This is a genomic window from Paenibacillus rhizosphaerae, assembly GCF_014192015.1.
In the GTDB taxonomy this organism is placed as follows: domain Bacteria; phylum Bacillota; class Bacilli; order Paenibacillales; family Paenibacillaceae; genus Paenibacillus_AQ; species Paenibacillus_AQ rhizosphaerae.
This window is the reverse complement of the sequence record NZ_JACHXJ010000004.1, coordinates 346,030-461,372: the sequence shown is the minus strand read 5'-3', so window position 1 is coordinate 461,372 and position 115,343 is coordinate 346,030. Positions and strand designations below refer to the sequence as shown.

111 protein-coding genes and 2 pseudogenes (2 of these 113 only partly in view) are annotated in these 115,343 nt (G+C 55.0%); 24 read left to right on the top strand and 89 right to left on the bottom strand.

Annotated elements, in window-relative coordinates; genetic code table 11:
- The 3 genes from FHS19_RS24230 to FHS19_RS24220 form a co-directional block, all read right to left on the bottom strand.
- Nucleotides 1-1,175: the 5' portion of an NAD(P)H-hydrate dehydratase gene (locus FHS19_RS24230; RefSeq protein WP_183584351.1), read on the bottom strand. The gene continues 454 nt to the left of window position 1, outside the view; the window shows 1,175 of its 1,629 coding nt (coding positions 1-1,175); it begins with the start codon at nt 1,173-1,175; its stop codon lies beyond the left edge, outside the window.
- A 168-nt stretch (nt 1,176-1,343) separates the two neighbouring features.
- A complete protein-coding gene (locus tag FHS19_RS24225) occupies nt 1,344-1,976 on the bottom strand; it encodes an NAD(P)-dependent oxidoreductase (protein WP_183584590.1) in 633 nt (210 codons plus the stop codon).
- Nucleotides 1,977-2,055: 79 nt separating this feature from the next.
- On the bottom strand, nt 2,056-2,778 hold the full coding sequence (locus tag FHS19_RS24220; RefSeq protein WP_183584350.1) for a DUF421 domain-containing protein: 723 nt from the start codon (nt 2,776-2,778) through the stop codon (nt 2,056-2,058).
- A gap of 182 nt (nt 2,779-2,960) precedes the next feature.
- Between FHS19_RS24220 and FHS19_RS24215 the strand changes: the two genes are divergently transcribed.
- The gene (locus FHS19_RS24215) at nt 2,961-3,611 is read left to right on the top strand and encodes an MgtC/SapB family protein (protein ID WP_183584349.1); all 651 of its coding nucleotides are present in this window, start codon (nt 2,961-2,963) and stop codon (nt 3,609-3,611) included.
- 306 nt (nt 3,612-3,917) lie between these two features.
- Nucleotides 3,918-4,781 (top strand): hypothetical protein, encoded by an 864-nt coding sequence (locus FHS19_RS24210; RefSeq protein WP_183584348.1) that lies wholly within the window; start codon nt 3,918-3,920, stop codon nt 4,779-4,781.
- A 293-nt stretch (nt 4,782-5,074) separates the two neighbouring features.
- Here FHS19_RS24210 and FHS19_RS35050 read toward each other — a convergent pair whose 3' ends face one another.
- The 13 genes from FHS19_RS35050 to nirB form a co-directional block, all read right to left on the bottom strand.
- Complete coding sequence (locus FHS19_RS35050) at nt 5,075-5,293, bottom strand: YezD family protein (protein ID WP_183584347.1); 219 nt, start codon at nt 5,291-5,293, stop codon at nt 5,075-5,077.
- A gap of 125 nt (nt 5,294-5,418) precedes the next feature.
- Nucleotides 5,419-6,279 (bottom strand): sulfate ABC transporter permease subunit CysW, encoded by an 861-nt coding sequence (cysW, locus tag FHS19_RS24200; protein WP_183584346.1) that lies wholly within the window; start codon nt 6,277-6,279, stop codon nt 5,419-5,421.
- 57 nt (nt 6,280-6,336) lie between these two features.
- The gene (gene cysT, locus FHS19_RS24195; RefSeq protein WP_183584345.1) at nt 6,337-7,170 is read right to left on the bottom strand and encodes a sulfate ABC transporter permease subunit CysT; all 834 of its coding nucleotides are present in this window, start codon (nt 7,168-7,170) and stop codon (nt 6,337-6,339) included.
- A 41-nt stretch (nt 7,171-7,211) separates the two neighbouring features.
- Entirely contained in the window at nt 7,212-8,330 is a 1,119-nt protein-coding gene (locus tag FHS19_RS24190; protein ID WP_183584344.1) for a sulfate ABC transporter substrate-binding protein, read from the bottom strand.
- A 277-nt stretch (nt 8,331-8,607) separates the two neighbouring features.
- Nucleotides 8,608-8,796 carry a hypothetical protein gene (locus tag FHS19_RS24185; RefSeq protein WP_183584343.1) on the bottom strand — a complete coding sequence of 63 codons (189 nt, stop codon included), beginning with the start codon at nt 8,794-8,796 and terminating at the stop codon, nt 8,608-8,610.
- A 128-nt stretch (nt 8,797-8,924) separates the two neighbouring features.
- The gene (locus FHS19_RS24180; RefSeq protein ID WP_183584342.1) at nt 8,925-9,980 is read right to left on the bottom strand and encodes a lactonase family protein; all 1,056 of its coding nucleotides are present in this window, start codon (nt 9,978-9,980) and stop codon (nt 8,925-8,927) included.
- Between the two features lie 226 nt (nt 9,981-10,206).
- Nucleotides 10,207-10,617 (bottom strand): DUF4395 domain-containing protein, encoded by a 411-nt coding sequence (locus FHS19_RS24175; RefSeq protein ID WP_183584341.1) that lies wholly within the window; start codon nt 10,615-10,617, stop codon nt 10,207-10,209.
- Between the two features lie 188 nt (nt 10,618-10,805).
- A complete protein-coding gene (locus tag FHS19_RS24170; RefSeq protein WP_183584340.1) occupies nt 10,806-12,200 on the bottom strand; it encodes a DUF4179 domain-containing protein in 1,395 nt (464 codons plus the stop codon).
- Nucleotides 12,193-12,717, bottom strand: a complete 525-nt coding sequence (locus FHS19_RS24165; RefSeq protein WP_183584339.1) for a sigma-70 family RNA polymerase sigma factor — start codon at nt 12,715-12,717, stop codon at nt 12,193-12,195. Before FHS19_RS24165 ends, FHS19_RS24170 begins: the two co-directional genes overlap by 8 nt.
- Before the next feature lie 395 nt (nt 12,718-13,112).
- A complete protein-coding gene (cobA, locus tag FHS19_RS24160) occupies nt 13,113-13,880 on the bottom strand; it encodes a uroporphyrinogen-III C-methyltransferase (protein WP_183584338.1) in 768 nt (255 codons plus the stop codon).
- Nucleotides 13,877-14,746 carry a formate/nitrite transporter family protein gene (locus FHS19_RS24155; protein WP_183584337.1) on the bottom strand — a complete coding sequence of 290 codons (870 nt, stop codon included), beginning with the start codon at nt 14,744-14,746 and terminating at the stop codon, nt 13,877-13,879. The genes cobA and FHS19_RS24155 overlap by 4 nt, the downstream gene beginning before the upstream one ends.
- Before the next feature lie 23 nt (nt 14,747-14,769).
- Complete coding sequence (gene nirD, locus FHS19_RS24150; protein ID WP_183584336.1) at nt 14,770-15,087, bottom strand: nitrite reductase small subunit NirD; 318 nt, start codon at nt 15,085-15,087, stop codon at nt 14,770-14,772.
- 12 nt (nt 15,088-15,099) lie between these two features.
- Nucleotides 15,100-17,535: a nitrite reductase large subunit NirB gene (nirB, locus tag FHS19_RS24145; protein WP_183584335.1), complete on the bottom strand. Its 2,436-nt coding sequence runs from the start codon at nt 17,533-17,535 to the stop codon at nt 15,100-15,102.
- A gap of 343 nt (nt 17,536-17,878) precedes the next feature.
- On the opposite strand from nirB, the gene FHS19_RS24140 reads away from it, so the two are divergent.
- Nucleotides 17,879-18,502: an ANTAR domain-containing response regulator gene (locus FHS19_RS24140; RefSeq protein ID WP_183584334.1), complete on the top strand. Its 624-nt coding sequence runs from the start codon at nt 17,879-17,881 to the stop codon at nt 18,500-18,502.
- Nucleotides 18,499-19,533, top strand: a complete 1,035-nt coding sequence (locus tag FHS19_RS24135; protein ID WP_183584333.1) for an anthranilate phosphoribosyltransferase — start codon at nt 18,499-18,501, stop codon at nt 19,531-19,533. The genes FHS19_RS24140 and FHS19_RS24135 overlap by 4 nt, the downstream gene beginning before the upstream one ends.
- 227 nt (nt 19,534-19,760) lie before the next feature.
- Here the strand turns inward: FHS19_RS24135 and FHS19_RS24130 are convergent, their stop codons facing one another.
- The 3 genes from FHS19_RS24130 to FHS19_RS24120 all read right to left on the bottom strand — a co-directional run bounded on the left by FHS19_RS24130 (nt 19,761) and on the right by FHS19_RS24120 (nt 21,607).
- Nucleotides 19,761-20,039, bottom strand: coding sequence for a DUF2277 domain-containing protein (locus FHS19_RS24130; protein WP_183584332.1), 279 nt, complete (start codon nt 20,037-20,039; stop codon nt 19,761-19,763).
- A 115-nt stretch (nt 20,040-20,154) separates the two neighbouring features.
- Complete coding sequence (locus FHS19_RS24125) at nt 20,155-20,952, bottom strand: N-acyl homoserine lactonase family protein (protein WP_183584331.1); 798 nt, start codon at nt 20,950-20,952, stop codon at nt 20,155-20,157.
- A gap of 217 nt (nt 20,953-21,169) precedes the next feature.
- Complete coding sequence (locus FHS19_RS24120) at nt 21,170-21,607, bottom strand: RrF2 family transcriptional regulator (RefSeq protein WP_094598207.1); 438 nt, start codon at nt 21,605-21,607, stop codon at nt 21,170-21,172.
- A gap of 438 nt (nt 21,608-22,045) precedes the next feature.
- Here FHS19_RS24120 and FHS19_RS24115 point away from each other — a divergent pair, with 438 nt between their 5' ends.
- The 6 genes from FHS19_RS24115 (at nt 22,046) to FHS19_RS24090 (ending at nt 27,443) form a co-directional block, all read left to right on the top strand.
- Nucleotides 22,046-23,005, top strand: coding sequence for a putative RNA methyltransferase (locus FHS19_RS24115; RefSeq protein WP_183584330.1), 960 nt, complete (start codon nt 22,046-22,048; stop codon nt 23,003-23,005).
- A 404-nt stretch (nt 23,006-23,409) separates the two neighbouring features.
- Complete coding sequence (locus FHS19_RS24110; RefSeq protein WP_183584329.1) at nt 23,410-24,135, top strand: MBL fold metallo-hydrolase; 726 nt, start codon at nt 23,410-23,412, stop codon at nt 24,133-24,135.
- On the top strand, nt 24,135-24,701 hold the full coding sequence (locus FHS19_RS24105) for a TetR/AcrR family transcriptional regulator (RefSeq protein ID WP_183584328.1): 567 nt from the start codon (nt 24,135-24,137) through the stop codon (nt 24,699-24,701). Before FHS19_RS24110 ends, FHS19_RS24105 begins: the two co-directional genes overlap by 1 nt.
- Nucleotides 24,702-24,826: 125 nt before the next feature.
- The gene (locus tag FHS19_RS24100; RefSeq protein WP_183584589.1) at nt 24,827-25,345 is read left to right on the top strand and encodes a CcdC family protein; all 519 of its coding nucleotides are present in this window, start codon (nt 24,827-24,829) and stop codon (nt 25,343-25,345) included.
- A 448-nt stretch (nt 25,346-25,793) separates the two neighbouring features.
- Nucleotides 25,794-26,225, top strand: a complete 432-nt coding sequence (locus FHS19_RS24095; protein ID WP_183584327.1) for a helical membrane plugin domain-containing protein — start codon at nt 25,794-25,796, stop codon at nt 26,223-26,225.
- 39 nt (nt 26,226-26,264) lie between these two features.
- On the top strand, nt 26,265-27,443 hold the full coding sequence (locus FHS19_RS24090; RefSeq protein WP_183584326.1) for an NAD(P)/FAD-dependent oxidoreductase: 1,179 nt from the start codon (nt 26,265-26,267) through the stop codon (nt 27,441-27,443).
- A 96-nt stretch (nt 27,444-27,539) separates the two neighbouring features.
- On the opposite strand, the gene FHS19_RS24085 is transcribed toward FHS19_RS24090, so the two are convergent.
- On the bottom strand, nt 27,540-29,411 hold the full coding sequence (locus tag FHS19_RS24085; RefSeq protein ID WP_183584325.1) for an FUSC family protein: 1,872 nt from the start codon (nt 29,409-29,411) through the stop codon (nt 27,540-27,542).
- A gap of 376 nt (nt 29,412-29,787) precedes the next feature.
- Here FHS19_RS24085 and FHS19_RS24080 point away from each other — a divergent pair, with 376 nt between their 5' ends.
- Together FHS19_RS24080 and FHS19_RS24075 are read left to right on the top strand one after the other, a co-directional pair.
- On the top strand, nt 29,788-30,063 hold the full coding sequence (locus tag FHS19_RS24080; RefSeq protein ID WP_183584324.1) for a hypothetical protein: 276 nt from the start codon (nt 29,788-29,790) through the stop codon (nt 30,061-30,063).
- Between the two features lie 50 nt (nt 30,064-30,113).
- Nucleotides 30,114-30,278, top strand: a complete 165-nt coding sequence (locus FHS19_RS24075; protein ID WP_183584323.1) for a hypothetical protein — start codon at nt 30,114-30,116, stop codon at nt 30,276-30,278.
- Here the strand turns inward: FHS19_RS24075 and FHS19_RS24070 are convergent.
- Nucleotides 30,262-30,711 (bottom strand): hypothetical protein, encoded by a 450-nt coding sequence (locus FHS19_RS24070; RefSeq protein ID WP_183584322.1) that lies wholly within the window; start codon nt 30,709-30,711, stop codon nt 30,262-30,264. The genes FHS19_RS24075 and FHS19_RS24070 overlap by 17 nt on opposite strands.
- A gap of 93 nt (nt 30,712-30,804) precedes the next feature.
- Between FHS19_RS24070 and FHS19_RS24065 the strand changes: the two genes are divergently transcribed.
- Nucleotides 30,805-31,080, top strand: coding sequence for a hypothetical protein (locus tag FHS19_RS24065; RefSeq protein WP_183584321.1), 276 nt, complete (start codon nt 30,805-30,807; stop codon nt 31,078-31,080).
- 20 nt (nt 31,081-31,100) lie between these two features.
- On the opposite strand, the gene FHS19_RS24060 is transcribed toward FHS19_RS24065, so the two are convergent.
- Both FHS19_RS24060 and FHS19_RS24055 read right to left on the bottom strand, forming a co-directional pair.
- Nucleotides 31,101-32,588, bottom strand: coding sequence for an amidase family protein (locus FHS19_RS24060; protein WP_183584320.1), 1,488 nt, complete (start codon nt 32,586-32,588; stop codon nt 31,101-31,103).
- Between the two features lie 98 nt (nt 32,589-32,686).
- A complete protein-coding gene (locus FHS19_RS24055) occupies nt 32,687-33,106 on the bottom strand; it encodes a VOC family protein (RefSeq protein ID WP_183584319.1) in 420 nt (139 codons plus the stop codon).
- A gap of 59 nt (nt 33,107-33,165) precedes the next feature.
- Between FHS19_RS24055 and FHS19_RS24050 the strand changes: the two genes are divergently transcribed.
- Nucleotides 33,166-33,582, top strand: coding sequence for a GNAT family N-acetyltransferase (locus tag FHS19_RS24050; protein ID WP_312887319.1), 417 nt, complete (start codon nt 33,166-33,168; stop codon nt 33,580-33,582).
- A 194-nt stretch (nt 33,583-33,776) separates the two neighbouring features.
- On the opposite strand, the gene FHS19_RS24045 is transcribed toward FHS19_RS24050, so the two are convergent.
- The 9 genes and pseudogenes from FHS19_RS24045 to FHS19_RS24005 all read right to left on the bottom strand — a co-directional run bounded on the left by FHS19_RS24045 (nt 33,777) and on the right by FHS19_RS24005 (nt 40,520).
- Nucleotides 33,777-34,289 (bottom strand): NUDIX domain-containing protein, encoded by a 513-nt coding sequence (locus FHS19_RS24045; RefSeq protein ID WP_183584318.1) that lies wholly within the window; start codon nt 34,287-34,289, stop codon nt 33,777-33,779.
- Between the two features lie 220 nt (nt 34,290-34,509).
- Nucleotides 34,510-34,801 (bottom strand): annotated as a pseudogene (locus tag FHS19_RS24040) (GNAT family N-acetyltransferase); the annotation flags it as partial.
- A 173-nt stretch (nt 34,802-34,974) separates the two neighbouring features.
- The gene (locus FHS19_RS24035; RefSeq protein ID WP_312887318.1) at nt 34,975-36,000 is read right to left on the bottom strand and encodes a potassium channel family protein; all 1,026 of its coding nucleotides are present in this window, start codon (nt 35,998-36,000) and stop codon (nt 34,975-34,977) included.
- A gap of 33 nt (nt 36,001-36,033) precedes the next feature.
- Nucleotides 36,034-36,423 carry a DUF350 domain-containing protein gene (locus tag FHS19_RS24030; RefSeq protein ID WP_183584317.1) on the bottom strand — a complete coding sequence of 130 codons (390 nt, stop codon included), beginning with the start codon at nt 36,421-36,423 and terminating at the stop codon, nt 36,034-36,036.
- Nucleotides 36,423-37,055, bottom strand: coding sequence for a hypothetical protein (locus tag FHS19_RS24025; RefSeq protein WP_183584316.1), 633 nt, complete (start codon nt 37,053-37,055; stop codon nt 36,423-36,425). The genes FHS19_RS24030 and FHS19_RS24025 overlap by 1 nt, the downstream gene beginning before the upstream one ends.
- The gene (locus tag FHS19_RS24020) at nt 37,056-38,249 is read right to left on the bottom strand and encodes a glutathionylspermidine synthase family protein (protein ID WP_183584315.1); all 1,194 of its coding nucleotides are present in this window, start codon (nt 38,247-38,249) and stop codon (nt 37,056-37,058) included.
- Entirely contained in the window at nt 38,246-38,941 is a 696-nt protein-coding gene (locus FHS19_RS24015; protein WP_183584314.1) for a hypothetical protein, read from the bottom strand. The genes FHS19_RS24020 and FHS19_RS24015 overlap by 4 nt, the downstream gene beginning before the upstream one ends.
- A 29-nt stretch (nt 38,942-38,970) precedes the next feature.
- Nucleotides 38,971-39,186, bottom strand: coding sequence for a hypothetical protein (locus FHS19_RS24010; RefSeq protein WP_183584313.1), 216 nt, complete (start codon nt 39,184-39,186; stop codon nt 38,971-38,973).
- Nucleotides 39,187-39,662: 476 nt separating this feature from the next.
- A complete protein-coding gene (locus FHS19_RS24005; RefSeq protein WP_183584312.1) occupies nt 39,663-40,520 on the bottom strand; it encodes a MurR/RpiR family transcriptional regulator in 858 nt (285 codons plus the stop codon).
- 279 nt (nt 40,521-40,799) lie between these two features.
- Here FHS19_RS24005 and FHS19_RS24000 point away from each other — a divergent pair, with 279 nt between their 5' ends.
- Nucleotides 40,800-41,267: a GNAT family N-acetyltransferase gene (locus FHS19_RS24000; protein WP_183584311.1), complete on the top strand. Its 468-nt coding sequence runs from the start codon at nt 40,800-40,802 to the stop codon at nt 41,265-41,267.
- A 191-nt stretch (nt 41,268-41,458) separates the two neighbouring features.
- Here FHS19_RS24000 and FHS19_RS23995 read toward each other — a convergent pair whose 3' ends face one another.
- From FHS19_RS23995 to FHS19_RS23955, 9 genes are all read right to left on the bottom strand, one after another.
- The gene (locus FHS19_RS23995) at nt 41,459-42,202 is read right to left on the bottom strand and encodes a hypothetical protein (RefSeq protein ID WP_183584310.1); all 744 of its coding nucleotides are present in this window, start codon (nt 42,200-42,202) and stop codon (nt 41,459-41,461) included.
- A complete protein-coding gene (locus FHS19_RS23990) occupies nt 42,199-42,897 on the bottom strand; it encodes an ABC transporter ATP-binding protein (RefSeq protein ID WP_183584309.1) in 699 nt (232 codons plus the stop codon). Before FHS19_RS23990 ends, FHS19_RS23995 begins: the two co-directional genes overlap by 4 nt.
- The gene (locus FHS19_RS23985) at nt 42,875-43,291 is read right to left on the bottom strand and encodes a GntR family transcriptional regulator (protein WP_183584308.1); all 417 of its coding nucleotides are present in this window, start codon (nt 43,289-43,291) and stop codon (nt 42,875-42,877) included. Before FHS19_RS23985 ends, FHS19_RS23990 begins: the two co-directional genes overlap by 23 nt.
- Nucleotides 43,292-43,334: 43 nt before the next feature.
- Nucleotides 43,335-44,090, bottom strand: a complete 756-nt coding sequence (locus FHS19_RS23980) for an ABC transporter permease (RefSeq protein WP_183584307.1) — start codon at nt 44,088-44,090, stop codon at nt 43,335-43,337.
- On the bottom strand, nt 44,083-45,060 hold the full coding sequence (locus FHS19_RS23975; protein ID WP_246426785.1) for an ABC transporter ATP-binding protein: 978 nt from the start codon (nt 45,058-45,060) through the stop codon (nt 44,083-44,085). The genes FHS19_RS23980 and FHS19_RS23975 overlap by 8 nt, the downstream gene beginning before the upstream one ends.
- 270 nt (nt 45,061-45,330) lie before the next feature.
- On the bottom strand, nt 45,331-46,686 hold the full coding sequence (locus FHS19_RS23970) for a glycoside hydrolase family 30 protein (protein ID WP_183584306.1): 1,356 nt from the start codon (nt 46,684-46,686) through the stop codon (nt 45,331-45,333).
- A 126-nt stretch (nt 46,687-46,812) separates the two neighbouring features.
- Entirely contained in the window at nt 46,813-48,384 is a 1,572-nt protein-coding gene (locus FHS19_RS23965) for an extracellular solute-binding protein (protein ID WP_183584305.1), read from the bottom strand.
- A 67-nt stretch (nt 48,385-48,451) separates the two neighbouring features.
- Nucleotides 48,452-49,333 carry a carbohydrate ABC transporter permease gene (locus FHS19_RS23960; RefSeq protein WP_183584304.1) on the bottom strand — a complete coding sequence of 294 codons (882 nt, stop codon included), beginning with the start codon at nt 49,331-49,333 and terminating at the stop codon, nt 48,452-48,454.
- A gap of 53 nt (nt 49,334-49,386) precedes the next feature.
- Nucleotides 49,387-50,301: an ABC transporter permease gene (locus FHS19_RS23955; RefSeq protein WP_183584303.1), complete on the bottom strand. Its 915-nt coding sequence runs from the start codon at nt 50,299-50,301 to the stop codon at nt 49,387-49,389.
- A 305-nt stretch (nt 50,302-50,606) separates the two neighbouring features.
- Between FHS19_RS23955 and FHS19_RS23950 the strand changes: the two genes are divergently transcribed.
- Nucleotides 50,607-51,623 (top strand): LacI family DNA-binding transcriptional regulator, encoded by a 1,017-nt coding sequence (locus tag FHS19_RS23950; RefSeq protein WP_183584302.1) that lies wholly within the window; start codon nt 50,607-50,609, stop codon nt 51,621-51,623.
- 118 nt (nt 51,624-51,741) lie between these two features.
- Here FHS19_RS23950 and FHS19_RS23945 read toward each other — a convergent pair whose 3' ends face one another.
- From FHS19_RS23945 to FHS19_RS23860, 18 genes are all read right to left on the bottom strand, one after another.
- On the bottom strand, nt 51,742-52,809 hold the full coding sequence (locus FHS19_RS23945) for a glycoside hydrolase family 76 protein (protein WP_246426784.1): 1,068 nt from the start codon (nt 52,807-52,809) through the stop codon (nt 51,742-51,744).
- 144 nt (nt 52,810-52,953) lie between these two features.
- Nucleotides 52,954-53,940 (bottom strand): carbohydrate ABC transporter permease, encoded by a 987-nt coding sequence (locus tag FHS19_RS23940; protein WP_183584300.1) that lies wholly within the window; start codon nt 53,938-53,940, stop codon nt 52,954-52,956.
- 27 nt (nt 53,941-53,967) lie between these two features.
- Entirely contained in the window at nt 53,968-54,837 is an 870-nt protein-coding gene (locus tag FHS19_RS23935; RefSeq protein ID WP_183584299.1) for a carbohydrate ABC transporter permease, read from the bottom strand.
- Complete coding sequence (locus tag FHS19_RS23930) at nt 54,834-57,083, bottom strand: DUF5696 domain-containing protein (RefSeq protein WP_183584298.1); 2,250 nt, start codon at nt 57,081-57,083, stop codon at nt 54,834-54,836. The genes FHS19_RS23935 and FHS19_RS23930 overlap by 4 nt, the downstream gene beginning before the upstream one ends.
- 10 nt (nt 57,084-57,093) lie before the next feature.
- On the bottom strand, nt 57,094-57,741 hold the full coding sequence (locus tag FHS19_RS23925) for a Yip1 family protein (protein ID WP_183584297.1): 648 nt from the start codon (nt 57,739-57,741) through the stop codon (nt 57,094-57,096).
- Nucleotides 57,738-59,159 (bottom strand): NHL repeat-containing protein, encoded by a 1,422-nt coding sequence (locus tag FHS19_RS23920; RefSeq protein ID WP_183584296.1) that lies wholly within the window; start codon nt 59,157-59,159, stop codon nt 57,738-57,740. The genes FHS19_RS23925 and FHS19_RS23920 overlap by 4 nt, the downstream gene beginning before the upstream one ends.
- Before the next feature lie 12 nt (nt 59,160-59,171).
- Entirely contained in the window at nt 59,172-60,029 is an 858-nt protein-coding gene (locus FHS19_RS23915; protein ID WP_183584585.1) for a carbohydrate ABC transporter permease, read from the bottom strand.
- A gap of 21 nt (nt 60,030-60,050) precedes the next feature.
- A complete protein-coding gene (locus FHS19_RS23910; protein WP_183584295.1) occupies nt 60,051-61,001 on the bottom strand; it encodes a carbohydrate ABC transporter permease in 951 nt (316 codons plus the stop codon).
- Between the two features lie 21 nt (nt 61,002-61,022).
- Complete coding sequence (locus tag FHS19_RS23905; protein WP_183584294.1) at nt 61,023-63,953, bottom strand: extracellular solute-binding protein; 2,931 nt, start codon at nt 63,951-63,953, stop codon at nt 61,023-61,025.
- A 163-nt stretch (nt 63,954-64,116) separates the two neighbouring features.
- A complete protein-coding gene (locus FHS19_RS23900; protein ID WP_183584293.1) occupies nt 64,117-65,535 on the bottom strand; it encodes an ABC transporter substrate-binding protein in 1,419 nt (472 codons plus the stop codon).
- A gap of 339 nt (nt 65,536-65,874) precedes the next feature.
- Nucleotides 65,875-67,266 (bottom strand): ABC transporter substrate-binding protein, encoded by a 1,392-nt coding sequence (locus FHS19_RS23895; RefSeq protein ID WP_183584292.1) that lies wholly within the window; start codon nt 67,264-67,266, stop codon nt 65,875-65,877.
- Between the two features lie 63 nt (nt 67,267-67,329).
- Nucleotides 67,330-69,135, bottom strand: a complete 1,806-nt coding sequence (locus FHS19_RS23890; RefSeq protein WP_183584291.1) for a cache domain-containing sensor histidine kinase — start codon at nt 69,133-69,135, stop codon at nt 67,330-67,332.
- A gap of 15 nt (nt 69,136-69,150) precedes the next feature.
- Nucleotides 69,151-70,860 carry a response regulator transcription factor gene (locus FHS19_RS23885; protein ID WP_183584290.1) on the bottom strand — a complete coding sequence of 570 codons (1,710 nt, stop codon included), beginning with the start codon at nt 70,858-70,860 and terminating at the stop codon, nt 69,151-69,153.
- A gap of 331 nt (nt 70,861-71,191) precedes the next feature.
- The gene (locus tag FHS19_RS23880; RefSeq protein ID WP_183584289.1) at nt 71,192-72,484 is read right to left on the bottom strand and encodes a glycoside hydrolase family 125 protein; all 1,293 of its coding nucleotides are present in this window, start codon (nt 72,482-72,484) and stop codon (nt 71,192-71,194) included.
- A 202-nt stretch (nt 72,485-72,686) separates the two neighbouring features.
- Nucleotides 72,687-73,868 (bottom strand): GntR family transcriptional regulator, encoded by a 1,182-nt coding sequence (locus FHS19_RS23875; protein ID WP_312887317.1) that lies wholly within the window; start codon nt 73,866-73,868, stop codon nt 72,687-72,689.
- Between the two features lie 325 nt (nt 73,869-74,193).
- Entirely contained in the window at nt 74,194-74,937 is a 744-nt protein-coding gene (locus FHS19_RS23870) for an ABC transporter permease (protein ID WP_183584288.1), read from the bottom strand.
- Nucleotides 74,938-74,939: 2 nt separating this feature from the next.
- Nucleotides 74,940-75,659: an ABC transporter permease gene (locus FHS19_RS23865; protein ID WP_183584583.1), complete on the bottom strand. Its 720-nt coding sequence runs from the start codon at nt 75,657-75,659 to the stop codon at nt 74,940-74,942.
- A complete protein-coding gene (locus FHS19_RS23860) occupies nt 75,659-76,579 on the bottom strand; it encodes an ABC transporter ATP-binding protein (RefSeq protein ID WP_221224098.1) in 921 nt (306 codons plus the stop codon). The genes FHS19_RS23865 and FHS19_RS23860 overlap by 1 nt, the downstream gene beginning before the upstream one ends.
- A gap of 148 nt (nt 76,580-76,727) precedes the next feature.
- Here FHS19_RS23860 and FHS19_RS23855 point away from each other — a divergent pair, with 148 nt between their 5' ends.
- Nucleotides 76,728-77,177 carry a GNAT family N-acetyltransferase gene (locus FHS19_RS23855; protein ID WP_183584286.1) on the top strand — a complete coding sequence of 150 codons (450 nt, stop codon included), beginning with the start codon at nt 76,728-76,730 and terminating at the stop codon, nt 77,175-77,177.
- A 152-nt stretch (nt 77,178-77,329) separates the two neighbouring features.
- Here FHS19_RS23855 and FHS19_RS23850 read toward each other — a convergent pair whose 3' ends face one another.
- Together FHS19_RS23850 and FHS19_RS23845 are read right to left on the bottom strand one after the other, a co-directional pair.
- Nucleotides 77,330-78,760 (bottom strand): sensor histidine kinase, encoded by a 1,431-nt coding sequence (locus tag FHS19_RS23850; protein WP_183584285.1) that lies wholly within the window; start codon nt 78,758-78,760, stop codon nt 77,330-77,332.
- Complete coding sequence (locus tag FHS19_RS23845; protein ID WP_183584284.1) at nt 78,757-79,431, bottom strand: response regulator transcription factor; 675 nt, start codon at nt 79,429-79,431, stop codon at nt 78,757-78,759. The genes FHS19_RS23850 and FHS19_RS23845 overlap by 4 nt, the downstream gene beginning before the upstream one ends.
- A 292-nt stretch (nt 79,432-79,723) precedes the next feature.
- Between FHS19_RS23845 and FHS19_RS23840 the strand changes: the two genes are divergently transcribed.
- Nucleotides 79,724-81,469 (top strand): alpha-glycosidase, encoded by a 1,746-nt coding sequence (locus FHS19_RS23840; RefSeq protein ID WP_183584283.1) that lies wholly within the window; start codon nt 79,724-79,726, stop codon nt 81,467-81,469.
- Nucleotides 81,470-81,529: 60 nt separating this feature from the next.
- Here the strand turns inward: FHS19_RS23840 and FHS19_RS23835 are convergent, their stop codons facing one another.
- From FHS19_RS23835 to FHS19_RS23710, 26 genes are all read right to left on the bottom strand, one after another.
- On the bottom strand, nt 81,530-82,681 hold the full coding sequence (locus tag FHS19_RS23835) for an ABC transporter permease (RefSeq protein ID WP_183584282.1): 1,152 nt from the start codon (nt 82,679-82,681) through the stop codon (nt 81,530-81,532).
- 1 nt (nt 82,682) lies between these two features.
- Complete coding sequence (locus tag FHS19_RS23830) at nt 82,683-83,810, bottom strand: ABC transporter permease (RefSeq protein ID WP_183584281.1); 1,128 nt, start codon at nt 83,808-83,810, stop codon at nt 82,683-82,685.
- Nucleotides 83,811-83,838: 28 nt separating this feature from the next.
- Nucleotides 83,839-84,774: an ABC transporter ATP-binding protein gene (locus FHS19_RS23825; RefSeq protein WP_183584280.1), complete on the bottom strand. Its 936-nt coding sequence runs from the start codon at nt 84,772-84,774 to the stop codon at nt 83,839-83,841.
- Between the two features lie 188 nt (nt 84,775-84,962).
- Nucleotides 84,963-86,069, bottom strand: a complete 1,107-nt coding sequence (locus FHS19_RS23820) for a sensor histidine kinase (RefSeq protein WP_183584279.1) — start codon at nt 86,067-86,069, stop codon at nt 84,963-84,965.
- A gap of 12 nt (nt 86,070-86,081) precedes the next feature.
- The gene (locus FHS19_RS23815) at nt 86,082-86,894 is read right to left on the bottom strand and encodes a response regulator transcription factor (protein WP_183584278.1); all 813 of its coding nucleotides are present in this window, start codon (nt 86,892-86,894) and stop codon (nt 86,082-86,084) included.
- 214 nt (nt 86,895-87,108) lie between these two features.
- Nucleotides 87,109-87,936, bottom strand: coding sequence for an undecaprenyl-diphosphate phosphatase (locus FHS19_RS23810; protein ID WP_183584582.1), 828 nt, complete (start codon nt 87,934-87,936; stop codon nt 87,109-87,111).
- Between the two features lie 30 nt (nt 87,937-87,966).
- A complete protein-coding gene (locus FHS19_RS23805) occupies nt 87,967-88,587 on the bottom strand; it encodes a DedA family protein (protein ID WP_183584277.1) in 621 nt (206 codons plus the stop codon).
- A gap of 38 nt (nt 88,588-88,625) precedes the next feature.
- Nucleotides 88,626-90,575 (bottom strand): ABC transporter permease, encoded by a 1,950-nt coding sequence (locus FHS19_RS23800; RefSeq protein ID WP_183584276.1) that lies wholly within the window; start codon nt 90,573-90,575, stop codon nt 88,626-88,628.
- Nucleotides 90,550-91,320: an ABC transporter ATP-binding protein gene (locus tag FHS19_RS23795; protein WP_183584275.1), complete on the bottom strand. Its 771-nt coding sequence runs from the start codon at nt 91,318-91,320 to the stop codon at nt 90,550-90,552. The genes FHS19_RS23800 and FHS19_RS23795 overlap by 26 nt, the downstream gene beginning before the upstream one ends.
- 91 nt (nt 91,321-91,411) lie before the next feature.
- Nucleotides 91,412-92,401, bottom strand: coding sequence for a sensor histidine kinase (locus FHS19_RS23790; protein ID WP_183584274.1), 990 nt, complete (start codon nt 92,399-92,401; stop codon nt 91,412-91,414).
- Nucleotides 92,398-93,099 carry a response regulator transcription factor gene (locus FHS19_RS23785; RefSeq protein WP_183584273.1) on the bottom strand — a complete coding sequence of 234 codons (702 nt, stop codon included), beginning with the start codon at nt 93,097-93,099 and terminating at the stop codon, nt 92,398-92,400. The genes FHS19_RS23790 and FHS19_RS23785 overlap by 4 nt, the downstream gene beginning before the upstream one ends.
- A gap of 265 nt (nt 93,100-93,364) precedes the next feature.
- On the bottom strand, nt 93,365-93,571 hold the full coding sequence (gene sda, locus FHS19_RS23780) for a sporulation histidine kinase inhibitor Sda (protein ID WP_183584272.1): 207 nt from the start codon (nt 93,569-93,571) through the stop codon (nt 93,365-93,367).
- 229 nt (nt 93,572-93,800) lie between these two features.
- On the bottom strand, nt 93,801-95,015 hold the full coding sequence (locus FHS19_RS23775; protein ID WP_183584271.1) for a M24 family metallopeptidase: 1,215 nt from the start codon (nt 95,013-95,015) through the stop codon (nt 93,801-93,803).
- Nucleotides 95,016-95,100: 85 nt separating this feature from the next.
- Complete coding sequence (locus tag FHS19_RS23770; RefSeq protein ID WP_183584270.1) at nt 95,101-95,853, bottom strand: amino acid ABC transporter ATP-binding protein; 753 nt, start codon at nt 95,851-95,853, stop codon at nt 95,101-95,103.
- Between the two features lie 13 nt (nt 95,854-95,866).
- Entirely contained in the window at nt 95,867-96,511 is a 645-nt protein-coding gene (locus FHS19_RS23765) for an amino acid ABC transporter permease (RefSeq protein ID WP_183584269.1), read from the bottom strand.
- Between the two features lie 35 nt (nt 96,512-96,546).
- Nucleotides 96,547-97,410 (bottom strand): transporter substrate-binding domain-containing protein, encoded by an 864-nt coding sequence (locus tag FHS19_RS23760; RefSeq protein WP_145138675.1) that lies wholly within the window; start codon nt 97,408-97,410, stop codon nt 96,547-96,549.
- Nucleotides 97,411-97,532: 122 nt separating this feature from the next.
- Nucleotides 97,533-98,177 (bottom strand): TetR/AcrR family transcriptional regulator, encoded by a 645-nt coding sequence (locus tag FHS19_RS23755; protein WP_183584581.1) that lies wholly within the window; start codon nt 98,175-98,177, stop codon nt 97,533-97,535.
- Nucleotides 98,178-98,332: 155 nt separating this feature from the next.
- A complete protein-coding gene (locus FHS19_RS23750) occupies nt 98,333-98,710 on the bottom strand; it encodes a LytTR family DNA-binding domain-containing protein (RefSeq protein ID WP_163880297.1) in 378 nt (125 codons plus the stop codon).
- A gap of 19 nt (nt 98,711-98,729) precedes the next feature.
- A complete protein-coding gene (locus FHS19_RS23745; RefSeq protein WP_076172725.1) occupies nt 98,730-98,870 on the bottom strand; it encodes an AgrD family cyclic lactone autoinducer peptide in 141 nt (46 codons plus the stop codon).
- Complete coding sequence (locus FHS19_RS23740; RefSeq protein ID WP_246426783.1) at nt 98,848-99,396, bottom strand: accessory gene regulator ArgB-like protein; 549 nt, start codon at nt 99,394-99,396, stop codon at nt 98,848-98,850. The genes FHS19_RS23745 and FHS19_RS23740 overlap by 23 nt, the downstream gene beginning before the upstream one ends.
- Nucleotides 99,386-100,015, bottom strand: coding sequence for a hypothetical protein (locus FHS19_RS23735; protein ID WP_183584268.1), 630 nt, complete (start codon nt 100,013-100,015; stop codon nt 99,386-99,388). Before FHS19_RS23735 ends, FHS19_RS23740 begins: the two co-directional genes overlap by 11 nt.
- 265 nt (nt 100,016-100,280) lie before the next feature.
- Complete coding sequence (locus FHS19_RS23730) at nt 100,281-100,487, bottom strand: hypothetical protein (RefSeq protein WP_183584267.1); 207 nt, start codon at nt 100,485-100,487, stop codon at nt 100,281-100,283.
- 304 nt (nt 100,488-100,791) lie between these two features.
- Nucleotides 100,792-101,637 carry a sugar ABC transporter permease gene (locus tag FHS19_RS23725; protein WP_076172723.1) on the bottom strand — a complete coding sequence of 282 codons (846 nt, stop codon included), beginning with the start codon at nt 101,635-101,637 and terminating at the stop codon, nt 100,792-100,794.
- Nucleotides 101,634-102,935: a carbohydrate ABC transporter permease gene (locus tag FHS19_RS23720; protein ID WP_183584266.1), complete on the bottom strand. Its 1,302-nt coding sequence runs from the start codon at nt 102,933-102,935 to the stop codon at nt 101,634-101,636. Before FHS19_RS23720 ends, FHS19_RS23725 begins: the two co-directional genes overlap by 4 nt.
- Nucleotides 102,936-103,165: 230 nt before the next feature.
- Nucleotides 103,166-104,482 (bottom strand): sugar ABC transporter substrate-binding protein, encoded by a 1,317-nt coding sequence (locus tag FHS19_RS23715; protein WP_376771965.1) that lies wholly within the window; start codon nt 104,480-104,482, stop codon nt 103,166-103,168.
- Between the two features lie 509 nt (nt 104,483-104,991).
- On the bottom strand, nt 104,992-106,749 hold the full coding sequence (locus FHS19_RS23710; protein ID WP_246426782.1) for an alpha-amylase family glycosyl hydrolase: 1,758 nt from the start codon (nt 106,747-106,749) through the stop codon (nt 104,992-104,994).
- Between the two features lie 461 nt (nt 106,750-107,210).
- Here FHS19_RS23710 and FHS19_RS23705 point away from each other — a divergent pair, with 461 nt between their 5' ends.
- The 5 genes and pseudogenes from FHS19_RS23705 to FHS19_RS23685 all read left to right on the top strand — a co-directional run bounded on the left by FHS19_RS23705 (nt 107,211) and on the right by FHS19_RS23685 (nt 113,959).
- A complete protein-coding gene (locus tag FHS19_RS23705; RefSeq protein WP_183584264.1) occupies nt 107,211-108,248 on the top strand; it encodes a LacI family DNA-binding transcriptional regulator in 1,038 nt (345 codons plus the stop codon).
- Nucleotides 108,249-108,340: 92 nt separating this feature from the next.
- Entirely contained in the window at nt 108,341-109,012 is a 672-nt protein-coding gene (pgmB, locus tag FHS19_RS23700; protein WP_183584263.1) for a beta-phosphoglucomutase, read from the top strand.
- 142 nt (nt 109,013-109,154) lie between these two features.
- Nucleotides 109,155-111,488 (top strand): annotated as a pseudogene (locus FHS19_RS23695) (glycoside hydrolase family 65 protein).
- Nucleotides 111,489-111,742: 254 nt separating this feature from the next.
- Nucleotides 111,743-112,333, top strand: coding sequence for a TetR/AcrR family transcriptional regulator (locus tag FHS19_RS23690; RefSeq protein ID WP_183584262.1), 591 nt, complete (start codon nt 111,743-111,745; stop codon nt 112,331-112,333).
- Nucleotides 112,334-112,567: 234 nt separating this feature from the next.
- Nucleotides 112,568-113,959 carry an MFS transporter gene (locus FHS19_RS23685; protein ID WP_183584261.1) on the top strand — a complete coding sequence of 464 codons (1,392 nt, stop codon included), beginning with the start codon at nt 112,568-112,570 and terminating at the stop codon, nt 113,957-113,959.
- A 225-nt stretch (nt 113,960-114,184) separates the two neighbouring features.
- On the opposite strand, the gene FHS19_RS35775 is transcribed toward FHS19_RS23685, so the two are convergent.
- Both FHS19_RS35775 and FHS19_RS34630 read right to left on the bottom strand, forming a co-directional pair.
- The gene (locus FHS19_RS35775) at nt 114,185-114,475 is read right to left on the bottom strand and encodes an SDR family NAD(P)-dependent oxidoreductase (protein ID WP_204797568.1); all 291 of its coding nucleotides are present in this window, start codon (nt 114,473-114,475) and stop codon (nt 114,185-114,187) included.
- Nucleotides 114,453-114,947 carry an SDR family oxidoreductase gene (locus FHS19_RS34630; RefSeq protein WP_204797569.1) on the bottom strand — a complete coding sequence of 165 codons (495 nt, stop codon included), beginning with the start codon at nt 114,945-114,947 and terminating at the stop codon, nt 114,453-114,455. Before FHS19_RS34630 ends, FHS19_RS35775 begins: the two co-directional genes overlap by 23 nt.
- A gap of 150 nt (nt 114,948-115,097) precedes the next feature.
- On the opposite strand from FHS19_RS34630, the gene FHS19_RS23675 reads away from it, so the two are divergent.
- Nucleotides 115,098-115,343, top strand: the 5' portion of a protein-coding gene (locus FHS19_RS23675) for a spore germination protein (RefSeq protein ID WP_183584260.1). 1,245 nt of this gene lie beyond the right edge of the window; the window shows 246 of its 1,491 coding nt (coding positions 1-246); its start codon is at nt 115,098-115,100; the stop codon falls past the right edge of the window.

Here is a 115,343-nt window from a genome sequence, read left to right as displayed (position 1 = left end):
ACCAGCGGGCATGCCGCCTCTTCCCAGAGCGTGCGCAGCCACCGGACATCGCCCTCAAAGCGCCCCAGCCCGGGGCCGACGGCGAGTACGTCGCGCCCGGCCAGCAGCTCGAGCACGCGGGCGGCGGAGGCCTCATGCCACTCGGCAGCGGTGGCCGAGGCGAGCATGACCTCCGGCGCGGCGCCCGCCATATGCGGCAGCAGCGGACCCGGCAGCGCCCAGGTGACGAGGCCGCTGCCCGCACGCAGGGCCGCCCGCGAGCAGAGCAGGCCCGCGCCGCTCATCGGCAGGCTGCCCGCCGTCACAAGCACGTGGCCGTACGTGCCTTTATGGCCGTCCGGCGAGCGGCGGCGCGCCGTATCGACCCCAAGCCGCTTGCGCAGCACCTCCTCCGTCAGCAGGAACGTGCTGACGTTCTGCTGCGCGCACAGCAGCGCGGGGATGCCGATGGCGCGCACCACGATCTCCCCGGCGGCTTCCGCGCCGGGGAACTGCGACATGCCTCGCTTCAGGAACGCGAGGCCTACGGTCCGCCGTGCACGGATGCAGGGATCGTGCACGGCCCCCGTGTCGGCGTCCAGCCCGCTCGGGATGTCCGCCGACACGATGTCCCTGCCGCTGCCGTTCGCCGCGGCAATCAGCTCGGCGTAGGCGCCGCGCGGCGCGCCGCGGCTGCCGGTGCCGAGCAGGGCATCCACGATGCCCGTGCAGGCGGTAAAGTCCACGTCGTCCCGGCCGTGGACGAGCACGGGGATGCCCAACGCGCGGGCCGCGTCCCGCTGCAGGGCCGCCTCGCCGGTAAGGCTGCCGGGTTCAGCGGCGTATACGATCGTGACGCGGACGCCCGCTTCGCGCAAGTACCGCGCCGCTACTAGGCCGTCCCCGCCGTTGTTGCCCTTGCCGGCCAGGACGAGCCAATGTTCGCGCTCCGGTTCTTCCAGCCAGAGCGCGGCGTCTCCTTGCACCGCCGGGACAATACCGCCCGGGCTTTCACTCTTGGACCCGGCGCCCTGCCGGCTGCCGCCGCTTGCATTGCGGCGCTCCCGGCACCACCGGATCACCTCCTCCGCGATGGCTCTGCCAGCGTTCTCCATCAACGCCACCGCCGGGATGCCTACCTCCTCGATCGTTCGGCGGTCCAGCTCTCTCATTTCGTCGGATGTCACGATATACATCTGCCGTCTCCTCCTTATATGAAACAACCCCACAGGCGTGTGGGGTTGTCTTCGATGTCATCCAGCTGTTTTTAAAGGTACCCTCGTATTGTTCAATTCCAAGGCAGTTAGCGACCGGGTACTTAAACTAGAGGCAGCCCGCCCAACCGTCGGTACCTCATCGCTAGCCTAATAAGCCACTGTGAAACGAGTGCGGACGAAATACGGATCCTCCATTTCGTCGATCAGGGCCGCGGCCAGATCTTCGATCGAGATCCGGCTGCTGCCCAGCTCATCGGTGATGAGCATGTCCATGCCGATCCGGAAGTTGCCGGTGCGCCCTCCGGTTTCCAGCACCGCTGCCGGGCTGAGGTAGCTGTAATCCAGGTCGGAGAGTCTGTAAATATCGTACGCATCCGCATGCGCCCTGGCCAGCGGCACCAGCTCCTGCGGAAATTCCGGCGTATCCATCAGCAGCGTGTCCGGTCCGGTCTTCAGGCTGCCCGCCCCGCCGACGACGAGCAGCCGCTTCACGCCGGCACGCTGTACGCCCTCGATGAGCGAGCGCGCGGCTTCCAGCAGCTCCTGCTCCTCGCCGAACGTCGGACCGTACGCGCTGATGACCGCGTCCTGCCCTTCGCATACGCTCGCCACCGAAGCAGGGTCCAGAATGTTTCCGGTCACCACGTTCAGCCGTTCGTGCTCCTCGTTCAGCCTCGAGGGATCCCGCACGACGGCCGTGACCCCGTGTCCGCGTTTCAGCGCCTCATGAACGATGGCTTTTCCGACCTGTCCGCTGGCTCCAAATATCGTGATATGCATTGCATTGATCGTTTCCATAGGTTATTGTCTCCTTCGCTGTTATGCCTGTTATTATTCTACATGACCTGTCTTCCGCATGCTATCCTTCCGCTTTTTGGAGCCGCCCGCTCCCGGCCTGCCCTTCCCGGTTATGCTGCAAAATGTATAATCCTTTCCCTTCCTCCCATTCGACATAGGCGAGCTTACCGGGATCGCTGAAGCCTTTCTCCTTCAGCATGGCCGCCAGCCATTTCCGGTCTTTGCCGATCTGCTGCAATTTATCGTCGTTATAGTCCCCATCCTCCAGCAGATTATAGGTCAGGCAGGATGGATCCGAATCCAAATCCAGATCCTGTTTTTGGACCGCTTCAAAATCCGCGTTCTTCAGAACGCTGAGCGAGCCGTTCGTTTCAAAAATGGCATAAGCAACCTCACGCAGGGAAAAAATATCCTTTTGACGCAGCATCATGCGCAGTTGCTCGAAATCCAGCCGGTTCTTTTTCATTTCCCGCATATCCACTTTCCCGTTGTGTATTAATATGGAAGGCGTACCCTCCAAAGGCCCCCGGGTTCGGCGTGCATACTGGGTGACTTTTTCAAATAAATACGATAGGATGAACCAAACCGCCAGTCCGAACAGGAGCTGGCCATAGTGAACGTCCTTTTGGTATACCGTATTCCCCACCAGCTCGCTCAGCATAAGCGAAGAGACGAAGTCGAAGGGGGTCAGCTGGGAAATTTCCTTTTTCCCGAGAACCCGGGTCATCAGCCACAAGCCGATGAACCCTGTAATTAATTTTATGGTGATCAAGCCGTAATCCATAGCCTCCGCCTCCAGTGTCTCATCATTTGCTCAATACTTACCCAATTCAGGGCGGGAGTGAAAATCCCGATTGGCTTTGGCGGGCGGAATGGGTAATGTTACCTGAGGAGCAGTACTTTAGGGACGGTGGATGGTTGATAGTTGCAAAAAACATTTGTAGCGTGGAGAGGAGCTGTTGTCACATGATTGGTGAATTTATCCTCCGGCTGGCCGTGGCCGGCCTGCTTGGAGCCGTGATCGGTTTGGAGCGTGAGCTGAGGGCCAAGGAGGCGGGGCTGCGCACCCACTTTCTCGTTGCGGTAGGAAGCGCATTAATTATGCTGGTCTCCAAATACGGTTTCTTCGACATTATGGACCATGACCACGTGGCCCTCGACCCGAGCCGGGTCGCCGCCCAAGCCGTCAGCGGCATCGGATTTTTGGGTGCAGGAATGATCATTATCGAGCGGAAAAGCGTGCGCGGCCTGACGACCGCGGCCGGCGTGTGGGCTACATCCGGCATCGGCCTGACCATCGGCTCGGGCATGTATGCCGCCGGGATCAGCGCCACAATTCTCGTCATGATCGGCCTGGAGCTGTTGAGTATTTTCAAAACCGGCAAAGCGCTCAGCATTTCGTTTGAGCTGGACAGCAAAGAGTCGGTGAAGCCGATTCTGGAGCATCTGTCGGCGAGGAAGATTGCGGTGACCTCGTACCAGCTCGAACAGGACCCGGGCGAAAGCAGCCTGTATCACTTGAACATCAAGGCCAGGGCCAAGCATAACGGGACGCTGCAGGATCTGCTGCGGGAGATGGATGAGCTGCCTCATATATTATCCGCAAACCTCGATTAGCGCAGGTTTAACCTGTTGAAATCCCGTAACGGTTATGCAATAGTAAGAAAAACGGCTATTGATGCATTTTCAAAGGAGACAGACCACAATTAGCGGAAGTTTTTCTTGCGATCATTGAATTTTGTTTAGCTTCGCCTTAAGTTTGAAATTCCATGATCTAAAGAAAAACGGCTATTGATGCATTTTCAAAGGAGACAGACCACATTTAGTGGAAGTTTTTCTTGCGATCATTGTTGCATACGGCCTGGCTCTAAATACTGAAATTCCCTGATCTTGATAAAATAATAATGAAGGGAGGTGGCGTTATTGTCCCTTGCTTTTCAGGCCGGCCTTGACCGGCTTACCGGAACGGAATCGAATTTGATCGTAGCAGGGCTCGCGGTCATCGTCTTCCTCTGGCTGTACATCCGCACATCCCGTTCCCTGCGGGCGGAGGCCGCCGCCCGGCTGGAGCTGCTGCAGCGCTCACTCGCCCTGTACAGCCGGGCGCATGGCGTCCTGGGCGAAGAAGTGGAGGCCGCCCATGTCGGCGCCCAAGAACCGGACCAGCTTATCCAGCTGCTTCAGGAATGCAAAGCAGCCCCGCTGATGACTCCGGAGCTGCTGGACATGATCGATGCTTACATACGTGAACGGGATTTCTCCCGGATGCTGATGCTGCAGAAAATGCTGGACCGGGAAATCCACCGGCGGATTCATGAACAATCGGTGCTGATCCGCAAAATAGACAATCCCGGATGGGGCTCCAGCTTCTGGAGAATGATCCGCCCGGCGGTTCCTTTCGCCGCCCTGGTCCTCACCCTGTATTGGTTCATCCAGCTGTATAACGGCTTTCAGGACAGCGGCGCCGCCGCCCTGTCGTGGACAAGCCTGGAGCTGTGGACACGGCTCATTTCGTGCCTCGCGGCCACGCTCTTTCTGTACTGGGTCATCATGGATACCCGAAGGGATACGCCGGGCATTTTGTACCGGCTGCTCGCCCTGATCATCGCCGTGGTGGCGCTTCTGCACCTGCTCGGTTTGACCGCGGCACCTTACATACTTGCCGTCCAGGTGGTGCTGTTCCTGTTCGGCTTTAACCTAAACCCCAAGCCCACCCGCCGGAACCGGCCCTATGCCGGCCACCGCGAAGTATCCAAAGACAACGAGGAGGAAACGAAGGATCGCTGAGTCTCCAAAGCCTGCAACCTGCAGACCTTCCCCTCGTTTCGCTTGAGGATTAGGGTTGACGTTCCGTACGTGACTATGCCATACGAAAAACGTCTATCGACGTACCTTCAAAGAAGACAGACCGCGTTTAGCTGAAGTTTTTCTTGCGAGATCAGGAAGCAGAGGCTCCGAAACTTATACTTTCTGATCTCTAAAAAAATAACCCCGCTGTCCTGCCCCTTCCACGATGGAAGGTAAGGCATTCAGCGGGGTTATTCATATCCGTTCGTCATACTGACGGGGGACAATCGAGGCTAGCGCAGCCCGGACTCCCTTCCGGTCCTCCGCTCGGCTCTGGCCGCCGCCTTTACGGAACTGCCCGGCGTGTTCTCGTACCGTTTGCGTTCCGTCCGCTCCATCTGCACGATTTGTCCCTCATGCACAACGATGTGAAGCGAACCGAATTCCATATCGTTCAGCTGACTCGCAATACGTTCCTTCCATACTTCATCAATGATAAGAGGTTTTGCCACAATTGACGCCTCCTTTAGTTCCTGGATTTTAAGGAATATGAGCCATTGGGGATGAATGCAAAAATAATCCTTCTTTTCCAACCAATTTAGTATGGTTTAACATTATCACGCAGGTAAAATCGCTGTCAATGAGCATTTTTCCACGACAGCCAACTTTTAATCAGGAGCGTGACCAGCGCCAGCAGCAGGAGCAGCGACGCCACCGCAAACGACGCCGAGAACTGGTATTCGTTGTACAAAATCTCCACATGCAGCGGCAGTGTATTCGTCTGTCCGCGAATGTGTCCGGAGACGACTGACACCGCCCCGAATTCCCCCATGGCGCGGGCGTTGCACAGGATCATCCCGTACAGCAGGCCCCATTTGATATTCGGCAGGGTCACCCGGGTGAATACATGCCAGCCGCGTGCTCCCAGCGTTACGGCCGCTTCCTCCTCCTGGGTGCCCTGGTCCTCCATCAGAGGGATCAGCTCCCTGGCCACAAAGGGAAAGGTCACGAACAGCGTCGCCAGGATGATGCCCGGCACGGCATAAATGATTTTGATATCGTGGTCGCTCAGCCAGGGCCCGAACCATCCGTTCGCCCCAAACACGAGCACAAAGATCAGTCCGCCGATCACGGGCGACACCGCAAAGGGCAGGTCGATCAGCGTGATCAGCGCCCCTTTGCCGCGAAACTTGAATTTAGTAATCGCCCAGGCGGCGGCGATGCCGAACACCGTGTTCAGCGGAACCGTCACCAGCGCAACGATGAGCGTCAGTTTCAGGGCGGACAGCGCGTCCGGATCGGCGAGAGCCGCGACGTACACATCCCAACCCTTCTTGAGTGCCTCGGTGATGACGATGAGCAGCGGCAGCACGATCAGCCAGAGCAGCGCCAGCCCGGCCGCCGCGATCAGCAGCCATTTCACCCAGGCCGCTTCCGTCGTGGCCGGAGAAGCCTGGGCACTCGTTTGGACGGAAGTCATGGGCACGGTACCTGCCATAGGGAAGCCCTCCTTTTCTTAGTGACACATGAGCATAGGGGATAGCCCGGCGGGGCATTACCGCACCGAGCGCCGCGTCCACCGCTGCAGCGAATTGATGACCAGCAGCAGCAGAAACGAGATCAGCAGCAGCAGGATCGCTACGGCGGCGGCGCCAGCATAATCGAACTGCTCCAGCTTCGACATGATGAGCAGCGGCGCGATCTCCGTCTTCATCGGCATATTGCCCGAAATGAACACGACCGACCCATATTCCCCAATGCCGCGCGCGAACGCCAGGGCAAAACCCGTCAAGAGCGGCGGAATCAGCTCCGGCAAAATGATGGTCCGGAACGTCCGGAAGCGCTTCGCCCCAAGTGTGGCGGCCGCCTCTTCGGCGTCCCGCTCCGCGTCCTGCAGCACGGGCTGCACGGTCCGCACAACGAACGGGATGCCGATGAACATCAGCGCAATCGTAATGCCCAGCTGCGTAAAGGCCACCTTGATGCCCAGCGGCTCCAGCAGCGAGCCGATCCAGCCGTTTTGCGAGTAGAGCGCGGTCAGTGCGACCCCCGCCACCGCGGTCGGAAGCGCAAAGGGCAGGTCGATCAGCGCGTCAAACAGCCTTTTTCCGGGAAACTCGTAACGCACCAGCACCCAGGCGATCAGCAGCCCCAGGGCCGAGTCGATCAGGGCGGCCGCCGCCGAGGTCAAAAAGCTGATCTTGTAAGAGGCCAGCACCCGCGGGTCGGTTGCCACATGCCAGAACTTCTCCCAGCTCAGCCCCGTAGAATTTAAGAGGAGCGCCGACAACGGGATCAGCACCACCAGGCTCAAGTACAGCACGCTGTATCCCAGCGTCAGCCCAAAACCCGGCAGCACCCTCCGCCGGGCCGCATTCACTTGACTCATGACCGTTCATCCTTTCCTGCCTTCGGCCTTGTGTGCGCCGATCAGCTGCCAGGCGTATAAATTTGATCGAAAATGCCTCCGTCGCTGAAATGCTTCTGCTGCGTCTCATCCCACGTTCCGAACACATCCTGCAGCGTAAACAGGCTGATGTCCTGGAATTTGTCCTTGTACTTTTCCTTGACGCTTTCCAGCGTCGGCCGGTAGAAGTTTTCCGCGGCAATCGTTTGGCCTTCCTCCGAGTACAGATACTTCAGGTAAGCTTCGGCAACCTCGCGGGTTCCGCGCTTATCCACGACTTTGTCGACGACCGCGACCGGCGGTTCGGCAAGGATGCTGACCGACGGATAGACGATGTCGAATTTGTCCGGGCCAAGCTCCTTGACCGACAGCATGGCCTCGTTCTCCCAGGCGAGCAGCACATCGCCGATGCCGCGCTCCACGAAGGTCGTCGTCGCTCCGCGGGCGCCGGTGTCGAGCACCGGTACGTGCTTGAACAGTTCCTTGACGAACTCCTGCGCTTTGGCCTCGTCGTTATTGTTTTGCTTCAAAGCGTAGCCCCAGGCCGCCAGGTAGTTCCAGCGGGCGCCTCCGGACGTCTTCGGATTCGGCGTAATGACTTCCACATCACCTTTGATCAGATCGCCCCAATCCTTGATGTTCTTCGGGTTGCCCTTTTTCACCAGGAACACGATGGTCGAGCTGTACGGTGTGCTGTTGTGCTCAAATTTGCTTTCCCAGCCCTCATTGATCAGACCTTTCTTCTGAATCGCATCGATGTCATAGCCGAGCGCCAACGTGACCACATCCGCTTCGAGTCCGTCGATGACGGAACGGCTTTGCGCCCCCGAGCCACCATGCGACTGCTTAATCGTGACCTGCTGGCCCTTTTCTTTTTCCCAATAGGCCGCAAACGCCTTGTTGTAGTTCTCGTACAGCTCCCGCGTCGGGTCGTAGGAGACGTTTAGCAGTTCAACCGGTTTGGCCGAGCTGCCCGCCTGTGCCTCCGTGCTTTTCCCTTCGGCGGTGCCCCCCGCCTCTTTGTCCGTGCTTCCGCTGCCGCTTCCATTTCCGCAGGCGGCAAGCGCGGCGGTCAGCAGCAGCGCCAGCCCTGTGCTCAATCCCCGCCTTACGATTTGTTTTCTTCCCCATACGTGTACCATATGACCCACTCCCCAGTGATAAAATGTACGGCCTGACTGATTCATCGGGAAATCTCTTGGTGTGGCCGGTGTTTCGCCAAGCAAAAAAGGACAGAGGAAAATCCGGCACAGCCTGCAGACAAAACGGTCATGAATTGACCTGTCTGCGCCTGTTCCAGAAGTTCCTCCGTCCGTACGGTGAGAACTGCAATCTGTAATTATTCCTACCTGATTAGTATGTTATATGGCTATATTGTAGTGAGCCGAAGCGTACCTGTCAAACCTTTTTTTCACAAAATCAATTTCTCTTTCTGGACCTGAACACCAGGTTTGTGACGGTGCCGACCACCAGACTGACCAGGATGGCGGATACGGCGAGACTGGCCGCAATGGCAACGAAATTGGCCGGCGGGACAATATTGACGATCCCTAGACCAAAAACGAGGACAAACACAACCGCGTAATCGATCCATCGGAACTTCCTCATCCTATCCCCCCTTTCATCGCTCCACCCTATCGGAAATGCAAGAGAGCCTACACCCAATGTATCACAACAAAAAAACCAGGGGAACCATAAAATGGAACCCTGGTTTTGGTCGTTGAGAAATCATCCTGCTATTTGCCTTTCACCCACTGTTGAATGCATACCGGCTTCGGCAGCTCCAGGGCAAAGCCGGTCGGGGTCAGCCGCCCGGTGGCGGAGTCGATTTTGTACGACAGCATATTGCCCGTGTTCTGGTTGGCCGCCAGCAGGTATCCGGAAATGATCGCGAAATTGCGCGGGAACTCGCCGCCCGTGGATACCCAATCCACCGGGGTCAGCTCACCGGTCGACTCGTTGATATGGAACAGGACGATGCTGTCATCTCCCCGGTTGGACCCGTACAGGAAACGTCCGCAAGGAGAAATATGAATGTCGGCGCAGAAGCTCTTCCCGGCAAAATCCTCAGGCAGCGTCGAGACGTTCTGCAGCACTTTCAGCTCGCCGGCCTGCGTGTTGTAGGCAAACACCGTCACCGTATTATCGAGCTCGTTAATGCCGTATGCCCACTTGCCGGACGGGTGAAAATCAAAATGGCGCGGTCCCGCTCCCGGCGTCGTTTTCACTTCCCCGTGGGTCACCAGCTTGCCGTCTTCCAGACGGTAGAGTACGATTTCATCCAGCCCCAGATCGCAGACCAGCACAAACTGTCCTTCCGCGTCCTGAAAAATCGAGTGCGGATGCGGCCCTTCCTGCCGGTCATCCCGGATGCTGCGCCCGCTGTGCTTGACGATGGAGCTCATCTCCGCCAGTCCGCCGTTTTCGCCGATCCGGAACACATTGATATGCCCGCTGGAATAATTGGACACCATCGCAAACTGCCCGTCCCGGGTCAAGGAAACGTAGCAGGGGTCCGCCCCTTCCGTAGGCATCCGGTCCAGCAGATGCAGCTCGCCGGTTTCGTTGTCGATCGAATAGGCGAAGATCTCGCCGCTTCCCGTTTCGCTCACCGCATACAGCCGGTCCCCCGCCGCGTTCAGCGTCAGATACGAGGGATTGGCAATGCCGGGCAGGCCGTTCACGACGGCCATTTCTCCGGTTTCCGTGTCGAGGGAACAGAGGAAAATCCCCTTTTCCGCCTCAGGGGCGTATGTACCTGTATAGAAGAAGCTTTTATTTTCCGTATTCACCGTTCACCACTCCTTATTCACTCAAAAATAGTATCATGATCTGAATTAATTATAGAAGATTCATTTCTTTAGTTCATTCTATATATTACCCTATTTTATTCTCTGCGACTGCCTGCGGCTGATTAATGGGCGTGGACGCAGCAAAAAGGCGCTCCTGCGAGCGCCTTGATGAAATGAGATGGAACGTATAGAGCGGTGAGCGGGCCGCTTTCTCTTTATTTAACCTTTATGAATGGAGCCGTCTTCTCGCTTTAAACTGCTTGTATTGAAAATATACCGTGCAGCCGATGCAGTAACCGCACAGTGCCGCGAATGCCGCCAGAAACAGCATCGCCGCGAAAATATATCCGAGCACCGGCAGCTGCAGCGCAAAAAAGAGCAGTGACAGCGTCAGAAACAGCACGGCCAGCACATTGTTGAACCGCTGCAGTTCCAGCGCCTGAGTCGGTTTACCTTGGACACGCAGCAAAGGTTTGGCCAGGAGCACGAACGCATTTTTCCCTGTCAGCAGCCCCAGCACCTGAATGATCCACAGCGCCAGCAAAATGTACGGCTGGTTGAACACGGCGGTCAGGATCACAAACAGCACGATGCCGGTCTGGTTCGCTTTGACATAGGGTTCCGGAATTTCCTTCATCGGGTTACACCGTCCTTTTAAAGAAGAGATAGGGGTCTTTGACCTTACTATAGAATATTAATCCGATGAGTACAATAGGAATAAACTGAGATGTGGTTCACGCAATTAATCTTTTATGATCTAAAACGCTTATCGCGTCCTAAGGCAAAAGGCCCTGCCGTGGCAGAGCCCTTCTATTATCGTGTTGATTACTTGATCTCAATTTTAAAATCCTGCAGTATCAGTTCGCCGGGGTAATCCCTCAGGTCAAAAGTGAGCGGCTGGACGTACTGGCTGGCCGGGATATCAAAATAATATTCACTCCACTCACCTCTGCTGTTCCACGCCTCGTGAACTCCCCCATCCTGCGGAAGGGGATAAAAAGCCCCGTTCGCGTCCTTAAATTTGCTTTTCGGTCGTGCGACGTAAGCCATACCTTGCAATGGAGTTTTAATCGCGGTCCGGATCCGGATAAAGCTGCCTGACCGTTTGATGCTCTCAAGCTTCAGGCGGCTGTCCGGAGCTTGAACCAGCGTCTTCGTCGCGGTGTTAATCACCATCTTCTTCTCGCCTTCAAACGCCGTTTCCAGTCCTTTACCTGTTAAAATGAGCGGATCTCCGCGCTGGTATTCAGGAGCAAAATAGCCTAACTCCCAGCCCTCTCCATTCGAAGCCATCGTAACGAGATTATACGCCGTATACCCGCCCTTCCGATTGTTATACAGCATCAGCCCATACATTCGCTCTGCACGCTTGTCGTTAGACGGATCGGCCAGCAAGGTGATCTCCAGCTGCTGCACATCCTGCTTCACGGTCGACACCTTGATTTTCTGTCCGTCGAAGTCCAGCGTCCGGTTGACATCAATGACCCGCTCCAGAACGGCCAGCCGGTTGGCCTTCACCGGGATCTTCACTTCCAGCCACTGGTCTTGAGGGACCGGACCCCCTTCGTTCCGCCAGCGACCTGCCAAGTAAAACTCAGACGGCAGCGTTTCGCCTAAGGGAAGATCAAAAATGATCATGTCGTGATAGATCCCGCCCTCTTCCGTAACGCCTTTAAACTGCTGGGAGCCTGCCATGAACTGGACGGCGTTCAATGGATCATATCCCAGGGTGAACAGCCTTGGCGAATCCGGCGTAATCCGCTCCCCGGCACCACTGGAGGTATAGAACAGGACGACATGGTTCAAGTCTGTCAGCATGCCGTCCACCGTGACCTGATACCCGCCATAAGAAGCTGTCCGTTCGATAGCCTGATATTTCCCGTCGTCCAGCGCTTCCCGCAAAATTCCCCGTTCCCCGGCCAGCTGCTCAACATAATCGGGAACCTCAGCTCTGTCCATTAGCTTGGCCGCCAAGCCGCTCAACCGGGAAGGGCTGTAAGCTTGCGGAAATGCGATCCCGATCACTAGCAGCATCGCGGCCGCTATGGTTCCAACGAAAACCGCGGATCGGCGCATGACCGCCCGGCTTCGCCTGATCCGCTTGCCGCGGTTTAGGCCGGCCGCCACTGCTTCCTCCAGCAGCGGCTCCGGTATTCGCCGGCTTGCGATAGCCGCGGATTGAAAGTACTGCTCCAGCAGGCGCTCCTTTTCCTCAACCATGAAACAACTCGCCTCCCGTCTCCATTTTCCCCCGCAGCTGCTCGAGACCTTGGTGCAGCCACGTCTTCACCGTGCCCTCCGGGCGGTCCAGCACCCGGGCTATTTCGGTTAAGGTCATATCCTCATAATATTTCAACATCAACACGTGCCTGTATTTCGGTTTCATACGGTCCAAGGCGCGCTCCAGATCGATTTTGCTGTCGCTGATCATTTCGTTTGACCGGATATCCGCGTTGTCCGGAAGCGGCTGCAATCTCTTCTTGCGCTTCTGCTCATCCACGCAGCAGTTGATCAGGATCCGGATCAGCCACGGGATAAACGCTCCCGGATCCTTCAGCTTTCCGCACTTGATCCAGGCCCGGCATACCGCTTCCTGCACCGCTTCAAGCGCATCCTGCTCATGATGCAGATAGCTGTAGGCGATGCCGTACAAGCGCCTCTGCTGCCCGGACACCAGGATGTGAAAAGCCTGCTCGTCCCCGCGGCATGCTGCGGCGGCCAGCTCGGTTTGTTCCATCGTCAGACCCCCCCTTTCCCTCTCCCCTTCGCCAGCCCTGCCAGCGTCTGTATATACAAGACAAACATCTATCGTCGTACTTTCAAAGAAGACAGACCGCGATTTGAGGAAGTTTGCCATGCGAGTATAGAACTTTCAGCTCCGCTGAAAATTTATAATTCTATACTCTATAATGACTGCGGGAAGTACGGAACGGTTTTAAATGAAGTTCAATTTTTTTCGGAAAAAGAGATCATGACTCTGAAGAACGCCCCCGGGAGACCAAATAAACAAAAAAGGAACCGTCGTTAAGCAGTCCGCACCTGCTTAACGACGGTCCTTCCCTTTTTATCAATCAGCCGCTCGGTAGACCGGAACCCCCCTGTGGTTGTCCCCTTCTCCCGGCCTTCCTAAAATTACCCGATTCGCTCCTCAGCCTCCTCGGCCAGGCGGAGCAGCTGTTCCCGCACATGCACCACCTCGCCGAAAATGAGCAGCGCCGGGTTTTTGACATGCATGAGGGAAGCCAGCTTGTGGATGCTGCCCACCGTGCCGGTGATGACCCGCTCCTGCTCGCTCGTCCCCTGCTCGACGATCGCGGCCGGAGCCGAATGCGGCCGGCCGTGAGCGATCAGCTCGCGGCAGATGTCCGCCATGCCGGCGACACCCATATACACGACGAGAGTGTCGACGCCCTGGGCGAGCAGGTCCCAGCGGGGCCCCTGGTCCCGGCCGGCACAGCTCGAGCCGCTGACAAAGGCGACCGAGGCGCTCCGCCCGCGGTGGGTCAGCGGAATGCCCGCCGAGGAGGCGGCGCCGATGGCCGAGGTCACGCCCGGCACGAACTCGAACGGGATGCCGCGCGCCGCCATCTCCTGCGCCTCTTCGCCGCCGCGGCCGAAGATTAGCGGGTCGCCGCCCTTCAGCCGCACGACCTGCTTGCCCTTCATGGCGAACGCGGCGAGCTGCTCATGGATTTCCGCCTGCGGCACCGCATGCTGCCCCGGTGCCTTGCCGACGTAGACGAGCGCCGCGCCTTTCTTCGCGTACCCAAGCAGTTCCTTGTTTACCAGGCGGTCATACAAGATGACATCCGCCTCCTGGATCCGCCGGAGCGCCTTTACCGTAATGAGCTCCGGATCACCGGGACCGGCACCGACGATGGACACGATGCCCGGCTTCATCGGCTGCGCTCGGCAGACACAGCCGCCGCCTCCATGGAGCCGCGGGCTCCGGCCGATCCGATCGCGCCGGACTTGCTTTTGCCAAACCCGTGGATGGACACGTAATACGCCACGCCCGTAAACAAAGCGCCGCCAAAGAAGTTGCCTATCAGCACGGGGATTTGGTTCCACAGCCACCAATCGGCAAAGCTGACTTTGGCGCCGAGCATCATGCCGGCCGGAATGACGAACATATTGACGACGGCATGCTCGAATCCTTGGCCGAAGAAGATGAGAATCGGCAGCCACATCGCTGCGATTTTGCCCGCGGTGGACTTGGATGTAAACGCCATGACCACGCCCAGCGTCACCATCCAGTTGCACAGTATTGCCTTGATCACGACCAGCAGCAGGCCTTCGCCGCCGAGCTCCCTATAGGCCAGCGTCTTTGCTTCGCTCGTCTTGATGATCGTCTGGACAAGCGGGCTGCTCATGTCGTGCCCCATTTTGGTGATGGTCAGGCCGTACAGCACCGCATAGACCAGGCAGCCGATCACATGGCCGAGGATGACCCAGCCGTAGTTGCCGAGCATGGAGCGGAACGAGGCCTTTTTCTGCAGCACCGCCAGCGGAATCAGTGCAAAGCTCCCCGTCACCAGCTCCAGCCCGAGCAGCACGATGATCACAAAGCCTACGGGAAAAATAAGCGCACCGGCCATCGGAATATTCGTTTGGGACGAAGCGGTAAAGGCCAGCGTCGTGGCACAGGCCAGAATTGCCCCCGCGAGCATGCTGCGCACCAGCATTTGCCCCGGACTCAGCTTTGCTTTGTTCGCGCCTCCCTCAATCATGTCATTTAGAACCTCGCCTGGTTTTACGTAATCCATCGGCTGCTCCTCCTTTCTCCCGCTTAAGATTCCGTCAGGCAATAAATCGCCCCGCTTACCGGATCCACCTCAACCTCATAGGTGCCGACCTTGCCGGTATCCGGCTCCTGCACGCACCCGCTGCGCAGGTCGATTTTCCAGTCATGGAGCGGACAATGCACATCCTTGCCGCATACCATGCCCTCGGAGAGCTTTCCTCCTTTGTGCGGGCACTTGTTCTCCACCGCCAAAATATCGCCGTCGCTTAAGCGGAACAAGGCAATTTCCGTCCCCTCCAGCACCACCGTCCGCGATCCTTTCGGATCGATCTCCGATATGTTTCCGATCAGATGTTTAACCATCCCGTTCCCCCCTTAGTTCTTCACAGGCTCTGCATTCGGCAGAGGTTCGAAATTTTTGCGGAGTTCCTTGTCGGATAAAATCTCCTTCCACGGATCCTTCTGCGTGCTGAGCGCCAGCTTCAACCGTCCATGAAGCGCCTCTCGGTCTTCCTTCTTCTCCAGCGCCTTCTTCACGCTGTCCAGCCCGACCCGCTCAATCCAGACCGATGTCCGTTCATTCCACTGCGCATGCTCGCGGTAATATTGAATAAAGGCACTCGCCCATTCGACCACTTCATCCTCCGTTTTCACGACGCAGAGCAGTTCGGTTGCCCGCACATGCACGCCGCCGTTGCCGCCGACATGCAGCTCCCAGCCGCCGTCGATGGCGACCACGCCGAAGTCCTTGATAGTCGCTTCCGCGCAGTTCCGCGGGCATCCCGACACGGCCAGTTTCACCTTGGCCGGTGTACTCAGGCGCTCCAGCTCTTTTTCAAGCCGGATGCCCATGCCGATGGAGTCCTGGGTACCGAACCGGCAGAAGGTGGAACCGACGCAGGTTTTGACCGTGCGGAGCGCTTTACCGTATGCATAGCCGGAAGGCATGTCGAGCTCCTCCCACATTTTCGGGAGATCCTCCTTTTTGACGCCAAGCAGGTCGATCCGCTGCCCGCCGGTGATCTTGACCATCGGCACGTCGAATTTCTCGGCGACCTCGGCGATTTTCTTCAGCTCGGACGGGGAAGTGACACCGCCGTAAATCCGCGGCACCACGGAATAGGTTCCGTCCTTCTGAATGTTCCCGTGGTATCTTTCGTTGGTGAACCGGGATTCTTTTTCATCCTTATAAGACTCGGGGAACAGCATGCCCAAATAGTAGTTCACCGACGGACGGCATTTGGAGCAGCCTTCGGGATTGTTCCAGCCCAGCACGTTCATCACTTCTTTGATGGACTTCAGTCCCATCCGGGTAATTTCCGCAACGATTTCGTCCCGGTTCAGCGTCGTGCAGCCGCATATGCCTTCTTTGACCGGCTCACCTGCCGCATCGCCTGCGAAGAGCTGAACCAGACCCTCGACGAGCGGTTTGCAGCCGCCGCAAGATCCGGACGCCTTGGTGCAGGCTTTGACCGCCGACACGGTCGTGCAGTTTTTATTCAGGATCGCGTCCTTGATCGTCTCTTTGGTGACGCCGTTACAACCGCAGATGATCTCGTCATCCGGCAGACCTGCCAGCCGTTCTTCCGGCGATACGGAAGATCCGGCGCCGACGGAAAAGCCGAGCAGCAGCTCCTTTTCCCGGCCCTTGACCGATTCCCGGCTCTTCATGAGCGAGAACAGCTTGGAGCCGTCGCCCGTGTCCCCGAACAGGACGGCGCCGACGAGCCGGTCGTCGTGGATGACGATCTTTTTATACACGCCCTCTACCTCATCTTGGTAACGCAAAGCCCTGGTGCCCTCCGGCTCGGCAAAATGCCCCGCGGAGAATACATCTACGCCCGATACCTTCAATTTAGTTGAAGTCACGGAGCCGGCATAACCGGCGGTATCGACGCCCGCAAGCCGTTTGGCGAGCACGGCCCCTTGTTCATACAGGGGCGCGACCAGTCCGTAGGCGATGCCCCGGTGCTCCGCGCACTCGCCGACGGCATAGATGCCGGGAATGTTCGTTTCCATATAATCGTTGACGACGATGCCCCGGTTGACCTCTATTCCGGCGGATTTCGCCAGGGCCACGTTCGGCCGGATGCCGACCGCCATGACGATCAAATCGGCGTCGACCCGGGTGCCGTCGGTGAAGCGAAGCTCCTTGACCCGCTTGCGCCCCATAATGGATTCGGAATGCTTGCTCAGCAGAAACGTCATCCCTTGGGCTTCCAGCTCCCGCTGCAGCATCCGCGAAGCGGTCTCGTCCAGCTGCCGTTCCATTAAATAAGGATGGATATGGACGACCGAGACGTCCATGCCGAGGTGCAGCAGCCCTCTCGCCGCTTCGAGTCCCAGCAGTCCGCCGCCGATGACCACGGCCTTTTTATGCTTTTGGGACGTCTCCATCATCGTTTCGCAGTCCTTGATATCCCGGAAGGCGATTACGCCTTCCTTATCCGCGCCCGGAAGCGGGAGCATGAACGGATTGGAGCCCGTCGCCATAATCAGTACGTCATATTTCGCCTCCGCACCTTGATCGGAATATACGACGCGGTTTTTCGTATCGATTCGGGTCACCGTGTGCCCGGTATATAATTCGATCCGGTTTTCTTTGTACCAGTCCCAGTCATTGATCACAATTTCCTGAATATCCGCACCGCCCGCAAGGACCGATGACAACATGATCCGGTTGTAGTTGGGATGGGGCTCCGCCCCGAAAATCGTGATTTCGTACGCATCCGGCGCCAGCTTCAGCAGATGCTCCAGCGCTCTTACCCCTGCCATCCCGTTACCGACCATGACCAGCTTTTTCTTCGCCATGTCTCTTCCGCTCCCCTCAATAGTCCAATCTTCTGACTCTTGTACGCAAAAACCAGAAAAGCCCGCCTTCGGGCCCCGGACAGAGTGACGCACTCTGGCTCAGGAATCGAAAGCAGGCTTCATTGCCGCTATAAAGGATACACCGTTGTATCCGGCTGTTATCAAGTTCTTGATGGAAATATACACTACCCCGTGAATGTTTGTCAACATATTTAACATGAGAAACACATTTTCATTTGGTTATCGACATGTCACCCTGTTTTATGTTATATAAATTAACATACAATCTGTTACACTCATCTTAAACTCTGACTGGACTGAATTATGAAGGGAGCGTCTATGCATGCGTTCATTGCTGGTTATCCACCGCCAGGCCCCTCCTTCAGAGCGAAGTGATTCAGATAGCAGGACGCTTCTGCCGGAATTTATCCTTCGTTCCTACGGGTACCAAGTCCATCTCGCACGCGACGAGGAGCAGGCTATCGCCGGAATCGGGGATGCGGACGGCGCGGTGCTTCACCTCCCGGTCTCCGAGATCAAGGCTTGGTGCGGCAAGCTCGAGAAACACAAACAAACACCGGTTCTTTGGTGGTGCAGCGATACGGCCGCCTCGTTGTCCCTAGAGGCATGTGAGGATGATGTCATCATTGACGGGCTTTTATTTCCGACCATGAAAGCGCACGAGCTGCATTGGTCGCTGCATTTCAGCTCCGCCCACTTCTATGAACGGCAGCAGTGGAAGAACGAGCGCAAGCAGCTTCTCGCCCGCATTGAGGAACGAAAGTGGATCGATATGGCCAAGGGGATTCTGTGCGAGCTCAAAAACATATCGGAATCCGAAGCCTATGACGTCCTGCGCAAGCAGGCGATGAATGAACGGAAACGGATGGTGGACGTCGCGACCTCCATCGTCAAGCTGTATCAGCTGCTTCAGGAATCCGGTTCGGGAGGTGCCAAGAAATCATGATCCAATTATTAAAAGAAGTCGGCCGGGGCAAGCGGGGCGCCCGTGACCTGACCTATGAGGAAGCCCTCCAGGCGGCTGAGGCAATCCTCGTTATGACCGCCACCCCCGCCCAGATCGGGGCGTTTTTTATCGCCGAACGTATCAAAATGGAAAGCGTAGATGAGCTGGAAGCCTTCGTGTCGGTCCTGCGCAAACACGCCGCCCGATCGGACCTTCCGCAGGGCATCGACTGCGCCGGCCCGTACGACGGCCGGAAGTCGTCCTTTATGTCAACGATTGCCACCTCGTTTGTGCTGGCTGCCGCCGGACTGCCTGTTACCCTGCACGGGTCGGCGTCCCTTCCGCCAAAGTGGGGGATGACGCTGGCCGATGTTTTTGCCGCAATGGGCATTTCCGGCCCGTCGCTGTCCAGGGAACTGTGCCTGGAAGCAGCGCGCCAGACGGGCGTGCTGTACGCCCATGCCGAGGCCTGGTGCCCCCCGCTGTCGAAGCTTCGCCCTATCCGCGAGGAGCTCGGCATGCGGACCGTCCTCAACACAGCTGAGAAGTTTGCGGATTACGGACACTCCCCTTTCTTAACGTTTGGGGTGTACCATAACACGGTCTTTGACCGGCTCGGCCGGCTCATCATGAACCTTGGCTATGAGCGGGCCATGATTATTCAGGGAAGCGAAGGCTCGGATGAGCTGTACATCCACCGCCCGACCCGGACCTACCGGATCGAACACGGGGAGGCTTCGCTCCAGATCATCGATCCGGAGAGCTTCGGCCTCGATACGCCGCTGCCGGAGGTCGACTGGACGCCGGCCGAGCAGGCGGCGGTCACGGGCCGGGTGCTGCAGGGCAAGGGCGACATGGCCTTTATATACCAGGTGCTGCTGAATGCGGCAGTGCGCCTGCACCTGGTGGATCGGGTGCAATCTGTTGAGGAAGGCCTGTATACGGTTAAGGCGCTGCTGGAATCCGGCAAGCCGTGGGAGCTGTACGGAAAGTGGCAGGCGGTGCTCAAAAACCAGCCGTTAATGGTATGACTCCCCTGCCTGCTTGTTGTCGGTAGAGGCAGAATAAAGAGCGCCCCGGGATGTTCACCGGGGCGCTCTTCGGTTTGTCTACAGTGCGGCGTCGTCCTTGCCCGTATGGCGGACTCACTCAGCTTAAGCCAAGGCCGGTTGCTCAGATCATGAGCTTTAGGCGTAAGCCATGGCTATATTCCATCCTGGTCCAAAGAATGCGCCCATTAGCCGATTACCGCCGCCGCTTACGCCTCCGCCGTTCCGAACCGCTTCGCCGATCTCTCTTTCGCCTTCTGAGCCTCGATCTCGCGGTCACGGGGACTGGAGTTCGTCACGAGCGAGTCCAGCAGCTTCTTAGATGCCGCAGCGACCTCCGCTATCGCCTGGTTAAAGGCTTCTTCATTCGCCTTCGACGGGCTCTGGAAGCCTGACAGCTTGCGCACATACTGCAGGGATGCAGCCTGAATCTCTTCATCGGTAGCCGGCGGATCAAAATTAAACAGCGTTTTGATATTTCTGCACATAGCCCTTCTCCTTTGGAATGTTTTTCGAATGCGTTTTATGTCCAATATAACGCACCGTCCGCCGTTTTCCAAGAAAAGGGATACGATTTCCTGCATCAAATCGGTTTCCCGGACATTAAAACCGCATAGGAATCGACTTCGCCTCATGATGGGCCAGCGCCGCAACGCAGTCCTCTCTCCCGGCGAACTCCCGCACCCACTGCAGCGATTTCATCGCCTGATCCGGATCCGACGTAATCCCCGGCAGAATCATCTCCTGCCAGGATCTCTCGGCGTACCCAGCATCGGAGGCCAGGAGCAGCCATCCTTTTTCCACTTTTGCCAAAATAGACAAATGGCCCGGCGTATGTCCAGGAGTATGAACCAGATACAGCAAGCCGTCGCCGAAAACGTCCAGACCCAATTGATACGGGCCATAGGGAATCGGCTCGAGAGCAAACGGCGTTACAGGCACCCTCCGGTGCCACGCCTCCTGGCTCACTGCCGCAAACTCCCATTCCGGCTGGCTGACGAGAAAACGCCCCGCCCCCTTCAACAGCTCGAGGCCGCTGATATGATCCACGTCCAGATGGCTGATGACAACAAGGTCAATATCCTTCGGGGTCAGCCCGCGCGCCTGCAGCTGTTCCCTGACGGAACTCCCGGCAGGCAAATCGTATTCGATGAACTGCCATAAATCGCTGCCCAGGTGCTGCTCTGGCCGGGATCGTATGTCCTCGTGCCATCCGGCATCGACTACAACACGCCGCCCACTGGGATGCTCAATCAAATAGCTGGACAGTGGAACCTCGGACTGAAATGATTCTCCCCGCTGGTTTACCGGAGGTATGCTGGCAAGTTCCTTAAATGCGAGCGAGCGGTCATATTTCAATCGGCCGGTGTGAAGCACCTCTACCTTAACAAAATCGTTCATGATAACTCCCCTCCCTGGATCGGTTAACAGCATTATGCAGCGTTCCATCCATTTCGTGAAGACGGCACTTTTTAGTGATATACGAACCCGAAGGTTCGTGCTGACCGTTGGAGAGGGCGGGCAGACCTCTCTTCACAAAGGTTTTCCTGGCACTCAAATGAGAACAGCACAAAAAAGCCCGGCTTACGCCGGACTTCATGTCGTTCCATTCTGTTCATCACGTGGGGTTTGCCGCGCTGCCCGCTTCCTCGATCTGATTAATGACATCCGTCAGCGTAATGCCATCCAGATATCGCTCCAGCGCGGCTTCTCCGCCGCTGTATATCTGATCCATAATCCCCTCGATATTGGAAGCCACTTCGCAAGGCAGCTCCTCTCCGCCCGAACACCAGCTCGGCTTCAAGGATCCTCTTGCAAGCAGGCGGTACAAATCACCCAATGTGACCTTCTCGGTGCCCGGATTCAGCAGATAGCCTCCGCCGACACCTTCCTTGGTCGTTACATATCCCTGTTTGCGCAGCAGTCCAAGCACTTTCCGAATCCGTGCCGGATGCGTGCAGACACTTTTGGCAATCTCTTCGCTGTTAGCCATTCGTTCTTCTTTCAAGCTAAGAAGGGTTAAACAATGGACGGCAATGTTGAACTCACTATTCATTTTCGCTCCCCCTTATTACTGTAATTATATGGTTTACAGTTGCTTGTGTCAACCGGATTGCCTGGGTTTGGAACGTTTTCCGCTTAAAAATAAATAAAGGACGCTAACGAGACTGCCGGAGCCGCTCCCCCCCGGTCCAGTACGCTTAGTTTGACTTAAAACCCCTTGGATTAAACCTCCTCTCCTGACAGTTCCAGCGAAGGTTTTCCCGGCTCTGAAAAGTTTGTTATACTAAAGCGGATCCTGTCCTTTGATCTAGAGGCTGCAGGCTCCCCAAATTCTGCGTAAAAGAGGTTGTGTATACCATGATCATTCAGTTTATTCGTTATCGTTAATGTAAGGTACAGATAACAAAAATCCCGTTTTTTTTAAAATATGACGAGGGTTTATTTGTCTGTGCCTTTTTCATTCAACGCTAAACGAATGAATGGGGTGTTTATGGTGCATAACGCTAAATTAACCGTGCTCGCTGGGCTGATATCCCGGCATGAGCACCTGTTTCGCTGCCCGATCTGCTCCGGTCCATTGAAAATGGACGGATTACGCAGCATGATTTGCGGCAGCCGGCATTGTTTTGATTTGTCCAAAGACGGTTACGTCAACCTAATCCCGCACGCCGTGCGGTCCAAATACAACAAAGACCTGTTTACCTCGCGGCGGGAAACCAGCCGTCACGGTTTATTTGACCCGCTCATTGATGCCATTCGCGATAAAATTGAGGTTATGGTTCCCTCTCGATCAGGGGAACTCCGCATTTTGGATGCGGGATGCGGCGAGGGCTCCCATTTGACGGCGATACTGTCTGCCCTGCAAAGACCTGATGCTCCAGACATCCTGGGCATAGGCGTGGATATCGCCAAAGAAGGGATTCGCCTGGCCGCCAAATCGGGCGCCCCCGCCATCTGGTGTGCGGCCGATCTGGCCGGCAGCCCGTTCGCCGGCCGGCAGTTCGACGTCATCCTGAACATCTTGTCTCCGGCGAACTACCAGGAGTTCCAGCGCCTACTCCGGCATGATGGCCTGGTGATAAAGGTCATCCCGGGAAGCCGATATTTGCAGGAAATCCGCGCCCTGTTCCACGGCAAGACTGCAAACCGGCCTTCGACCGAAGGTGGACGCACTATCGACTGGCCGACTCCTGCGAACGGACATCCTATCGACCGGCCATCATCCCCTGCCGGACGTACCGCCGAATTGTTCGGCCAAAAGTTTGCATGCGTCGATATTCAGCATGTGGCGTACGACATGCTCGTCGCCGGGGAGGCCTTGGAGCATCTTCTGCGGATGACCCCGCTCTCCTGGGGCGTGCCGGAAGCGGCCATACGGAAGGCTGCCGGGCAAGGTCCCCTGCGCGTCACCTTCGATTATGATGTGTTATGCGGCCGGATGAACGAATAAATTATCGGCCTTATCAACATCAAAGCCCCTATCGGCCAGCAGCGGCCGGTAGGGGCTTTTTTATACAATGATTCGATTATCAACGATTCCCTATCCGTTTCCGTTCTGCAAGCGATGTAAGAAGGGCATCTCGGAGACAATTTCCCCATAAACACAAAAAAATGAGCCCTTCAGCGAAGGAGCTCCAAATCAGATTAGACATATGAAAGGGTTTACAATAGGTATTATAGTATAAATACCCCTAATTGAAAACGCTTTTTTATCCTTTAATTTCATTTTATATCATGTCGCGCTACGCTACCCCTGATTCCCCTTTCTCCGCTAATGATTTTTAAAATGGTATTGCCAAAACTAATGTCATTAGTTATTATACTAATAAGATTAGTTTTGAGGAGGAGTTATCCATGAAAACCACGTCCGTTCAGCAAGTAACCCAGGTTTCTTTTATGCCCCGTTTGTTTCCCGTTAATGTGTATCTCGTTGAAGAAGAAGACGGGCTGACCCTAATCGATGCCGGCATGCCCTTTAGCGTAAAAGGTATCCAACAAGCAGCAGACCGACTCGGCAAACCGATTGTGCGGATCGTGCTGACGCACGCGCATGGTGATCATATCGGGGCATTCGACCTGCTGAAGGCGGTTCTTCCTCAAGTAACGACTTATATTTCCCGCCGCGACAGCCGCCTCCTTGCTGGCAGCAAGGAGCTCGAGGCCGGCGAGCCGCAGGAGCAGGTCCGCGGATCCATCCCCGCACCGGGCAAGGTTACGACGAAGCCCGACGTGCTGCTGGAAGACGGGGACCGCGTCGGGTCGCTGCTGGCCGTCGCCTCTCCCGGGCACACACCGGGACATATGGCCTTCTATGACACGCGCAGCGGTGTCCTCATCGCGGGCGACGCCTTCCAAACCCGCGCGGCCTTGGCCGTATCGGGCCATATGCAGCCACTGTTCCCTTTCCCGGCGATGGCCACCTGGAGCAAGGCGACTTCCATCGCCAGCGCCAAACGCCTGGCCGGTCTAAATCCGACGTGGCTGGCGGTCGGCCACGGCAAAATGATCCCGCAGCCGACTGATAAGATGGCTGCCGCCATTACCCGGGCCGAAGAAGCCCTGAAGAAGGGGGCGGTTTAATGGTGCGCCGCATGGGACTTGACCGCGAAACCCTGCTGATTGCAGCAGCCGAGCTGGCCGATGAGGCGGGATTGGATAACCTGACGCTGTCCGCTCTGGCCCAGAAGCTTGGTGTTCGCTCCCCTTCCCTGTACAACCATGTGAACGGACTCCCGGACCTGCGCAGCGCGCTTGCCGCCTACTGCATGCAGCATCTGGTCGATTTGATGCGCGACGCGGTCATCGGCAAATCGGGCGAGGAAGCGATCCTGAGCTTGAGCGCAAGCTACTTGGCATTTGCCCGCCAACGCCCAGGCCTCTATGAGGCCTTTTACAAAATCGAAGCGTCGGATTCCCCGGAAACCACCAAGCTGAGTGAGCAGCTGCTGAACATCTTTATCCGGGTTCTCGAACCCTACGGTCTTGGGGAACAGAACACATTGCATACGATCCGCGGACTGCGGAGCTTCCTGCACGGCTTTGCCTCCCTGGAACAGAACAGCGGATTTCAGATGAAGCTGGATTTGGACGAGAGCCTGCATTTTGTCATGAGAGCCTTTCTGAAAGGGCTGGAATCCGGCGCTTAATCGTCTGCGGGGCTGGATCTCAGAGCCTGGGCAAGATGTCATATGACGTTCAAGTTTACTTCTCTATTTGTGTGATATACTATTAGATGTGATTGATTATATTGACAAGAGGGGAGTCTTTGAACGTGCCTCATATCAGTCCCTTGTATTTGCAAATTGGAACGACAGTGGGGACGTTGGTTTTGGCCCTGATGACCATATTCATCCGTCTCAAGGCGAGCCACAGACCCGTTACGATAAAAAAAATACTGATCCCGCCGATGGGCATGGCGACCGGTTTCCTGATGTTCGTCGCCCCGGCCGTGAGAATTCCGCTGTGGTGGGCGCTCATCGCCTTTTTAGTCGGCTGGTTCCTGTTCTCCTATCCGCTGATGCGCAGCACCAAGTTTGAAGTCAGCGGAGGACAGGTCTTTGCGCAGCGCTCCAAGAGCTTTATCATCATCCTCTTCGCCCTGCTGGCTGTCCGCATGCTGCTGCACCAGGTGATTGAGGAATATGTATCGATTCCGCAGACCGGCGCCCTGTTTTTCATCCTGGCCTTTGGCATGATCCTCCGCTGGCGGATTTTCATGCTGAGACAGTATCGGAAGTTTGCGCCCGTTACCGCAGATTCGGTACCCGATCCATTGAACCCGGCGGAATGATCCCATGATCGATGCGAAGCCAAATAACGACTTCCACGCCGGTGTTCCTGCCAGAGGCGGCCGGTAAGCCAATTTCCTAAGACTTAGGAGATTGGCTTTTTTGATATAGGGAGATTCCTCAAAAAATAATCCCGACAATGCATAGCGCCAGGCCGTTTGGAAAATGCTTAAAACAAATGAAATAACGGGTCCGCTGCGCTGGACGCCCGGCCCATAAAGCTCTTTTCCAATCGATGGCGGCGGTACCATGTATATTTTTTCACATTTCTTTCGTAAAGTGGTCCTTTTTACGATCATTTATGTTAACATTAGGAGGACGATAGTGACTAGGCCTTTTCGGACTGAAAAGGTCTTGTGGCTTGTAGATACTCCTTCGAAGGGAGTCTATGAGCTCCTTTTCATTATAAAAATACTTAAGCACAACTGCTTACGCAAAGGAGAAATGGACATGTCAGAAGCAATTTCTGAACAAGAGACACAAAACGTGTCTGTCGGCAAAGAACAAAACGACGTGCTGGACCAGCTGCTCAAACCTGAGGTGCAGGAGTCCCTTACGATTCTGGTCGACCAGCTTCCAAAGCTGACTGAGCTTGTGAATGTATTGACAAAGTCTTATGACTTCGCTCAAACGGTCGCTACCGACAAAGTGCTGAAGAGCGACACCGTCGGTGCCATCACCGAAATTGTGGAGCCTGTGAAGCATTCGGTGAAGAACCTGGCCGCTACTGTCATCGAAGCGAAAGACCGCGCTGAAGACAGCAACGAAGTCATCGGTCTTTTTGGTCTGCTTAAAATGCTGAAGGATCCGCAAGCTCAAAAAATCTTCCGGTTCCTGAACGCTTACCTTCAAATCTCTGCGGAAAAAGCAAAACAACAATAATCTTTTATACATCTAACCAGTAAGGACGGAGGAAAAACCATGTCAAAACATATTGTCATTTTGGGTGCCGGTTACGGCGGCTTGCTGGCCGCTCTGACCGTACGCAAATATATGAACAAAGATCAAGCACGGGTTACGGTCGTGAACCAATACCCTACGCACCAAATCATTACTGAGCTGCACCGTCTGGCTGCAGGCAGCATTGCTGAGCAAGCCATCGCTATGCCGCTCGAAAAACTGTTTAAGGGCAAAGAAGTCGACCTGAAGATCGCAACGGTCAACTCTTTCTCCGTAGACAGCAAAGAAATCAAGCTTTCCGACGGTTCCAGCCTGTCTTACGACGCTTTGGTTGTCGCACTCGGAAGTAAAACGGCTTACTTCGGCATTCCGGGGCTGGAGCAGTACAGCTTCGTGCTGAAGTCTGCTGAAGACGCTCTGAACATCCACAAGCACATCGAAGACCGCATCCGTGAATATTCCAAAACCAAAAACGAAGCTGACGCAACGATCCTTATCGGCGGCGGCGGCTTGACCGGCGTTGAGCTTGTCGGCGAAATTGCTGATATCATGCCTGGTTTGGCTAAAAAATACGGCGTAAATCCAGCCGAAGTAAAGCTGCTTCTGGTTGAAGCTGGCCCTAAAATCCTGCCTGTACTGCCTGATCCGCTCATCGAGCGCGCGCAAAGCAGTCTGGAAAAACGCGGCGTAACCTTCCTGACAGGATTGCCTGTAACGAACGTGGAAGGCAACGTGGTTGACCTGAAAGACGGTCAAAAAATCGTGACCAACACCTTCGTATGGACTGGCGGCGTGCAAGGCAACCCGCTCGTAGGCGAATCCGGCCTCGAAGTAAACCGCGGACGTGCTACCGTCAACGAATTCCTGCAATCCACTTCCCATCCGGACGTGTTTGTGGCTGGGGACAGCGCCGTTGTATTTGATCCAAGCGGACGTCCACAACCGCCAACAGCGCAAATCGCTTGGCAAATGGGCGAGCTGATCGGCTACAACCTGTATGCCCTGCTCGAAAACCATGCGTTCGAAACATTTGCTCCGGTGAACTCCGGTACGCTTGCAAGCCTTGGCCGTAAAGATGCCGTGGCTACCATCGGCGAAAGCAACACGTCCCTCAAAGGTATGCCTGCGTCCCTGATGAAGGAAGCAAGTAACATCCGTTACCTGTCCCACATCAAAGCTCTTTACACGTTGGCATACTAATCTGTAAACCAACGTTTGACGTGTTAAACCAAACAGCCCTCTTTTCAAGGCATTTGCCATGGAAGAGGGCTGTTTTTTGTTGGGATTGCTGCCCTCTCATCTACCATTCAGCGCATGCCGGAGATCGGCGAGCTCCTGCCCGATATCCGGCACCAGCGGCAGCTCCAGCCCGTCGGTTCCTTCCGGTCCCTCTTCTGTCTCCCGCCGCTGCTCTGCGGACTGGGCCATTTTCTCGAGATGGAGCAGCACCGCTCCGAGCTCCCGGTCGGGCAGGACGGGCCGGAGGGCGCTCAGCGCGAAGGAATTCAGCACATATCCGAACTGATCCAGCGACCAGATGACGGGCAGCAGCTTCTCCAGCTCTTCCTCGCTGCGCGGGATCTCACCGAGCGCGGTCTGGTATACCGTCCTCAGATTGGACAGGTGCCGCCGCATGGAGCGCTGCTGGAGGATGAAGCCCCGCTTCGCTGCGGCACTCGCAGGCTGCCGAATGAACAGCAGCGCCAGAAACTGCGCCTGGCTGCGGATCGTCCGGCCGAGAAGGTACGGAATCCGGCTGGAAGCCGAGCGGCTGCCGACCAGCAGCACGCCGATCAGGCCGATGACGCTGCCGACGAGCACGTCGGTCAGCCTGGCGCCGGCAAAATAGCTGAAGTTATGTATCCGGGTATTGGTCTCCGCCATCAGCAGCGCGTTGGGCGTAATGAACAGCATGGCCAAGGCGTAGTTGCGCACGATCAGCAGCTCGGTAAAAAAAGTGAACAGCATGATCGCAATGGATACAACGAAGCCCTCCGGGCGTGTCCATAATATCGCGCTGGCAATGAGGATGCCGAGTATCGTTCCGAGGGATCGCTGGATCGCCCGGTGAAAGGTGGCGATGACGGTGGCGCCGAGCATCACCGAAGCACAGGAGAGCGGCACCCAGTAGGACCGGTTCAGCTGAAACGCATACGCGGCAGCGGCCGCCACCATCAAAATGACACCGAACCGGATCGCCTGCAGAAATACGATCGAGTCTTTATCCAGATTGCCCTCCAGCATGCTTCTCGCCGGAATGCGGGTCAGCTTGCGGCCCTGCTCCCCCTCCGGTTCCGCATCGCTAAAAATAGCATCCAGCTGCCCAACAAGGTCCTTCAGATCCCGGATTCGGGGATCCGGGTCGTCCGGCAGCGGAGTTCGAACCCATGTCTTCGGTTCCCCGCATGCTTCCCCTGCCTTTCTGACTGCAGCGCTTAATTCGGGCGGCAGCTTCTCTCCCACGTCCAACGGGATTTTGTCCGTCAGCAGGTAAATGTGGTGCGCAAGCGAGTACATCCGCGACAACCGGCGCGGTGTTTTATCGCTGCGCCGATCGAACCTGCCTGTCGCGAGCGCGGTTTCCGCGCTGTACATGGACAGCAGCGTTCGGTGCCTGGCCCGGCTGTACTCCCGGGTGCCGGCACCCTCCATGAGGGAGCCCAGGTCGAGATACAGCTGGCGGACAGCGCCGATTTCGGGACCGTGCGGCCGAAGCAGCCAGCCGGCCATGGCAAAGCACCACGCCAGCATTCCGCCTAGAAACACCAAGCCGCCGCGGAGGAATGCCTGGGAAGGATCGGGCGGCATACCCGTAGCCAGCGTGAAGCTGAGCACGAAGAATAACGCCCCCGGACCTTTGAACTTCAGCACGCCGAACAGATAGGATGCCGCTGCCCCGATGCAGCCCAGAACAAAGGCGGCGAGGAGCGGGTTGGGAGCCAGCAGTGTGCCCGCTGCCACAGAGAATGTCAGGCCCAAGGCGGCGAACAGAATTTTTTTGGCCCTTAACGCATACGGCTCGCTCGCCACGTACAGATACGCGAATCCCCCCGTTCCTGCCAGCATCCCGAACTGAAATTGGCCGAGCCAAAATCCGATCAAGGACGGCAGGCCAATGCACAAGCCGGCGCATAAAGCCCGGTTCCACGGGAGCGCAACCTTTTTCATCTCCAAGGCTTGTTTGAGGGTATGCGATAAAAACGGGTGTTGCCTTTTCGTTACCCCAACTTGGATCCCCCCTTCCGCACCTGATCATGCCAAAAGAGCAGCCCCATACCTGTAAGGCCGCTCCCGTATTACCATGTACTATATTTATTGCCATCCGTAATCCGCAATATGCTGAGGTCGACCTGTATCACCGCAACACTTTTGATGTCTCATCCCATTGATAAAGGGTACGTAAAAAAAGGACGCCATGCGGCCGAAACCTACCACTCCGCGTGAGGAGCGAATAGCCCAAGCCCGATTTTCCATAAAATAATATGATTTCATGATTTAAATTGCCGCTTCAAATTTACCCCGAGGCAAAGGCAGGAGGAAAGGAATGAAGAAGGACCTAGGGCGCTCCAGGCGGCGCACCGAGTTTACGGTTTGGGTCGTGTCCCGATCCGATGTGTTTACGTTCGTGGTCTACGAAATAATTCTGAGCTCAGCGGTGTATGCCGGCCTCAAGCGGACCAATGGGCATGAGCTGATCGCCATACTGGGCAGTTCGGTGAGCACGACCATGTGCAAAAGGTGGGTTCGCCTGGATGCGCTGGCCTGGTGGAGGCGCGGGCGGGAGCTCCATATTGTTCCATGGCCGAAATCGCCCTCTTAAAATAATCGCCGTGCCCGGCCATCCTCGAAAGAGGATACGGCGAACACGGCGTGTGTTTCGGCATCCCGGCGATGTATCACATCGACGGGATCCAGGAAATCATCGGGCTGAATCTGAATGAAGATGAGAGCGGGCGGTTTGCCGCCTCCTGCGGCGTGATCCGCAGCAATATGGAGAAGCTGAATTGGGTCCAGCAGGCTACATCCACCGGATAAAAAATCTCCGTTCTACGGGGATTCCATGCTCCTCCGCCCATTGGAGAAGCTCCGGCTCACCGGCGGGCTGACGAGGCTGCAGGACAAAGCACAGCTTCATCGGCACGATCCGCCGCTGCTTCAGCTTGATTCCGTACCAGCGCTCGTTAATCCATACGCCATGAATGTCCGCAGTGGAAACTTCCTTGCCTTCCAGAACAAGCTTTTCCGGTTCAAGCAGCAGTGTCTTGGGCTTGCCTGCCGAGCGGTAGAGAGAAACCGCGATAGCCCCAGCAATAAATAAAAGTAATAATATTCGAAAGACGAAGGTGCCTCTCTCCAAAGAATCGTCTGGTGAGTTGAACATCTGAGGAACGGTAATCACCAGCAAAGTGACCATGCAGAGCAAAAATTTTGCCCGCAGCGGATATTTAATAGCAAGCTGGGAATGCATGAGCTGCCCCCTTTCCGTTTGTTATTTTACATATTATGGGACGCAAGTTATACTGCTATCATACATCACTTTTCTGGAAAGGGGGAAGCCCGCATGAATTTCGCTTTGTTCGGTTTGGCGGCTGTCTTGATGATCCTGTTTTGGTCCGCTCTAGTGGTCGGGGGCATCAAGCTCCTGTTCATCAAGGGATTAAAACGGGGGCTGGACCCTTTTATCCTGATGTCACTCGTTCTTGGACTGGCTGCCATCTCCCGGATCATCCAATGCTGGATTTACGGCCAACCCACGTCCGTAAGCTTCATCATGCTTTTCATTTCGATCCTTCTGATCGGGCCATCGCGGTGGCGTTACTTGAAAAACCAGCTTTAAGTTTTCTCCATCCCCCTTGCCTACTCCAGGACAGGAGGCACCCGGTGCCTGGTGGCCTGCTCGTAGCCGTAAGCAATCTTGATCAGCGTCGGCTCGCTGAAAGACCGGCCGATAAAAGTAATCCCCTGTGGCCCTTTGGTAGTATAGCCGCCGGGTGCAATGACTCCGCTCTCCGCGAATCCGCCCGGCACGGTAATGACCGGATAACCGGCCCGTGCCGCCAGGTCATCGCCCCCCTCATTCCCCAGAAACAAGAGGGCATCCAGTTTATGCTTATCGAAAGCCCTGTTCAGCCCCTGTCTTGCCTGACTGACACTTCGCTTCAGGCTGTCGATGTACACTTTTTCGGTCAGCGTGCCGCTGGTAGCCTCCGAGTGGATCAGCACATCCTGCCCGTAGCGGAGGCAGGTATCCGCATGCTCCTCATTGAACCGGATTACCTCTTTGAGCGAATGCACCGGCACAGTTTCCGGCAAGCGGGCCAGATATTCATTGACCCCTTTTTTAAATTCATGGGTCAGCACATGCCCATCCCACTCCGCCTGCTCGCAGGATAATTCGACGGGATCGATGATCTCGGCTCCCTTCGCCTTCAGCACCCTGATGGCGGCTTCGATAATCTCCAGCCGGTCTTTGTCCAGTTCCTGATAGTAAAACCTCGGAATCCCGATTCTCGCCTGTTGAAGAAATTCGGCGTCCAGAAATGGCGTATAATCCGTGTAATATTGACCGCTGCTGCCGAGTGTCACCTCGTCCTTCGGGTCTTCGCCGGTCAGAGCACCCAGCAGTACCGCTGCATCGGCTACCGTTCTAGCCATGGGGCCTGCCGTATCCTGCGTATGTGATATCGGGATAATGCCGGCTCGGCTTACGAGGCCGATCGTCGGTTTTATCCCGACGATACTGTTCTGGCTGGCCGGACTGATGATCGACCCGGAAGTCTCCGTGCCGATAGCTGCCGCCGCCAGATTGGCCGCCACAGCACAGGCCGAGCCGGAGCTCGAGCCGCCGACGAACAATTCGCCTGGCCCGTAAGGGTTCAGGCATAACCCGGCCCGGCTGCTGTAACCCGACCACATCGTGCTGGACATAAAGTTGGCCCACTCGGTCATATTGGCTTTTCCGAGCAATACCGCCCCGGCTGCCCGTAATTTCTCCGCTACGAAGGATTCCTCTACCGCCACTGAATCCGCTAGCGCCACCGCGCCTGCGCTGGTATGCATGGCATCCCGCGTAGCAATGTTGTCCTTCAACAGAATCGGGATGCCGTGCAGCGGCCCGCGGGTGCCGATCTCGTACCGCTCTTCGTCGAGAGCCCGTGCGATGTCCAGCGCCTCAGGATTCACTTCGATGATCGACTTCAGTTTCCCGTCAAACTGCCGTATTCGTTCCAAATACAGCTGGACCAGCTCTTCCGAGGTCATCGTGCCGGTATTCATGGCTTCCTGCATGCTTGCGATATCGGCCTCCACGATCCACTCCGCCGGGTTTATTGGACTGCTGCTCATTTATAATCGCCCCCTGGGTAAGCTGCCTTCGTCAGCATGTATCTGCTTACCGTTCTTCGTATCACTTGATTTGTATATCCGCTTTGTCCCTTGGTATTCTATATGCCGCTCGTATTTTGCAGCACGATGCGCCAGCCGTCCGGGTCACAGATGGTGATGCCGTTAACGTCCCAGTATGGATTCTCGGCTTTGACAGCCGGGTAGCCCATGGCCTGAAGACGCTGCGCGATATCATTTCGCTTGTCGGCATCCGGTATGTAAAACACCAGCAGATTGTCCTCCGATGGCGGCGGCACAGGAACGCGGTGTTCATGCTGCGTAAATTCGAGATGATAGGCCGAATCGGGCAAGCCGAACATCACGCCGTCATAACCTTGATGCTGCTGAAACGAGCCGATGACCGGCAGTCCGAGACCTTCATGGTAGAACTGTTTGATTTTCTCGAGTTGGAGCGTCGGGCGCGCCACCCGGAACTGAACGGCCGGCATCTGTTCCGACCATACTCTATTGTTGTCCATGATTGACCTCCTATATAGTAAAGTCATACCCACTTATTTCAGGAAAGAAGGTACTCTCAATGATGATTTACCAGGACCATCTGCAGGGAATGACGGAAACATCGGTTGCCCCCGGCTTTTTTGACGGCTGGCCCAATCCGCCTTCGCCCGCTGTGCTGATCCGGCTGCTTGCGAACTCTACCTTTATCATACTGGCTATCGATACCGATACCAAGCGAATGATTGGTTTTATTAATTGTTTATCAGACAAAGTATTAACGGCCTATATTCCTTTGCTTGAAGTGATTCCGGAATATCAAGGCCGGGGGATCGGCAAAGAGCTGACGGCACGGATGCTGGAAAGGCTGAAGGGGCTGTATATGGTGGATCTGCTGTGCGATCCGGATGTGCAGGAGTTTTACGCCCGATTGGGCATGAAAAAAGCGACGGGCATGCTGTTGAGGAACTACGAGCATCAGTCGGGGGCAGAGCTGTAGACCGGGTTCGATTTAAGGACTCGAGGGGGAGGCGGCAGCGATTGTCTATCCTGCGATTCATGGGCAACAAGAGGGAGGCACACACGTCCGCTGCCGTCCCTCCGGCATTTTCGCATATACCCTCGCCTATGATCTCGTCTCCATGGGATGGCGGCAGAATCAATGCCACACACGGGCAATCTCCTGACCCGTCCTTATAACTCCCCTCCCAATTCGTTGGCAGGCTGCTTCAGCGCCTCCTCCAGCACCAGTCCCAATAAGGCATGATCAATGACATAACGAAACTCCTCGGGCTCTACCCAAATTCGGGCCAGGCACTCGTTTTCCCGGTTAAACGGCAGGCATTCCTCAATGTCCATCCGGTAAAACAGCTGGTAGCCGACCAACGGATATTTGCCGTTCGGGTCAAAATGCTCGTTCTCCTCGTGGCTCACTTCCATCATTCCGATGTACATCGCACGGCCGCGGACGCTGCCTTCCTCCAGCACTTCGCGGTGAAACGCCTCCTCCGGCGTCTCGCCCGGCTCGACATGCCCGCCAGGGATATCAAAACCGCGCCCGTCCACATGGACGGCCAGCACGTTGCCCCGCAGCATACAGATGCCGTGAACGCTGGTCACTTTGGCCGGGTCCGGCATGTCCTTCGTCGGGATCCAGGTCAGCTTGACCGGCTGGCCGCCCCATTCCACGCGTAGGGTATGATTCATGGATATATCCTCCTTTTTTGCTTGCGCCTATTTCCTCACAATGAGGGCAGCGGCATTTGATTCTCTTTCCACGCCACTCAAAATACCTTAATATGGTAATAATTACTTGGGAGGTGATTACTATTCCCTCTAAACCCGTGTTGAATGTATTTCTCCGCCACCGCGCTTTGCTCCTGCCCTCCGCGCTGCTGATCGATCCAAGCGGGCCAGACTCTTCCCGCTAGTCTTCCGGATTAATGATGGCCAGCACCTGATGATCCTCCCACTTGCCGTTGATCAGCACATTGCTGCGCGCGATGCCTTCATGGTGAAAGCCCGCCTTTCAAGCACACGGATGGATCCCAGGTTGCGGGGCATAATGCCGGCTTCGATCCGGTGGAGCTTCAGCTCGCAAACGCATAGTCCACGATCAGCCGCACGACTTCGGTCATATAACCCTTACCATTCTCGGCCCGGTCCAGAAAATAGCCAATAAACGCGCTCTGCAGCCCGCCCCGGAGCACATGAAACAGGTTGATGCTGCCGAAGCCCGACCGCATTTAGCGGTAGCTCTTCCTGCGATATAAGGAAGCCCGCCCGATTCTTTTGTTGCTTAGATCTCTTAGATCTAAAAAAACCGACAGCCCGCTCTTGCAGGCCATCGGTCCTTGAATATCTGCGCCCTCTATCGACTGTTGCGTTGGCTTCATTTCCCGGCAATCCGCCGGTACGTCGCCTCGTCGGCAACTACGTACAGCCTCGCAACGGCCGGAATCGGCTCGCTTAACCGCCGGTTGATCGACATGTCGTTCCGGTCAGCCAGCAGGGTAGCGCCCTGCCCAAGCAGAGCCTGAAACGCTTCACCGTAGGTTTTCCAGGACGGATCGCACGGAACCTCGTAGATGTCGTCCCCGTGCTCGCGGCTGATGAGCTGGCTGATCACCGATGAGTTCCCTTCCTGCAGAGCGGCCCTCACCGCCAGACTGGAAATCGCATCGTGAGACAGCACGAATTCGTTGACCTGGACAAACCGGAAGTTCTGAATGTGCTTCTCGTGCATAATTTCCACCGTGGTGTGTACCTCCGGCGCGATCCGTTCGATGCTCGAGGCGATCAGCAGCGACTTGCCGTCCGTCAGTGACGTTTCCTCGATCCGCGTATCCGCGAAAATAATGGCCGCCCGCGCCCGCTCAATCCCGGCCTTGATCAGCGTCTCCGCGGACGAAGGATCCCCGCTGACAAAATGCACCTGGTGCATCTGCAGCGCCGGGTGGCGGTCCGTTTCATCGACGATGACGATCTGTGCCTTCGGGTCGTACATGAGGATCTCGTCGATGGCGGATCTCGCCTTTCGGCTCCAATTGATTAAGATGACATGATTGCCTCCGTGAAAATTCAACGTTCCCGCCTCCCTCTGGCGCTGAATGCCCGCGATGGAATCGATGATTTTACCGATGACCAAGCTGAGCAGCCCGATACCGAAGATGTATAGAAACAGCGTAAATATTTTACCGGCTACCGTGGCCGCAAAAAAGTCGCCGTACCCGACCGTGGCCATCGTCGTCATGACCCAGTACAGGGCATTAAACCAGCTGTGAAAGGTGGATGGCTCGAGCAGGTAGGCGATCGTTGCGCTCGCCGTTACAAAAATGACAATAATCAGACCAATCGTCGTTTTGCGCATCCGCATCATTCGGGCGGATAGCCGGAGAAAAAAATGCAGCGGTCTCACCCTCTCTTCAGCATGACAGCTTGATTTACAGCCCTATACAATCAGACTGCTGATGGCAAAAGCCATACCGACGAATACCATGGACAAGAGGACGGCGATGGCCGTATTTCCCTTTTGCAGCTGCTCGGAAATTTTAAAGCCCGGGGTCACCAGCTCAAAGATCCAGTACACGGCGACCAGACACACATACCCGACGGCAAACCACATGGCCAAAAACCAAATGGACGTATTCGTATAAGCCGCTACGCCGAGAATGATAGCCGTCCCCAAAAATTTACCTCCAAGCGCAATGCCGACGGCCGTATTGCCTTTCTTCAGCTCTTCCATGTCCTTAAACGGCGTCATCCAGCTAAAAATCACCATACCGAGCAGCTGCAGGATGATGATGACGATGACACTGACGATAATATTAACGACGACCATTAACTGGCCCACCCCCTGAATTTTGCGTATGCCGAATCGTAATCGGCGAAATCATGAACTTCCTCGAGTTTGACGGAAACCTTCTTTTTCTTCTCCAGTTCCTTGTAACGCGCATCGTCGATCGGCTGCTTGATCCGGTTGCCGGAAGGCAGCTCGACGACCGCAAAGTCCCGCGTCTGATCCTTGTATTTTGTTTGGTATACGCCGACCAGGTCGACTTCGGTCGTCACGTTGATTTTCAGATTATCCATGTCCTTCTTGGCTTCTTCCTGCGACTTGAACGTCTTGATCGTTTCCCAGGCGGACAGGTTGACGTCGGTCCGCTGGCTGGCATCGGTCGTCATCTCGGCGTCCATGTACTGCAAAGACCAAATTTTGTCCCCCGTGGCATAATTGCCGTCGTTGGGCATCAGCTCGTTGTTTGGAAGGACCGTCATGTCGCTGCCGATGAGATCGCCGACCGTCCCTTCGACAATCCGGTAATCCCAAGGCACCCGGGATACGCTCGTATCCTCCGACGTCACGCTTGTATCGAATACGGAGGGTTCATTCGAGGAGCATGCGCTCAGCAGGAGCGTCGCAAGCAGGAACAGCCCCAGACCCGTCCGGATGAATTTGTGCTTGGTCTTCATTCACTTCACTCCCATCGCGATAAAATGGCTCGTATTCCCCGTAATCAATCCGCCCGCTCTTCCGAGCAGCCCGCACGGCTGTCCATTGATCACGAACATACCGGTCAGCAGGTGCAGCGGTCCTGCGGCGGTCTCTAACCGGGGCAGCTCCGCCCGAAGCTGATAGACGGACGGGAACAGGACGCTCGTGTCGAATCCGGCTTCGTCCTGGATATCCATCTCTCCTTGTTCATTGAACATCCTCACCGATCCGCCCTCGCGGCCGAACATCGATTTGGACACATAGCTTCCCGAGAACACGGGCTTATTGTAGGTCGGCAAAATATATTTCTCTACCGCCTCCTGCTCCTGCTCGTCAAACAGGAGGCCCAGTTCATACAGGCCCCAGGCTGCCGCCAGCAGTCCCTTGGACTGCAGCAGGATGCTGTGCGGTCCGTTAAAAAGCGCGAGCTTGCCGGTTTCGATCGCATAGGCGAGCGCGTCCCCGCCGTCATCAACGGCCATCCACTCCTTCGGATACAGCGCGAACATCCGCTTGATTTCCCGGCCTGTCGCGTCCTTGACAATCCCCTCGTCGATCCACAAGTCGAAGCAGTCGACGCAGGTCACGGGAAGGCCGCTGTGTTTCACCAGCGCTTCAATCGTTCCCGAGTCCTCGAGGTGGCTGCCGTAGGCGACGCAGGCGGCGGTATCCGGGCGCTCCACGGCCCAAGCAGCCTTTACAAGCTCCTTCATCCGCCCATTCGGGGTCGGAATTCCCGCTTCGCCGCACAGCCAGGGGGTCGCGATCGACGCTTCCACATAGCCGGTTGGCGTATCAGCGTTCAGCTCATACAGCTTGATGCTTCCGTCATGGCCGACCGCGTAATCGAACCGGGCATAGCGGCTGATCAAACCCTTTTCGGGAATCGGACAGTCGTCCAGCATATCCCACAAAATCTGCGGAATGCCGATCAGCTCATACAGGTCGCGGCGCTTATGAACATAGCGGACCGTCTTGTCGAGCACGCTCCACAGCCTCGAGGAGGCCTCCTCGAGTTCGCGGTACGTCTCCCCGTTCATGACGACAATCTGATCCAGCCAATACTCCTCGTCCTCCAGATCGGCCCAGGCAAAGCCCAGCTGCCGCAGCTGCTCCACCCGCTCCGCGCGTTCGCCGGTTCCTGGGGCAAGCACCTCAAATACGCTGCTCATCCGCCAAACCCGCTGCTTCTGGAGCTGGAGTGGGAGCTTGAAGAAGAGCTGAATCCGCTCGACTTGCCGCCGATACTGCCGGACGAGGACGACGTTCCCCTCCGGGTGATCGACCCGGTCGAAGTCGACGTCTTCGGACGGACCGTCGAGCCGACGACCGGCTTGTTCTGGAACGTGCCGCTGGTATAGGTCCGCGGCTTATACGTTTGGCTGGTGCCGGTGTAGTACGTCGGCCGGCCATTGTAATAATTGGTGGTAGAGTAGCTGGATCCGCTGTTGAACAGCATGTGGTACAGCAGCAGGTCATCCCAGCCGAATCCCGAATGAGCCGAGCCGTAATTGTTAATGACGGTCGTTCCGCCCCCCGACGTTCCGGAGCCTGCCGACGCCGATTGCCCTTCCTGGTCTTCCTCCGGCTGCTCCTTAAGCGGAATGTTCCAGTCCGTGTTTTTATCAAAATACTGCTTAACTTCCTCTGTCGACCAGGAGACCAGGATCGGTTCATCCGCCGCGGTCTGGTCACCTGATGTATTGGCCGACGCTCCGGCCGCTGTCGCTCCCGGGATCAGAAAGGCATTGGCCAGCAGCGCTACGCCCAGGGACGTGGATAATGCCCGGGCTGCCTTCCCTTCGACCGGAAACCGTCTCGATCCGGATTCGTCGCTCCGCTTCGCCTTTTCTTCGTTTGCCATGATCGCATCTCCTTTCGCCGAATTCCCTGTTACTCGTTTCGTATCTGCACCAGCAGAAGCTCCAGCTTGCCGGTGTCGACATTCAGCCTTCCCTCAATCGTTTCGTATTCCTTGCCGCCGACGACGATATAGTTGACATGCTCAAGCGCAGCCACCATATTCATGCCCCATCTGCGCTCATCCATGGTCCGCAGGCTGCCGTTTGACATCTTCTCGACCAAAATGACATCCATCTCATTTCCCATTTCGTTACACCCCTTATTTTATTGCTTTGTACTTTACAGCATTTTTTTACGTCGGACCTTCCAGCGGGTTCCAAATGAATTTCACTTCCGACTATGCAAGGATGTATATATCCTCCCAAAACGCTCTCCATTCAAGCCTTGATGGCATTTTGTCAAATTCAAGTATAATTTGTCTGCTGCTGGAGGGAAACCAAAAGTTTGAAGTTTTTCCTGTTTTCCGAATCTTACCGGCCGAAGCGATTGGAGAAGTCGCAGTATGGTTATATGATTCAAGGCATCGGACACAGCACTCTTAATGGAAAAGGAAGTCGATACGAGTCTTTTTGCCCACGCTAAAAGGCTGCCCCGGCATAAACGGAGCAGCCCCTTGCCACATCGTTGCTACGTAATGGGCATGTCTTCGCGAGTACGGACGAGGCCATGGACGAGACCCTGCGCGGAATGGCGCGCTCCAACAGGTCCCGTGCTCTCGGAGCTCAGCCTCCCTTTTGCTTCGTCTTGTCGATCATCGCCCGGCTTTTCTCCAGGTAGTCCACCGACTGGTCATAGCTGCGGCTGGCGACGCCCAGGTATAGCATGTCGATGATGTTCAGCTGGGTGATCCGGGAGGCGGTCGCCCCGCTGCGGATGTCGTTTTCGGTCGATGACGTATACAGCTGGATGTCGGCAATCTCGCTCAGCGGCGAGTTTCCGTATTTCGTAATGCAGATCGTCACCGCCCCCGCCTCCTTGGCGGCTTTCATGCCGGAGATGACATAATCCGTTTTGCCGGAATACGAAATACCGACGGCGGCATCCCTCTCCGTGAGCAGCACCGAAGAAGTCAGCTGCAGATGCGGGTCGGCAAACGAAAAGCTCGGCTTGTTGATCCGCAAAAACTTGTGCTGCGCATCCTGGGCAATGAGGTTCGAGGCACCGATCCCGAAGAAAAAAATCCGCTCCGCCTGGCCGAGCGCCTCGATCGCCCTTTCAACCATGTGCTTGTCCAGCACCTTAACCGTGTTGCGGATCGACTGAATATTGTTATTCGTCACATTATGAATAATGGCATCCACCGAGTCATGCGGGCGGATCTCTTGATAACCTCCGGGCTCCTCCTGGCCTTCCTGCAGATCGCCCGCCACTTTGAGCATCAGCTCCTGATAGCTTTTAAATCCGGCCGATTTGCACAGTCTGACGACGGCGGCCTGGCTTCCCCCGCTCCGGCGGGACAACTCGGCGATCGAAAGCCCGATCATCTCGCCCGGGTGCTGCAGAATAAAATCGGCCACCTTGCGCTCCGATGGCGTAATGTCATCCAGAATTTCCCGCAGTCGGACTATTCCTCCGTTCATGTCATTCCTCACTTTCGCTGGCTCGAAAATATGGATCCGTAATGATCTGCTGACCTTCACAAAATTGGAAAATGTTCACAGACCTTATCTCTCTATTTTAAAGGAAGCGCACTCCCGAGATAAAGTGATTTTTTAAAGATATCCGCTCGGGAGCGGCGGTACCTTCGTCTCCGTGATCCGGCCTGGTTGTCACCCGGTGATCATGGTGGTAGAATACACCTGATTTTACCAGTATGGTTTGGAACGAGCTGAGCCAAGAGAAAGGTGAGATGAGCGGAGATGAGTGTAGAAATTTTTCGTGCCCATGAGGCGGACGCGGAGGAAATCCTGCAGCTGCAAAAGCTGGCCTATATCAGTGAGGCCGAGCTGTACGGCGACTACGCTATTGAGCCCCTGACGCAAACTTTGAAAGAGATCCGGGAGCAGTTCGGAGACCATGTGCTGATCAAAGCGGTTGTTAGCGGCAGGATCGTCGGGTCCGTACGCGGACGCCTTGACGGAGAAGCCTGCCATATCGGCAAACTGATCGTCCATCCCGGCCATCAGAACCGGGGCATCGGCAAGCGGCTGATGGCCGAAGTTGAGTCTTCCTTCCCCGCAGCATCCAAGTTTGAATTATTTACGGGCCACCGGAGCGTTAAAAATATCCGGCTGTACGAAAGCATCGGATACCGCATTGTTCGGTCCGCCGTCATCAACGAACAGTTGAGTCTGGTTTATATGGAAAAGGGGCGGCAGGACGGGTAAAATTCGGTGAAGCAGGAGCCTATAAGTTGTGTGAGGAGCAAAAAAGTACCCGTACACCAAACACTTTTTGAAGTGTCCGTGTACGGGTACTTTTTTAAGTTCCCTAACTCTTCTCTCTATAGCAAACGGCGGCACGGTTACCTCTGCATTCGGTCTTCAAACGTAACGCCGCTCAAGGCCAACCCTTTTCCCTATCTAGCTTCAATCTTTTTCTCTATACACCATTTGATCACGTACAAAAAGGCGACGCACAACAGCCCCTCAAACACGATGGAGCCCCAGGTTTGCCAGGCAGACAGGAGACCCGGCAGCTCCCGGGCCAGCACGCCGGACTGAGAGCTCCACTCCAGATCCACGCTTCCAAACAGCGCGGACGAATCCTGGCCGAACAGAAAGTCTTCAATCCAAGACAGGACGATGGTCAGAACGATAAAAATCAGCAGTCCGACCCAAAACACGCCCTTGGTTGCCAGGCTGCGCGCCAAGGCGATCGTCACATAAAAAGTCAAAAATCCGTATACCAGCAGAAACAGATATTCTACAACGATCATCACGATGGCCCAGACCGGAATCTGGCCGACCCAATTGAATCCGCCCCCTAAGCTGACGACCATATAGGCAGTGAACGCCGCGCCAATTACGGTCAGCACCAGCGAGTTCAGCAGTCCGTACAGCAGGGAAGCTCCCACATAAGACAAGGCACCTACCGGTACGAGCCGGCGGCTGACCGTGGTGATGTTGTAGTCGAACACGCGGAGGCTGGAAATGAAGTAAATCACCGCGACTGCGCCGAAGAACAAAACCGAAAGGACGATTTTGACTTCATCTGTGGTCCTGGACCAGAGGAGGAAAAACTCGCACAGGAGGAGAATCGCCATCCCGCCGAGAAGCAGCGTCGCGTTGCGCTTTAAGTCGTATTTTAACAGCTTGATCATTCGCCAAACACCTCTTTAAACAGATCGTCAATGCCTTTTCCACGGTTGATGCGGATACTCTCGACTTCCTCGTGCAGGACGATGACGCCGTCTTGGATAAACATGACTTCATCAAAAATCCGCTCCATGTCGCGCACCAGATGCGTGCAGACGATCAGGCTGCTGTCTTCGCTGTAAAAGCGGACGATCGCGTCCAGAATTTTGCCCCGGGCCACCGGATCCACGCCGCCGATCGGCTCGTCGAGCAGATACAGGTTCACTTGGCGGGAAAGGGCCAGCGTCAGCTGCAGCCGTTCGCCCATCCCCTTGGAAAGGGAGCTGACCCGGTCGTTCTCCTTCAAATTCATAAAGTCCAGCATCTCGCGCGCCTTTTCCAGGTCGAAATCCGCATAGAAATCCTGGTAAAACGCAACCGCATCCTTCACCCGCATCCAGCTCTCCGTCAGCGGCAAGTCTGGCATATAAGAGATCAGGCTCCGCGTCTCCTTGCCCACCGGCTTGCCCAGCACGGAAATGCTTCCCGAGGAAGGGGGCGTCAGCCCGGCGGCGATCCGCATCAGTGTGCTTTTCCCGCTGCCGTTCGAACCGAGCAGGCCGACGATCCGCCCCGGTCCGATGCTAAGCGACACGCTGTTCAGCGCCAGCTTTCCTCCGTATTTCTTGGATACGCCATCAACTTTGAGCAGTGTTTCCACCCTTAGCCCCCTCCTTTACGCTTTGCTTTCGGTCCTCCGCGACCGCTTCGCTTACGATGGAGACGATGTCTTGATTTTCGAACCCCAGCTCCTGCATGCCATGGATAAACCGGTGAAGCAATTCGCCCGCCATTTCCTTTTTAATCGCCATAATCTTCGATTCCTCGCTTGTCACATATCTTCCCAGCCCGCGCCGGGTCTCCACGACTTCCTCGCGTTCCAGCTCCTGAAACGTTCGCTGGATCGTGTTCGGGTTGATCTGCAGATCGGCCGCCAGTTCCCTTACGGAAGGGATTTTATCGCCCGGCTGCAGTATGCCCGAGACAATTTGTCTCTTGATATGGTTCATGATTTGCAGATAGATCGGCAAATTGTTGTCGAATTCAATACTCACTTCAGGACAGACTCCTTTCGCCGTCAGCTTACGTTCCCGCGCATCAGGCTATATCACGTTTCTTAAACGTAACAAAGCTGGCGACAAGAAACAAGACGAGATATGCCGCCAGAACGGCGATGGAAAAGCCCAGGCTCATCCCCTGAATCGGTGCGTGTCCGCCCTGACTGTACACCGACAGGTCTGCGTTCGGGAACAGCACGTATTTATAGAAGCTTTTCGGAATAACGATCCCGCTGAACATCACCGAGGCCATGCCTACGCCCATCGCCGCTCCCGTCGACCGGGTCAGCACCCCCATCATAAAGGCCAGCGTCATGAAAATCATGCTGTACACCAACGAGCTGCCACCGGCCACCAGCACATCCCGCCAGCCGGCTTCCCCTGCATCCATGCCGAAGAAGAACGCGCCCGCCGCGAAGCTCAGCACCGTCAGCCATACGGCCAGCGACAGCGTAAACAGGACGGCCGCCGTGTACTTGGATGCCAGAACAGCGGACCGGCTCTGCCCGCGGATCAGCAGGAACTTGATCGTTCCTTGGCCATGCTCCCCGGATACGATGCCGGCCGTGAAGATGATTGCCAGCATGGCCGTCATTTGACCAAAGCCGCTCATCCCCGCCATCAGTACCGTATAATCCAGGGCGCTCGCCTCCGACATCATCTCGCCTCCCCAGCGCTGGAGAATCCAGCCGAGGGCGATCGCGGCGACCGCAGCGATCGCATAAGGAATGAAGAAGCTGCGCTTCTTGGCCATCTTGAGCCATTCATTGACCACCAGCAAAGAAAAACTACGCAATCTGGTTTCCTCCCGTCCATTTCAGGAATTCGTCTTCTAGGGACTGCTTGAGCTCGGTAATGAGGTAAATCGGGATCCGGCCGCTGCCCAGCCGCTCCACTACCCCCGGAATGTCCTTGTACTGCAAGGAAAGAATCAGCTCGCTTTGTTCCGGGTTCACCGCGAGTACCTCGGCCAGATCCAGCCCTTCGAGCAGCCTCTTCGCCTCTTCGAGGCGGCCGACGCGGAACATGACGCGCATCGCTTCCTGCTGACCCGGCTGCTCCGATTCCCCGCTGCCTCCGTTAATGGAGCGGACTGTCACCAGCTTGCCGTCTTGAATGACGACGACCCGGCTGCACAGCTGCTCCATTTCAAGCAGGAGGTGACTCGACACCAGGATGGAGATGCCCTCTTCGCGAGCGATATTTTTGAGGTAGTCGCGCATCTCGCGGATGCCCGCCGGATCCAGGCCGTTCGTCGGCTCGTCCAGGATCAGGACCGACGGCTCATGCAGCAGCGCCTGGGCGATGCCGAGCCGCTGACGCATGCCGAGCGAGTAGGCTTTGACTTTCTTCTTCATGGCCTGTTCCAGCCCCACAAGCCGGACAACCTCGTCGATCCGCTCCCGGCTGATCCAGGGATTCATCCGCTGATACTGCTTCAAATTATCGCAGCCGGTCATGTACGGGTAGAACTCCGGGTTCTCGATAATCGCCCCGATATGGCGGATCGCTCGCTTCCAGTCGCTGCGGATGCTGCTCCCGCGGACCAGCACATCCCCTTCCGTCATCCCAATCAATCCGGCGATCATGCGGATGGTCGTCGTCTTGCCCGCACCGTTGGGCCCCAACAAGCCGACCACCTCGCCCTTGTGAACGTCAAAAGAAAGCTGGCTGACGATCCATTTGCTTCCGATCCGTTTCGATACCCCCTGGAGTGAAAGAACCGGCGCATCGGCATCCGACTGCATATTTGTTCGATGGTTCATGCTCACAACTCCCTTGTATTAGTGTTATAGTTGAATAGTACACTAGAACATAGGTATTGTAAAGCCCATTTCTTTTCAACAGGGAAAAATCCCTTGCCACATAAGGAGATTCACCATCAGGCAAAGGGTAAATGTACGTTCCTCAACGAAAATAAGGCAGCCGGTAGTACACCCTCCGGCTGCCTTGATTGAACCGCAAATGGACGTTCGCCCCTTGAATTCCTCGTCAAAAGGCACCTCATTCGTCATTTTAGATTTATTTAATTCCCTCTACACGTACATCCACGTTACCGTAGCCGCGGCCTCACCCGGCAGGGTCAGGGTAACGTACCCGCCGCCCGTATCCACTTGGACGGTCCGCTCATCCTCCGTCCGGCTGGACAGGATCAGCACCACCGATCCGTCGGGATTACGGAAGGCCGTGCTTTCCAGCTCATCCCTTGCCGTCGTAGATGCGATGCGGTACGCGCCCGGCTTCACGAATTTGCTGATATGGCCCATCGTGTAATAATCGAGCTCGTATTCCACCGTCTTCTCCGCCTGGCTGACCTGGACCAGCCCGCGGCAGGTGCTGTTCGACAGCACGGTCGGGCCGTTGTGCTCGTCCAGCGCCAGATTCCACCAGACGACCGTTTTGGACCAGTTGCGCGTCGTGCGGATTACATGCTTCATCTGGTCCAGGAACGCCGTGCGGAACGGCGGAATCCAGCTGCCCCCCGACGCCTCGGTGAACCAGGCATCCTTGTCGGGATGGGCCTCTTTCACCTGCGACATCGCCTCGTGCTCCCCGCCGTACACGTGCCAGGCGACGCCCGCCACATAGCGGGCCGCTTCCGGATCGGCCAGCACCGTAAGCGGATGCTGCGGCACGTCCCAGTTGTGGTCGTAGCACAAGATTTTGGCGGTGATGCCCGCCGCGTTAAATGCCGGCCCCAAGTGGTCGCGGATGAACTCCGCTTCCTCCGCCCCGGTCATCAGCATGCCCGGGTACTCCTTGGGCTCATAGCCTGGTTCGTTCTGGATCGAGACGGCGTAAATCGGTATTCCCGCCGCCTCGTAGGCCTGAACGAACTTCACGAAATACTGCGCGTACGCGCCGTAGCATTCCGGGCGGAGCTTGCCGGTGATCATATGGCCGGAGGTTTTCATCCAGCCCGGCGCGCTCCATGGGGAGGCCATGACCTTGATGGCCGGATTGATCCGCAGCGCTTCCCGCACGGCGGGAATGATATACTCCCGGTCATGGTCAATGCTGAAATGCTTCAGCTCAAAGTCCTCTTCGCCTTCCGGCATGTCATCATAGCTGTAGATACGGGTCGTATAATCCGAAGCTCCCATCACCTGACGGATGAAGCAGATGCCGATGCCTTCGGCCGGATCGAACAGCCGCTTCATCACTTTCGCACGCGCCTCTTCGTCCAGGACGCGGTAGATCAGGTACGCCGACGCATCGGTGAACGATGCGCCGAAGCCGTCCATTTCCTGATACGTTGTCCTCGGATCGATCTGAATCCGGTCCGCGGCTTCCGGAACGGACGGACGTTCCGTGATCGGAATCGGTTCCTGCCTCTGCAGCTTCTGCTGCTGGTCAATCGTACTGAGCCATACTTCGGCCTGCTTGCTCACGGATGCCCCTCCTTACAAGCACGGCAGTGCGGGTATACAGGATGGCCTTTCGACGGACGGCCCGCGGCCGCCGAGCCCCAATTCCTTGCCGGCACCCTCTTTTCCGCACTGCCTGCATGTTTTATGTTATTTCAGCCCTTTTTCGTCCGCATACGCATTGACTTGTTCCTGCACGTATTTCAGCACGTCGTCCACGCCTGCGGCTTTCAGCTTGCTGCGGTAGTTCTCGAGCGCCTTGTCGACGTCCGGCACGAGCCCCATCATCAGCGGCATACCGAACTGCTGGTACACCTGGTTCACCGCTGCGAGCTGCGATTTGACCGGCTGATAGTCCATCAGAATCGGAGAGAAAATGTCCGGCTTCGTCTCCGCCTTGAATTCTTCGTTCAGTTTATCTTCGCCGGCCCAACGGTTCGCTGCCGGATGGTCGTTCTTCGAATATCTCCATCCCCAGCTGGCAATGCTGTACGACGTCACTTTAGCGGGATCTTGACCCGGCGCCGGGGAGATGATGGCTCCCTTGTCGTCGAATTTGTAGTTGCGGCCTTCGATCCCGTAAGTCATCAGGTTATAGTAAGCCGGGTCGTTGCGCAGCTTCTCCAGCACCATGAGCGAGCGTTCCGGATTGCTAGCGTTCTTCGGGATCGCCATGCCGTTGTTGATGCCGAGGTTCGGCACCGCGTAATTGTGAAAACGGGTGAACGGGAAGTATCCCATCTTGATGTCCTTGTGGTTCTTCTCGATATCGGTAATGAACCCGGCTGCACCCGGCGCATTCCGCCAGTAGACGGCGCCCGTGCCCGTTTTGATGAAGTCGCCGGCCTCCTGCTGCACCGACAGCGTGTTGGACGTCCAGAACCCTTTGTCCGCCCAGGTCTTCATCCGCTTTACCCATTCCTCGAACTCGGTCGTGAACGGATAAGCTACTACATCGCGCGGAGTATCGTACGACTTGGCGACGATGACGCCGCTGTCCCCGCCGATATTTTTGAAATCATAGTAGGCATGGAACAGCGTGTTCACTTCGTTCCAGGCTTTGCCCTTGATCGGCGTGACGTTCTTAACGGTTTTCACCGCATCCATATACTTCTCAATGGAATCCAGATCCGTAATTTCCGGCACGTTCAGCTCCTGTCTCCAGTCCTCGCGGTATACGATGCCGTCCGGCGTATATTCGGGATACGTGCTCGGCACGGCGTAAATTTTGCCGCTCACGGTCACGTCCTTCCAATCCTGCTCAGGCACTTCTTTCCACGTCTCCGGCGCATAGGTCGGCAGCAGGTCGTTCAGCGGCAGGAACGCGCCCTGCTTCGAATATTTGAAGAAGTCCGCCCAGGACGAAGCAAAGACCATGTCCACCTTCTCCCCCGAGGCCAGCAGCAGATTGTATTTCGTCTGCCAGTCGTTCCAGGTCGTAAAGTTAAGCTTCACGGTGGTATTCAAGTCTTTCTCCAGCATCTTGTTCCATTCTTCAACGACTTTCGGCGTATCCGCATGGGCATCGCCCAGCAGGTACCAGTTCAGCGTCACCTTCTTCGACGTATCCGGCTTGCCGTCCGCCGTCGTAGCCGTACCCGCATCCGCCTCTTTGGCTCCCTCGGAACCTGCGCCGGAGCTGCCGCCGCAAGCGGCCAGCATCGACGTGAACAGCGTCAGCATGATGCAGACGGTCATCAGCTTCATGAACCTCTTTTTCATACGTATTCCCCCAGTTTTATGAAATGGTGTCGGCTGCCGGAAGGCGATTGCGGACCAAGACAGGTCCTCAGCCTTTGACCGCGCCAATCGTGAGACCTTTGACGAAGTAGCGCTGCACGAACGGATACAGGAAAATAATCGGCCCGGTGACGACAATCGCCACGGCCATCTTCAGCGTTTCGGCAGGCGGCTTGAAATCGGCGCCAAGGTTGCCGGCGATGCTCGTTTTCAGCACCGCGGCGCTGGCCAAAATTTTGTACAGCAGAAACTGCAGCGGATATTTGGATTCGGTCGTGATGAAAATGTTGGCCGAGAACCAGTCATTCCAATACGACAGCCCAAGGAACAGGCCGATGGTCGCCAAGCCCGGCGTGGACAGCGGCAGGATCAGCTTCCAGTAAATCGTGAACTCCCCGGCGCCGTCGATCTTGGCCGACTCCACAATCGAGTCTGGAATCGATTTCATGAAGTTCTTCATGAGAATGATGTTCCATGCGCTGAGCAGAGACGGTACGACCAACGCCAAATAGCTGTCCTTCCAGTCCAAATAGTTGACGATCATGATGTACCATGGAATCAGCCCGCCGCTGAACAGCGTCGTGAAATAAATGAAGAACGACAGCTTGTCGCGGTACTTAAAATCTTTGCGGGACAGCACGTACCCCGCCATCGAGGTGATAAAGAGACCCAGCACGGTGCCAATCACCGTAACGCCGATGGTCACCTCGTATGCCTTGAAAATCTGCGCCGGATTGCTGAACACGGATTTGTAGGCATCGATCGAAAAGTGGTCCGGGAACAGCTTGAAGCCGTCACGGATAATGTCGTCCTCCGCAGAAAAGGATCCGGAAAGGATCAGCCAGAACGGCAGTGCGCAAAGAAGGGTCAGGACCGTGATGACCACGTATCCCATGACATTGAACACGATGGTTGAGCGTTCGGCACGCATGGTTAAGGGCACCTCCATATATAAATGAAGTTCATGAGATCAGGGCCTTCTGGTTAAAACAGGGCGTAATCCTTCTGCACCTTGCGGACGATCCAGTTGACGGTGACGACGAGCACGAAGCCGAAGAAGGATTGGAACAATCCGGCCGCCGTCCCCATACCGATGTCGAAGTTGATCGCCAGTGAGCGGTACACGTATGTATCGATGATATCCGTCGCGTCATACAGCATGCCGTTGTTGCCGACGATCTGCCAGAACAGGTCGAACTGTCCCTTCAGGATGCCGCCCAGGCTGAGCAGGATCAGCAGCACGAAGGTCGGCCGGAGCAGCGGAATCGTGATGTAGCGGATGCGCTTGAAAATGTTCGCCCCGTCGATCTTGGCCGCTTCATGGTACTCGTCGCTGATGCCCATGATGGCCGCCAGGTAGATGACCGTTCCGTAGCCGAGCCCTTTCCACACGTTGAAGAAGACGATGATGTATTTCCAGGGGGCGGTGTGCAGGTAGAAGTCGTATGGCTGCATGCCCAGCTGGCGCAGCAGCGAGTTGATCACGCCGTTTTCAAAATTGAACAGGTTGTAGACAAACGCCCCGACCAGGACGAAGGAAATGAAGAACGGCAGAAACATGATCGATTGGGTCGTCTTTTTGAACCATTTGCCAGCCAGCTCGCTGAGAAACACCGCGCAGACCAGCTGCAGGATGTTGCCGATGAAAATAAACGCCAGATTGTACAGCACCGTGTTCTTCGTGAGGTTGTACAGTGCGCCGGATTCGAACAAAAATTTGAAATTGGCGAGACCGACGAACTCGCTGCCGAACAGTCCGCCGTCGAAGCTGAAATTGGTGAACGCGTAATACACGCCAACCATCGGTATGTAGCTGAACACAATAAAGAACAGCAGAGCCGGCAAAATCATGAGAAAGAGCACCTTGTTCTTGGCCAGCTCCTTGAAAAACCCGGACATATAGCCCTCACCTCAATTCGCTAAGATGGATAGAAGCTACTGTAATCGATTTCATTTTATTTTAAAAATCCGCTGTAACAACCACCTCTTTCAACGTTTTATCGCCAAATCCATCACTAAATGAAATCGATTTCTTTTATTTTTAATGAAAAAGCCTTTTCGCTCTGCTGAGGATCAGGCTGAATTGTCAACAATTTTGTTCAACATGCAGGTGAATCACCCGCTATTGAAATCGATTTCATTTTGAATTATAATTACCCCAGTATGTTTTGTCAAACAAAAAATTGAAGTAAGGTTGATGAGAAATGGACGCGAAAATAATCGACGTTGCGGCCAAAGCCGGCGTGTCTCCGGCCACGGTTTCCCGTGTGCTGAACAACGCCAGCGGCGTCACGCCCAAAACGAGAAACAAAGTGATGAAAGCGGTCGACGAGCTCAACTATCATCCGAATGCCGCGGCGAAAAACCTGCGTTTGCAAAAGACGCTGACGATCGGCGTCATCGCCCAGGACATCAATAATGCCTATTTTACGGAAATCATCAAGGGCATTGAGAACATGGCCTACGCCCAGAAATACAAAGTATTCATATGCGATGCGGAGAACCAGACCGACAAGGAACGGGAGTATTTGACGATGCTCATGGACCGGACGATGGACGGCGTCATCATGATCGCGCCGACGCTGTCGGATGAGGAGATTTGTGAAATTGCAGACAAAGGGTATTTTGTCGCCATTATCGGCCGGAATATCGAGCATCCGCGGATTCCGTGCATTTATACGGACAACGTCAAGTTTTCCCGCCAGGTCGTGGAGCATCTGGTGGAACGGGGCCACCGGGACATCGTTTTCCTGAACGGTTACCCCGAAGCGGTCGACAGTTATGAGCGTCTGGAAGGATACCTTAAGGCTCTGAAGGAGAATCAGATTCCCTTCCGGCCGGACCTGGTCGAAAACGGGAACTTCAACGAGTCGGGCGGATACGATGCGATGAACCGGCTTTTCGCCAAAGGGGTCCCGTTTACCGCCGTTTTTGCGGCGAACGATGAGATGGCGCTCGGCGTGTATCAGGCCTGCAAGGAGCGCGGCATCTCCATTCCGGAAGAGCTCGCGGTGGTCGGGGTCGACAACAACCGGATCAGCAAATACGTGACCCCTCAGCTCAGCACGGTCAATCAGCCGAAATATACGATGGGTGCCATTATCGTGGAGAAATTCATCGATCAGATGAACGAGAATGCATTTGCCGACAAGCGGATCTTTACGGTCGATTCGGAGCTGCTCGTGCGGGGTTCTTCGGACTATTACCGGAACAAGAAATAACACCCTGCTGGAAACGGAATTTCAGGATCTACCGATACGGATATGCATACCGATACGGATTTTGGATACAAAAAAGCGTCACCCCGCTCACTAGGCACGGGGTGACGCTTGCATTGTTTCAAGGGGCAGCCGGAGATTCGCCGGCCTGCATCAGCAGCCCCCTCTTCTCCAGCTCCGCCAAACGCTCCAGCAGCTTAACGCCGCTCAGCTGGGTGCTTAGGGATACCGGTTCTGCCGGCGCCTGCCTCCAGTCCGTTCCGAACAGGCATGCGGCGCTTCGTCCGGCGTCCCACAGCACGTCGGCATTTCCGGCGAGCATTGGTACGGCAGTCCAGGCCCCCTCCTCTGATGCCAGGCTCAGTTCCGCCAGGTAGCGGACCAGGACGCCTTTAAACAGGCCGCCGTCTCCGCTTCCTTCGTCCGGAAACACGCCGTCATCCGCGGCAAGCTCCGCCTTGGCGGCCTTGGCCGTGCGCAGAGCATCCACGAGGAAGCCCGACTCCCCGCTCACCCGCCACAGCTCCACGCCCGCTCCGATAAAGACACCCTGGCAGTAGGTGAACTTCCAGTCCTTATCAATGCTTCCGTCCCCGGTCCGGTTCATGCCGTCCCACACGAAACCGGTGGCGGGATCGACCAGCGAACGCTTTTGCCAATCGTATATTTTGCGGGCCCAGTCCAAATCCTCCGCGCTGCCAAAGCACCGGTACAGCCTTGCCGCGAGAATCGCGGCGGGCGCGTTGGCCGGGGTATTTTTGTAAGCCAGCTGGGATTTGTGCCATGCGATGCCGCCCCCCATATGGTCATTCCATCCGGTCTGGATGTCTCCCCACAGGATTTGAACAGTATCCTTGTACTTCTCTTCGCCGGTCGCCTCATACGCGCGCAGCCAGGCGATCGCCATCCATTCCATATCGTCGTACAGCTCATTCGGGTACACGCCGCCGTTCCGGCGCCGGATGCCGTCATGCAGCTCCGCGAGCATTTCCCCGTACACCGCTTCGCCGGTGCGGAGCAGTCCGTCCACCAGCACGTCGGCGGCATGCGCCATCCACCAGTAATGAAAAATCGTGTTGCAATCTCCGTCCGGGCACGGGGTTTCAATATTAAACATCGAGATATCCGGATTCCAATAATGCCGGCGCAGCGCTTCCTGCGCTGCTTCCGCGCGTTCTGACCACAGCATGGCGACCATTCTCCCCTTCCAACGGCACCCGATTGGATGCTCTGTTCATGAGACCTGCCTTTGTCCATCCTTCGGTTTACCAGTCATTGATTTCGCCGCTGGCAGAACTTCATCCTTCATTGACCCAGAGCCCGAAGGCTACGCCTACTCAACCAACCCGGAACGCTCCACGCCTTGAATGAAATACCGCTGCAGAAAGAGATAGACCACAAGCATCGGCACCAGCGCAAGGAATGTGGCGGCCATGACGACAGGCAGGCTGAACACTTCAAAGCTGCTGCCTGTCAGCGTATCCAGCGATTGATAGAGCCGCGGAAGCATCATCGGCAAGGTGAACTTCTCTTCCGACGTCAGGAAGATCGACGGCTCGAAGAAGTCATTCCAGTGCCACACCAAGGAAAGAAGGGTGGTTACAACGATTGCTGGCGGGGTAAGCGGGAGAATAATTCTCCAGTAGACGCGGAAGCTTCCGCAGCCATCCACCCTGGCCGCATCCTCCAGCTCCCACGGCAGCCCGCGGAACAGCTGGCGGAAGATAAAGATGAACAAGGCGCCCCTCAGCCCATTGGCGAAGAAAGATGGCACGATCAGCGGCATCACGCTGTCCAGCCACCCGATCGTCTTGTACTGCATATACAAAGGGACGATGATCGTCTGCGGCGGAATGATCATCGTGAACATGCACAGCACGAACAGGACTTCCCGTCCGGGAAACCTGATTCGTGAGAACCCATAGGCGACGAAAGAGCAGGATAACACCTGGCCGATCACGCTCACTACGGAAATCAGGGCCGAGTTATTGAAATGCGTCCAAAATTGCAGCCCCTTCATGCCGTAGTAGAAATTTTCCCACGCCAGACTTGTCGGAATCCACTTGATTGCGAAGTCAATCAAATCCACCGGATGCTTGAGCGACGTCGTGATCATATAGATAAACGGATAAAGAAAGACAAAGGCCAAATCAATCAGAATCACATACACGAAGATGCGGTAAATAAGCGCGAACCAGCGGCTTTTGCTGCTGATCCGGCTGATGACGCTGTTATTTCTTAGCGCTTTCGCCCGGTTAGCGATACTTTCAGGCCGCACAGCCACACGCTGCTTGGTCTTCGACATCGGAATCGGTTTCATGCTGCACTACCTCCTTGCTCCTCATTCTCATTTTTCACCTGTGTATACGACTAGGCGTCTGGTCGAAGCAAATACGATAATGAGCAGCAGGAAGATAAACAAGAAGTAGATCCAGCCCATACCGGACGCGTAGCCCATTTCGATCTTCGTAAAGGCCGTATCTTTGATATAGACCATCATCCTGTTGTTGATATCCGTGAAGGAATCCACGCATGTATAGACCAGATTCAGCAGGATGATCGGTGAGATCAGCGGCAGCGTGATTTTCCAGAACATCTCCCATTCGGTGGCACCGTCGCATCTGGCCGACTCATAGAGCGACGGAGAAATCCCCTGAAGTCCGGCTAAAAAGAGCAGGATCTGCACGCCCGTCTTCCAGAAGATCACGGTAAGCCGGCTCAGCATGTCGAAGACGATCTGCGAGAACGTCGGGCCCATATACAGAAATACCTCTTCCGGAACGCCGATCCCGTTCACCAGCGTGTCTTTGCCGACCCCTGCATAGAGCAGCTGCTGCATCGCAAGGCCGGAGCCGATCAAGACGGGCAGGAAAAAAGCTGCGCGGAAGAAAGCGCGTCCGCGGATCTTATGATTCAGCAGTATGGCAATAAACAAAGAGAAGACCAGGATCAGCGGAGTATTGATGACGGCGTCCTGTACCACCGAAATGAACAACGGAATAAACTGCGTATCCAGCACGAACGCCTTGTTGAAATTTCCCCAGCCGACAAGCTCCAGGTCGAAATTTCCGACGCCGACCACTTCATGAAAGGCCAGCCAAAGGGAGTAAATCAAGGGATACAGCATGAACAATGCGAACCCGATCGCCCACGGTGCGATATAAACATAGCCCGCCAGCATTTTTTTTCGTTCCAGACTCAACTTTTTCCCTGTCACGCTGATCCCTCCTTCGGCACCACGATGAAGTTTTTGCCTGGAATAAGATGATGATCGACCGTCACCTCACCCGGCGTATAATTGACAATGACGCGAGTCCCGTCCTCATATACGACCTCATAGACATCATCCTGCAGCTTGCGGTGTTCCTTCATCGTCTGCGACCATACCGGCCTCAGCTTGCCGTTCATCTCTTTGTAGTATTGAACCGCTTGATCTACCCAGTTGCTGTAGGCCGAGCTGAACAAATCGCTGTAGACGGTGTCCTTCAAATCTTCGGAGTGGCTCATCGTTAATTGATAGTACGGCATATAGCCGTATTCCACCATCTTGAGGTACTGCAGCTGTGGATCGTAGAACAAATTTTGCGGATCGCCCGAGTAAGGAATAATGCCATGCAGCGCCATTTGGTAGAACGGGATCGTTTCGTCGGTAAAGAAGAAGCCACTGTCCTCCATCGGTATGCCGAACAGACGGGAGGAATGCTTCAGGCTGTATCCATTGCCCCCCACCGAGGCCGCACCGCCGAATTGCAAGACCGATTTCTCCATCATCTCCGTCCACTGCTGGGCTGTTCCCCCGCGCTTCAGCGGATAATCGTCGTTATAGTCGTAGTAGAGCTGACTGCCGATGCCGTCAAAGTTAATGCCGGTAATATCCAGCTTGCGCAGCGGATTCAGCACGTTCTTCTGGAAATGCGCATTCTGCTTGCCTGCATTCAAGTAGAAGAGCTCGCTGTAACGGTCGGTCACGACAAAATGGTTGGCTCCGACAACGACGTCTTTGCGCGACGAGAAGCCGTCGTTACCCTTCCATGCCTCGACATAGTTGTCCTGCAGGAAAAGCTGGTAGTTCTTCACCTTCGCATATTCGCTCAGCTTGGCAAGCCCGCTTGTGCCGCCCAGCTTACGGGAAGGCTTATATCCCGACGGATAACTCATGTAGCCTTCGCCCGTCCATCCGAGCAGGTTCGCCGAGATCGCCTGCACGCCGCGTTGGCTGAGGTCTTCCATCATGTTCTGCGCCTCTGAGAAGGTCGTATTTTGAATAAAATGATCGATCAAAATCTGGTCCTTCTTGATGCCCATGAGCAGGTCAAGTCCAAAAGGAACCGCCTCCCCTTTCTTCACCTTCGGAACCACGCCTTGCTCGTCGAGCAAATACTCCCTGTAGGCAGTTGCCATATGGCTGTAATCGGCTTCACTGCCGCTGAAGAACACGTAGCGGATGGTATGATCCTCCCGGATCAGATCCTTTTCCGGCTTCTTCGTCAGATTGCCGTCTTTCTTAACCGCTTCATACTCGCGCCTGTAAACAAGCTCTGAAGATACCCGGTTCAAATTAATGAGATAGCCGCTCGGCGAATAGAGGATATTTGCGTCGTATTCCCCCTGGGTGATGATCCCCATAAAAGAGTTATCGCCCACTTTCAAGCCGAAGATCGGCAGCATCGCGTTCTGTTCCCGTCCGAAAAAGTTGAAGTTAATCGTATCCGCTCCGTAGACGCTCGCACGATAAGGATTCAAATAATTCGGGTGGTTTGTCTTAAAGTAGGACAGCGCACCCGGCCCGTCGGGATAGACCGCATAGCCCTGATCGTGATCCGATGCCGCTCCGAAGAAGGGCAGCGGAGCCACTGACATGAGCCAGTTGTCCTCCCCTTCCTGGATCGATTGTCCGGGTACGGTGACTTCAAGGACGTTCCCCTTCAATTGAAAGCTCATATCGAAGCTGATTTTCAGCCTGGGCAGCTCGTAACGGACCGATATCCCGTTTTCCAGTGAAGTCGTCGTCATCTTCGGCTGCTCGAGAACAAAGTTCGTCTCCTGCGTTTCCAGCGCAGGCAGATGGGGATCCGTGTAGGTCAAATGAAAAATCGATTGACTGCTGGCGGTCCACAGCTCATTCCCGTCGGTCTCGATATCCTGGAGCGGAACGGCCGATTCCCACCGGTAGCCGTTGCTCTTGTCGATCACCGCGATGGCGGAATCGGATGAGCGGAACTGCAGCTCAAGCCGGTCGTTTTCGGCGATCTTCTCATAACGGGTTGGATTCTGCGGCTGTCCGCTCTCCTCTGGAGCCGGCATCTGCTCACTCTCAACGACCTGATTCTTATTCGGCCTCATTTCCTCCTTGGCCCGTTCCATGGCCCTTTGCAAGGAGGGTAACGCCAGGAGCACGAGCGCAGCAATGATGACGCTGACGGTTAAATAGTAGATCCAACGTTTGGCGAGTCTCGTTTTCATGGTACCCCCCTCAATTTTCCAGTAAGTATCTGATTTCTACGGCCACTTCACGCACAAATTGAAGAACGTGGTTCGTCAGAGCGAAGACAAGCCCTACCGTCCCCCAGAAAATAATAAAGGCGAAAACGGATAAAAGAAGGACGCCGACCGCTTTCTTAAAGGTATAATCGTTCAGCACCTTCAGTTGAATGAAGATGAGCAGGGCCACCCACAGCCAGATCATCGTATTGATGCTGTTGTACAGCCCCAGTTCGCCTCTTGACATGACCAAGGAGACGGCAGCCAGCGGGATGGTAAATACGATGTATGGGATCAGGGCGTAGGACATCGCGGTCAGCACTTGGCTGAAATAGGCCTCGCCGTCCATAATCGCCGTAATTAAATAACAGGCAATAACCCCAGATATCAGCGGCACGACGAAGCGGATGATTTCCAAATTCAAATTGGCATCCTTCGGCTGAAGCGACGTCATATGAAAGCTGGTCATATAGATCGAGATAATTCTGACGCTGATGGTCAGCAGGATTAAGACGAATGCCGAGATCAGATGCTTGTTCTTCTGCAGCTCCTCAAAACCGTCCACCGGATGGAAAAGTATTGCTATGCCCAACCGCAGTGACCGGAGACCCGACTGTTTGATATCCGCCGCTCTGATCAATAGCCATACCTCCTTATGACGGTATTCGTGACGCGGATCATGAATTTCACGATAAAGTAGATCGCGACCACGATGAGAATAACGGCCATAATGATCCAGCCCAGATATTCACGCAACAAGTCATGCCGGTACTCGGCGAAAGCGAGCGAATACCCTTCCTGGTCATTGCCCAGCTTAAATTCCTTCATCGCTTCCTTCCATTTCTCTTCCTTCATCAGTGCTTTCGCCACGCCGCGGTGGGCGAGCGGATAGTTCTCGTCGATCTTCAGCACTTCCTTCCAGGGCACCATCGCTTCCTGGTAACGCCCGTTGAAGTGCAGCTGGCTCGCTTGGTGGACCAGTTCCGCAAAGCGTGTCGGCTGAAAAATTTGAATGTTATTGCGGTCCCGGTCCAATACGTAGATTCTGCCGGCCTTATCGACGACGATACTCGTCGGATATTCAAAGCGCCCCTTCTCATCGCCTTGCCCGCCGAATACGGCAAGCAGATTGCCTTCCTGATCGTATTGATAGATCTTCCGCGACATCGCGTCGAGCGCGTTCACAACCCCGTACTGATCGACGGCCATATCGATGAAATAAGGGTTTTCCAGAGCTCCACTTTCGATCGAGGCTTCGCCGAAAAATGCCTTCTTGTAGATGTTTTCACCCATCGCATTGAACTTCTTGAGCTGATCCGCTTCGATCAGAACCGTCGGCGTATAGATAAATCCTTTACCGTCGATCGTAATATTCGAATTTTGCGGAGGAACCGCATTGTTCAGCTGCTCCCGCTGCTCCGGCGTTGCCAATAACCGGATGAGCAGCTTCTTCCAGTCGAACGGAACGCGGTTGGCGCCGATATAGCCGCGGAACTGGTTCATCGCGTCGATCATCATGAAGCCGCTGTAATCATTTTTATTAAGCGCATAAAGATAACCGCGCCGGTCCATGATCACTTTATCGGGGGAAAAGTCCAAATCTTCGCTCAGCAAGGAGGATTCCGGCTTGACGAATTCTTCGATCAGTGCCCCTTCCGGGGACAAATGGATGATCCTCCCGCTGCCCGTGTCCGCTACGAACATATGACCGAGGTTATCCACATAAATACCGCTCGGACTGCTGAGCTCGACGCCTTGTTCCTTCCCATAGATGCCCAGCACTTTCCCTTGGCCGTCCAATTTCACAATCCGGTTATTATCCGTGTCAGCTACGTATAGGAGACCCTTCTCGTCGATAAACAAGTCGTTCGGTTTATTCAAGCCGGGCTGGCCAACATCCATAATGATCGTGTCTACCGTATAGGTCAGGGGGATCGGCATCCGATGACCATACATCGGATCGAGCGTATAGGACATTTGCGGGAGCGCATGGGCAGGCAAGCTGCAGAGCAGAAACAGCAGACTGCCGAGTATCCCCGCTGTTATTCGTTTGTACACCTTATCCGCCCCCTATGATTTGATCCCGGAATGAACCATCGTATTCATAATCAGCTTCTGGAACAGCAGGAAGATGAGAATCGGAGGAAGCGTCATCAAGAACGTGCCGGCAGCCAGCGCCCCCGTCCGCGCCACAACGCCCGGCCCCCCGGCCAGCGTCTGGATCGCCAGCGGCAGCGTCTTCATCGATTCGCTCGTCGTAAACACGAGCGCCGAGAAGAAGTCGTTCCAGTTTCCGATGAAAGAGAAAATAATCAATGTTGCCCAGGCCGGCTTGCTCACCGCCATGATCACCCTCCAGAAGATCTTCCAGTCCGAGGCGCCGTCGATATGCGCAGCCTCAATCAGAGCATCGGGAATTTGGTCGAAGAACTGTTTCATCAGGAAGATGTTGAAGGCCACGGCGATCTTCGGCAGAATCAACGCCCAATACGTATTGACCAAGCCTAAGCTCGATACGATCATATAGGTCGGAATCTGGGTCACCTGCGGCGAGAACATCAGAGCGGACAGGATGACGGAGAAGATGAAGCCCGCACCCGGCGGCTTGAACTTGGATAACACGTAAGCGCCCAGGCAGCACACGACTAAGCTGGAAAGCACGACCGCTACGGAGACGAACACGCTGTTGAAAATGTACCGCGAGAAAGGAACGACAGAGCTGTCCGTCGCGGTAAGCAGATCAAAGAAGCTGCGCAGGGTCGGCTTCTGCACAAAAAATCTCGGCGGGTAAAGGAACAGCTCGTCGAGCGGTTTGAAAGCCGTGGAAATCATATATACGATCGGCAAGGACGTAAATCCGACCAATGCGATCATAAACGCGTACAACAATCCCCTGTTGAAGCGGGCGATAAATTTCGTAAAGCTCATCGTCACGTCCTTTAACCCCCCTTATTGATCTTTGGACGATAGTAACCGCATCACGATACGGCCTAAGCCAAACGTGACTACAAACAGGAAGACGGCGATTGCCGATGCATATCCAAGCTCGAACCGGATAAAGGCATAATCAAAGAGATGCGCAATAATCGTATGACCCGCATAGTTCGGGCTCGGCATACCGGAGATGGCCACGGCAATGTCGAACACCCCGAAAGCGCCGACGATGGCGTTGACCGCACCGAACAGCAGCTGCGGCTTCATCAGCGGCAGCGTGATGAACCATAATTCCTGAAACCGGCTGGAAATCCCGTCAATGGCGCCCGCTTCATAGAGCTCGGGCGATACATTCTGCAGCCCCGCCAGGAAGACCAGGAATCCCGTACCCATGCTCATCCATAAAGAAACGATAATGATGACCGGCATGATCGTATTCGGATCCGTATTCCAGAGAATCGGCTCGCTGATCATGCCCCAGTTGAGCAGCGCATTGTTCAATAACCCGTAGCGGTCTCCGGAAAATATGTAGAGCCAGACGATCGATAAAGCGATTCCGCTCGTAATCGAAGGGACGTAAAAGGCCAGCGAGAAGATCATTTTGGCCTTCAACGTATTGATCACCCACGCGAGCATAAAGGATAAGCAATAGCTTAGCGGCCCGGCGATCACAGCAAAGATAAACGTATTTTTAAGCGATGTAAGAAAGATGTCGTCTTCCAGAAACAAGACGCTGTAATTGGATAAGCCGACCCACCTCGCCGGTTGGAGCATGTTGTAATAGGTGAAGCTGAGATAGACCGACTGCACGACGGGAATGACGGTAAACACGATGAAGAGAATTAGGAACGGGCTGAGAAACAAATAACCGAGCGCAGCCCTCTTTCTCGCGTGATTCAATTTGAATCGACGTGCCTTCTGCGGGGCCAGCTGGAGCGGCCCATTAACCTCCACGCTGCTTTGCATACTGCTCCTCCTTCCGCCGCCTTAGTCTTTCGGCGTGAACCCGAATTCCTTCTGTTTGGCGTCAAGCTCTTTGTTAATATCCTTGATGCCCTTCTCCAGCGACTCCCTGATATTCATGCCGCCAAGAACGACGCGGTTCCAGGCATTATCGATGTTCCGCCCCGTGAAGTAGCCGCCGAGCACGTACGGCTGCTCTTTGTAGTACTTCCATTGGTCCTTCAATGCCTTGAGGTCGTCCTCCGGCCATGGCAGCTGCGACAGGGCGTCTATATTCGCCGTATTCCAGCGGGCCTCGACGCCGAGCAGCGCCTCCAGCTCTTGGCCGAACTGCAGCTGAACCTCTGTACTCGTCCACCATTTCAGGAACTCCCAGGATTCCTGCTGATGCTCCGATTGCTTGAAAATCGCAACAGACTGTACCGCTCCACCGGTCGTACGGTCAATCGATCCATCGGCCTTCTGATGGCCGGGAGACGGAGCGACGCCCCATCGTCCGATCAGTTCCGGCGCTGCGGTAGAGAGCTGTACATAGGTGAGGTAATCCGCGATCCCGATCGGCATTTCCCCCGTACGGAACCTGTTAAAGAAGTTCGCCATAACCGGGAACTTGTAATTGGTATAGAGCTCCGTCCATTCCGTGAAGGCCTGGAAGGCTTCCGGCGAATCCAGCGCCGACTTGGTTCCGTTCTCCTTGTAGTAGTCGCCGCCATTCTGGTAGAGAAACGGCATAAAGCCAAGCTGCGTGATCGGATAGTACATCTGCATCCCGTTCTGCTGCAGAATCGGAAGCAGAGCATAGACCTCATCCCATGTCTTCGGGATGCTGACGCCCAGCTCGTTCAAGATATCCTTCCGGAAGACCAGCAAGTTGAAATCCTGCGTTTCCGGCAGCGCATAGTTCCCCCCGTTGTATTTGAAAGGAATGAGCGAACCCGCAAGGAAGCGTTTACTAACTTGTTCATAATCGGGGAACTGCGTTAAATCGACGGAAGCGTCCCGGATCGCAAATTCGACGGGCAGATGCGCGTCGACGCCTGTTGCGACATCCGGCGCTCTGCCGGAGCTTGCCGCGAGCAGCAGCGTATTGACGGAGCCCGAGTTCAATTGGCCGGCCGGGAGCGTGTTGATGTTGATGCGTATGCCGGTTTTGGGCGTGAAGTCTTCCTCCGCCATTTCCTTCATAATTTCCGCCCACTCTTTACCCCGGGATACCCAAACCTCGATAACCGGACCGTCTTCCTCCCCCGTTTCGCTGTCGTAGACGCTGCCTACGCCCGTATAGTCCTTCGTAAAGGAAGCCATGAAGTTTTTGAACGTGCTGACCGATTTTTGCAGAACACTGGACTTTACCTTCGGATATTTCGTGTCCGGGGCACTGATCAGGATGTAATCCAGAACAAGCGGCACATTCTGCAGATCCATCAGCAGCGTGCTGAGGTTCGTTTGGCTGTTGCTGAGCTCCGATAATTGTCTTGGGATCGAATCGGGGTTGCGGATCATTTTCTCGAACGTGTGGTTCATCATCCGCAGACTGTTCACCGTGCTCGGTTCCACATCCGACAAAGCCTTGAGCGCATCCATCTGAACGAGCAGATCGTCCGCGATGACCTTCAAGTCCTCAATCAGCTTCGGCACCTTCTTGTTCAGCTCGTATTCGAAGTTCGGGTCCGGCGTCGGTCCCGTGATCATAATAATCCGCCTGTATAGGTCGGAGAGCTTCTGGGTATCCGCCGTCAAAGCTTCCATGATCGGTTGATACGGCCCGACCTGGGCGGTCATCGTCAGCGTATGCTCGCCTTTCGTTAAGTACACGAGCAGGGGGGCATCTTTTCCTGTTTGTTCATTGTCCTTATGCAGCGTTTCAATCCGCCAGTTGCGCGAGTAGGTAAAAGGGTACAGCTCCAATTCCTTGAACGGAACTTTCCCATCTATAAGAATTTGACGATAGGACGGCAGCCCATCGCCCCACCATTGTCCAAATTTCAGCCCAATCTTATACAAGCCGTCCTGCGGGACCGAGAATGCCCATGATGCCTTCTGGCCGCCTTTCCTCCAGCGCCAGTCGCCAAATGCGTTCAGCCGGATTCGCCCATCGCCTGCCGGCTCCATTAACGGATCGCCATTCGATTCTCTGCGGATCGTCGGATCGGATTTCATCGGATTGTTCTCCGCCTGCACTTTCACGTTTGTCTGCTGGGCGGGTTCATAGCCTTGCGCGGTGTAGACCTGTTCCACTTCGGCATAACTTGGTAATGGCTCCGGTGACGTAATCCGGATCTCGTCGATGGCCATTGGTTCGAGCAAATAATTCATCCGAATGACATGCTTGCCTGCAGTCAAATGAAATTGGAAGGGCTCCGGGTATAGACCATTCCCGTCCGAAACCGGAAGGTCCATCCACTGGGGCTTCTCGATTTGCTTGGGTCTGACGTCGTCCCCCTGGTTGTTCTGGGCCGGATCGCCCCGGTCGACCCAGCTGCGGTAGAAATAGATGCGCTGCGCCTCGCGAAACGGGCTTTCTCCGTCAATCAGCAGCTCCCGCTGCATCGGCATTCTTTTGCCCGGCATCGGATAATAGCTCAGGGCCAGATTGTAAAGACCGTCCTGCGGGATATCCACCGACCATTCGATCCACGTTGTCTTGCTGTCCCACACAAGAGCGGAAAGGCCATCTACCGTTTCCGAGACCGGCTTCGCGCCTCCAAACGCCGAATGCTGATCGGCTTTCATCACAATGTCCGGTTGATCGGCAGGCGGATAACCTTCTTTCTGATATCCGGCCAGCGTAGTCGCATAAGTCGGCTCTAATATACTGTTCATGGCTAATTGGTCATTCGCCAGCGTAACGCCTTGATTCTGATTCCGGTCCCGTAAACGTTCGTTGTTGGCATAAGAATGAAAGCTTTCACCGAAGGTCAGCGAAAAGACAAGAAAAGTGATCAATATAAGCATGACTCTCTTCCACTTTAGTGCATCATTCCAACGCCATTTCAAGCACCGTCACCTCTTTGTCGTTCAATTCATCAGGATGTCCCTTATGCGGTTCTCTTCTTTTTGGAGAAGAAGGGGACTGGCGATTCAGCTGCCCCCTCCTAATGAAACCGGTCCACCTTGATTATTTCGATTCCAGTTTTTTGAGCTCGTTATCGACATTTTTCTTGACTTCGTCCAGCAGCTTCTTCGGCTCGCCCTTTCCGTTCAAGGCCAAATCCTGAACGCGGAAGGTTTCATCCCACAGCTTCTGGCCAACAGGCGTTACAGGGCGATAATGCGCCACAGGCATCAAATCGACGAATACCTTCAGCTTCGGATTCTCGGTGATCTTAATTTCTTCGTTCACCTTCGGCATCGTCGTAATATCATTGCCTGCATCCGCCCGCTTCGCCCAGAGCAGCGTGCCCTTATAGCCGCCGATAAACTTGAGGAGCTCCCATGCTTCCTGCGGATGCTTGGCTCCCTTCGGCATGACCCAGGAATGGCCGCCTGCCCATGTCGTTTGCGGATAACCTTCCGCGGAAGGCATCGGGGCGACACCCCACTCGAAGGTAGGCTTCACCTTCGCATTGCTGGTTAAATCGTTCAGCACCCAGTTGCCGTCCACGACGAATCCCACTTTGCCGGTCCAGAACGAATTGATGCCGGTCTTGCCCATGACATCGTTGAACTTGTTGATTTTGGACATATCGTATTTTTTGGCGTAGCTGACCATCCATTCAAGCGCTTTCACAATTTGCGGGTGGTTTGGCGTCAGCTCCTCGCCATTGGTCCATTCTCCGCCGAAGTTCCAGCTCTGCGTGTATAAGTAGGTTTGATTTGCCCAGGGAATAAAGCCGACCTGCTCATAGCCGCTGCCGTTGCTTGTTTTCTTGAACATTTTCTCCGCCATCGCATCCAATTCCGCAATCGTGACCGGCGGCTTCTCCGGGTCGAGTCCCGCTTCCTTCATAAGCGTTTTATTATAATAAAGCGCCCGGTTATCCGTGGTGAACGGCATTGCATAGAGCTGGTCCTTGTAATTCGCTTCCGCCCAGACGCCCGGATAATAATCGTCGGCGCGCACTTCGTCTCCCGCATCAACGAACGGCTGCAGGCTCTCCAATGATCCCTTAGCCGCCCATTGTCCTACCATGAAGCGGTCGAGAACCGCTACATCCGGAGGCGTACCGCCGGCAATCAGCGTCGTCAGCTTATCCGTGCCCCCTTGATCGATGATGTATTTCACTTTAATATTCGGGTGCTCTTTCTCAAATTCGCTGATGACGAGCTTCGTGTAGTCCGTCTGGAATTTGCCTCCCCAGCCCCAGAGCTCAAGCGTTACTTTTTCACCGCCGCCTTTACCCGTATCGGTATTTTTCTTGGCGGTATCGGTCTGTTGATTCGTACTGTCCGTTCCCTTTGTTTCATTGGCTCCATTCTCTCCGCTGGACCCGTTCGAGCCCCCGCAGCCTGTTAATACGAAACATACCGATAATGCGGTAACCAGATACTTAAGCATCGCTCTTCTCAAATGAGTGGCGCCCTTCTTTTTCCTCACTTACATGCCTCCTTTTCACATATATAAGCTGAAATATTGAACTAGGGATGGAGGCAAATACGTAAAATGTCCCTACGATTCCTCTTGTTTTCGGAATCACTTTACTTCCTTGTCTGCATCCTATTCTTTAATTCATCTTATATAGGTTTTAAATGGTAATTCGGATCCTTCTTAGAGTGTAATCGCTTTTATGGGAGGGGATAATGAGACTGCTTTTGTATTTCGTGTACTATCTTTACTATCTTGGAAGGAGGACCATCGGCTATGCGTTTCCATTCAAGGCAAAAAAAGAGTGCCTGTCATACATGACAGACACCCTTACGGCTGCTCGTAACGGCCCTAGGGATGCTCAGTTTTGCTGTTTGCGTCCCCCATCACCTTAGCCAATTCAGCATCGACGTTCTTCTTCATTTCATTTAAGAGCTCTCGCGGTTCTCCCTGCAGGTTCATCGCCAGCGTTTGCACGCGGAGCATCTCATCCCACATGTAACCGCCCACAGGGGTGACGGGTCTGATGTAAGCATTCCCCAGCAGCTCTGTAAACACCTTCAGCGGTTCCTTCTTATCCAAACCGAGCTTGGCATTCACTTCCGGAATGCACATCAGATCATTTTTGCCGCCCTCGCGGCCGGCCCATAGGAGCGAGCCTTCCTTGCCCGCTACGTACTTCATAAACCTCCAAGCTTCCTCTTTATTTTTCGCCCCTTTGGGCATGACGAACGACCAACCCCCTGACCATGTGACCGACCGGCTGCCATCGATTGTAGGCATTGGCGCCACACCCCACTCGAAATCCAAATCTTCCATCTCATTAAGAAGCCAGTTGCCTTCATAGACAAAGCCGACTTTGCCGGACAAGAAGGAGTTTCTTCCGGTTTGTCTCATCATTTCCGAAAATTTCAACAGCTTCTTTACATTATACTTCTCGGCGTAGCCCTGCACCCATTCCAGCGCGTTAACGTTCTGCGGATCGTTCGGCGTCAGCTTCCCGCTTCGTTCCCATTCGCCGCCAAAGTTCCATCCATGCGTATACAAGAAGCCTTGACCCATCCATGGGACGAATCCGACTTGCTCATATGCGCCGTCCCCGTTCGTTTTGAACATCCTCTCTGCCATGGCATCCAGGCCGGCAATGGTTCTCGGGGGATTATCAGGATCAAAACCCGCCTGCTCCATCATCGTTTTGTTATAATACATGGCGCGGCTGTCCATATTCCACGGGAGGGCGTACGTTTTGCCGTCGTATTGGGATTCCGCCCACACGCTTTTGTAATAAATACTCGCCATATCTTCCCGAATCGCATAAGCCGAAATGTCTTCAATGGAGCCCATCGCCGCCCATTCGCCTACAATAAACCGGTCGATCATCGCGACATCCGGCGCCTTCCCACCGGCAATCGCCGTCAGCAGCTTATCCGAGCCTTGCGAATTGTCCGAATTCTCGATGAAGGTCATTTCAACCTTAATGTCCGGGTTTGCCTCCTCGAACGGCTTCACGACCGTATCGTAAAATTCGTCCTGAAATCCTCCGACCCACGAATACCAGAAGCTTATCGTTACAGGGCCGTTATGTTTAATCGGGCTGCTCGCAGCACTTTTACCCATTAATTCCGAATTAACGTTGAATGTCGCTCCCTTGCTGACATAAGCGTTCCATACCATGATTACGGTGACCAGGAGTACAAGTATGAAAAGAACAGGCATCTTTCGACGAGTCAAGAACACTTTCATCGTTACCTCCACTTTTAACTTTCTCTTGTAATCATCTACGCACGCTGTCATATGAAACTAGCTTCAACTGACTTGCTGGGCAGGGCTTCGCTTCGTGAGCGGGATCGTCATGGTTACTTTCGTTCCTTCCCCCAAGCTGCTCTCCATCTCGATCCCGTACTGGGCGCCATATGCGATTTTTATTTGAGAATTAATATTTCTCAGCGCGAAGCTGCTTTCCTCCGTAGGCTGTTCTCCGCCCAAAATGTGCTTCAATTCAGCCAGCTTATCCGGCGCGATTCCCGCGCCGTCGTCCGTAACGACGAATTTCAGGCAGCTGCCTTCACGCGTAAAGGCAATATCCAGCCGGCCCTTGCCGGATTTCCGCTCCAGTCCGTGATAAATCGCATTCTCTACGATCGGCTGAAAAATAAATTTGAGCACTCTATAATCCATCAGCGATTCGTCCGCCTGCACATAGAGCGTAAACTTATCCTTGTACCGGACCTTCTGGATCATGATGTAGCTCTCGATCAAATGTACGACCTGGCTGACGGGCACTTCATCCCTTCCCTCGCTCAGACTGATCCGCAAATACTTCGAGAGGCCGAAGATCATCGTGCTAATGTCGTCAACTTTATGTATCCGGGCAATCCAGTGGACGGAATCGAGCGTATTGTACAGAAAGTGGGCGTTAATTTGAGATCCAAGCATTTTCAACTGAAGATCGCGTTCCAGCAGCTTCTGCACATAAAGTTCGTTAATTAATTCCTTGATATGGACCACCATCTGGTTAAAATGGGTGAACAAATAGCCGAATTCATCCTCCCGCTTATCGATAATCCGGATGTCGAAGTCTCCGTCCCTGGCTCTGCGCATCGCATGCGTCATCTTCTGAAGCGGCCGGTGAACGGCAGAAGCGATAATGACCGCGAGCAGGATACCGATGCAGGAGAACACAATGCCCAGCGACAGCATATACCAGCGGATATCCATCGCTTCCTTCATCAAATCGGTGCTGCGCAGCATGCCGACGAGCCTCCAATGGTTCGTCTCCAGTTGACTATAGACGACCAGCATCTCTTCCCCGTCTATGGAGTAGCTCAGCGTTCCTTGACGCTCCTCTTTGAAAGGAATGCTCATATTGCCGGATAATAGAATTCCACCCTTATCCCCTTTGATGCGGCCGGCATCGTCAATAATGACGTTGATCCCCGACCCGTCGTAATCGATTTCCGCCAAGATTTCGCGGACCTCCGCCGGATCGACTTCGTACAGCACGACGCCGATAATCTCTCCGCGGCCTTTCATATTTTTCTGGGCACGGCCAAAGGTGAATACAGGCTCGGAGCTTGGGCCTTTTATTAATGAAGGCATAATGCCGAAATAAACGAGCCGGCCGTCAGCCTGACGGATTTGTTGATACCAGGCCTCCGTGAAGTATTCGTACGGGTACGAATTGTAGACCGGAAAGGACTCTTTGGGCGAATAGCGGTAGGAGTAGCCCCTCTCGCTGAGCAGATAGATATTATTCATATCATTCCTGGAGTTTACCAGGTTCGATAGAAAGGCGGTATTCGCGTTATTCGTCTGAATCCTTTCCTTCTCGTCCATAAAATCTCCCATGAGCTGCTTCTGAATATCCTTGTTACCGACGACAAGAAGGGAACGGTCCTCGTATCCCTCCAGAAGGATATCGATCCGCTTGCTCATCTGCTGAACATTCTGAAGCGCCATGCCTCCGATTTTGTTCTCCATCATATGAGCGGATTTATCATAGGATAGATATCCCATAACGGTAATAATGACGATCATGCTGGCTACGTAGAATCCGAACACTTTCATTCCGACCGAATTGAACTTGATTCTATCGATGAACTGCAGTCTCATGATGTCCCTCTCTTCTTATGCCCCGTAATTACGGTATTGAGCGGGCGTCATGCCTTCCCATTCCTTAAAGGTTTTGACGAAATGCCGAAAATCCCGGTATCCGACGCGGTCTGCGACTTCATACACCTTAAGAGGGGTCTGCTCAAGCAATTCTTTCGCCTTCGTGATCCGGATTCGAATGAGATAGCGGCTGAGTGTTTCGCCAACCTCTTCGTGAAACACTCTGCTGAAGTAAGAGGGATTCATGTAAATCTTTTCGGCTACGTTATGCAGGCTGATGCCAAGATGGTAGTTATCATGGATATAACGCAGCGCCGTTTCAATCGTTCGTTTATGCGCAATTGAGGGTGCATCAGTATCCTTCATGAGGAAGGTGTCCATGATCATGGTCTTCCAATCTCCAATAGAACACCTGTAAAGCTGGAGCTTGCGTTGATGCGTTATTGCGGAAACCTTGGAATGATCCTTTGCCTGGAGCAGCTCCTGCCACTTGGACAAAAGGATGCTGATGTGCATATTCATTTCATACCTTACGGCAATGGCCGGCGTCTGCTTGATAAGCTCTTGCAGCAGCCCGGTCTGTACATCGAGTAATTCGGACAGCCTGCCGGCATCCATCAGCTTCATGGCATGCAGAATCCGATTCGACAACGCCGAGTCAAGGAAATCCGCTTTGTGGTCCGTGAGCAGAACGTCCGCCGCCCATTGCCCCATACATGCAGCCATACGGTAGTCCAGCTGCTCAGTCGCGCGGGAGATGGATCCACGACCTGCTGATCTGCCGTCCATCGGGGCAGTATGGACCTGGCCGGGTCCGTGAATCAAGTAATTCATGCTTGTGGTAAGCGCTTCCCTAAAGGAGGATGCCAGCTGCGTCCGCTCTCTTAAGCCGCTGATCCCTATGCTGATTCGAACGTCCAACACTTGAAGCGCATCTTTAATCACGCTATCCATATGGCGGTATAAGTCTTCGACGCCGGAAGAGGCTTCCTGCTCACTTAGTGAGGCGATCAGCGCCACGTCCGCAAAATCATTCCCTTGTAAAGGACAAGCCGAGCACCGGATACCCTTTTGGGACAGGACTTCTTCCACCAGATTTCCGAGCGCGTACCTCATGAGCGAGCATCCGCTTTCATCCATTTCCCGGCCTCCCCACTCGTGGACGACCATCGTCATAACGATCAGCCGTTTCGGATCGAGATTGATATGAAGGGCTTCCCATGCGGATTTCATCTCTCTCTCTGTCAAGGATCGGGTTAAACACATCTCCAGGTGCTTCTGTCTGGCGAGCGGCAGGCTTTCCCGAATACGGACCGCCAATTCTTGCAGACGAGAGTTCAGCTCTTGCTTCTGTTTGATTTCGCTGATGCAGCGCTCAATAATTTCAAGCAAAATCGGTTCTTCGACCGGTTTGAGAATATAGTCAAACGCCCCTAGCTTGACCGCCTTCTGCGCATACGCAAAGTCGCTGAAGCCGCTAATAAAAATAACTTTCGTATCGTATCCGCGTTTTTTGATTTCTTCCAATAAGTCCATTCCGTCCATAGTGGGCATCTTGATATCCGAAATAATCATTTCCGGAACATGGGCTTCGATTAATTCCAACGCCTTGCAACCGTCCTCGGCGTCACCGATAAATTGGATTCCGTGTGAGCTCCAATCAATGGTCCTTTTCAAGCCTTCCCGAATCCAGTGCTCGTCATCGACTACCATGAGTTTTATCACTGTGTATGCCCTCCTTTTCAATCAACCCATCACGAACCAGGCTGTGTTACACCAATATTACAGAAGTAGCAAAAGTAATATAATGTTTTTATCTTTGGATTAAGTGTAATATTTTTACTTCGCTCTGTCTCCTCACTTATTCAATAAGCTCTTGGCCAATGCCAAGGCGTAAGGGTATTTCCTCCTCAAAGCAGCCTGATCATCCAATTTTCAAATTCCCAATGCGATAAAACAAAAATTCCTCCTACGGAAGTAGGAGGAAGCAGTATCGAGGTGCAGGTAAGCCTTTATCCAACTCCGCACTTTATTAGGGTATTTGGGGCCGTCTCTCTCAGCGCATCACCCGGATGCCGCAGTAATCCATCAGCAGTTCGCAGAACATCATGTTAGCCCACGAGAACCAAGGTCTCGTATACTCCGCCGGATCGTCAGCCTTAAAGCTCTCATGCATCAGCCCGGTCCCCGCATCCGTTCGGCTCATCACCTGCAGCAGGCGCAGCTTCTCCTCACGGCTGTCCGCGGTCAGTCCTTGCATCGCCAGGGCGATATGCCAAATGTAGCCCTCCGGTGTATGCGGGCTGCCGATGCCCTCGGCCGCAGTTCCTTCAAAATAATAAGGATTGTTCCGGCTCAAAATAAACCGCCGCGTATTCTGATACACCTCATCCGACGCATCCCGGTAACCGAGATAAGGAATCGACAGCAGACTTGGCACGTTGGCGTCGTCCATCAGATTGTGATGGCCTAAGCCATCGGTTTCGTAGGCGTAGATCGGGCCGAACTCCGGATGCTGCACGATGCCGTGCTCCCGGATGCCCTGCTCAATCTCTTGGGCAAGCTTAGTGGCCCTGCCATGCAGTTCTTCATCCTGCAGCACTTCTTTGGCGATTTCCTGCAAATAGCCGAGCACCACAACGGCGAACATATTGGAAGGAACCAGATAGCCGTACTCGCACGCATCGTCGCTCGGCCGGAATCCGGACCAGGTCATGCCCGTATAGGCCGTCTCCGCGCCTTTGCCGTCCCGCACCAGCGTATCGCTCGGCACGCAGTCCCTCCGCTGGAACCGGTAAGGCGACCGCTCCTCATGGCGCTGTTCCACCGTCCACAAATTAAGTATGGCCTCCGCAGCCTGACGGAAGCTGCCTTGGAACTGCAAGGTTCTGCCTGTGTTCTTCCAGAGCAGGTAGCTGAGCTGAATTGGATAGCAGAGCGAATCGATCTCGTATTTGCGTTCCCATATCCAGGGGGTCATCTCCGTCTCGTCCGCCTGGTGGCCGCGCCCGTTGGCTTCTTCATTGAAGGCGTTTGCATAAGGGTCCAGCAAAATCGAATCCAGCTGCCGCCGCACCAAACCCTCAATCATGTCCGCAGCTTCCGGATCCTCCTTCGCAAGCACCAGAAACGGCCGCACCTGCGCAGCCGAGTCGCGCAGCCACATCGCTGGAATATCGCCGGTAATGACGAAAGTCGTTCCGTCCTCCATGCGTTTCAGCGTTGTTCCCCAAGTATTCCGTATCGCATTTTGAAAAATGTCCAGCAAATGCGTCTCTCCGGCCAGCTGTTCCGACATTCTCCCGGCCAGCCGTTCCAAAGTAACAGGCTCCGTACCCAGTGATTTCATGCGCTCTCCTCCTTGGTTATGGCATCATAAGCGTCGAAAGTGAATGAATATATCAGCTATGCTACCGTATGAATACACAAAAATTATATTTGTTGGTAAGTTAACATGTCAATATACTTTTTATAACATTTTAGCGTTAAATATTATATTATTTAAAAGGAAAACGGCATTCCCGCTCAGGCCTGCCGCTTCGGTATCAACTCTATTTGTGCTTCATGGCAAGTCCGCCGTTCCGAACAGGTCCCGCCGACAAGCCTTCGATGAGCTCGGCATCCAGCAGAATTTTACCGGGCACGCTCTCGCCGTTTCGCAGTTTTAGCACGTTTTCAAAGGCGAGCCTCCCCATCTCCTCCTGCTTCTGCCGCATATGGGTGAACAAGGAGCCGGCAGCGTCATCCGGACTGTCAAAACATACGATCGACAGGTCTTCCGGCACGCGGATCCCCGATTCCAGCGCCGCCTCATAAGCAAGCCTGGCGATGTTGTATTCCATGGCGAACAGAGCGGTAATTTCCGGATGGGCCGCAAGATGGCGCTTGATATGTTCCTTCTCCTTCTTCTTGTTCTCCGGTACAAAGGCAGCCGGCAGCGTCGCCGTAATGTTCTCCATCCACAGGCTCCGGTCGGCGGCAATGCCGCTTTCCGCATGGGCCTGGATAAACCCTTCGATCCGCTCCTCGATGGCGGTCGTATCCCGGGGCGGGGTGGTCATGAGGCCGATATGGGTGTGCCCGAGCCCGAACAGGTAATGGATCAGCTGCTTGGACGCCGATACGTTGTCCGTGCTGATGGAGCTGGCGGAGACGCCTTTCAGGTGCCGGTCAAGCAGCACGAACGGATACTCGCTGATGACCAGCTTTAAAATTTCGGCATTGAAGTATTCGCCCTGCGCCGGGAAAATAATGAGCCCGTCCACCCCGATCTCCAGAAGGCCCTGAATGGCTTCCTGCTCTCTGGCGGTCTCTCCCAGCGACCTGCGGAGAATCAGATAGCTGTCGTGCTCGCGGGACGCTTCCTCCATGCCGAAGACGAGACTCGTTCCATAGCTGTCCCCGAAGTCGGTCATGACCAGTCCGATCAGCAGCTTGCCGCTCTCCCGGCGTCGCTTGGATGCTGCCCCCGCGCGGGACGGCGATGTCCCTCCCCCGCTTCCATAATCTTCGGCCACAAAGGAGCCTCTTCCCGGCTGGCGGACAATGTATCCCTCCTGCGTCAGCATCTCCAGCGCCTTCTTGCTGGTGATCCGGCTGACGCTGTAGGCTTCGCCCAGCTCCTTTTCCGACGGGATCCGCTCCCCCGGCATATATTTTCCGGCTACGATCTGATCGCGCAGTTCTTCAAAGATTTGTTCGTACATCGGCTTCGACGACGATTCATGCGACACGTTGCAACCTCCTCTGTCTCTGGGTCCACAAGTTCAGCCCCGCTGAACATGAATACATTCTGAAATCTCTAAATAATATATCATGTTATATTCACTTTGTGAATAGCCACCGGACTGGGAGCTCCGTTGAACGCCATCTTCACCCTGCATCAGCACAAAAAAAGAGCGCCCCCAGCGGGGACGCCCTTAGTTTGCTTTACCCGTATTTTCAGCAGCCCAAACCTTTTTCAGGAAAATTACAGCAAATCATTCTGTAATCCGTACTTATTTCTCGTCATCCATCTTTTTCCTCGTGTCCAGCCATTTTCCCGGGTCTACATTCCTTCTATACTTCCTTCATCCGGAAATAGATCCACCCGATCAGGAAAAAGACCACAAAGCTGCCGACGACCGTAATCATCAGACTCTCAAACGGCAGGTTCAGCGCCCCGAATCCGCCCCCCTCCATCGTGCCCGCCGGCAGGGTGGCCAGAAACGGCTGAGCCCAGGGATAGTAAGGACCGTAGGTGGCCGAGTTCACCACCAGCATGTTCGGGATAGTGAACATCACGTTCAGTGCCAGCGGAGCCGCGAAGCTGCTCCACATGAGCGAGGCGGCCAGCTGCAGCGCGGCGAGCGGCAGGCAGGCGACCCAGCCACCCAGCAGGCTGCGGCCGATCTCCGTCCACGGAATCGGACCGGGCAGACCTTTCACGGCGCCGACCAGCAGCAATGCGCCGAGAAAGAGCACCTGCATGATCAGCAGCAGAGCGATAATGACCGTATACTTTGCCAGGAACACCCCGGACCGGGTCACCGGCAGGACCAGCAGCTGCTTCCACCCGCCCCCTTGATGCTCGTAGCGGCAGATGAAGGCGGCGAAGATTCCCGACATGATCGGCATAAACAGCAGCGCGTGCAGCATGCTCAAGGCGCCGAGCAGCAGCAGCCATGGCTGCTGCCGGCTGTCGACGTCCGACAGCAGCCCGACCAGAATGGAGACGAGCGGACTGACCAGGATGAGCAGCACGATCAGAGAGCGGGACATCTTCAGCCGTTCGGCGGATAACACCCGAAAGTAACTCAGCATCTCTAGTCCACATCCTTTCCGCGGAATTGCCCCATGCCCGCCAAATAAATAATAAATGCCAAAATGATGCCTCCGCCTACCGGCAGTGCCGGGGACGCCTTTCCATAGAACGCCAGAAGGGGCCAGGCCAGCGGGAACCATTCCGGGTAATTCCCGGCGAACAGCGAAGCGATCGCGGCGGTAATCCCGAGCGTGATCGGCAGCGCCTGGTTTTTAAACGTCAGGGACAGCCACAGCTCCAGGGCAAACAGCGGCAGCGCCGCCAGGAAAGGCACAAAGCTGAGCTTCAGAATCGTCAAATACGGAATATGGTCCGGGCTGAATTTGAGGGCCAGCCCCAGGACGACGGTTCCGCAGGATAATATCAGGCAGGATGCCGCCAAGGCAATGATCCCCAGCAGGTATTTGGCTGTAAACACCGCGCCCCGCGAAATCGGCAGAGCCAGCAGCTGCTTCCAGGAGTTGCTGCCGTGCTCGACGTTGGCGATCTGCGAAGCGATCAGCGTCGTGCCCAGAAACAGGGCGATCGGAACGAACGAGAAGATCTCATCGATCAACCCCGCCCACGGGTCATCCTGATAATGCTGCAGCAGATAGTCGTACCGGAGGCCGAAATTCAGCCCCTGCATCGCCAGCAGCCCGACCGAGCCCAGAAGGACGAGGAGCCAGATCCCTTTGCGGCGCATTTTCAAAAAATCGGCGGACAGCGCGCGCGCCACCATCATGAGAATCCCCCCTGCTCGATCACCTGCATGAAGATATCCTCCAGCGAGCGGCGCTTCTCTTCCACCCGGTAAACCGCATGGTTGTTGTCCACGAGACGCTTGACGAGCAGCGCCACTTCCGGGTCGCTCAGCTGGTCCAGCTTGATCGCTCCGTCTTCCATCCGGCCGGTATAGCCTTGGCCGATCAGGTGCACCAACGCTTCCTGCGGCTCTGACACGACCAGGCGGAATCCGCCCGAAGCCTGCTGCTTCAGGTTGTCGATCGTATCCTGGAACACCATTTCCCCTTCACGGATAATGCCGACGGTCCCGGCCATTTGCTCGACCTCGGAAAGAAGGTGGCTCGAGACCAGCACGGTAATTCCGTGCTGCTTCGGCATGCTGCGGATCAGCTCGCGGATTTCGTGGATCCCGGCCGGATCCAGCCCGTTGGTCGGCTCGTCCAGGATCAGCAGCTCCGGATTTCCGAGCAGAGCGGCGGCAATGCCCAGCCGCTGCTTCATCCCGAGCGAGTACCCTTTGACGGGGCGCTTCGCGTCCTTCGTGAGGGATACGATCTCCAGCACTTCGTGGATGCGTGCCTTCGGCGCATCGAGGATGCGGCGGATCGCCTCCAGATTTTGCACGGCCGTCAGATGGCCGTAATTCGAAGGATATTCGACCAGCGATCCGACCTTGCGCAGGATGTTCATTTTATCCTTCCGCAGGTCCTTGCCGAAAATCTGGATCGAGCCCACGGTCGGACGAATCAGGCCGAGCAGCATCCGGATCGTCGTCGTCTTCCCGGCTCCGTTCGGTCCGAGAAAGCCGTAAATTTCCCCCTTGGCGATTTCCAAATCCAAATTGCGTACGGCATAGCGGCCGCGGTATTTTTTGTTCAAATTTCTCGTCTGTATCACGAGTTCACTCACGATCATCACCTCGATACCCATCTTACCGGGCCAAGGTTAAAAGACAGGCCGCTCCAAGTTTAAATTTCGTTTAAAACTCCATTGCCAAAATACGCGCCAGCCTCTACCATAAATGAGAGAAACTTGTCATCTCTTGACGATTGGAGGCGTAACATTGACGGATTGCACAGTTAGGCAGATTGCAGCATCGGATTACCGTGATATTTACGTATTGAATCAGGATTTCAACCCGGATCTGCGGTTGTTTACCGAAGACCGGGTGAAGAAGAAAATTGAAGCCATTACGGCTCAGACAAAGGATGTCATTTTTGTATGCGAGCAAAATGAAGAAGTCGTCGGGTACATTCACGGCAGTCCCTATGAGCTGCTCTTTTCCGATTCCCTGGTCAACGTTCTGGGGTTTGTCGTAAAAAAATCACACCGGAATCAAGGGGTCGGCAGCATGCTGATCGGCCATCTGGAGCAGTGGGGGAGAAGCCACGGGTTCTCCGGAGTCAAGCTGCTGTCGCATCCGAGCCGCGTCCAGGCCCATCAATTCTACGAACGCCGTGGATACGTGTTCACCAAAGATCAGAAAAACTTCATCAAATCCTTTAACAGCTAAACTGTTCATCACGTGAAAGTATACAAAAAACCGCTCTATTTAAAACTGCACCCCCCTTGTTGGCTTCGGCTAACAGACGGAGGTGCAGTTTTTTATGGTCAAATCCACAGCACAATTTGCTGCAGCAAGCCATCAAATTCAAATCCTAGTCTTCACTTAATCATCAGCCCCGGTTTATTCGGGCCCGCAGGGTACAGCAGGACCCTTGTTCCCTGCGAACTGCTTTCGATCAGCATGGACAGCCCCATCTCCCGTGTCAGGAAGCCGACGATCGCAAGGCCGATCCCCGCGCCCTTGCCGCCGGAAGACGACTGCATACCCTGTCCGCGATCGGAAATGACGATGGCTGTCCTGCCTTCGTCCGTCTCCGTAGCGATACCGATATACAAACCGGAATGGGCGTGCCTCAGCACGTTCTGGAACAGGTTATCCAGAATCCGGCGGAACCACTGGATATCAACAAGCCACCACAGCGGCTCTTCCTGCAGCGAAACATCCACTTCGAAGCCTTCCTTTTCCCATAGAGGATACCAGGCGGCCGCGCTTTCCCTCACGATCCGGAGCACATCCGCCTGCACCGGCTGAAGGGTGTATCTTCCGCTCGTCAGGAGATTATACGACAGCAGGTTATCGATCAGCCCGCCCAGATCGCCGAGCTTGGATTCGGTCAGCTTCAGCATCTCCTGTCCCCGATCGGACAGGGGCTCCTTTTGCAGCGTATGGACATGGCCCCGGATGACGGTCAGCGGCGTTCGCAGGTCATGCGACAGGTTGGCGATCAGCCGCTTGCGCAGCTCCTCTTCTTCCCGCTCACGCTTCAAACTTCGGCCCAGCTTGGCCACCATCCCGTTAAACGCGTTTTCCAGCTGGCCGATCTCATCCTCCCTCTTCACCTGGATCGGCTCCGGCAGACCGTTCTCCCCCTGCACCGTCATGGCATGCTGGAGGTGCAGCAGCCGCCTTCTCATATTCACGAAGAACATCCACGAGACGGCGATAAATGCCAGGAACATCAGTAGAATGAGCAAATAGACAATGTAGGATGTCCGGCCCGACAACGGGTCACTGCGGGGGCTCTGCACTGCCTTCGGCACCTCGATGACCATGAACCCCTTGCCCAAAGATTCTGCATCCCCTATAAAAGCCACCACTGTAAACTTCCCGTAGGATTCCCGGTACTTCTTCATAAAGGCCATCGCATCCGACGCGCCCCACTGCTTCGGAAGGTCCAGCTTGCTGCCCCCGGGCTCCCGGAGGTTGCCCTGCCCGTCAACCCAGAACACGGCGGCCTTATCGTACTTTTGGCTCAGCTCTTTCAGCCTGGCATCAATCTGCGCCGGAGTTTTGTCTTTCAGCCGCTTGGCTTCCTGATGCCACGTTCTCTCGAGACGCAGGCTGGCGTACGGGTTTTCCTGCTCCGGCTCCGCAGGGTACAGCGGATCGATGATGTTCAGATTGACGAACTGGTAACCGATCAGCGCCGCAGGAAACACCACCGGAATAAAAAGCAGCGCGATGATCATAATTAAAAGGTACCTCGACAGCAGCGATCCGCGGAACTTTCCGCTTTTGCCCGTCTTCATGCCTTGATGCGGTAGCCTACACCGCGGATCGTTTCAATGATTTCGGGCGCGGCCGGGTCGCGTTCCAGCTTCTCGCGGAGATAACGGATGTGAACCATCAGCGTTTTGTCTCCGTCGAAATAAGGCTCGCCCCACACGCCCTCATAGATCTGCTCTTTGGTCAGAATCTGGCCCAAATGCCGGAGCATAAACTTGAAAATTTGATACTGTTTGCCGGTCAGGATGATCTCTTCCCCGGTCTCACGGTTCTCGATCCGGTTCTCCCGCTCGTATACCGACAGGTGCTTCAGTTCCAGCACATCGGACGCAACCGATCCCGACCGGCGGAGCAGCACTTCGATGCGGGCCGCCAGCTCATCGGGGTGAAACGGCTTCGTGAGGTAATCGTCGGCAAACTGCAGCCCTTCCAGCTTGTCGTCGATAGACGTCCGCGCGGACAGCATCAGAATCGGCAGCTCCGGGTACGCCTTCTTCAGCCTTTGTCCCACCGTAAATCCGTCCAGGCCCGGCAGCATGACATCGAGAATAACCAGCTTGCAGTTGGCCGCAAGCTCTGCGGCCCTTTCGCCGCTGCGCTGCCAGTCCACCTGATATCCGCGTTCGGTCAGATCCCGGCAGACCCATTCGCCGATCTCGGCGTCGTCTTCGATATATAACAGTGATACGTTCAATGAAATCGTTCCTTTCTGTCTGTTTCAGGCATAAGCTTCCAAGGTAATTTCATTGTGATTATACCTTATTTCGCTGGAAGAGGAGGAGCGTTCACTTATCGGCCGCACAATTTTACAGGTTGAAGCCCAGAAGGAATCATGCTATATTTTAGCTACCTGAGCACGGACGTTTCCTTAACTTACGTTCTCAGCATTTCCAATTTAAAGGCTATGTTACCCTAATGAAGGTACAACCTCGGGCTGAAGTATATCGACCCTGGTTGTGCCTTTTTTGCGTGAGGAGGAAAATGAGATGCTGCTGGAAGCTGTGTACCACCGCCCCAAACTAAACTGGTGTTATGCCTATGACGGACGTACCATCCACCTGAGAATCCGCACCAAACGAGACGACGTGACCTCGGTTTCGGCCATGGCCGGCGACAAGTACATTTGGGATGAGTCGATGGAGTATATCCCGATGATCAAGCTGGTTTCCGACGAACTGTTTGATTACTGGGAATGCGAAGTGACGCCTCCCTACCGCCGGCTGAAATACGGATTTTTGCTGGAGGACGGTAAGGAAAAGTACTGGATGACCGAATACGATTTCCTTCCGGAACCACCTGAGAGTCCGGACCGTTTATTCGAATATCCTTTTATCAATCCGGTCGATATTTTCACCGTGCCGGCATGGGTGAAGGACGCGGTCTTTTATCAAATTTTCCCTGAGCGCTTCGCGAACGGCGATTCGTCGCTGGATCCGAAAGGAACGCTGCCTTGGGGCGGCGAGCCTGAGCGGAACAACTTCTTCGGCGGGGATCTGCAGGGGGTTCTTGACCACCTGGATCATTTAAGTGAGCTGGGCATCAATGCGATTTATTTCACGCCGATTTTCAAGGCGACGACCAACCATAAATACGATACCGAAGATTACTTAACGATCGACCCCCAATTCGGGGATATGGATCTGCTGAAAAAGGTCGTGGCCGCCTGCCACGAGCGGGGAATCCGCGTGCTGCTGGATGCGGTGTTCAATCACTCGGGCCGGACGTTCGCCCCTTTCCTGGACCTGCGGGAAAAGGGGGAGCAGTCGCGCTACAAGGACTGGTTCCATATCCGCAAGTTCCCGATCGGCGTGGAGGACGGCGTACCGAGCTACGACACGTTTGCTTTTGAGCCGCTCATGCCGAAATTGAATACCGAGAACCCCGAGGTGAAGGAGTATCTCCTGAAGGTCGCGGAGTACTGGATCAAGGAAGCCGACATCGACGGCTGGCGCCTGGACGTGGCCAACGAAGTCGACCATCAGTTCTGGCGTGAATTCCGCCAGGTCGTAAAACAGGCTAAACCGGACGCCTATATTCTCGGCGAAATCTGGCATGAGTCCTCGCCCTGGCTGCAGGGAGACCAGTTTGACGCCGTCATGAACTATCCGTTCACCAACGCAGCGCTCGATTTCTTCGTCGACGGAATTACGGATGCCGAAGGATTCGCCCATGCGATCGGCAAACAGCTCTCCCGCTATCCGCGCCAGGCGAACGAAGTGGCGTTCAACCTGCTGGACAGCCATGATACGCCGCGCCTGCTGACCAAATGCAAAGGGAACAAGGATAAAATGAAGCTGGCCGTCCAGTTCCAGTTCACGTTCCCTGGAACCCCGTGCATTTTCTACGGGGATGAGGTCGGCCTCAGCGGCGGTCAGGACCCGGAATGCCGCCAGTGCATGCAGTGGGATTCCGCCAAACAGGACCAGGACCTGCTGGCATTTTACAAGGATCTGATCGCTTTGCGCCATCAGTATGGCGCGCTCCGCACCGGAAGACTGACGTTCCTGTCCGCAGAGGAAGGAAGCACGCAGCTGGCTTACTCCCGCGAGGACGAGAACGACAAGATCGTCATTCTCATGAACAATTCGGCCCAAGAGGACACCCTCTCGGTCAAGGTGGAGGAATCAAGCTGGACGGATATCCGCACAGGCCAAGCCGCGGCTGCCCGCCAAGGCAAGCTTGAAGTGAAGCTGCCGGCATACGGCTGCGCCATGCTGAAAGCGGACAAATAAAAAATAAGGGACCCCAGGCTTCGTACCTGGGGTCCCTTATTTTTTACAATATGCTTAACTTTAGACAAAGTTTCGCGTATCGTTGTTTCGGCCGAACTTATAGGTCGCGATCAGGAAAAACACCACCGCGAAGGCGAGCAGGATCGACAGGTTAAACCATACGCCGGCGAAGCCGGCGCCGGACTGCAGCTTCTCGATCGACTGCAGCACCCAGTTCTGCGGCAGGAAATCGGACACACGGCGGATCGCATCCGGCATGATGCTGATCGGGAAGAAGCAGCCGGAGAGCAGGCAGGTCGGCGTCACGACCAGGTTCGAAAGCGCGCCGGCCATGGCGGTACTCTTTGAGAAGGCCACGATCACCAGGGAAACGCTCACCGATACCAAAGAGAACAGCAGCAGGATGCCGAACATCTGCGCCACCGGCATGCCCGGATCGATCCGGAACACGACGCGCATGAAGAAGAGGACGATCACGATCTGCGCCAGCATGACGATCAGATTCATCAAGATGTTGGCCAGTACGTACGTCCTGGCGTTAATCGGTGAAGACAGCACCCGGAAGTACGTGCGGTTCTCCCGGTTTTTCAGAATGAGCTCCGACAAGCTCACTGCCGAGGTCATCATAAACATCAGCAGAAACCCGATGGACTGGTAGGACATCTCCTTCGTGGTCGACGTGTCATTTACAGATTCGGACGTAACCTTGAAGTCCGCCGACCGGTAGCGGTCGTACAGCTGCTGGAACTTCGCGTCGTTTCCGCCCGAAATTCTGCCCATGGCCGCCACGTTGTCGATATATCCGTAGAGCATGGATTTCATATAGGCCGTCACCTGGGCGCCCTTCACCGACTGAATCGCAATATGGTCCGGGCTGCCGCTCCGAACGCTCTCCGAGTAGCCGGAGTCGATAATCAGCCCGCTGTCAAGATCGCTTGCGGCGAGCTGATCGTGCAGCTCCTGCTGCGTCACGTTCACGACCTTGACATGGTCCAGCCCTTGAACAAACCGAACCGTGTCGGCCGCAATGGTTTGCCCTTCATCCCCGTTGACCACGCCCACCCGCAGCTCCGTTGTTCCCTGCGATCCATAGAGCAGCAGGGATGCCAGAATGCCGGCGATCGGCAGCCCGAAGTACAGAATTATCGTGCTGCGTTTGCGGAATGTGGCCCGGAGCGTCCGGGTCACCAAAAACCAGATATCCTTCCACATGTTACAATCCCTCCCTGCGTCTCATGGCGGCGATGGATGCCCCCAGAAACAATATGGCGAAGCCGAGATAAAGTCCGACCGCCGGCCAGGCGGCGGATACGTCGTTTCCGTAAATCACCTGGGTCAATCCATGATTTCCCCAGCGGATCGGGGACAAATTCACGAGAAATCCCATGATGCCTCCCCCAGAATCGTCCCCGATCGGGAAGTACGCTCCCCCAAAGAAGGACATAAGCTGAACGATCAGAGAGATAATGCCCCGCGACGCGCTGCCTTTGAGCAGATAACTGAAGGCAAGGCCCAGGCTCAGTGCCATGATCACTTCCGAGAAAAGCACGATCAGCACGATGCCTATATGCTCCCCCCAATACGCCTTGAAAACGTACTTGCTGAAGACGAAAATCACGATCACGCACAGAAAACTGGTTGCGATGCCGCCCAGCACCTTGCCCGCAAAAATCTCGCTTTTGCGTATCGGCGCCGTCACCAGCCGCACCGCCGTTCCGCGCAAGATTTCCCTTTGGATCAACCCTCCGGCCGGCATGGCCGCCCACATACCAACCATTACCGTCAGGGCCAGCGCGTAGTAATCGATTGACCCCGGCGTCCGGTCCGCGTCAATCGACAGTTCCTTGATATAATCCGATCCGGCTCCGCCCGCAAACACCGCCTGAACCTGGGCAGGCTCGGTCTGCGCAACCGCCGCCGCCGCATTGTACTTATCGGCAAAGGACGTCAGCATCCCCTGCACGATGTTGCTCTCAATCGTACTGCGGCTGCTGCCGTAGAGGGAAATCCCCTGCCCGCTCAACTCCACGTAATCCACGTAGCGGTTGTTCTCCACTTCGGTCCGGCCGTTCTTCCCCGCCGGGAGCGAATCGAACGTAATCCCCGATTTTCCGGCCTCCTTGGTAAAGGCAGCAAACGCTTCGGACAGCGGTCCTCCTCCGGTGGTGTCCTTCACGACCACCTCCAGGTCACCGACGCTCAAATCTCCGCTGAATGCGTTCGTCAGGGCCAGACCTAGAATGAGCATCAGAATGATCGGAAAGCCAAGCATAAAAATCAGTGTGCGCCAATCCCGGAAATCCTGTTTGATTTCTTTAAATGCAATCGATAAAATATTCACCTCATGAACCTCCTCCCCGCCTAAGCGATTAATCCCGTAAATTTCTTCCCGTCAAGGTCAGAAACACCGTCTCCAGATTGGGCTCCTGCTCTTCCACCGAGCGGATTTCCATGCCGTCATCCAGGAGCTGCTTCAGGATCCGATTCAAGTTGTCAACCGCCGCGTCGCTGTGAATCCGGATCATGTTCTCTTCCTGCAGCACCGTCCGCACGCCCGGGATCGCTTTGAGCGCCCCTGCCGCCGCAGGCAGCGCCGATTTCACTTCGATGCGGATGTCTTTCACGTCGGTAATCGTCGATTTCAGCTGCTCCTTCGTGCCCTCGGCGATGATTTTGCCATGATCCACAATGGCGATCCGCGAGCAGATTTCCTCGACTTCCTCCATATAGTGGCTCGTATAAATAATCGTGCAGCCCGATTCATTCAAATTCCGGACCGAGGTCAGGATATAGTTCCGCGACTGGGGATCGATGCCGACCGTCGGCTCATCCATAATAATCAGCTTCGGCTTATGGGCGATCGCGCAGGCGATATTCAAGCGCCGCTTCATCCCGCCTGAGAAATTCTTCGGCAGACTCTTCGCCTTGTCGCAGAGGCCGACGAATTCGAGCGCTTCCTCCGTCCGTTCTTTGAGCTGGGTTCCGCGCAGACCGTACAATCCGGCAAAGAAGCTCACATTTTCATAGGCCGTCATATCTTCATAGATCGCCAGATCCTGCGGCACGATGCCCAGGTTCAGCTTGGCGAACCGGCTCTGCTTCGTGATGTCCCGGTCCAAAATCCGGATTTCCCCGCTGCTCGGACGCAGCAGTGACGATACCATATTGATCGTCGTGCTTTTGCCGGCGCCGTTGGCCCCAAGAAAGCCGAAGACCTCCCCTTCCCTTACCGTCAGCGACATATTGTCCACGGCGACGAATTCGCCGAATTTTTTGGTCAGCCCCCGAATATCGAGCACGTTCATTTCATCCCACTCCGTTTCGTTGTCCTTTTAACAGATCGAAAGGGCGGCATGCATATCGCTCGCTCAATCTGTCTTGATGCTCTTATCTTAATAAAAAAGGATGACCTTATGTCAGTGCATAAGTTCATCCTTGATCCATGAGAAAATTCATGTCTTTGCCGTGAGGCATGACCTGTATATGAAATTTATCATTCCCTGCCGTATGGAATCAGCGTGGTGACCGTGAATCCCTGGGAGCCGTCGGCGATGACCGTACCGTTCACGGATGCCGTCCGCTCTTCCATGCCGATCAGGCCCAGGCCTTTAACGATCTTGGACGAGCCCAGGCCGTTATCGGAGACAACCGCTTTGATAAAGCGGTTCAGCACGCGGATTTCCACATGCACCGACGTAGCCCCGGAATACTTGGCGCTGTTGGTCAGCGCCTCGGTCACATTTTCATAGATGATCTTCCATTGGAGAGGGGTGATGATTTCCATGTTTCCGTCATGTACGACAGAGGTCATCATCCCCGTTTTGCCGCTAAAGGCTTCAACAGCCGTTTTCAGGCGGCTTAGTCCGAGCTGTTCCATCGGAGGCTTGTTACTCTTCAGCGTGACGCGGATTTCCTCGATAGCCTCCTTTGAGATGCCGATGGCATTCTGGAGGAGACTCTCCGCGGTATGGGGGTCGCTGTGCAGCAGCCGTTTGGCGGCCTCCATCTGGATGAGAGCCCCGGTCATGGCATGCCCGATCCCGTCATGGATCTGCTGGGTAAGCCGGCTGCGTTCCTCCAGCTTGACCATGTATTCCGAAGCCCTGGCGAAATCCCTGTTTTCGTTCAGGCTCCGGGCTAGCCGGTGCATATCCTGGCGTATCAGCTCGTTTTCGTCTTCCTGGCGGACGATCCTGCCCATATACTGCCGGACCAGCACATAATTGAAATAGCTTAGCGCGGCCGCGAACAAATACAGAACCATCATCGAATCCCGCAGAAAGATCAGCGGAATCAGGATGACGAGGAGTACGATCCCGTTCTTCCGGGGATAAAACGAGGCCAGCTCATAACATCCGAAGGGCAGCAACAACGTGAAAAAGGGATGGTACACCGCACAGCCGATCAAAAACAGCTCGATCAGCACGATGGCGCCCTGCTTCAGCCGGCTGCCCTTCACGATGTGCAGCACCAGATTCAGCGCCGAGTAAATGAGAAACAGCAGCACGATCCACGGGTCCGGTTTGGCTGCCGTAAAATAGGTGGCGATCACGACAAAGAGCAGCAGTATCGTTTTGTTGCCGACAGTCCACAGTTCCATGAAATCCGCCGCCTACCGGACCTTGCCGGTCAAATAATAGATGGCGATCTGGGTGCGGTGCGACAGCGCCGTTTTGTTCAGGATCGAAGTAATATAGTTGGCCGTCGTCCCTTCCGAAATAAACAGCTCCTTGGAAATTTCCTTGTTGGACAGCCCCTGGGCAATCAGGGACATCACTTCCAGCTCGCGCTCGGTGAATACGCTGCGGTCAAACGGGCAGTCGGAAGACGGGCCTCCCTTAGCCTGCGCCGCGGATGCCGCCGATGCACCCGCTGTTCCCCGGCCAGCTGCACTCCCCGCGGTCGCAGATGCTCCTTTCCCGCCAGCCTCCTGCACACCCGCTTGGCGGGCTCCGCCATGTTTCTGAGGGGCACCCGCTTCCGTCCGTTTCCCCTGGGCCGCAGGCAGTCCGTCCATCACCGACTTCAGCTTATCCAGCACCACGTCCTGCAGCACGTTATTACCGCTGTGCACGCTCTTGATCGCATCCCGGATGCGCTCGGGGTCATTGTTCTTCAGCAGATACCCTTTGGCGCCGTAACGGATCGCATCGAGAATGTATTCGTCGTCATCAAAGGTCGTCAGGATCAGCGGCTTGGTTCCGGTCTCTTCGGTCAATATTTTGGTCGCTTCCACCCCGTTCATATTCGGCATCCGCACGTCCAAGAGCGCCACATCCACCTCGTTTATCCTGCAATAGTCCACCGCTTCCTGCCCGTCGTTCACCGTAGCCAGCACCTCAAACTCCCCGAATGTATTCAGGATGATTTTCATTCCTTCCCGGATAAACGAGTTATCATCTGCAATCAGCACTCTAATTTTCATGCCAGGCCTCCTTGTCGAACCTATTGTACCTGATGGCCGGCCCGGATTGAAAGGAGTTTCTAAGCGGCATAAAATAGCCCCACAAAGTGGAGCTTATGCTTCGATGCTGATTCCAAATACTTTGCGGGGACCCCAATAACAAGGAAGCCAAGTTATAACTTATACTTTCTTATCTTTAAAAAAGCCCCTCTGCGAGGGGCTTGGAACAAAACGATTACCAGATCATAAGAAAAATAATAGCAGCCAGCACGATCCGGTACACGGCGAACGGTACCAGCTTGATGCGGTTGATGAGCTTCAGGAAGAAGCGGATGGCGATCAGCGCCACGATAAACGAGCTGATAAAGCCTGCCGCGAAAAACGGCATCATATCCATCGTAAAATACTCCCAGTTCTTCAGCAGCGACAATCCGCTGGCACCGAGCATGATCGGCACGGCCATAATAAACGTAAAGTCGGAAGCCGCCCGGTAGCTCATGCCCATCAGAACCCCGCCGGAAATGGTGGAGCCCGAGCGGGAGAATCCCGGCCACAGGGACAGGCACTGGACCAGGCCGACGCCAAAGGCCTGCCCGTATGTAATCTGGTCCACCGTCTCGGCCTTCGGACGCTTCGGCCGCCATACGTCGGCCGCGATCATCAGGAGCGCCCCGATGACCAGCCCGACCAGTACCGTCCGCGTCGAAAACAGATGCTCGTCAATATAGTCGTTAAACAGCAGACCGAGCACGCCTGCCGGGATCAGGCCGACGAGAACCTGGGTCAGCTTCAAGCGTCCCTGCGCACGGCTGCCTCCTGCCTCCGGCTTCCTTCTCCGCAGACCGAGCAGGTCGAGAAACCGGCTCCAGAACACGACAACCACGGCCAGGATCGAGCCCAGCTGAATGACGACTTTAAACGTATTGGCTACGGGCGAAGCCAGAAACTCCCCGGTCTTCAGCCACATGTCGTCCACAATAATCATATGCCCGGTCGATGATACCGGGGCAAACTCCGTCAATCCTTCGACGATCCCGAGGATCACCGCTTTAATGATTTCCATCAAATCCAAAACGTTCACAACTCCTTCAGCTTACTTTTCAACCCGCATACCTCGCGCTCGCCGGAGGTACAGGAACAGCACGCATACAATGACCAGGCCGATCACGGCGTATGCGGCATGCGAATACACGTCCATATAGTGCAGAATGCTCTCCCAAGAATCGCCCAAGGCCGCTCCCAAATACACGAGCACCGTGTTCCAGATGAGTGTACCAACGGTCGTAAAGAACAGGAACAGACCGAACTTCATTCGGGCCATCCCGGCCGGAATCGAGATCAGGGACCGTACGAGCGGAATCATCCGGCAGAAGAACACCGTAAAGTAGCCGTAACGGCTGAACCACTTCTCCGACTTGGCGATATCGGAGGATTTTACCCGCAGGATGCGTCCCCACTTGGCCACGATCCGCTCCAGACGGTTCACGTCAAGCAGCAGGCCGATGCCGTACAGAATGACCGCTCCGATCACGGAGCCGACAGTAGCTGCCGCGATGACGCCCGGGATGGTCAGATGCGATTTCGTTGTCATAAAGCCCCCGAACGTAAGGATCAGCTCCGACGGAATCGGGGGAAATACATTTTCAAGAGCAATAATGAGCGCAATGCCGATATAACCGAACTGTTCCACGACGCTGGTAATCCACTGCTCCATGGAATTCCCTCCCATATGGTTTATAATGAAGCCCTTCTTTAAATCAGGGTCTTTCTTACGTTCCGCAAATAGTTGTAACGGATGAAAAAAAAGTACGCCACCTGGGCCGTCACGAAGCACGCCAGCACCGCCCCCATTTCCCAAGCGATGGAGAGATAATAGAAGCTCTGCAGCGCCATAAAGGCGAAAATGCTGTGCAGGGCGGCAAGCAATATCGGCACGAAAAAGAGCATCGCGAGCTGGCCGGTCACGATCCGGTTCAGCTCCCGGTCCGTCAGTCCCATCTTGGCGATCGTATCGTATTGGCGCCGGTCATAGTCCAGGTCTGCATAGAGGCGGAAATACAGGAAGCTGCCCGCCGCGATAAAAAACACCGTTCCCACCAGCAGCGCTGCAAACAGCATCGCCCGGTAAGACGTCATCTGCGTCACATACAGCGTACCGCTCACCGTCATGGCATACGGCTGTCCGGCGTCATACCGGACTTCACCGCGCGGCGCGATCCGCTCTCCGAGGCCCATCGTACGCTCGAAATCGTCCACGTAGAATCCGGTGTACCGGTCCACTGACACGGGAGACGTCAGACGGTCAAACAGGCGGTCGCTGACCACGAGGCCGCTGAAATCACCCTCCCGCTTCCATTTCATCTCCCGCAGGACATGCTCAGGCACGGGTACCCGTGACGTGTACCCGATCTCCCGGATTTGCAGCCCCTCTTCTGCCAGCGTATAGACCTCCTTCTCCCGGATCCGGGTGTAGGTACGGTCGCGCTCGGAACTGATCATCACCAGGGCGTTAATGCCTTCCAGCGGCTTCTCCAGGTCACTGTCCCCGGCGGCTTCCACCGCCTGCTTGTAGCTGGAGTAAGAGACAACCGGAAGCAGCGCGCTGTCCCCTTCGCCGGCTGGCAGGCCGACCTGGATGTTTTTGACCGGAAAGCTGACGATCGCTGGTCTGAGTCCCTTCGCACGAAGTTCGTCCTCAAGCTGCCGCACATGCTGCGCTTCCAGAGAATTCCCGCCCTTGGACAGATAGCTGACCGCCGCCGGGTAGTCCTCCCGGAACTGGCCGGAGAGGGTATTAATGGAAGCAAACACGCCGACCGCACAGAATGAGACGGTTGAAATGATCGTCACCATGAACAGCATGTTCGCGTTGTCTTTGAGCCGGTAAGCCAGATTCGAGACCGTCACAATATTCGTCTTTTTCCAGAAAAAGAGCCTCCGCTTCTGCAGCAGCCGAACGATCCAGACGCCAAGCTGGGTGTATAGGAAATACGTGCCGGCGACGGTCATGATGACGACGGGAACCATGCGGATGTAGATCGTATTCACCGTGGTGGTCGCGGCCAGCGCATAGGATGCAAGCAGCAGCACGGCCGCCAGCAGCGACTGGATGCCGGACGTCCGCGGTGGCGTCTTCGGCCTCTGTCCAGACTGAAACAGCTCGATGAGCGTCCGGTTCCGGAGCATGACGGAGGTGCAGACCGAAATCAGCAGGAACAGCAGCACAAATGCGCCAGCCGTCAGCGCCAGCGCCTGCCAGGGCAGGTAAAACGGAATCGGCGCCATCCCGAAGGAACGGGAGCCGATCATCAGAAAGAGCTTGCCTGTGATGAGGCCGGCGGCCATGCCTGTCAGGATGGCTCCGAGGCCGATCAGCATGTTCTCCATCAGGACCATCCGGTTCAGCTGCCCCTTGGTCATCCCGTGCATCAGCAGTATACCGATCTCCCGCTTCCGCGAGGTCAAAAAGGAACCTACCGAATACAGCACGAAAAAAAAGGAAAACAGATACATGATGCATTCGGCGGTGATCATCGTCTGCATCACGATCGGGTAGATCAGCTGCCCGCGGATATAGGGGCTGAACAGGAACAAGGCGCAGATGAAGAAGATCATGACCGAGAAGGCGCTGCTGAGAAAATAAGCCGCATAGGTCCGCTTGCTGCGGGCGACGTTTCTATAAACGAACTGTAGAAAGGACACGGTTGTCTCCCCCCAGCAGCGACAGCATGTCGATGATTTTCTGGAAAAACGCCTGCCGGTTGCTGCCCTGATAGATTTCGTTATAGCATTTGCCGTCCTTGATAAAAATGACCCGATGGCAGAAGCTCGCCGCGACCGGATCATGGGTCACCATCAGCACCGTCGCCTGCTCCTGCCGGTTCATCTGATCCAGTGTCTCCATGACGTCCTTGGACGCCTTGGAGTCAAGATTACCCGTCGGCTCATCCGCCAAAATCAGCGAAGGCCGGTGGATCAGCGCCCGTGCGATGGCCGTCCGCTGCATCTGTCCCCCCGAAATCTCGTAGGTGCGCTTGTCCAGAATCCCGTGAATGCCGAGCTTCTCAGCCACTTCCTCCAGTCTGCGCTCCATCTCCCGGACAGGCACCCCGTCCAGCGACAGGGACAGCACGATGTTCTCCCCGACGCTCAACGTATCGAGCAGGTTGAAGTGCTGGAACACGAAGCCCAGCTCGCGCCTGCGGAACAGCGCGGTCTGTTTGCGGCTCAACTGATGCGGGTTGGTCCCGTTAATCCAGACTTCGCCGGCCGTCGGCTCGTCGATGGTCGCGATCACGTTGAGCAGCGTCGTCTTGCCGCTCCCCGAGGGGCCCATCACACCCACGAATTCGCCGGCCGACACCGCGAACTGGATATGGTCGAGCGCCTGCAGCGGTACGCGGCCTTCATAGATTTTCGACAAATGCTTCACTTCCAGAATCGTCACGTGCTCCAGGCTCCTCCGCTTTGATTTCCTGTCATAGGCTTATTATAGGCAGTGCCTCCTTCGGCCTGCCATCGCGCAACATTACACTAGCTTACACATTTGTAAGCTTGAACTTGATCCGGACGGTCGTTCCCCGTCCTTCCTCCGATTCGATCTCGACGCTGTGTCCCATGCGGCTGCAAATCTGCTGGACCAGATAGAGTCCCATCCCGGTCGATTCCTGGTACAACCGGCCGTTCTCGCCGGTAAAATACGGGTCGAACACGCGCGGCAGATCGCCCTGTGGAATGCCGATCCCCTCGTCCTGAATGTCCAGCACCGCCTCGCTGCCGCTCTGATATCCGCGGAACCGGATTTGCCGGTGCTCCTCCCCTGCGGAATACCGGACCGCGTTCGTGACCAGCTGGGTCATGACAAAGGACAGCCACTTCTCGTCGGAAGCAATCCGAAGCGGCCGTTCGAACTCGATGACAGGAAAGATGCGGCTCCGTATAAACAGCCGGCGCTGGGAGGACGTCACCGAGCGCACCACCCGCTCCAGATCCAGCTCCTCCACATAAAAATCCCTTTCGAATGTGTCGAGCCGGGCGGTGTACAGCACCATGTCCAGCCCCTTCCGGATCCGGTCGAGCTCATCGCCGATCGCGGTGAACTCCGGCTTGTCCTGATGCTGAATGATCAGATGGATGACCGACACGGGCGTCTTCATCTGATGCACCCACTGGTTAATGAATTGAATATGGGAATTGAGCTTGTGCTTATACTGCTGCAGCTCGGTTTGATAGCGGCGGTACTGCCCCTTGATCAGACGGTGCAGGCTCAGGGACAAGGGGGTCTGCTGCTTGTTGTTCAGCAGCTCTTCCGTCGTCGGGGACGGCGCGGACAGCCGCGCATAGAACGTCCGGTTGCGCCAGTATCGGATCAGCAGATACCCGGCGAGCAGGCAGCTGCTGAGCAGGGCCGCATATAGGCTGACCTCGGCGTTCCGGTATCCGTCCAGCCGGTACACCAGAGTAATAAGAAATAATTGCAGAATATAGAGGGCGATAAGCGGGGCCTGGTCTCTCAGATACAGCTTCATGATTGCCCCTCCCAGTTTGGAAGCAGCCGGTAACCCTGACCCCTGACGGTCTGGACGGCATCCTGGACGCCGAGCCCCGACAGTTTTTTGCGGACGCGGGTGACATAGACGTTCAGGGTGTTGTCATCCACGAACGACTGGTCGTCCCAGATCCGGTCCAGCAGCCGGTCACGGCTGACGACCTGCTCCGGGCGGGTCAGCAGCTCCTCCAATATTTTGGCTTCGGTATGGCTGAGCTCCACCTTGTGCCCGTTCAAAGCCACATAGAGCCGGTCCACGTCCAGCGTAAGCCCTGAGACGGTGACGGACCGCGTCTGCTGGGACGCGGCATAGGAACCGTAAGCCCGGCGGAGCTGGCTGCTGATTTTGGCCACGGCGATCTCGTAATCGAACGGTTTGGTTAAATAATCGTCCGCCCCGTTTTCCAGCGCCATCACCTGGTCCATCTTGCCCTCCCGGGCCGATATGAAAATAATCGGGCATGTCGACAGGCCGCGAATTTGCCGGCACCAATAGTATCCGTCGTATTTCGGCAAATTGATGTCGAGCAGCACCAGGTGAGGCTCGTAGCTCCGAAAGTCGCCCAGAACTGCAGCGAAATCCGTCACGGAACGCGTGTCATATTCGAATTTATGCAAATGCTCCTCCAGCAGGCTGACCAGCTTCTTGTCATCTTCGACAATGAAAATTTTAAACATGACGAAAAATCTCCTTTGGAAAAGGTAAAGGTGTTTTCTCACTCCTTTGGTATTGTATCATGTCCGGCCTGCCGGGCCGAATTCCAGGCTGGAATGCCATAAAAAAGGAGCTGCAGCCCCAAAGGGCGCAGCTCCTTGTCTCAAACGATCCATTTGCATACATTCACTGAAAACCAGACCGCGTGCAGCGAAAATCTTATTATTCGAATATGGAATGGTCCAGCATCGCTGGTCCCTTATTCTCTTTAGTCAGGTGCACAACCAATTATGCAAAGTACAGTTCGGCTGCTTCCAGCTCACTGCTGCCGGATACCTGATAATTCCCCTGAAGCAGAGCACCGTCTTCATCCTGCAGCATGATTCCCCGGCGCTGCATCTCCGACATCAGCAGGGCCAGGAATTCCGGGTCCAGCCCCAGCTGCTTGGCCAGCGTAACGCATTCCAGCAGCTGTTCATCAGACAAGATTTGCATTTCAATCCCCCCGATCTTCCAAGGCTCCCTAAGAGACCTGGAGATCTCCAGGCGGAAGGAAACCTTAATGATGAGTAACCGATTTTGCTAGGAAAATGGGCTTACCTTATTTAAAAACAAGTCACGCGGTTTGTAAATGTACTTTCATCGGGATGAATGTTTTCCAATAAGGTGATAGATTTTATATCATTTTCCTTGGAATACATAACTTTACTACTCTAGTTCATTATTACAAAGATACCAGATCCGTACTCAAGCGGTTCATCCGCTCCACGCCGTTCTCCGTGATCAGAAGCATATCCTCAATCATGATGGCTCCAATTCCGTAGCCGTAGTAAGGTGTCTCGATGCAGACGACCATGTTCGGCTCAAAAACCGCCGTCTCGGACGGGCTGATGAACGGCCCTTCCTCCGCAGCCAGGCTCAGCCCTGCACTATGCCCCAGATGGCCCCGGTTGTACTGGCTCAGCCCCGCCGCACGGATGACGCTCATCCCCTCTTGGAATGCCGCCTTCATCGGCATCCCGGGCTCGATCGTCTGCAGCAGGCGGTCATGCCCGCGCCGGAGGGCTTCATAGATCCGCTTCGTGGCATCCGCAGGCTCGCCCAGTACGAAGGTGCGGGCGATGTCCGAGCCGTAGCCGGCCACCTCGACGCCCACGTCGAACTTGATCACGTCCCCCGGCCGGCTTGGCCGGGTATCAAACACTTGTACAGGGGCAAAGTGGTCCCCGACCGAAATCATATGGAACCGCGGCGTCGACCCGTCCGGATTCCGCATCAGCGATCTCCGGAACGCGTCCACGATCCCTGCGGCGGAGACGCCCGGCTCGATTTCGCGGACGGCGTACTCGACACCCGCTTCCGCATAGGCGCATGCCCTGCGCAGCTGCTGAATTTCCCACGGCGTCTTGATCGCCCGCAGCCGCGTGAAGATCGGCCCCGCCTCGGTCAGCTCGGATATGTCCGGGCACGCCTTGCGCAGCGCCAGCACAGAAGAATGCCGCATCAAGTCCAGCTCGACCGCCATTCGCCCCCGGGAGATGCCGTACTCCTCCAGCACCTGCTGAAGGACGCCGAACATTTCCTCCGCCTGCGGAGACACCGGCCGCTTCCCTTGATAGCTGCCGCCTTTCAAATGAAGCGGATCATCCACGTCCACCCAAGTAGGATAGGTGCGAACTTCATACCGTTCGGGATCCCCGGCAAATCCGGCGGCTTCGAAATCGTTCATGATGACGACTGCCTTCCGCCTTGGATCGCGGAAATGAACCGCCAGCCCAACCTCACTCATGCGGAGGGTATACATAAAGGCGCTCTGATGCCCTGAGAGATAATAAAAATTTTCGCTGCTGGTCGCGACCAGCGCGTCGATATTTTCACTGTCCATGATCCGCCGTACCCGCTCCGAAATCATGTCCAGATGCTGCTGATGATCATTCATGCTGCGCTTCAACTCCTTCGGATCAGGCTGTCCTGTCTCCGTATTTCCGTTCTTAAGTCCGTGTATCATCGTTCGTATTCCAGCCTTAGACCGGCTCCTGCGCCATCTGGCGGAGGAACTTGCGCGCCCGTTCCGTCTTCGGTCCGGCAAAGAAATGCTCCGGCGCCCCTTCTTCCTGAATGATGCCTTCACTCATAAACACGATCCGATTCGCCACTTCCTGCGCGAATTTCATCTCGTGCGTAACGACGACCATCGTCATTCCTTCTTCAGCCAGCTGCCGCATCACCTGCAGCACCTCGCCGGTCAGCTCCGGATCCAGCGCCGATGTCGGCTCGTCAAACAGCATGATCTTCGGCTCCATCGCCAAAGCGCGGGCGATCGCCACCCGCTGCTGCTGCCCGCCGGACAGCCGCGAAGGATACTCGTCCCTCTTCTCCGCCAGGCCTACCTTGCCAAGCAGCCTTTCAGCAATTTCAACCGCCTGTTCCTTCGGCATATTTTTCACTGTCATCGGGGCCATGATCACATTGTCCAGGACGGTGAGATGAGGGAACAGGTTGAACGACTGAAACACCATGCCCGTCAGGCTGCGCAGCTCGTGGACCGCCTTTTTTCGCTCTTTGGCGCGCATCATGGCTTCGATGCGGACGCTGTCGATGCGGACCGAGCCGGCATCAGCCTGCTCCAGGCCGTTCAGGCACCGGAGCAAGGTACTCTTGCCCGAGCCGCTGGGACCCAGAAGCACTACGATTTCTCCCTGCCGGATGTCCAGGCTCACATCCTTCAGAACCGATAACGATCCGAAGCTCTTGCTTAAATGGCTGACTTCAATCATGCCTTCACCCCCCTTAATAAGCCTTGGACAGCTTTCGCTCAATGACGTTCAAGATCGCCGAAAAGCCTGTGCTCATCACCCAGTACATGATGGCGATCGCAAGGTAGAACGGCATCGCCACGTAATACTGCGCGATCAGCAGCTGTGCCGAACGCAGCAGCTCCGTGACCGTAACGATTGACACCAGCGACGTTTCCTTCAGAATACCGATGAACGTGTTACCCATCGGCGGAATCGCCGTCCGGGCCGCCTGGGGCAGAACGACCTTGCGCATCGTCTGCCATGGCGTCAGTCCCAGAGACAGCGCCGCCTCGGTCTGCCCTTTATCCACGGACAAAATCGCTCCGCGGAAGGTCTCGGACAAATAAGCGCCGATATTAATGCTAAGCGAAATATAGGCCGCCGTCATCGGCTGCAGAGCAATCCCGTAATCGGGCAAGCCGTAGTAAATGATGAAGATTTGCACGATAATCGGGGTTCCGCGGATGATGGACACATATACCCTGGCGATGCCGGCGACCAGCCGGTTTCCTTTTAACCGGGCGATGGCTGTGAACAAACCGATAAACAACCCAAAAAACATGGAGACAATCGTGATGAGCAGGGTGTAGTAGGCTCCCGTAAACAGAAAACCCAAATTATCCATTACCAATTTCATTTAAAACGGCCTCCCACAGCTGTAAGACTCATAACTTAAAAGCTCGGATCGACACCAAACCATTTTTGGTGGATTTCCTTCAGCGTTCCGTCGGTCTTCATTTCGTCCAGCGCTTTGTTGATCGCATCCAGCAGCTCCGGATTGTTCTTGCGCATGGCGACACCGGCATAATCGTCCTTGATGGAATCGCCGACCGCTTTGATCTTCAGGTGGTTTTGGTCGATAAGTGGCTTCAGGGCAAACATGTTGTTGATCGTTGCGTCAATCCGGCCCGTGTTCAAATCCATCAGAGACGAAATGACGTCGTTGTATGTTGCGATTTCAAACTTGCCGACTTTAGGCATCGCTTCGTCGCGCAGGTATTTCTCGTCATTGGTGCCAAGTCCGACACCGATCTTCTTGCCTTTGAAATCGTCGATCGATTTGATCGTATCGTTGTCGCTCTTCACGACCACATTCACAGAGTTCTTGATGTAAGGCTCCGAGAAGTCCATCGTTTTCTTCCGGTCATCCGTGATCGTTACCTGGCTGATCAGCACGTCGTATTTTCCCTGCTGCAGACCTTCGATCAGACCCGAAAATTCACCGGTAATGAACTCAGCCTCAACCCCGAGCTTCTTGGCGATCGCTTTGGCGATGTCGGCGTCGTATCCGTCTACTTCCTTTTTGTCGTTCAAGAAGTTATACGGGGCATACGTGCCCATCAATCCCACCTTGATTTTTCCGTTCTTCTTGACCTGCTCAAGCAGATTGCCTGACGACGAAGACGCCTGATTGCCGCTTCCTCCGGAAGCATTGCTGCCCGATGACGCCGAATCTTTGCCGCAGCCGGCCAGCACCAGAGCGATAACAGCGATCAGCGACAGCGACATAAATAGTGATTTGACTCTAAACTTCATTTCTATATCCCCCTTTAGATAGATAGACTGAACTAAAGTTTTTATTGAAGTCCCTGTAATAACTGGCCCAAAAGAGGCCTATATTATTCATTTCTTTAGTTCAATCTATATAGGTTGTCATATTAACCCAGCAGCCCGCGGAACTCGAACCGGGCCGTTTCTTCAGCAATCTGCGAGGCGGTGTATACCGGCTCGTAATCCACATCATGCAGCGGACCGAACAACCATTTGGTCAAAACGCCCGTGATGAGCGAAACGAGAATGTTCACGCGCAGCGATACGTCTGTAGACTGCGGCAGCATGCCCAGCTCAATGGCACGGAGCACATTTTTCTTAAAGGCTTCTTCAAACGCGATCCACACTTCGGATACCGCCGAACGAACCTTTGGATCAGCACCCTGCCCCTTGATCAGCAGAAAGGCCATCAGATTCCGGTTCTCATTGGCAAACGAGAACAGATTGGTCAGCAGGTTGGCTGAGGAACTCACCATGTCGTCTACAGATCCCGCGTGCTTGCGGTATCCCTGCTCAATGACCTCGACCAGCTTGTCCCGGCCGTTCTCCACCAAGCGGATGGCCATCTGTTCCTTCCCTTCAAAATACCAGTAGAACGTCCCCTGCGAGACGCCGGCCGCCTTCACCACTTCCGATATCTTTGTATTATGGTAACCTTTGCGTGCAAACAGCTCGAGGGCGGCCTGCCTCAGCTCCTGCTCGCGCTGCGGTTCTTCATTGGTTTGCGATGGCAGAATCAGGACCCCTTTCATCACTTGACTGACGAGTCAGTTAATTTAATTCCGATTGGTTTACTATAGTATATGAAGCCTTTGGGGTCAAGCGAAATTTCTTCCTCGCCGCAGATCCGCGCTTATTGGGAACCCTTAAAGAAACAAAAAAAGGAGCTGCTCATCGCAGCCCCTTTTCAGACGATCAATATTCCCGGGTTATAGGCTAATAGCTCCTCTTTAATCTTGTTGTACCTTTTAAACGCCATGGTGCAGCATTTGGAGCCTTTATGGATTTCCGGCTCAAAATACGCCTTCTTGTACACGCTGTCGATCAGCATAATCCTGTCCACGTTAACGAGATTCCGGTCCACGTTGCGGAACGTATACCCGCTTGCGCTCAGCATGCCGGACCAGTATTTGAGCGTGCCGTTCATATAAAACTGCTCCTCCATCGTATGAACGACAACCCGATCCGCCGGAATGCTGAATTCCATAAACAAGATATCGTGCACTCGAAGATTGACGATGCCTGATTCCCCTTCAATATCTCGTGAAACCGTAAGATATTGCATCTGAATCAGCTCCTCCATTTCACTTCAGCAGTTCCTCCGGCGTCTCACCGCTGTAAACATACACGGGACTGGCAACACTTACGAGATACACAGCTACCAGCGTTAATGCCGAGGCAATAGCTGTGAATGTGCTGTGCTTAACTTTGCTGATCAGTGACATGGCGTTTCACCTCCTTTCGGTGAATCAGGCTGAGGGCTTGGACAAAAAAGACGACGGCAAGCGTCTGCGATTGGATCAGGACGTTGGCCAGCACAATGAGGACTCCGATCACCCGCAGCTTGGGGTAATGCCTGCGTGGTATTCTGGATTGCTTTTCGATTTTGCTCGGGGCGAATACGGCCACGAGCACCATGCTGAGAACGTTCAATACCTGAACATAGAAGACGGACAGATCGATGAACGACACTAGAGTGAACAAGGCGGTGGTGACGAGCACGCACCATTCCCCGGTTTTCAGATGAATACCGCCCGTGAATTGGCGCAGCAGCGCAAATCCGATCAGCGCTGTCGCCGCGCGGCCCATATGCCCTGTAAAGAACGCGATCAGCAGGGTCAGGGCAATGATCAAAACCACGTTCAGAATGACGGCAATCGCATGTTTAAGGATGTTCACTGAGGATTTATGATCCGGAACCTGCCGCTTGATCCCTTCGGCGATCCGGAAGGCAGCCGTTTCAATCAGCATGGATATCCTCCTCTTCCTTTCGGATGGTGTAATACAAAAAGAGTCCGAACGTGCAGGCGAAAAATAAAACGTTGATCCACACCTTGTTGTAATAGAAAATAAATTCCACCGAGACGAGCGTGACCATAATCAGCAGCACCAGCACGATGTGCTCTTTTTTGAAACGCAGCCTTTCAAAGTCAAAGGCGAACCCGATGCCAAACTTGTACATGAGCCACGACAGCCCGAGTCCCGTTAACGCCGAGACAACCTGCAAGCTGTAGGAGTTGGCGTCCGTGGCGTTGACCTCTTGAACCGATCCGAACAGCCATAGCACATAGACGGTCTGGATAAGCGCATACAGCGCATAGCCCAGAATTGTACAGATGGCGGACCAGGCCAATGGAATCTTCATCACGGTCGTGTACAGCAGGATGTAGATCAGAATCGTGATTAACGGCGCCGCAAACGACAGTGACAGCTCGTCCCTCAGGACGTAGCTCTGCACATTCGCCAGCAGCGTGATACACAGAGCCTGCCACAAGTAATCCGAAGTTTTGAACCGAAAAAGCGACATCGTCAGCGAATAAATCGCAAATGTCTCGAGCGTTGAAAAAAACATGAAGCCAAGAGCTTCCACCTTACTTCCTCCTACTACCGTACTATTCTTATGTTTGACTTCTCTTCCGTTCTCCTGACGGTACACAGGCGGCGGCCAGCATCCATACGCCGGGGGCTCCCCGGTGCATTTCGCTTCCCGAATATATTTTATAAATTGGAATTTTTCTTTACTATTAACATACGACGTTGTCGATAAAAACGAAAGATGGAATTTTATGTTTTGACGATTTTTTTACGGTACTCCCGGTTAAATCGACACGAGCCCCTTTTGCTTGAATACGCTTTCAAAAAGGGTGGTAGCTCGCCGTTCTTGTGGCCGTCTCATCCGGCAGCAAATCCACGTAACGCGCTCCGCACTCATCGCATCCCGCCGCCAGCCGGAGAGTGTGCATATAGTATCCGGTCTTCAGCACCTGTCTGGCCTGGTGCTCCTGCACAAGCTTGCCGCATCCCATACAGTATATCCGGTCTTCGAAACATGATTGATTCATATTAGGTAGACTCCCTTCAATCTATTTCCTTCTTACCTCTATAACATATACTTCATATGAATGCGAATCCCTTCCCGTCCCGTATTTTTTATCCAAGGAAAGCTTGTCTTCATGATAAAGCGAACGAGACCCGGCAAACTCTGCCGTTGCATCCAGCCACCCAAATACAAAGGCACAGCCTGCATGCATGATGCGAGAGCTGCGCCTTCATTTTTTTCGATATTCACAAAAATCAACCCGTTAAGGCAGCGCGCCCGTCGATGGGATGGACCTCCACACCCGAGAGCGAATTGCCGATGGTAGCTTACCCTTTGCTCGCTCCCGATGTTAAACCGTCCACCAGCAGGCGCTGCAGGAAAATAAACAGGATCGTGATCGGCACCGCGATTAGAACCGCCCCCGCGGCGAACGTGGTGAAGTTCGTATTCTGATTCGTGCTGACCATGTCGAATAATCCGACAGCCAGCGTCCAATTTTCTTTCGTCCGCAGGACGAGCCGTGCAAAGATATAATCTACCCATGGGCCGACGAACTGCGTCAGCGCCATATAGGTCAGCATCGGCCGGGACAGCGGCAGAATAATCCGGCTGAAAATCGTCCAGTTGCTCGCCCCGTCGATCTTCGCCGCTTCATCCAGCGTCCGCGGGATCGTGTCGAGAAAGCCCTTGGCGATAAAGGTGCCGCCTAGCGGGGCTCCCGCCGCATACACGATAATTAGCGCGAGATGCGTATCCAGCAAATGCCACTCCTTCAGCAGCAGGTAGATCGCGATCATGCTCATGAATCCCGGGAACATGCCGAGGATGAGCACGGTCGACAAAGCCGTCTTGCGCCACTTGAAGCGGAAACGCGACACCGCATAGCTCGTGAGCAGGGTCAGGAAGACGCCGATGATCATCGAGCACACGGCGATTTTCAGCGTATTCATGTACCACTGTCCGAACAAAATGCTGCTGGACGTAAACAGCTCCCGGTAATGGTCCAGCGTGAACGCTTCCGGAAGAAGCGTTTTGCTGTAAAGCGATTTTCCCGGGCGGAAGGAGCCGAGAATGACCCAGAGGGCCGGATAGATCGAGCCGATGGCCATGATGATGAGAATGATGTAGCTGACCGTTAGCCGAACTGCCTTTCTGCCTTGACGTCCGCTCATTGGATCATATCCTCCTCTTTAAATGATTTGGTCCGCCGGTAATTGTAAATGGAGAATATGGCGATGATCAGGAAGATAATGATGCCGACGGCCGACGCCATATTGTATTTGTTCTGATCCAGCGTCAGTTTGTACAGCCAGGTCACGAGAAGGTCCGTCGCTCCCGCGTACTGATAGTCCCCGACGACCGGATTTCCGTTTGTCAGCAGGAAGATCATGTTGAAGTTGTTGATGTTTCCGGCAAACTGCATGATCAGTGTCGGCGCCGTCGAGAAGAGGATCATCGGCAGCGTAACGATGCGGAACTTCTGATACGCGCTTGCCCCGTCGACCTCAGCCGCTTCGTACATGTCCTTCGGAATGGTCGTAAGCACGCCCATGATCAGGATCATCGAGACCGGAATGCCCACCCACATGTTGACGAGAATAACCGTCACCTTGGCCCAGAACGGATCGGTCAGCCAAGGAAGCCCCCCGAGCCCGAAGTAGCCGAGGTACTGGTTAATCGGCCCGAATTGGCCGTTAAACATATTTCTCATGACGAGCAGCGAAATCAGCTGCGGAATGGCATAAGGGATAACCAGGATCGTCCGCCACATGCCCTTGAATTTGATGCCCTGCTGGTTGATCAAAAGCGCAACGAGCAGGCCGCCCAAATACGTGGTCGCCGTGGAGAGGACCGCCCAGATAATGGTCCAAGTTAATACGCCGAAAAACGTATGGCTCCAGGTTTTCAGCGACACCAGATCCTTAAAGGTCTGGAATCCGACCCAATCCACCAGCTTCGCCGGAGGGATATGGTTCGGTGCGGAATAGTTCGTAAAGGCCAGCATGATCATAAACAGGATCGGCATAATCGTAAAGAACAAGATGCCGAGTGCCGGCAGCGTCAAAAAGGCTTGAGCAAATTTATAATCCATCACGTATTTGACGGATTTGGCGAAACTGTTCGGGACTTGCCCGTTTTCCCGTTTGATCGCCGTATGGTACGCGTCTCTGACGTTCATCACATAAACGACGATAAAGATCAGCAGAAACAGCAGCGTGATCAAGCTTTGAATCATGATAAAAATGGAATGGTCGCCATCGATCCACTTGCCTTTAACGAGCAGACGCGGCGTATCCCCGAGCGACGTCATTCCCCATAGTGCTCTTCCCAAATTGTTGATGAAGTAGTAAATGCCAAAAGCCTCGATCAGCAGGAACAAGATGCCTTTAATGAATTGGCGGTTATAGATTTGTCCCAATCCCATGCTGATGATCGACAGTAAAGCGGCTTTGCCGCGGAGCCTGTTCATCGTATCCTCTTCTCCTCTCCCCGGGTCAACGGAAGCAACCCCGGAGGGTACTGCTTCCAAGAAGACAGGCCGCGCTTTCCCGGCCCTGTTCCTTGGCGATACCGGCAGCCGAAGCATGCGTGCTTTTCAGCGGTACCGGTATGTCAGGGAATGACCCGCCGCGGATGGTGGCGGCGGGTCATACTTCCATTCATAACTGTTGCCTTACCTGACAGCGGTGCGTCGATGCCTTACTTGGTTGCGCCGTTGTTCAGATCTTTGATTTGCTGGGCTGCTTTATCCATCGCCGCCTTCGGATCCGCATTGTTGTCCCAAATTTCAGGCAGTGCCGCGTTCACCGGACTCCATACGTTGCCCATTTCCGGGATGGAAGGCATCGGCTGCGAGTTTTTCGTCTGTTCCGCAAAGGCCGAAATGTACGGATCGTTTTTGATTTGATCGGATTCCAATGCCTCTTTGTTCGTCGGGATGGAACCAACCTTCGTGTTCAGCAGCAGCTGAGCGTCCTTGCTGGAGGCGAAGTTCGCGAACAGTTGGGCTGCATTCGGATACTGCGTAAAGGAATTGACGTACCAGGCTTTGATGCCGGAGAACGAGATCGCCGCTTTGCCGCCGATCGTAGGGATCGGAGCTACGCCAAGGTTATCGCCGAGCGCCTGCTTGTAGCCGGCAAGCTCCCACGGACCGTTCATGTCCATCGCCACGTCACCCGCATTAAACAAGCTGCGCTTGATGTCCGGCGAAATGTCGCCGCTCTTCACCGGAAGAATTTCCTTCAGCTGCACATAGGTTTTCAGGCCTTCGACCGCGCCTTCGCTGTTGATGCCAATATCGTCTTTATCCGTACCGTCTTTTCCGAAAATGTATCCGCCGGTCGTTGCGATAAATGGATAGTTGAAGTACATGTTGCCCGTTTCCCACATGATGCCGTATTTCTTCTTGGCTTTGTCGGTGAAGGTTTTGCCGAACGCGATGACGTCATCGAACGTCTTTGGCGCTTCCTTCAGAAGGCTCTTGTTATAGTACAGGGCGTACGTTTCAGCCGCTCTCGGATACCCGTACAGCACGCCGTCATAGGTTACGCCTTGAATCGAGGCATCGGTGTTGTTTTTCACCGTTTCGTCCTTGAACGCATCGTTGGCGAGCAGCAGTCCCGCTGCCGCGGCTCTGCCCAGGTTATCGTGAGGGAACATCACGATGTCGGCCGCAAGCCCCGACGGACCGTCCTGGGACAGCTTCGTTACCTGATCCGTTGCCGCTACCTCTTCAATCTTGACCGGTACGTTGTACTTTTCGGTAAACTGCTTGGCGATTTCATCAGTGAAAGAGCGCTCCTCCTTGGATTCCCACACGACGAGGGAAGCGCCTTCTTCCGGCTGGAGGCTGTCACCCGAAGCCGCTGTGTTATCCGGCTGGCCGTCTGTAGCCGCCGTTTCGGTTGTTGTCGTTGACGGAGTTTGCTCCTCCGCCTTGCTGCCGGAGCTGCCGCACGCTGTAATCGAGAATGCCATGGTCAACGTTGCGACCAGTGCCATAACCTTTTTCATCTTCATTCCCAAACGAACCCCTCTCAGATCTTTTACTCGTAACACTATTGTCTTGCCGACTCCCTCTAACATCTGCTGACTTGACTCCCATTCACACCTGCTGCCTTGCCGACTCCCGTTCATACCTGCTGCCTTACCGATTCTCCTTGAGCTCCATGCATAACATAACTGCGCAAACGATTTCACAAACACGCCTAAACCGCCCATTTGCAAGCACCTTTCCGGCACGACTTGATTGGAAACATGCTATGAACCCCTTCCCGGACAAGGATCGAGCACGCTATCACGTCGCAATATCAGAGTGGATGAGCCGTTTCTTCAAGAATCATCGGTATTTCATTTTGCGGAAGTTACCAAGTAAGCGCTTTAAACATGCGTTTATCATACACAACGTATTAATTTTTGTAAAAACGTTTGCACAATGTGTTTTTCGCCATTTTACCTATATATTTACTACTTTACTTCATAATTCTTTCTATATTGCATTATATCTTTGAATTTCGTCAAATTCACTCTAAAATCACACTGGAATATGGAGGGATGCGAAGCAGATTTTGCTTTAAAACCGTGGATTTATTGCTGCTTTTAAGTACCTTTTCGACTCCCCCTTCCTGCTCCGCTCCCAGCTGGACTTGCTGCTCCTTGCCTGACAAGTTGTGCAATACTAGCACAGTTTGTTGCGCACTACGGCGCACAAAGGACACCACCGCCAGGTTGCCGGAGTCATAACTCTGGATGTCGCCATCCCGCAAAGCGGGGACGTCCTCTCTCCAGCGGATCAGGTTCCGATAGGCGGACAGCAGCGAATTCGGGTCAGCCGATTCCGACCGGACGCTGATTCCTTTCGCTGCTTCTCCGGTTAGAAGCGGCTGTTCCCACGACGTCTGGCCGGGCTGACGGGACAGATCGCTCCACACCATCGGCTCCCGAATCCGCTCGTCAGGTTTCACGCCGCGCATGCCGATTTCCTCGCCGTAATAAATAAACGGGTTGCCCGGCAGCGTCAGCAGCAGCGCCGCGGCCATCCGCGCATGGTTCGGATTTCCGTCCAGCCGGCTCATTACACGGTCCTGGTCGTGATTCGACAGAAAAATGGCGTCGGTGAACTGCCCCTGCGATTGTTTGCCGTAGAACTGCTGGGTCCGCTGCAGTGTAAAGGCCAGGTTGTTGTCCTTCTCGTCCTTCACCGCGCTCAGGATGCTCTCCGCCAGGCTGAAATTAAATCCTGAATCAAAGGCCCGGTCCAAATACGGCGCGATCGCGGCGGCCGAGTTCTCCCACACCTCGCCCACGATATAGGCATCCTTGTTCACCGGATTCATACCGGTTCGGAATTCCTGCCACCACGCCGTGTTTTTGGCTGTGGCCGCCTCGCCCCGGTCGCTCTGAAGGTTCTCGTAAATGTGCTTGGCGCCGTCCACCCGGAATCCATCCATGCCGAGCTTCAGCCAGTACTGCCCGATCCGGACGGCTTCCGCCCGCACCTCGGGATTGTCATAATTCAAATCCGGCATCCCTTCCCAGAACGCAGCCAAGTAATGGCTTCCGTTCAAGGCATACCACGGACTGCCGCCTCCGGCCGCGCTGACCCCGGTGGGACTGAGCTTCTGGTCTTCCGCCCACACGTACCAGTCCCGGTATTTGCTGTGCGGGTCCTTCGAAGCACTGACAAACCACGGGTGCTGGGTGCTGGTATGGTTCAACACCAGATCCATGATGACCTTGATCCCGCGCTTGTGCGCCCCGGCGATCAGCTCCTGCAGATCATCCAGCGTCCCGTAATCGGGATTAATGCCCTCGTAGTCGGTAATATCGTACCCATGGTAGCTGGGCGACGGCTGGATCGGCATCAGCCAGATGCCGCCGACACCGAGGTCATCCGTCGTAACGGGATTACCGTCGTTCAGGTAATCAAGCTTCTGCGTCAGCCCTTTCAAGTCGCCGATGCCGTCCCCGTTCGAATCATGGAACGAGCGGACAAATACCTCATAGAACACGGTCGACGGCTGCTCGTCGACGGCCGTGGCGGCAGTTCCGCCACCCTGCTCCCCTGCTGTGGTTCCCGTTCCCGCCTGCCCCTGCTGTCCTGCCGTCTGGCCGCCGGCTTTTGCACCGGGCCGATCCTGAGCCCCGGTGTCTTCCGCAGCATGGTCACCCGTGCTGCTGCATCCTGACAGCAGGGCAACCGCCATGAACACTGCCGTTATGCCTGCTGCGAGCTTCCGCAGCCGGTGTCCGGCTGGCCTGCCCCATTTATTTGTTTTCATGACATCCTCCTTTGTTTGATCTGGTGTCCTTTGATCGGAATGCTTCGAATCTGCCCCTTCAATCACCCGGCAAGAAAGCGGATACAATTGCTGGCGAACAGGACTGACCGCTGGGCATCTTACGGACGACACCGGTCTTTATGGAGAATACGACAGCTTAAATTCTATGAAAAGCTGCATTCATATTCGTTTTTTCGCAATAAACGGCATTTTATTCAGTATTATCTTCCATTTTCTTGACTATGCTATATATATCACCGTTTTATATAACAATGTCGGCCTTCTCTGCCTGCAAAAAATGCCTCAAGCCAGATCCCTCCGGTCTCTTCTCGCCGCCTCAGGTTGGATATTTACAAGCTCTGGGCTTTCGGCTAAGATAGCAATTGTAAAATAGCCAGCGTCTATGAGACGGCCGTTTCTCATTTGCATATAGTGCAAACGGTTCCACAGGGAGGTAACAAATGTCTGTAACGATTAAAGATGTCGCCAAACGAGCGGGCGTTTCCCCCTCCACCGTCTCTCGAGTGCTGTCGAATAACTCCAGAATCAGCCGTGAAACGTCGCAAAAGGTACGGGATGTCATGAAGGAGCTCGGATACCACCCCAACATGACGGCCAAGAGTCTGGTTTCCAAGACTTCGAGCAGTATTTGCGTCATTTTGCCCAAGCCCGCCGAAGAACTGTTCCTGAATCTGTTCTTCATGGAGTTGATCCGCGGGATCGTCACCCAGGCCAACCGCTCTGGATATGATGTACTGATCAGTTCGGGAGGCAGTGAGAAGGAGGAGGTGGAGGCCGTTTCCCGGCTGCTGAACGGCAAGCGCGTTGATGGGGCGATCCTGCTCTATTCGCGCAAAGAGGATCCGGTGGTCGATTTTCTGCGGCAGAACGGCCATCCGTTCGTGCTAATCGGACGCAGCGAGAAGTACCCGGACATCCTGTCCGTGGACAATGACAACGTTCAGGCCGCTTACGATGCGACCAAACACCTCATATCCCTCGGCCACCGGCGGATCGGTTTTGTCAGCGGGCCCCCGAATCACATCGTTTCACGCGACCGGCTGAAAGGTTACAGGAATGCATTGGAAGAGGCCGGTTTGGAGACGCGCAAGGATTGGATCGTCGAAGGTGAGTTTCTCCAGGAGAGCGGCTACCGGGCGATGTCGTTTTTTATGAATCTGCCGGAGCGTCCTACTGCCCTCGTGGTCATGGACGATCTTGTCTCGCTTGGCGTCCTGCGTGGACTCCACGAGCTCGGATACCGTGTTCCGGACGACCTGTGCATCGTCAGCTTCAACAACATTTCCATCTCCGAGCTGTCCACGCCGCCCATCAGCAGCATGGATATCGGCATCTATAACTTGGGCTATACCGCATCCCAGGCGCTGATTCAGTCCATTCAGCACGACGGGGACCGGCAGTTTCAGAAGCGCCACATTATTCCCCACCGGCTGGTGATTCGGGAGTCGTCCATTTTTACGCCGTCTAAACCATCATAAACGTATCAAAACCACATGAAGCATCCCGGTGCTTCATTTCTTTTCACCTGTTTGTTCAAACGTTTGCACAACTACATAAGGAGGAATGACTAATGACAGCAGCAGCTCCTATTAAAGCTTGCCTGTTCGATCTGGACGGGGTCCTGGTCGACACAGCCAAATACCACTATCTCGCATGGAAACGCCTGTCCGAAGAGCTCGGTTTTGTCTTTACGCCGGAGGATAATGAGCGCCTCAAGGGTGTCAGCCGAATGGCCTCGCTGGACATTTTGCTTGAAGTCGGCGGGCTTGAGCTGGATGAAGAGACCAAATCTGCGCTGGCCGACAAGAAAAACCGCTGGTATGTCGAATACATTTCGCATATGGATGAACAGGAGATCCTTCCGGGGGCGCTCACCTTCCTGCGGGAGCTTCGGGAGAACGGAATCCTCATTGCCCTGGGGTCTGCCAGTAAAAATGCAATCACCATCCTGAACAATACTGGCCTTGTTCCGTATTTCGACGCGATCATCGACGGAACCAAAACGGCCAGCGCCAAGCCCGATCCGGAGGTTTTCCTGCTGGGTGCTCAAGAGCTGGGCACCAACCCTCAGGAATGCGTCGTGTTCGAAGATGCCGAAGCCGGCATCGAGGCCGCCAAGCGGGCCGGGATGCGCAGCATTGGGATCGGCTCGCCGGAAGTGCTGGGCTCGGCAGATGCCGTGGTGCCTTCGCTGCAGGACATGACGACAGTCCGCCTGTTTGAGCTCGTTTCTCACCGCTAGATTCCCCGAACCAGGCGGCGTTCGTGCGGCAGGGAGTCCTGCAGACACTTAAATCAGGACTCCCCTCTCTAGCGCAGCAGAATGGCGTTACGTCTTATAACAATGAACCAATAACATTATTATTCGAAGGAGCCGGTTAACCATGAAGCAATATCTAACATTGGACCCATGGAATATTATCGAGGAGCAGTACGATCCCCAGCAGCAGGAAATATCCGAGAGCGTCTTCAGCATCGGCAACGGATATATGGGCCAGCGTGCCAATTTTGAGGAGGCTTACGGCGGTCCGACCCTGCAGGGGAGCTACATGGCCGGCGTCTACTATCCCGACAAAACGCGGGTGGGCTGGTGGAAAAACGGCTACCCCGAGTATTTTGCCAAGGTGCTGAACAGCACCAACTGGATCGGCATCGGCATCTCGGTTGACGGCACGGAGCTCAATCTCGCGGCCTGTCAGGTCAAGGCTTTCAGACGCGTACTGAACATGAAGGAAGGTACGCTGTCGCGCAGCTTTACCGCCACTCTGCCGGACGGGAAGGAAATTCGCGTTGAAGCGGTCCGTTTCGTCAGCCTGGCCCGGCAAGAGATCGGAGTGATCCGCTATGCCGTGACGCCGCTGAACTTCACCGGAACACTGACCGTCACGACTTACTTGGACGGCGATGTACAAAACAAGGATTCGAACTACGACGAGAAGTTCTGGGTCGAGGTGCACAAGGAAGTGACCGCGGACAACGCCGCATTAACGGTCCGGACCAAAAAGCTCGATTTTCACGTCACCTCGGTCATGACGTTTGAGATCCATCAAAACGGCGCCAAGCTGGCGCTGGAACCAGAGCAGATCGAGCAGGAGAAGTACGCCGGCTACCGTCTACAGGTGGAAGCCAAGCAGGATGAGGAGACCGTCATCTACAAATACGTAGCGAACGTGACGTCACGCGACTACGGCTACGCCCAGTTGTTGGACGCCGGACGATCGGCGCTTCAGGAAGCAGCCGCTGCCGGTTTCGGGCAGCTCTATGAGGAGCAAGTGCAGGCTTGGGCGGCCAAATGGCGCGAGAGCGATATCGTGATCGAAGGAGACGTGGCGGCGCAGCAGGCGATCCGCTTTAACATTTTTCAACTGAACCAGACGTACACCGGCGAGGATGACCGGTTGAACATCGGGCCCAAAGGCTTTACCGGGGAAAAATATGGCGGCAGCACGTACTGGGATACCGAAGCCTACTGCCTGCCCTTCTATCTGAGCACGGCGGATGCCACAATCGCCCGCAACCTGCTGATCTACCGCTATAAGCATCTCGAGAAGGCGCGCGAGAACGCTCGTAAACTCGGCTTTGCCAAAGGCGCACTCTATCCAATGGTGACGATGAACGGCGAAGAATGCCATAACGAGTGGGAGATTACTTTTGAGGAAATCCACCGTAACGGAGCGATCGCCTACGCGATTTACAACTACGTGAACTACACCGGCGATGACAGCTACCTCGCCCAATACGGCGTGGAGGTGCTCGTTGAAATTTCCCGCTTCTGGGAAGAACGGGTGAACTACGTCCCAGCCAAGGACCAGTACATGATTCTGGGCGTGACCGGGCCGAACGAATATGAAAACAATGTTAACAACAACTGGTATACCAACCGGATCGCCTGCTGGACGATGGAATACACGCTGCAGGTGCTGTCCGACCTTCAGGATAGCGATCCGGCCCACTACGAGGAGCTGGTGGCGAAGCTGGTGCTGGAGCCCGAAGAAACGGCCAAATGGGGCGATATCCTTGCGAAAATGTATTATCCGGTTGATGCGGAGCACGGCATTTTCCTTCAGCAGGACGGCTTCCTCGACAAGGATCTGACGCCTGTCAAGGACCTGGCCCCGGCGAACCTGCCGCTGAACCAGAACTGGTCTTGGGACCGGATCCTCCGCTCGGCGTACATCAAGCAGGCCGACGTGCTGCAGGGGCTGTTTTTCCTGGGGGACCGCTACGACCTGGATACGAAAAAGCGGAACTTTGACTTTTACGAACCGCTGACCGTGCACGAGTCCTCCCTCTCCCCTTGCGTCCACTCGATCATCGCCTGTGAGCTGGGCTACCGGGAGAAGGCGTAAGAAATGTACCTGCGCACATCGCGCCTCGATTTGGACAATTACAACAACGACACCGAGGACGGCTGCCACATCACCAGCATGGCCGGCACCTGGATGTCCGTCGTGCACGGGTTCGGCGGGCTGCGCGTCAAGGATGGAGTGCTGCATCTGAATCCGTTCAATCCGGGACACTGGAGCTCCTTCTCTTTTAAAGTGATGTTCCGGGGCGCGCGTCTCCAAGTTACGGTCGGCGAACAGGATGTGACCGTGACCAATGAGACCGAAACGCCGGTCAGCATCAGCGTCTACGGGCGCAGTTATCCGCTCAGCGGGCTGAGTCATGTCCAGGTCAGCATCGGCAGTCCGAGCGGCAGCGCGATTGTAGGCTAGCATTCGGCCATGCAACGTAGGTGACATTGAGCAGTGCAGCGTAACTGACATTGAGCAGTGCAGATGTAAACTAAATTGAGAATACGGTCTTGGACTCACATCAACTCCACCGTCGAAAAGCGGCCTGGCTTTATGAAGCCGGGCTGCTTCTTTTTATGCAGAGGCTAGACGACCTTCCCTTGACAAGTGCAAACCCGAAGACTATGATGACAGTAAGTACTGACAGTCAGAACATGGAAAGTGGGCAGAGTCACATGAACGAGAACAACCAGTTATGCACCCAAGATAAGCTGATGCAGGCGGCAATCGATCTCATCTCCGCCAAAGGCTATGACGGGGTGTCCACACGTGAAATCGCCGCTGAAGCCGGTCTGAGCGAGAAGACGCTCTTCCGTCATTTCGGCAGCAAACAAAACCTGCTGGAGAAGGCGTATGACCGTTATTTGTACGCAGCCGAGATGCAAAAAATCTTCAAGGAAAATCTCACGGGAAATTTGCACGAAGACCTGCTTATGATCAGCCGGACCTATCATAAAATTATGAACCGTAACCGGAAGCTGGTTATGATCAGCATGCAGGTTGGCGATCATTTGCCAGGCTTTAGGAATAACACCCAGAACCACCCCCGACAGCTTCATGAAATTTTGACGAACTACTTCAAGCACATGTCCGATCAAGGCAAGCTGGTCACGGGAGATCCGTCACTGACGGCGGTTTCCTTTATGTGGATGAATCTCGGAGCATTCCTCAATACGACTCATGTTGTCCAAACGTTTACGGATATCGAGATAGATGCCTTTATTGAGGAAAGCGTCCGGTTGTTCACCCGGGCGTTAACGCCTTAGCTTTTATCGCAAGAGTGAACATGTAACTGCATTTTTGCATCTACCTCTTCCAAATCGGGCGTATGCCATAGAAATAAGTGTAATTTTGCCGTTCAAAAAGGGCTTTGAGCTTGGAGAAAGGCGCATATTGCTGCGCTTTTCTACACTATATGTCAGTAAGTGCTGACAGACATCTGGTCTGCCGCCGAATGGTTCTTTTCAGCTAAACCACTTATCCGAAAGAAGGGAATAACGATGAAATCTACGGCCGAGTCCGTTCATCAAGGCAACAAGCTGATCCAGATTCTCATGTTCACGCTGGTGATTTCGGTCATGAACGTCTCCATGTTCAACATCGCGCTGCCCGGCATCCGGGCGGAGTTTCACCTGAGCGCCGCCCAGGTCAGCTGGGTGTCCTCCGCCTACATGCTCGTCTATGCGGTCGGCTCGGTGACCTATGGCAAGCTGGCGGATAAATACGCCCTGAAGAAACTGATCACCATCGGGCTGATCGTGTTTGTGCTTGGCTCCGTCTTTGGGCTCGCCGCCAGCGCCTACTGGATGATCGTCATCGGACGGGTATTCCAGGCGGCCGGGTCGTCGGTCATCCCGGCGGCCGCCATGATCATCCCCGTCCGCTATTTCCCGCCGGAGAACCGGGGCCGCGCCCTCGGCAAGTCCGCGATCGGACTCGCCGTCGGCAACACGCTCGCCCCCGTGGTCTCCGGGCTCATTATGGGCTATGCCGGCTGGCGCTGGCTCTTCTGCCTCTCGGTCCTCGTCCTGCTCACCCTGCCCTTTTACCGGAAATACCTGGACGATGCCACGGAAACCGGCGGGCGCATGGACGTGCTAGGCGGCGGACTGCTCGCCGCCGCGACCGGCCTGATCCTGTTCGCCTTGACCGGCGGGGGGTGGATTCCGGCTGCCGGCGGGGCGCTGCTGCTCATTCTGTTCATGATCCGTATCCGCAAAGCAGCCAATCCGTTCGTACAGCCCCGGCTGTTCCGGAATTTGAACTATACTTTCGGCATCGGCATTGCCTTTGCCATTTCCTGCATCGCCTTCTCGATCCCGTTCCTGATCCCGCAGTTGCTGTCCCAGTCCAATCATCTGGACGCCAGTATCATCGGATTGATCATGATTCCGGGAGCCGCGGCTTCCGCGCTGCTCGGCTTCGCGGGAGGCAAGTTCGCCGACCTGAAGGGCAACCTCTTCGTCGTCTGTATCGCCGCCATCCTGCAGGCGGCCGGCTTCTTTCTCCTCTCCGCCTTTGCCGGCATCCAGGCCTGGATCATCGCTATCGTGCTGATCTTCAGCAACGTCGGCCAGACGTTCATGCAGGTCGCGCTGTCGAACACCGTCTCCCGCACGCTGGCCAAAGAAGAAACCGGCGTGGGCATGGGGCTGCTCAGCATGCTGAACTTCATTGGTGCGGCCGTCGCCACGTCCGTGTACAGCAGCATTCTCGACACCGGCTCCTCAGCCCATTGGAACCCGCTGAACATGTATCCGGGCAGCTATTTGTACAGCAGCATATTCCTGGTGATGGCCGTCATGATGATCATCGTCGCCATCGTTTACCTGCTTCGCTTCGGCCGCAGCGCGGCACCACAGAAGAACACCCGCGCCGGTGTCGGCTCATAATCCGTCCTGCTGCTGCCCTCGTCTCGCCGCTCTCCGTTCCTTCTTATCGGAAGCCAGGGAGCATGGCGGTTGGCAGCAGCACAGGGTTTTGAGCTGGCTGATCCTTCGGGATAATGCCACTGTCCAACGGATGTTGGCTTTTTGTTGCTGCACCAAGTACTTACACGGAGCGCACTAAAACAGCCGCTTCATCTACAGAAGAAATACTCTTGGAACTAATTTATGTTAAAGGTATATGGGAGCTCCTAATGGTGCAGAGCGCGCTCCCCCATCTACTGTAATTTCCGCTCCCTGAACAAATGAAGCATCTTCGGAAGCCAGAAATAAGACAACGCTGGCGATTTCCTCGGGATCTCCCATACGATTCAGAGGAATCGTATTCGCTTGCGCAGTTTCTAGTTTTATAGTTTCTTTAGGTGTCGACTTATTCCAGATGGGGGTGCGTGTTGCCCCGGGCACAACCGTATTTACTCGGATGCCTCGCGGTGACAATTCAGAGACAAACACTCTTGCCATGCTGCTGATGGCTCCTTTGCTCGTAAGCGGATCTTTGCGGGCCCCATCCGTTGCACGGGTTGATCCGCTTAATATGACCGAAGCCCCTATCCTTCAAATATGGAAGAGCAGCTTGTACCGTGCAAAACACGCCGGTAACGTTTATTTTGAGAACCTCTTCAAAAACCGAGAGGTCTGTGCCGCCTAAAGGCGTAGGTGATGAAATTTCAGCGTTGGCAAAAACGACATCAAGTTTACCAAAGACAGCAACTGCTTTGGACACCGCTTTTTCCATGCTCTCTAGTTCAGCAGCATCTGCTTGAATGGCTAAAATATTAGAACCAAGTTCCTTTGAAACAGCGTTTAATGAGGTCTGATTTCTGCCGGTGATTGCTACCTTTGCACCTTCTGCTATAAACAATTTCGCGGTTGACATTCCGATTCCGCTGTTTCCCCCGGTAATCAATGCCACTTTTCCATCAAGTTTCTCCATCTTCCTACTCCTTCCATGCTGACTAGGTTCTAGAATGACTTCAAGTTCGATTAAATATGCATCTTTACAGCGAGGGAAGTTTATCTCTCTTTTGTATAAATACCTATACTCAAAAGAACAATAAGGAAAAATTAGTGGAGCTGAACAATCTTGGTATCGTCCCCCAGCCCTGTTTCATATCCGCGGGAAAAAATAAGCACAAATTTAGATGAGAATTTAGCGCTGCTTAAACAGGTATTCGAACTTTGCTTTGATATCGTCTTTCAACGGGTCGATCTGTCTAATGAATGTGCTGTTCTTATGGTCTATGTCGACGGTATGATCGAAAAAAACGCATTTAAATCGCCTTTGTTTCAATCCTGGTTACTGGAGAAAACCGGCGCCGGCGTCCAAGAA

Coding starts and splice junctions, on each gene's coding strand:
- FHS19_RS24170 (WP_183584340.1), bottom strand. CDS start 12,200: ATGGTTGAGGAAAAGGAGCGCCTGCTGGAGCAGTACTTTCAATCCGCG.
- FHS19_RS23720 (WP_183584266.1), bottom strand. CDS start 102,935: ATGAACAGGCTCCGCGGCAAAGCCGCTTTACTGTCGATCATCAGCATG.
- FHS19_RS23710 (WP_246426782.1), bottom strand. CDS start 106,749: ATGAAAACAAATAAATGGGGCAGGCCAGCCGGACACCGGCTGCGGAAG.
- FHS19_RS23895 (WP_183584292.1), bottom strand. CDS start 67,266: ATGAAAGTGTTCTTGACTCGTCGAAAGATGCCTGTTCTTTTCATACTT.
- FHS19_RS24080 (WP_183584324.1), top strand. CDS start 29,788: ATGAAGAAGGACCTAGGGCGCTCCAGGCGGCGCACCGAGTTTACGGTT.
- FHS19_RS24225 (WP_183584590.1), bottom strand. CDS start 1,976: ATGCATATCACGATATTTGGAGCCAGCGGACAGGTCGGAAAAGCCATC.
- FHS19_RS23750 (WP_163880297.1), bottom strand. CDS start 98,710: ATGCAATATCTTACGGTTTCACGAGATATTGAAGGGGAATCAGGCATC.
- FHS19_RS23940 (WP_183584300.1), bottom strand. CDS start 53,940: ATGAAACCGATTCCGATGTCGAAGACCAAGCAGCGTGTGGCTGTGCGG.
- FHS19_RS24065 (WP_183584321.1), top strand. CDS start 30,805: ATGAATTTCGCTTTGTTCGGTTTGGCGGCTGTCTTGATGATCCTGTTT.
- FHS19_RS24115 (WP_183584330.1), top strand. CDS start 22,046: ATGGTGCATAACGCTAAATTAACCGTGCTCGCTGGGCTGATATCCCGG.
- FHS19_RS23740 (WP_246426783.1), bottom strand. CDS start 99,396: ATGCTGATTGAAACGGCTGCCTTCCGGATCGCCGAAGGGATCAAGCGG.
- FHS19_RS23745 (WP_076172725.1), bottom strand. CDS start 98,870: ATGTCACTGATCAGCAAAGTTAAGCACAGCACATTCACAGCTATTGCC.
- FHS19_RS23715 (WP_376771965.1), bottom strand. CDS start 104,482: ATGAAAAAGGTTATGGCACTGGTCGCAACGTTGACCATGGCATTCTCG.
- FHS19_RS23835 (WP_183584282.1), bottom strand. CDS start 82,681: ATGTGGAAGGATATCTGGTTTTTGGTGACCCGGACGCTCCGGGCCACA.
- FHS19_RS23865 (WP_183584583.1), bottom strand. CDS start 75,659: ATGGTGGCGCGCGCGCTGTCCGCCGATTTTTTGAAAATGCGCCGCAAA.
- FHS19_RS23850 (WP_183584285.1), bottom strand. CDS start 78,760: ATGAAGACGGGCAAAAGCGGAAAGTTCCGCGGATCGCTGCTGTCGAGG.
- FHS19_RS23770 (WP_183584270.1), bottom strand. CDS start 95,853: ATGATTGAAGTCAGCCATTTAAGCAAGAGCTTCGGATCGTTATCGGTT.
- FHS19_RS24185 (WP_183584343.1), bottom strand. CDS start 8,796: ATGAGGAAGTTCCGATGGATCGATTACGCGGTTGTGTTTGTCCTCGTT.
- FHS19_RS24000 (WP_183584311.1), top strand. CDS start 40,800: ATGAGTGTAGAAATTTTTCGTGCCCATGAGGCGGACGCGGAGGAAATC.
- FHS19_RS24120 (WP_094598207.1), bottom strand. CDS start 21,607: ATGAATAGTGAGTTCAACATTGCCGTCCATTGTTTAACCCTTCTTAGC.
- FHS19_RS24060 (WP_183584320.1), bottom strand. CDS start 32,588: ATGAGCAGCAGTCCAATAAACCCGGCGGAGTGGATCGTGGAGGCCGAT.
- FHS19_RS24135 (WP_183584333.1), top strand. CDS start 18,499: ATGATCCAATTATTAAAAGAAGTCGGCCGGGGCAAGCGGGGCGCCCGT.
- FHS19_RS24105 (WP_183584328.1), top strand. CDS start 24,135: ATGGTGCGCCGCATGGGACTTGACCGCGAAACCCTGCTGATTGCAGCA.
- FHS19_RS23755 (WP_183584581.1), bottom strand. CDS start 98,177: ATGAAAGGGGTCCTGATTCTGCCATCGCAAACCAATGAAGAACCGCAG.
- FHS19_RS24070 (WP_183584322.1), bottom strand. CDS start 30,711: ATGCATTCCCAGCTTGCTATTAAATATCCGCTGCGGGCAAAATTTTTG.
- FHS19_RS24045 (WP_183584318.1), bottom strand. CDS start 34,289: ATGAATCATACCCTACGCGTGGAATGGGGCGGCCAGCCGGTCAAGCTG.
- FHS19_RS23690 (WP_183584262.1), top strand. CDS start 111,743: ATGAACGAGAACAACCAGTTATGCACCCAAGATAAGCTGATGCAGGCG.
- FHS19_RS23805 (WP_183584277.1), bottom strand. CDS start 88,587: ATGGAGCAGTGGATTACCAGCGTCGTGGAACAGTTCGGTTATATCGGC.
- FHS19_RS23880 (WP_183584289.1), bottom strand. CDS start 72,484: ATGAAATCACTGGGTACGGAGCCTGTTACTTTGGAACGGCTGGCCGGG.
- FHS19_RS24110 (WP_183584329.1), top strand. CDS start 23,410: ATGAAAACCACGTCCGTTCAGCAAGTAACCCAGGTTTCTTTTATGCCC.
- FHS19_RS24005 (WP_183584312.1), bottom strand. CDS start 40,520: ATGAACGGAGGAATAGTCCGACTGCGGGAAATTCTGGATGACATTACG.
- sda (WP_183584272.1), bottom strand. CDS start 93,571: ATGCAAATCTTGTCTGATGAACAGCTGCTGGAATGCGTTACGCTGGCC.
- FHS19_RS24015 (WP_183584314.1), bottom strand. CDS start 38,941: ATGGCAAACGAAGAAAAGGCGAAGCGGAGCGACGAATCCGGATCGAGA.
- cysW (WP_183584346.1), bottom strand. CDS start 6,279: ATGGCAGGTACCGTGCCCATGACTTCCGTCCAAACGAGTGCCCAGGCT.
- FHS19_RS23995 (WP_183584310.1), bottom strand. CDS start 42,202: ATGATCAAGCTGTTAAAATACGACTTAAAGCGCAACGCGACGCTGCTT.
- FHS19_RS23765 (WP_183584269.1), bottom strand. CDS start 96,511: ATGAAATTGGTAATGGATAATTTGGGTTTTCTGTTTACGGGAGCCTAC.
- FHS19_RS23960 (WP_183584304.1), bottom strand. CDS start 49,333: ATGCGTGCCGAACGCTCAACCATCGTGTTCAATGTCATGGGATACGTG.
- FHS19_RS23790 (WP_183584274.1), bottom strand. CDS start 92,401: ATGAAGCTGTATCTGAGAGACCAGGCCCCGCTTATCGCCCTCTATATT.
- FHS19_RS23975 (WP_246426785.1), bottom strand. CDS start 45,060: ATGAACCATCGAACAAATATGCAGTCGGATGCCGATGCGCCGGTTCTT.
- FHS19_RS24010 (WP_183584313.1), bottom strand. CDS start 39,186: ATGGGAAATGAGATGGATGTCATTTTGGTCGAGAAGATGTCAAACGGC.
- FHS19_RS24020 (WP_183584315.1), bottom strand. CDS start 38,249: ATGAGCAGCGTATTTGAGGTGCTTGCCCCAGGAACCGGCGAACGCGCG.
- FHS19_RS24175 (WP_183584341.1), bottom strand. CDS start 10,617: ATGAAGGAAATTCCGGAACCCTATGTCAAAGCGAACCAGACCGGCATC.
- FHS19_RS23685 (WP_183584261.1), top strand. CDS start 112,568: ATGAAATCTACGGCCGAGTCCGTTCATCAAGGCAACAAGCTGATCCAG.
- FHS19_RS24055 (WP_183584319.1), bottom strand. CDS start 33,106: ATGGACAACAATAGAGTATGGTCGGAACAGATGCCGGCCGTTCAGTTC.
- FHS19_RS24125 (WP_183584331.1), bottom strand. CDS start 20,952: ATGAACGATTTTGTTAAGGTAGAGGTGCTTCACACCGGCCGATTGAAA.
- FHS19_RS24140 (WP_183584334.1), top strand. CDS start 17,879: ATGCGTTCATTGCTGGTTATCCACCGCCAGGCCCCTCCTTCAGAGCGA.
- FHS19_RS23915 (WP_183584585.1), bottom strand. CDS start 60,029: ATGAGCTTTACGAAATTTATCGCCCGCTTCAACAGGGGATTGTTGTAC.
- FHS19_RS23870 (WP_183584288.1), bottom strand. CDS start 74,937: ATGCTGAGTTACTTTCGGGTGTTATCCGCCGAACGGCTGAAGATGTCC.
- FHS19_RS23730 (WP_183584267.1), bottom strand. CDS start 100,487: ATGAATCAATCATGTTTCGAAGACCGGATATACTGTATGGGATGCGGC.
- FHS19_RS23930 (WP_183584298.1), bottom strand. CDS start 57,083: ATGAAAACGAGACTCGCCAAACGTTGGATCTACTATTTAACCGTCAGC.
- FHS19_RS24220 (WP_183584350.1), bottom strand. CDS start 2,778: ATGGATTACGGCTTGATCACCATAAAATTAATTACAGGGTTCATCGGC.
- nirD (WP_183584336.1), bottom strand. CDS start 15,087: ATGGTTAAACATCTGATCGGAAACATATCGGAGATCGATCCGAAAGGA.
- FHS19_RS24050 (WP_312887319.1), top strand. CDS start 33,166: ATGATGATTTACCAGGACCATCTGCAGGGAATGACGGAAACATCGGTT.
- FHS19_RS24085 (WP_183584325.1), bottom strand. CDS start 29,411: ATGAAAAAGGTTGCGCTCCCGTGGAACCGGGCTTTATGCGCCGGCTTG.
- FHS19_RS23775 (WP_183584271.1), bottom strand. CDS start 95,015: ATGAATGATCATCAGCAGCATCTGGACATGATTTCGGAGCGGGTACGG.
- FHS19_RS23705 (WP_183584264.1), top strand. CDS start 107,211: ATGTCTGTAACGATTAAAGATGTCGCCAAACGAGCGGGCGTTTCCCCC.
- cobA (WP_183584338.1), bottom strand. CDS start 13,880: ATGAAGCCGGGCATCGTGTCCATCGTCGGTGCCGGTCCCGGTGATCCG.
- FHS19_RS24130 (WP_183584332.1), bottom strand. CDS start 20,039: ATGTGCAGAAATATCAAAACGCTGTTTAATTTTGATCCGCCGGCTACC.
- FHS19_RS24090 (WP_183584326.1), top strand. CDS start 26,265: ATGTCAAAACATATTGTCATTTTGGGTGCCGGTTACGGCGGCTTGCTG.
- FHS19_RS23760 (WP_145138675.1), bottom strand. CDS start 97,410: ATGAAGTTTAGAGTCAAATCACTATTTATGTCGCTGTCGCTGATCGCT.
- FHS19_RS23905 (WP_183584294.1), bottom strand. CDS start 63,953: ATGCTTATATTGATCACTTTTCTTGTCTTTTCGCTGACCTTCGGTGAA.
- FHS19_RS24165 (WP_183584339.1), bottom strand. CDS start 12,717: ATGGAACAAACCGAGCTGGCCGCCGCAGCATGCCGCGGGGACGAGCAG.
- FHS19_RS24155 (WP_183584337.1), bottom strand. CDS start 14,746: ATGGATTACGTAAAACCAGGCGAGGTTCTAAATGACATGATTGAGGGA.
- cysT (WP_183584345.1), bottom strand. CDS start 7,170: ATGAGTCAAGTGAATGCGGCCCGGCGGAGGGTGCTGCCGGGTTTTGGG.
- FHS19_RS24190 (WP_183584344.1), bottom strand. CDS start 8,330: ATGGTACACGTATGGGGAAGAAAACAAATCGTAAGGCGGGGATTGAGC.
- FHS19_RS24025 (WP_183584316.1), bottom strand. CDS start 37,055: ATGAAGACCAAGCACAAATTCATCCGGACGGGTCTGGGGCTGTTCCTG.
- FHS19_RS23810 (WP_183584582.1), bottom strand. CDS start 87,936: ATGGAAATCATTAAAGCGGTGATCCTCGGGATCGTCGAAGGATTGACG.
- nirB (WP_183584335.1), bottom strand. CDS start 17,535: ATGGCGAAGAAAAAGCTGGTCATGGTCGGTAACGGGATGGCAGGGGTA.
- FHS19_RS23815 (WP_183584278.1), bottom strand. CDS start 86,894: ATGAAAATTAGAGTGCTGATTGCAGATGATAACTCGTTTATCCGGGAA.
- FHS19_RS23825 (WP_183584280.1), bottom strand. CDS start 84,774: ATGAACGTGCTCGATATTCGGGGGCTGACCAAAAAATTCGGCGAATTC.
- FHS19_RS35775 (WP_204797568.1), bottom strand. CDS start 114,475: ATGGCAAGAGTGTTTGTCTCTGAATTGTCACCGCGAGGCATCCGAGTA.
- FHS19_RS23840 (WP_183584283.1), top strand. CDS start 79,724: ATGCTGCTGGAAGCTGTGTACCACCGCCCCAAACTAAACTGGTGTTAT.
- FHS19_RS23945 (WP_246426784.1), bottom strand. CDS start 52,809: ATGCTGTGGTCAGAACGCGCGGAAGCAGCGCAGGAAGCGCTGCGCCGG.
- FHS19_RS23860 (WP_221224098.1), bottom strand. CDS start 76,579: ATGATCGTGAGTGAACTCGTGATACAGACGAGAAATTTGAACAAAAAA.
- FHS19_RS24030 (WP_183584317.1), bottom strand. CDS start 36,423: ATGGTCGTCGTTAATATTATCGTCAGTGTCATCGTCATCATCATCCTG.
- FHS19_RS23890 (WP_183584291.1), bottom strand. CDS start 69,135: ATGAGACTGCAGTTCATCGATAGAATCAAGTTCAATTCGGTCGGAATG.
- FHS19_RS23725 (WP_076172723.1), bottom strand. CDS start 101,637: ATGAGCGGACGTCAAGGCAGAAAGGCAGTTCGGCTAACGGTCAGCTAC.
- FHS19_RS23965 (WP_183584305.1), bottom strand. CDS start 48,384: ATGAAAAAGAGGTTCATGAAGCTGATGACCGTCTGCATCATGCTGACG.
- FHS19_RS23910 (WP_183584295.1), bottom strand. CDS start 61,001: ATGCAAAGCAGCGTGGAGGTTAATGGGCCGCTCCAGCTGGCCCCGCAG.
- FHS19_RS23950 (WP_183584302.1), top strand. CDS start 50,607: ATGGACGCGAAAATAATCGACGTTGCGGCCAAAGCCGGCGTGTCTCCG.
- FHS19_RS23785 (WP_183584273.1), bottom strand. CDS start 93,099: ATGTTTAAAATTTTCATTGTCGAAGATGACAAGAAGCTGGTCAGCCTG.
- FHS19_RS23955 (WP_183584303.1), bottom strand. CDS start 50,301: ATGTCCGGGTTTTTCAAGGAGCTGGCCAAGAACAAGGTGCTCTTTCTC.
- FHS19_RS24215 (WP_183584349.1), top strand. CDS start 2,961: ATGATTGGTGAATTTATCCTCCGGCTGGCCGTGGCCGGCCTGCTTGGA.
- FHS19_RS23820 (WP_183584279.1), bottom strand. CDS start 86,069: ATGGAACTGTGGACTGTCGGCAACAAAACGATACTGCTGCTCTTTGTC.
- FHS19_RS34630 (WP_204797569.1), bottom strand. CDS start 114,947: ATGGAGAAACTTGATGGAAAAGTGGCATTGATTACCGGGGGAAACAGC.
- pgmB (WP_183584263.1), top strand. CDS start 108,341: ATGACAGCAGCAGCTCCTATTAAAGCTTGCCTGTTCGATCTGGACGGG.
- FHS19_RS24095 (WP_183584327.1), top strand. CDS start 25,794: ATGTCAGAAGCAATTTCTGAACAAGAGACACAAAACGTGTCTGTCGGC.